Consider the following 115,343-nt stretch of genomic DNA (forward strand, 5'->3'; position numbering starts at 1 on the left):
TTGATACGCGCAGCATCAACTACAACAACAGCTTTGGCACCGGCAGATGGTCTAGCAGTATTGGTGTAAATTATAATAGTTCCGATAACGACTACCGCTATTTGGAAACCGATGAACGGAATGTCAATGGCGCCTTTGAGCATATTAATATAAATGCGAATGCAGGTTATATCCTCAACGATAAAAACGTAATTCGTTTATACCACCAGCGTTTTATTGGCGACCGAAACCTATCTGGTAATCTGGTAGCTCCGGGTCGCAGTAGGTATGAAGACCTCCAGAACCGAACCCAATTGGAGTGGTCCAATTTTGGAAGAAATACGATTAATAGGTTAAAAGTGGCCCATTTACACGAAGCGTTCAAGTACTACGAAAATAAGGATTCCGATACGTTTTCGGACGGACGAGTCACTACATTTCTTGCCCGTTACACTACGGATGTAAAATTGTCGGATGCTTTTCGGCTTAATTCTTTTTTGGAATATAACAACTTTAGTGCCAATGGCAGCAGTTTTGGCACACCACAACGAAACGATTTAGCGCTAACCGCCGTTTTGAAACATACCATAAATACGAAGGCACGATACAACCTTAGCGCACGACAAGATGTTTCTTCGGATTTTTCTGCACCCTTGGTTTTTGCTTGGGCCGGAAGTTATGATTTTAGTACATGGTATCAGTTGCAATTGAATGCTTCCCGTAATTTTCGCATGCCCACGTTCAATGATTTGTATTGGCAGCCCGGTGGTAATTTGGACTTAGAACCGGAAAACTCCTATCAGTTGGATTTGGGGCATCAAGTTCAAGTTGGTAAACTATCCTTCAATCTAAATACCTATTATATCGAAACAAAAGATATGATTCGTTGGTTGCCCAACACTAGCGGATTTTGGGCACCAACCAATGTAGATGCTGTTCAAATTTATGGTGCGGAGGCAGAGCTGGCCTTTAAAACACCCATCGGAAAAGAACAAGAAATCGAGTTTAGAACCAATTACGCGTACACAGTCTCCGAAGATAAGGCAAGTCAAGAGCAGCTTATCTATGTTCCATTTCATAGGGCCAATGCATCCCTTGCCTATAGCTTTGGCGATCTAGGTCTGTTTTATCAACAGCTGTACAACGGATCTGTTTCAATTATCGGAGGGGAATTGGAAGGGTATCAGGTGGCGAATACCGGACTTACCTACACCTTAAAAACCCAGAGCAGTTTGCAATACCGTTTTGGCTTAACGGTGAACAATCTTTTTAATACGTATTACGAAAATATCGCCTTACGACCGATGCCTAACAGAAATATTCAAACCCAAGTAGTTTTAAATTTTTAGATATGAGAATAAATAAATTAGTGATGATTGCGGCAGTGGCCGGAGTCCTTTTTACCGGATGTACCGATGATGACACGCCAGCTGCTTTGCCAGGTGTGGGTGTTTCCTTGGTTCAAGAATCTGTAGGGGAGGACGTAGGTACGGTTTCCTTGTTATTTAACACTATGAATACCTTTGATACCGATGTAGAATTGATTTATGAGCTAAGCGGGACAGCAACCGCTGATACAGATTATACTGCACTCCAAGGTACTTTGGTCTTAGAAGCCGGAGCTAATTCCGTTAACCAAAACCTATTTATTATTGACGATGCCGAGGTAGAAACAGATGAAGAGTTAATTGTTACCCTTACGTCTGTTAATGGTGAAACGGAATTTATTTCTAGCAATAGTTCAGCAACCTTAACAATTACTGATAATGATTCCTTTGCCTATGAAAATGGAATTTTAGTGCTGCACGAGGGTAATTTCTTTGGCGGAAATGCTTCGGTTTCTTATATAACTGAAGATTTGTCTACCACCACAAACAATATATTTAGTGGCGTAAATGATGCTGCTTTAGGTGATGTTGGTCAAAGTATGGGGTTCAACGGTGACCTTGCCTATATCGTCGTTAACAATTCACAGAAAATTGAAGTAGTCAATCGATTTACATTTGAGTTGGTAGGTACTATTGATACTGGACTTTTGAATCCGCGTAATATTGCTTTTACAAAAGGAAAGGGGTATGTGACCAACTGGGGAGATGGTACCGATGCTACCGATGATTTTGTGGCGCTTATCAATTTAGAAAGTTTTACAGTGGAGGATACCTATTCGGTTCCTGAAGGCCCAGAAGCTATTGTAGCCACGGAGGACTATATTTACGTTGCCCATCAAGGAGGGTTTGGTCAGAATAATATCGTTACTGTTATAAACGCCAATACCAATACCTTGGACAGCTCGATTACAGTGGCGGATAGACCAAACTCCATGCAGTTAATAGATGGTGCTTTATGGGTGCTCTCCGGGGGTAATCCTTCTTGGACAGGCAATGAAACTGCTGGGCAGTTGGATAAAATCGATACTGTAACAAATAGTATTGAAACCACCTTTGCCTTTACACAAACAGAACACCCAGGAAACCTTTCGGTAGATGGTGCTAATTTATATTATTTGATGAGCGGAAACGTGTTTAACATGAATGTATCCGACACCGAATTACCTGCAACTGGTGTTGTTAATGGCGTTAGTTTTTATGATATGACCGTAAACAACGGAAAATTATACGGGGTAGATGCAAAGGATTTTGCAAGTAACGGTTCTTTGGAAATTTATGACCTTGGCTCCAACACCTTGGACGTTTCCTTAGAAGTTTCTATTATTCCAGGTGCGATTTACTTTAATGGTGGGTTTGAGTTTTAATTAGGCTTTAATTTCGGTAATAAAAAAAGGAGCATGGTTTACATGCTCCTTTTTTTATATAATTCATTCAGGTATCAATAATGCGTATCATCTATCATTCGGTCGCTTAAAGGACCGAACATTTTTGAGCTACTTATAATATTTGCAGGTGTTTTAACCGTAAAGTCTCGTTTGCCCGTACCAGCGGTTATTTCTTGTATGGCCCTTGCTAATAGGGGTTCATTTAGGTCGCCTAAAGTTCCTAAATTTTCTAAATCTTCCTTCAATTGAACGTCAGGAACTAGACCATCCGTAAAGTCTGAAAAACCTTCTGCGTTTTCGTTACGTCCTAATAAGGGTTGTATGGCCCATTGTACCTCTGGGTTTATCTTATTTATTCTTGAAGGCGTATATAAATATGAGTTTTCACGGTCGTCTACTAGTGTAGTGGAAAATTCGTTTTTTCCTCGGGTTACATCCCCAATTTGTATCACATCCATATAAGGTTCTAGAGAATTAATTAATAACTCACTGGCGGAAGCAGAGCTGGCAGAGGTAAGTACATACAATTTGCTTAACCCTAGCGAGTTTATAGTTTGGTTTCCCACTTTATCAGTAAAGTAAACTTCCAACCTGTCCTTACTAAACTCAGTCTGTAACTTCTCATTGTATCGTTTTCTTAGAAATAGATCTTCCGTATTGGTGCCGTAAATTATACTAGCCAATAAGCGTGTGGTATTTACAGACCCTCCAGGGTTGTACCTGAGGTCCATAACAAGATTTGTAATACCTGCCGATTTTAGTGCTTCAATGGCAGCATAGAGCTCGTCATCGTACTCGTTTGTAAACTGGTTGTACATAAGGTACCCAATATTCTCCCCATTTATTTCAAATGATTTTGAAATAAAAACGGGGTTTTCGGATAAGGCCTCTTCTTTGGTAAGTGATACTTCTTTTCCGTTAGCAGCTACCTCACCATCAACAAATTCTGCCATATTTAGGGTATACATGTTGTTTTGGCCAAAAAGCAATGCTCTATAGTTGTCAATGTTTAGCACTTGTCCGTCAACTCCAGTAAATAGTTCTCCTCTTTGGATATCCACCGTAGTTGCATTTGAACCGGGAATAATATAGCGTACAAATCCAAAAATATTCTGGCTATCCTGAAACCTGACCAAGCCAAATTCCAAACCATTGCTTCTAGAAATTCCGGAAAGCGATTGTGTAAGTACGGTATAATCTTCGTTGTAAAAACTAAAGCGATCTTGAATAAATTGTAACTTATTTTCAAAGAAGGCAGCGGGATTGTCTTCGGAATCTAAAAACGCAGTGTATTCCAAGCGTCCTGCATTTGTATTGGTAAAACGGTCGTCTGCCAAATCCTCTACCTCTGCTTGCCAAAAGTACCAGAAATTCATTGCTTTCCACATAAAATCCTGAACCTCTACTCCTGCGTCAGGGCTTGGATTCACGGTCCCAGGGATATTCAAGTCACTATCCTTGGAGCAGGAAATAACCATTAAGAATACGAGTCCTACGATAACATTTAATCTTTTCATATATGGTAAATTTTATGTACCTAATTCCTAATGATAATAACAATTAAGATATGATATACCCTAACGTGTATTAAACTATTTTGCTTAACAGGTAGTACTTAATTCGAAAATAGAGTGCCAAACAACTCTAATCAGTCATGTTTTCTGAGCAGAACTTATGTGTTATTAAACTTCACATGTATCTATTCTCGTCAAATCGAATAATAGTTCAACATAGTATATGTTGAAACAAGGGATGAAAAAAGCTATTTAAAATTCTTTTCACCCATTTTTTTGATATCCATCTTTATCAAACCATCCATAACGGATAGGTTATTTGTCGGCTTGAATTCATAGGAAGTCATAAAGGAATGAGCGACTATGGCTGGCTGTAGATTAGTTTTAGCACTTTCTCCTGCTATTTTACTAAGGGCTAAGGCTAGTAGCGGTTCTGTGGGTTCGCCCAACACACCTAAATTACTTATGTCCTCTAACAATTCGTATGTTGGTAATAACCCTCCCGTGTAGTCCGAAAACCCGTCTGCATTTTCATTTCTACCCAGTAGTGGCTGAATTCCCCATTGATTGTTTGGGTTAATGTTCCCTTCTCTTTCTTCCTCATAGAAAAAACTGTTCTCTGCATCATCCACAAAAGTGATGGAAAACTCATTCTTACCAGTCGTATTTTCACCTATCTGAACTACTTCTACATATGGTGCTAATCCATTAATAACTAATTCACTTGCTGAAGCCGTCCTGTCCGTGGTGAGTACATAAACGCGAGTTAAATTCAAGGAATTTAATGGGGAACCATCAAGGGTTGAACTAGAAAAATTTGTTTCACCATCTCCAGGGTCAAAGGTTGACTGTATCTTATCGTTATATCTGGCTTTTAGAAAAATTTCTTCGGTATTTGTGCCGTAGACAGCACTAGCTATTTGAACTGCACTACTTACTCTTCCGCCCCCATTGTATCTAAAGTCAAGAACTAATTCGTTAATCCCTTCCGAGCTGAAAGAACCAAAAACACTATTCAATTCTTCATCGAAAGTGGCCAGGAAGCCGTTGTACATCAAGTAACCCACCTTTACACCACTTTGCTCTATAACTTTAGAAACTAAAATAGGGTTTTCAGGAAAGTCCTCAACTTTGGTTAGGGATACCTCAATACCATTGTCCGAAATACTCCCATTAGAAATTTCAGCCATACTTAAAGTGTACGTATTGCTGTCGCCAAATAATAATTCTCTAAAATTAGTTCTATTTAGAGTTTGTCCGTCTACGCCAATAAAAACATCTCCTCTTTTAATTTCCTTTTCGGACGCGTCGGAATTTAGAGCTATATAGGTTACCACACCGTAAACATCATTGCTGCCTTCGAAAAGGTACAATTGAAATTCAAGGCCATTACTTCTAGAAACTCCTTGAAGACTATTCACAAGGTCTTTATAGTTCTCTACTGCCACAGAAAACCTATCTACAGCAGTATTTTCACCCACGATACGTTCATGGTTGTTGCAAATACCGTAGAAGAAGGCTGCGGGATCTTCTTCTGACGCTAGAAACTCAACATAACTATCCTCGGTGTCGAAGCGCGTATCTGCTAAGTCTGTTACATCACTCTGCCAGAAGTAAAAAGCATTCATAGCTCCCCACATAAAATCTTGGGCTGGATAATCAATTCTAAGTTTTGCCTCCTCAACGGGTTCTTGCTCTTGCGTTTCTTCTTCTATAACTGAATCGTCATCATTTTTTTTACAGGAATTAAAAACTATGGCTAAGCCAAGGAACAATAAAAAATACGTTTTCATAACTACTTTTTTCATAGACAATTTAAGAAATTTAATATCAATAACTATTCCAAAAACAAGGTGATTAGTTTGTTCATGTAATTTCAATCTTTTTACTATGTACGTCAAATTCTCATTTAGGGATGTTAAATTTACCTTTATATGAAGTAGAAAAAAATTAATTGTAACAAAATTCGTTCAACTTCGTCTTCTTTTTGTAAACTATTAACACATGTTTACAAACAACCAACAACGCATGAAACAATCGGAATTTTTAAATGTGGTACTGCCTTTTAAGGATAAGTTGTACCGATTGGCTAAACGACTTTTAGTATCTAGTGAGGAAGCAGAAGATGCTACACAGGAGATTTTAATGAAGTTATGGTCTAAGAAAAATAAGATAGAAGGGTATAAAAGTGCGGAGGCTTTTGCTATGACTATGACTAAGAATTATTGTTTAGATCGTTTAAAGTCCAAACAGGCTAGCAACTTAAAGCTCGTGCACAGTAACTATAGTGACGATAGTAGTTCTTTACAACGACAAGTAGAAGCAAGGGACAGTATAGATTGGGTACAGCGAATTATGGAGGAGTTGCCAGAGCAACAAAAACTGGTGTTACAATTGCGGGATGTGGAACAGTATGACTATGAAGAGATTGAAGCCTTGTTAGATATGAAACCCACAGCAATACGAGTGGCATTGTCAAGAGCAAGAAAAACGATAAGAGAAAAATTAACAGAAAAACACAGGTATGGAATTGGATAACATAGAAAAACTTTTGAAAAAGTATTTTGAGGCTACCGCTACGGTGGCGGAGGAAGAAACCTTACGAATGTATTTTTTAAGTGATGATGTCGCACCTCACCTAAATCAGTATACGCCAATGTTTCAATATTTCTCCAAAGCTAAGGAAGAGCGCTATACCAAAAAGTTGCCATTACCGACCAAAAGAAATATATACAGATGGGCATCGGTAGCTGCAGTAGCCCTTTTTATGGTAGGCGTTTACTTCAATACTAGAACTAGCGCAGTAGCCGGAAGCTTAGAAGAAGAATACACGGCAGCCGAAATCGCTTCCGCACAGGAGGCGTTTACCTTATTGGCGATGAACTTTAATAAAGGCACAGAGCAATTATACCACTTGGAAGAATTTGAAAAAAGCACTAAAAAATTTTTAATTAAATAATATTAAACGAATATGAAAAAGATATTAATAATAGCAGTAATGATAGTTGCACCTTATTTCATGCAAGCGCAGGATATTTTTGAGAAATATGAGGATGATGATAAGGTTACTTTTGTAGCTATGCAACCAAAGATGTTTCAGATGTTAGCAAAAATGAGTGTAAACTCAGACGATTCAGAAGCACGAGAGTTCTTTGATCTTGTAAATAGCATTACCAGTTTTAAAGTAATTACTACAGAAGACGCATCAATTACAAAAGATGTAGGTAGTTGGGTTTCCAACCGCTTAAAAACATCCTCTTTTGAGGAACTTATGCGAATCAGAGATGGTGGTTCTAATGTAAATTTTTACGTGAAAGAAGGCAAAGATTCCGATCACGTAAAGGAACTCTTAATGTTCGTAACTGGAATGAAAAATATGGATATAGACCTTAACGGTAGGAAAATGGAAACGGTTCTGCTTTCCTTGACAGGAGATATCAATTTAAAATCAGTTTCCAAATTAACAGATAAAATGGACCTTCCTGGTGGCGATCAGTTGGGTAAGGCATCAAAAAAGAATAATTAAAATAAGTATTATATATTGTGAGGCAACGCATTAAAGCTTCGCGTTAAAACAAGAATATCAATTCATCAATCTCTAAATCATTCCTCCAGAAAAAATAAGGAGGACTTAAAACAACAATCATGAAAAAAGTAACAGTAGTAATTGTAATCGCATTAGTATCTTCATTTGGTTTTTCACAATCTATTTTCGACAAGTACGAGGACATGGATAATGTAGGGTCGGTAATCATAAACAAAGGTCTCATAGAATTAGCGTCAAATCTAGGCGCTATGAGCGATGATGCGGACGCAAAAGAGTTTATGGAGGTAGCTAGTGGTCTTAGCGGTATAAAGGTTTTTATGACCGAGGATACTTCGGTATCGGCAGATATGACGAAAACCGTTAAGAAATATCTAAAATCTTCTAAATTAGAGGAGTTGATGCGGGTAAAGGACAAAGACGTAAATGTAAAGTTCTACATAAGGGACGGTAAAAAGAAAGATCACGTTAGCGAGCTATTGATGTTCGTTTCTGGATTAGAAAATACCAAAATTGGTGACCACGGTAGAACGTTGGAAACGGTATTGGTAAGTCTTACAGGGGATATCGATTTGAATAAGATAGCTACGCTTACTAATAAAATGAACTTACCCAAGGAATTGAACCAGGCTGGTAAATAATCATAATTCTAAAAAAATTTCCATACGAATGAGGTACACCTTGTTCGTATGGATTTCTGCTTAGCACCACTTAAAATAGAAGCTTATGAAAAGAATAATAAGAAGTTTAGTAGTTCTGGTAGCCATAGTACTTTCATCCTGCTCGTCTACCCAGAGTCTGCAAGAATATTATATAGACAGCACCGAAAATCCAAATTTTTTAGCTTTTGATATTCCGACGAGTATCCTTAATCTGGATGCTGTAGAACTAAGCGAAGACCAAACAATTGCTTACGAATCTCTTAAAAAATTAAATGTACTCGCATTTAAAAAAACGGTTGATAATGTAACTGCTTATAAGGCCGAGAGAACCAAGGTAAAGGCGATACTTGCCAACGATGACTACGAGGAGCTTATGAAAATGAATACGGAATTTGGCCGTGCTAGTATCCGGTTTAAGGGAGCGGATGACGCTATTGACGAAGTAATTATTTTTGGTGATAATAAAGAGAAGGGCTTTGCCTTAGTGCGCGTATTGGGAAAGAATATGAATCCCGCACATTTTGCTCAACTAGTACAAGCCTTGGAAAAATCGGACTTTAATGGAGAAGGACTTGGAGATTTAGGAGACTTTTTTAGAGAATAGCATTTCTATTTTAACCCAATAAAAACCTATTGCAAATCAAACGCAATAGGTTTTTCTGTTTTAACCGGTATCTTACTTTGTATTAAATGTGACCTTTTGTTTATATTAGTATTATAGCTTGTAGAACAACTAACACTAAAAATTGAGAAGACAATTATGGTGAATTTATGAGTAAAACGCTGTCTTGAAAAGTTGCTTTGCAACGAATTTAAAGCAGCTAGTGGAACTAATCCCGCTTTTTTAGCCGGATATACAGGTTTAATACCTCGTAAGCTTGCTACGAAAGCTGAAAAAGCAATTTCCTTTTTAGTGCCTCGTGGGCTTGTCCCGAGGTTTTTTACCGAGGGAAATGATTTTGGACTTGGTAGAAAGTTATGGTGTACCCTTATTGAAAGCAATTCTAATTTACCTTATTTTTTCTTGGATAATTACAAAGAGTACCAAAGCTGCTAGAAAGATGATAGCTAAAGGGGGCATATAACGAGTCTCTCCAAAAGCTTTTGGCCAATCTAGTTTCTTGAGGTTTACAGATTTTCTTGCTTATTATAGTGATTTCCACACTTGGGGTAGAAAGAATCAGTTTAGCAGCAGTTATTGCAGCAATTGGTTTAGCGCTGTAGGGTTCCTTACTCACATGAGGTACAAATCAACAAATAGAAACCTTGTTTCTTTACATTAAAAAAGACCACAATCTTGTGGTCTTTTTTTTGTTATGGCGATAGGTTCGCTACCTAAGCTAAATCAGATACTTAAATTCCTGTATAGTTACTAGGGGTTATCTTTTTTAACTCTGTCTTTATACTATCTGAAACAGCTAAAGTATCTATGAAGTTTCCGATAGATTGTCGGTTAATTTTTTCGTTAGTTCGTGTAAGTCCCTTAAGTGCCTCGTAAGGATTAGGGTAGCCTTCACGTCTTAAAATCGTTTGGATAGCTTCCGCAACTACGGCCCAATTGTTCTCTAGGTCCTGCTCAAACTTTTCCCTGTTCAACAGTAATTTGTTCAATCCTTTTAAAGTGGATTGAAAAGCAATTATCGTGTGTCCAAAGGGCATACCGACATTTCTGAGTACTGTACTATCGGTTAAATCCCTTTGTAATCTAGATACCGGTAACTTCGCAGATAGATGTTCAAAAATGGCATTAGCCATTCCTATATTTCCTTCTGAATTTTCGAAATCTATAGGATTTACCTTGTGTGGCATCGCAGACGAGCCTACTTCTCCAGCTTTTATTTTTTGTTTAAAATAGTCCATGGAAACATAGGACCAGAAATCTCGATTTAGATCTAATATTATGGTATTTATACGTTTTAGGGTATCAAAAAGTGCTGCCATGTGGTCATAGTGCTCAATCTGCGTGGTTGGGAAGGAATGTTGTAATCCTAATTTTTCCTGAACGAAACTACTACCGAATGCTTTCCAATCAATGTTAGGGTAGGCTACTTTGTGGGCATTGAAATTTCCTGTAGCCCCACCAAATTTAGAAGCACTTGGAATGTCGTTCAAAAGATTAAACTGTTCTTTTAAACGGATTACAAAAACAGCGATTTCCTTTCCAAGTCGGGTAGGGGAAGCAGGCTGACCATGCGTCCGTGCTAACATGGGTATGTTGGCCCATTCTTTGGCGAGTTCCTCCAACTTTTCCAATACCTGAAAATACTGTGGAACATAAACAACGTTCATTGCCTCTTTTATAGAAAGCGGAATGGCTGTATTGTTAATGTCTTGGGAGGTTAATCCAAAATGTATAAATTCTTTAAAAGAAGCAAGACCAAGCGTATCAAAGGCCTTTTTGATAAAATATTCTACTGCTTTAACATCATGGTTGGTCGTTTTCTCTATGTCTTTTATGGCTTGGGCGTCCTTGGTGTCAAAATTAGAATAGATTTCCCTTAGCGCTGTAAATTTTGAGTGATCAAAGGTGGAAAGCTGGGGTAAGGGAATTTCGCATAATGCAATAAAGTACTCAATCTCTACCTGTACTCTATATTTTATAAGTGCTTCTTCTGAAAAGAAAGGCGCTAGGCTAGCCACTTTGTTTCTGTAGCGACCGTCAATAGGGGAGATGGCATTTAATTCGTTCAGGGACATACTAATAGGATTGGTTTGTGTTAAAGCATGCAAAGATACTTATTACGAACGCAGTTTAAACGCATGGGGCAGAAGAGTTTGTAAAATTGCATTCTGTTGTTCATGCTGTTTTAATGCGCTTATTTTTTTTAACGTCATTCTGGCACGCGCTGTATAGGCAGCACTCCCAGTAGCATAATTTTGTTCTAAGGTGAGTTGAAGTGCTGGATGTATCCAATCAAATGTTTGCCCTATAAAAGTAAGGCGGCCATCGAATATGCTTTGGCGGCTACGTTATAATCTCTGATAACCCAACCAAAACAAGTAGCTGTTATTCTTTCTAAATGCGCTTTTGTTATGTAGTGTTGGCTTTTATTTAGTGTTTTAGAATAGTAGGCGGTTATAAGAAGTTCGCAAATTTTTGCTATGGGTCCGACTGTCGAATTTTGGTATGCTTTTTTTAAAAGGGTAGTGAAATTATCTAAATAAGGAAACAGGTAGTTTATATCTTTTCGCATCACACCTTGTAGAACCCAGCTGGCGCGGCCGCTTATAAAATCATGAACTTTGGAGATGATGCCATGTAGCGGAGCGATTAAGTTAGGTTCGTTTAGGACGATTGTCGCCATTTTAATTCGTTTTTACCGCGTATGGACTATATATTCAAGTTTGGTGTATACTTCCTTTTCTGTGTTTTACGGTGTTGAAGGGTCTTGTCTAAAGAGGAGTTTACGACCTATGTTGATTGTTTTGATTTAAATAAATATTCACCAACAAACTGCTTTGTAATACTGTCCTATAACAGGTAAGTTTTGAGTTTTATAAACTTTTTAAATTTTCTGATTTAGTAATACCTCAACCAATTTAGGAACACCAATAGCTGCAGCTGAAGCCAGTATTGTTAAGTTTTTTCTGTTATGTTCTGAAATGGATGGTTTTGGGTCAATAAAATAAATGGGAACATTATCTGCAACAAAATCGATTAGGCTGGCTGCCGGATATACCTGCATAGACGTTCCAATAATGATAAGGATATCTGCTGTTCTAGTGATTTCAATCGCTTGGTCTAGTAATGGGACCGCTTCTCCAAACCATACGATATGTGGCCTCATTTGATATCCACTTTTACATACATCTCCTTGTACGATATCTTTTGTCCATGGAACTATCTCATTCTCGGAAGCCGTACTGCGGGCTTTTAAGAGTTCTCCGTGAAGATGTAAAACCGATTCACTCCCCGCCCTTTCGTGAAGATCGTCTACATTTTGGGTTACGATACTAACCTTGAATTTTTCTTCTAAGTTCACAAGCGCTTGATGAGCGGCATTGGGTGCTACACGCAACAATTGCTTTCGCCTTTGGTTATAAAATTCCAATACCAATGTGGGGTTATTGGCAAAACCTTCAGGCGTAGCTACTTCCATGACGTCGTGTCCTTCCCACAGTCCGTCTGCATCCCGAAAGGTTTTTAGGCCACTTTCTGCACTTATTCCTGCGCCTGTTAAAATTACGACGTGCTTCATTTTATCTAATTTCTTCTAGAAATATACTTTTTATTATCTTGGTTTCATCGAAGAAACACAGCTTTTGACCTATTTAGAGGGTTTTATTTCAGAAGAATGTCGGGAGCGCTTTATTTCAGTACTAAATAAGCGTACCAAATACATTACTGGAGTCTTGGAAGATGTTTTTCAAATGCACAATACCAGTGCCGTCATCCGGAGTTGTGATATTTTCGGTGTACAAAAGGCGCATTTGATACAAAACCGCAATACTAACCAACTAGCTAAGAACCTTGCGATGGGGGCATAGCAATGGGTAGAGGCATATCGACACAAGAACACAACTGATTGCATTAAGGTACTCAAAAACAAAGGATACCAGATTATAGCGACAGCGCCCCACAACGATTCCGTTTTGTTGCAAGATTTTAAAATCAAGGATAAAGTGGCCCTGTTTTTTGGAACGAAACGTGACGGTTTAACCACAGCTGTTTTAGAGCAGGCAGACCGTTTTTTAGCTACCTATGAAAGGCTTTACAGAAAGCTTGAATATTTCTGTTGCCGCCGCAATCATTCTACACGAGTTAAGCTATACATTAATTCGGAAAGATGCACCATGGCAACTTACAAAATCCGAAAAACTGGAAAAATGTTTGGAGTGGTCCAAGAAATCTATCAAAAGTATTGACAATATATTGCAACGTTATAGCAATATAACTTAGGTCCTAATGGTATACCACTACAGATTGCTAAACCGTACTATTAAAGTAGGTTTATGAGACTATTAATTGGTCTTTACTGTAAACTCTAGTCTACGTATTCTTTCAATTCCAATAGAGCGATATCAAAGTCATTATCTAACATTATTTTTCCGTTTGTTACAATCACTTCAGTATCGGAATAGGTATCGAATAAAGTGGTGCCGTCACCAAAGAATCCTTTAACCGAGAGCGACTTTTTACCTTTTGGTAAGTCTAGACCAACCACTACTTTGTCCTTGTAGTTGTCCTTGATGTAAGTTCTACTGAAGACATAAGGCTTTTTTGATAAGCGTTCGTGTTTTCCAGCACCTATTGCAAGGTGGTTGTTTCTAAATGTCCCTAGTTTTTGCCAGTGCGCAAGCGTTTTTTTGGTTTGCGGTAAACTATCTAATTCTTCCCAGTTCATAAAAGAACGTAATGTCGCGTCTCCCTGGGTACTATCTATGACAAGGTTTCTGGCGGTTTCGTCACCGTAGTAAACTTGTGATGCACCAGGAGTTAATAAAAGCACGTTTGCAGCTCTTATAGGGTCTTTTCGCTCTTGATCAAAAGGTTGGCCATCATCATGCGAGGTGAGGTAGTTGACTACACTTTTGTTCTTCAATTTCGTATGCAGTAGTTTGCTGTATTTTGTAAATATTTTATCATAGCCGTTTAGGGCATCGTTCTTTAATTCAAAATTGATAAGGCTATGAAATCCATGGTCAAAATAGTCCACTTTTTTATCACCAAAATCAAACTTCCGCCCTCCTGAAATCCCGTAATTATAAACTTCACCAACCATATAGAATGGCGTATCATCCAAGGTGTGCTTCGGATTTTTTTTCTTCCATATCTTAAAAGAATAGGATGCCTCCTTATATAGTTCAGCCCAAGCATTTTCGTTTACATGCTTTACGGTGTCTACTCTAAACCCGTCAACTCCAAATTCGTTTACGTAATCCGTCAACCACTTAATAATATAGAATCTTGGAGCCCTAGGATATCCCGTTCTGTCAAAAAATAGCTGTAATTCGTCTAGTTCTGCGCTTAGTCTTCCTTCTTTTTTCCATTTTGCCAATAAGGCGTCCGGAAGTTTTACGGCTTCATTGGAAGCTGTAAGAATATCTGGAAGGTTGTCAACAAGGGTACAGTTTGTGGTATTTTCATAGGTAGCATAGGCACATGTGGGGTCTGTAATTACCCACTCTTTAGGCCAAACAGGGTCTTTTGCAGTTACGGGTCCTGTATGGTTTAAAACCACGTCCAACAACACCCTTATTCCTTTTTTATGTGCACTTTGTACTAATACACCTAAGTCCTCTTTTGTACCAAAATTTGGGTCTATAGCGGTCCAATCGCTGGCCCAATAGCCATGATAGCCGTAGGTGTTTCCAGTAGCTTCGTCGGTATCGCCATGTATTTGCTCAACCACGGGTGTAAACCAAATGGCATTTATACCTAAATCACTGAAATAACCCTCTTCTATTTTTTTTGTAATGCCTTGAATATCGCCACCCATAAAACCTCTTAGTTTACCTGTAGGGTTGCCGCGTTCAAAGTTCATATCGTTGTTTGGGTTTCCGTTGTTGAATCTGTCCGTCAATAGAAAATAGATGTTTGCACCGTCCCACACAAATGGCACCTGTTTTTTAACTTCCACGATACTATCCCTTACAACCATAGTCAAAGTAGACTGCTCTTTTTTTTCGGACTTACAAGAAGCTATGAGTGAAATTAAGGTAAGTAAGGTAATTAGGTATTTCATAAACATTCTATTTGTTTTAAAATTATAAAATACAAATGGGAATGAAAAATTTTATTTTCTGCGGTTCAATACTTTGAACTCCTCGTAGCAACTACTTATGGCATCTAGAATTTGAAGGTCGTTTGCGGTGATAATAAAGGACTTGGAGTAGTTACAGTTGTTTAAAATATCCTGAATATCAACTTTCTCTAACTGTAGAAATTCAGTTAAAGTTTCGCGGTCAAATTTTGAGGCCAATAGATTTCGGATTTCTTCATCCTCTTTCATTTGACGTAACTTTCGCATTTGGGTAGGTTTTTTACCAAAAAGATTACGAAGCAGGTCTGCAGGATTCAGTATAGCGCCAAGTACTTTTGTAACGGCACTTGGATTTTTGTTCCCCCCTTCATAAGCGACGGATAAGCCAGATATGCTGTATTGATACGCATTGTTTATCGGAAGGTTCTTTACGTCTATTTCTAGATAGCCTGTAAGCTGGTAAGGTCTCACGATTACTTCTTCCAAGGCATAGGCAAGCTCTGTTAGGGCAATTTTAGTCTCCTCGAATTTGAACATATCGTTCGTTACTCGAATCTTTTGAGATTTAAAGCCAAGAAAAGAAAGGTAAAGTGTATCGTTTACAGCGGCCGCAATAGAAAATTCTCCCTTTTCATTGGTGATGGTGCCAATAACTTGGTTCAGGTTAACCACGTGAACACTTTCCATACGGACATCGGTCTGGGCGTTTACGACAACTGCACGAATATCTATGTTTTCTGGCGTTGCTTGTGAAACAGCCAAAAATGATATAAAACAGAAAAAAAAAACTAATTGTTTACCCATAAAAATCCTACGCTATGTGTTACAAGCTACAAACAAACCAAAAAAAATACGCCGAAGCGTATTTTTTAATATACAATTAACTAAAAGAAGTCACCTTTCCTTTTCTGGCTTCTTCTTTTTCCAGAGTTAGGGCTTTCAGATTTGCTTCTTTCCCTGCTTCTTCCTTTGCTTGCACCACGATCATCATCTCTGCGACTACCACCGCTTCTCTTTCCTTTGAATCCGCCGCTGCCACCAAAACTGCTACCACCGCTTCTGCGTTTGCCACCTCCGCCACCACCAGGGCTTTTAGAAACCTCTACATTTACAAAACGACCATCTACTTTGAATTCTGTAAATGTTCCTAATATTTTCTCGGTAACTTCAGTATCTGTATTGAAAAAGGAAAAACTTTCTTTTACATCTACTTTGAATACATCGTCTTGACCAAGACCAGCTGTGTCCCTAAGGAAATCTTTTAAAGACATCCAATCATAGCCATCTTTCTCACCAATATTAATGAAATAACGTACAGATCCACTTGTTGGTGTTTCGCCACCTCTTCTACCATCACTTCTTTCACTTCGTTCTCCTCTATCTCTACCGCTGTCAGAAGAGTTTAAGTCCTTTGACTTGTTATAATAGGTAGAGAATCTTGTGAATTCGGCAGATATTAATTTTTTTATAAGTTCTTCGCGATCTATTCCTTCTAATATATCATTGATAGCGGGTAAATAGCTGTCAATATTTGAATTAGTTTCTGTATCCTTTATTTTATTTGCTAAGTGATGTAATTGAATACCACAAATTTCGGATCCAGAAGGAACTTTTTTCAATTCAAATTTCTGATTGATTTTATTCTCAATAGCCTTAATCTTACGTTGTTCGCTACGTGTAATAAGAACCATAGAAATACCAGTTTTACCAGCTCTACCAGTTCTACCGCTTCGGTGCGTATAGGTTTCGATTTCATCAGGTAATTGGTAATTTATGACGTGAGTAATGTCATCAACATCAATACCTCGTGCAGCTACATCGGTAGCAACTAACATTTGAATTTGCCTCTTACGAAAAGAATTCATCACCAAATCACGTTGGTTCTGACTCAAATCTCCATGTAGAGCTCCGGCATTGTAGCCGTCCTCAATCAAGTTTTCAGCAACTTTTTGCGTATCACGTTTCGTTCTACAGAAAATAACTGAAAATATATCTGGATTGGTATCTGCTAATCTTTTCAAAGCAGGATAACGATCTCTACCACCAACAACATAATACTCATGTTGTACTGTTGATGCTCCAGAATTTTTAGCACCTACAGTAATCTCTTGTGGTGAATGCATGAATTTTTTTGCAATAACCGAAACTTCCTTAGGCATCGTTGCGGAGAATAACCATGTAGATTTTTCATTAGGCGTGTTTGAAAGAATATCTTTAATATCTTCCATAAAGCCCATATTCAGCATTTCATCTGCCTCATCAAGGATACAATAATCAATCTTGGAAATATCTACAAGACGTCTACTGATCATATCTTTCATTCTTCCTGGTGTTGCAACAATAATTTGCGCACCTCTCTTAATTTGTCTTGCTTGGTCAGTGATACTAGCACCACCATATATGGCTACTACATTGATATTGCGTTCGTATTTAGCATACGCTTGCATTTCTTTGGTAATCTGTAAACACAACTCACGCGTTGGAGAAAGAATTAATCCTTGGGTGGTTCTGCTATTGCCGTCTATTTTTTGAATTAATGGAAATCCAAAAGCTGCCGTTTTACCGGTACCTGTTTGTGCAAGAGCCACTAAATCGGTCTCACCTTCTAATAAAATTGGGATGGCTTTTTCCTGTACTTCGGATGGAGTTTCAAAACCTAAATCCGCAACAGCATCTAATAAGGACTTTTGGAGTCCTAGTGCTTCAAACTTTGTCATAATATGTTATACTTAATCGCAAATAAGAATGTTGCTTAGAGCGATTATCGTTTATAACCTATTAGACTCAATGCAACACATGCTATACCAGCGGCGTTAATTTGGCGGCAAAGGTACTGCTAATAAACGAGATGGTATAATTTATTGTAACTAGCCTTTTTAAAGGAGCAAAGCTATAGCCATATAGCAACATGATAACTCCTGTAATTCCAGATAAAATCATGAGTATAGTGAAGGTTTTTGAAGCTTGGGGTTATCCTGTATAATAACACAGGCTGCACAAAATACTATACTAATTTAAAAGAAAAGCATAGCTAAATCAAATTTTTTGGTTGCAACATCATATTCATTTTCTAAAACTTCCACTCCTTTTACGCCTGTAATTTCACCCATTTCGCTGCCTAGGTTCTGCAACTAGTTTGCTTCAGCTATTAGTATAGCGCTTAATAAAGTTTCTGTTTTCTCCAGAGCGTATTTTTCAATATTCTTTAATTTACAGAATTTATTTTGTGTTGGATAATTGGTTTTTGTCACCCCGCACCTTCCTGCTTTGCATTAATGCGGAGAGGTCATCGAGTCTACTTTCTTTGATGCTCTTAGATTGGCTGCAATAGGAGTAGTTGATAATTCGGTTATGAGTAATCGCCATCTCTTCCCCATAGTTCGACGTTTACCATTTGGGCTATGGTCATTAAGGCAGTAAAAAAGGCGATAAGAACCCCGCCAATAGCTTTTGCCCTTTCGGAGGCTACCGATACCGCAACTGAATCTTTTTTTTTAGATGTTCGTATTTGTTTTGTTTAGGAACGCTATGAGTTTAGTGAATGCCTTTGCTCTATGACTCATTTTATTTTTTGTTGCTAAGGGCAGCTCTGCGAAGGTACGATCATGACCGGCAGGTTTAAATATTGGGTCATACCCAAAGCCGTTTTCGCCTTTCTTTTTTTTAGTAATGACCCCTTCAGCGGAGCCTTCAAACAATAATGTCTCTCCCTCTATATTTAGTGCAATATATGTGCTAAAGTGTGCTGCTCTATTTTTCTTATCTAACAAGTTTTCTAGTAACTTTTTCACATTGGCATCTGCACCGGATTCCGCACCGGCATAACGGGCTGTATAAATACCTGGCTCGCCATTAAGTGCGTCTACGAAAAGGCCTGTGTCATCTGCAAAGCAGGGTAGATTGTAATTGTTGGTAACATAGTCCGCTTTTAGTTTTGCATTTCCTTGAAGCGTATCCGCAGTTTCCGGTATTGCTTCTGTACAACCAATATCTTGTAAGGATATCAATTGAATATGGTCTGGGACTAAGGCTTGTATTTCTTTTAACTTATTCTGATTATGGGTAGCGAATACGAGTTTCATTGAAAATAATTTAGGGTCTGTTTTAAGATGCTAACAGCATCAAAAATAGTAATTTTATAAAATGGAATTAAAAATACCCCCAGTTATTGTCTTTTTGGTTTTTATTTTGGGGATGTGCCTTCTAAGCACTTTTCTGCCTTTTGGTTTTTTTGATTTCTTTGGAAGATTACCTTTAGCTAAGATACTTGTAGGATTGGCTGCGGGTATCGGTGTGGTGAGTCTTATTCAGTTTTTTGTGGCAAAAACTACCGTGAATCCTAATACGCCAGAGAAAGCCTCTAGATTGATTTCAAATGGCTTGTATACCTTCTCCAGGAATCCAATGTATCTTGCGATGTTATTACTCCTTCTTGCTGTGGGACTTTATTTTGGCAATGCATTCAACACATTGATAGCTGCCGGATTTGTCAGCTATATGAACCGTTTTCAAATTGGTCCAGAAGAGCGCGTCTTATTGAGTAAATTTGGTAAAAAGTATACGGAATACCTAAAGAAGACCAGAAGGTGGTTTTAGAACTTGAGTATATTGATTCTTATGCGTGTCGTTTAAAATATTACTTATTTAGCTTATTTTTTAATATATTAGCATAATAGTTAATTATTATGATAGCAATTATTACAGGAGATATCATTAATTCGGAAAACCATTTAGCGACGGAATGGATGGGGGATTTAAAAACTTACTTTAATCGATTTGGGCCCGCACCAATGCACTGGGAAATATATAGAGGGGACGAGTTTCAGCTGAAGGTTACTAGTGAGCGTGTCTTACTATCGGCAATCCAAATAAAGGCCTTGCTAAAATCGGTGAAAGGATTGGATGTTAGAATGGGTATAGGTATCGGTCTGGAGACCTATGTTGGAACAGGTGTTAGTGAGTCTAATGGTTCTGCACACCAACGATCTGGTAGAAAATTTGAATCTCTAAAAGAAAGTAAAGTAAATCTGAGTATCGCAACAGGCAGCGAATCACATGACTTTACCCTAAATCTTATGCTGCGTTTGGCCCTGGATTTTATGAACAGTTGGAGTGTCGTCTCTGCAGAGATTGCCCTCATGGTACTGGACAACCCGGAAGCTTCCCAAAAGGAAATCGCCCAAAAACTAGGCATAAAACAATCTGCCGTTAGCCAACGAATAAAAAGAGCGCGATTGGATTTGGTCTTAGACCTCTTGGCTTATTATCAGCAAGTAATCGGAGAAGTATAGCGTATGTTGATTTTCGTAAAATTAGTATTGGCTCATTTAATTGGAGATTTTATGCTACAGCCTTTAACGTGGGTAGTTCATAAGGAGGCAAATAAGATAAGGTCAAAATACCTTTACCTTCACGTATTCCTACATTTCGCGCTGTATGCTCTTGTTTTATGGGACCTAAGTCTTTGGAAAATACCAGTCATCTTAGCGCTATCCCATTTAATGATAGACCTGTCAAAACTCTATGCCAACCCATGGTTTAAGAACAAGAGCATTCCTTTTTTTTTAGATCAATTTCTACATGTTATTATCTTATACGTTTGTTCCTATTATACAGCGTTACCAGAACACTTTATTTCTCTGCTCGAAAATTTAAATTGGCCCTTGGTCTTGGCCGTGGTGTTCGTGACTTTCCCATCTGCAATTATTATGGGAATGCTTCTAGAACCGATGTCAGGCCAAATAAATATAGACCATAAATCACTTCCTAATGCAGGTAAATATATCGGTATTATAGAGCGTTTATTTGTACTTGTATTTATAGTAATGGGTAGGTGGGATGCTATTGGTCTCTTGATTACGGCAAAATCCGTATTCCGTTTTAACGACTTAAAGGAAAGCAATAGTAGAAAGCTCACGGAGTACATATTAATTGGCACGCTAGTAAGCTTTGGGCTTGCTATACTTGCAGGATTATGGTATCTGAATTATATTGAACCAATCGGCTGACTTTTTTTGAATTATTTAAAGAGGACAGCTATTATTTTTGAATTTTAACCAATGGCGGTATTTTTTGTTTTATTTGATGTTTAAGATATGGTCAAAGGGATATAATTTTTATTTTTGACTAATATTTAAGTTTTAGTTTAGAAATCAAGAAAAAGCATTTTTTTGATATTAAGGGATAATAGAATAATGATAGCAACAGGAAGAAAATACGTTTTTGATTTCGATAGTACCCTAACAAGGGTAGAAGCCCTTGATGTGCTAGCAGAACTTACGCTTCAAGGAAAATCGAATAAGGACGAAATTATAGCCGAAATCCAAAAAATTACCAACCTTGGTATAGACGGAGATATTTCGTTTACCGAGTCCTTGGAAAGTAGGATCAAGTTATTAAATGCTCATAAAAATGATTTGGAACATTTGGTTAGCGCGCTACGACAGAAAATTTCAAAATCAATAGCCTCAAACAAAGATTTTTTCGAGAAATATGCAGATGATATTTATGTGATTTCCTGCGGATTTAAAGAGTTTATAGACCCTATAGTAAAAGAATACAATATTCCTTCGGATAGAGTGTACGCAAATACGTTCAAGTTTGATGACGCAGGTAATATTGTAGGTTTTGATGAGGCCAATGTACTTTCACAACATAACGGAAAAATACAATGCCTGAAGGACATGAAGCTAGAAGGAGAGGTACAGGTAATAGGAGACGGTTATAGCGATTATGTCATGCGAGAGGCAGGAATCGCAGACAAGTTTTTTGCCTATACGGAGAATATACACAGGGATAAGGCCGCCGACAATGCGGATCACATAACCCCTAATTTAGATGAATTTTTATACCTAAACGATTTGCCAAGAAATATATCTTACCCCAAGAACAGAATCAAAGTACTTTTATTAGAAAATGTGCATACCGCCGCATTCGAGAATCTATCCGAAGATGGGTTCTCGGTAGAGTTGGTCAAACATAGTTTAGCAGAGGAGGAACTTATAGAAAAAATAAAAGGTGTACATGTACTGGGTATACGATCAAAGACCCAAGTAAGCCAAATAGTGCTCGATGCTGCCGATAAACTATTGGTTGTGGGTGCATTTTGTATCGGTACTACTCAAATTGAATTAGAATATGCCAAGAAAAAAGGTGTTGTGGTCTTTAATGCGCCTTATAGCAACACGCGTTCCGTGGTAGAATTGGCCATTGGCGAAATCATTATGTTAATGAGAAGTGTATTCGCCAGAAGTTCTGAATTACATAAAGGCCAGTGGCAAAAAACGGCAGTTGGATCTCGGGAGGTTCGTGGTAAGAATTTAGGTATTGTAGGTTATGGGAATATTGGCAAGCAACTATCGGTTTTAGCAGAGGCAATTGGTATGCATGTTTATTACTACGATGTAGAGGATAGTTTGGCGCTTGGAAATGCTAAAAAGTGTGATACCTTGGAAGATTTGTTGATTATTTCTGATGTGGTTACGCTACATATTGATGATAATCAGGCCAATAAAAACTTTATTGGGGAACGGGAAATCAACCAGATGAAAAAGGGCGCTATGTTAGTGAATCTTTCTAGAGGATTTGTGGTAGATATCAATGCCTTAGCAGCAGCTTTAGAGAGCGGTCAGATAGCAGGTGCAGCAGTAGACGTATATCCAGAGGAACCGAGAAGCAATGGTGATTTTATAACCAAATTACAAGGGTTTCCCAACGTGATATTAACACCGCATGTTGGTGGTAGTACGGAGGAGGCGCAACGGGATATTGCAGATTTTGTGCCCAATAAAATAATGGGTTATATCAATTCTGGAAACACAGTAGATGCTGTTAACTTCCCTAATATTCGCCTTCCAAAACAAAATAAGTCGCACCGGTTTCTTCACATCCATAAAAACGTACCTGGAATTATGGCAAAAATCAATAAAGTGTTGGCCGAGTATGAGTTGAATATTTCTAGTCAGTACTTATCCACAGACAATGAGGTCGGCTACGTTATTACAGATTTGGATAAAGAGTATAATAAGGACGTGATTAAAGCGCTCAGAAAGGTCGATAAAACGATTAAGTTTAGGGTGCTTTATTAGTCTTTGTGCAAAAAAATAAAATCAGACTTTTATTGTGTCTGATTACCTTTAGCGCTAAAACTTGCTTTTCACAACCATTAATAGGCAGCTTACCACTGATAATTTATTAGTAGTGCTGCACTCATTAAAATTGTAGGAAATATTATTTCAATTTTTTAATATTCTGTTTTTTGTTTTGTAGTAAACAAATTAGCAAATATCACCTATTGGTAGTTGCGATTATTGTGTTAACCTTGGATATACAATCTATCACACAATATTCTTTACAAAAACAAACAGGTACTACTTTGCTCATAAAGATAGCAGTAAAACAGCAAATGTTAGCCCTGAGAGTGCTAACTAATTTCTATGAGTGTCGCTTGTTGAAATGTCATTATGCGACATGAAACTTGGCCTAGAACGCTTGTATGTCACAAACCTTGCGCTTCAAGAAGGAGACTCTAGATTAAAACCTTTAGAAGACCCATAAATTCAGAAAATTTTTGATAAACTAGATACAGATATAAATTATATGTACACTAGTTTAAAGAACTCGGACAGTCTAGAAATAGTCTCTTTTGATAGTTTTCCGAGTATTGTGGGTAGGTTTATATCCGCGATGGATACCTACTGTATTACAATTTCAAAATAGTCAGAAGATGATATTAGAACATTAATGATGGTAGAATTGGGACGTGCTACATTATCTATTTTGATGCTTATAGTAGAAATTATTTTTATCATAAATCCCGCAATAAATAAAAATAAGCTTTCAGAACAAGAAATTAAAGGAAATCTCTTGGCATTAGTCCCATGCATTCAACTCGCATATAAAAAATATTATGGGTTTACAACATGTTTTGAAAATCGGGAAAACCATGATTCATAAACAGGAGCTTATAGACTGTGGAATGGATGAACTTAATAATTTGGAACAAGTCTCTAAAAATATGATCAATTCCTTGGAGTCCCCTGAAGATTTACACGGCAAAACAAAACCCGTTTAATTTTTCATTTTCAATTTCCAGAAATAGATGTAACGACAACAAAAATAATTAATTATTGATGATGGTAAGGCTCATTCTTTAGAATCGTAAACGCCCGGTAAACCTGTTCTACTGTAAAAAGCCGTACCATTTGGTGCGAAAATGTCATTTTGGACAGACTTATTTTACCTGATGCCTTTTCGTAAACGGAGGCGCTAAAGCCATAAGGTCCTCCGATTACAAACACAAGTTGTTTAATACTGGAATTCATTTTCTTTTGTAAGTAAGATGAAAATTCGATTGAACTGAATTGTTTCCCGTTCTCATCCAATAACACAAGAACATCCGCAGGGGTAAGCTGTTTTAGGATAAGTTCTCCTTCTTTCTCTTTTTGCTGATTTTCAGAAAGGTTTTTGGTTTTTTTTAAATCAGGAATAACCGCTAAAACAAATTTGACATAATATCCCAAACGTTTTTCATACATGTTTATGAGGTGCTGCAGTTCTGTACTATCTGTTTTGCCAATCGCCAATAGTTTTATCGTCATGTTTTGTTTACATAATAATCAGCTAAGTATCTGATTATTTTTTATTTATATAGCTTGGTATTGTCTTTAGTCAATTAAATGTCTATCATAGGCTTTCAAAAGTAAATCAATTTCCCAAAATGGATTCGTATTTTAGCACAAGGCAATAAAAGTATATGATTTCAGAAGCGCAATTTAAGAAAGAGATTACAGGGATTATTAGCAATGCTGTACGAGAGGATGTAGGCGATGGAGACCATAGTTCTCTGGCTTGCATTCCTAAAGAAGCCATTGGAAAAGCAAAACTTTTGGTCAAAGATAAAGGTATTCTGGCAGGGGTTGAATTCGCTAAGGAAGTTTTTGCTTATGTAGACAAGAACTTAAACGTTGAAACTCTTATTGAAGATGGTAGTGAGGTCAAATACGGCGATATCGCCTTTTATGTGTCTGGTAGCTCCCAAAGTATCTTAAAGGCAGAACGGCTTGTTCTCAATGCTATGCAGAGGATGAGTGCAATTGCTACTAAGACTAATTTTTTTGTTGGGTTATTGGAAGGTACAGGTACCAAAATTTTAGATACTAGAAAAACGACGCCTGGTATTCGAGCCTTAGAAAAATGGGCCGTAAAAATTGGTGGTGGCGAAAACCACAGATTTGCGCTTTTCGATATGATTATGCTTAAGGATAATCACATAGATTTTGCTGGAGGTGTTACTGAGGCCATAGTCAAAACGAAAAATTATTTAAGAAAAACAGGAAAAGATTTAAAGATTATAGTGGAAGCTAGAAGCCTAACTGAAATCAAGGAAATCTTAGACACCGAAGGTGTTTACCGTATTCTCATAGATAATTTTAATTATGAAGATACACTAGAAGCGGTGCGCTTGATTGGGGATACCTGTTTAACAGAGTCTTCCGGAGGAATCAATGAAGATACTATTCGCCAGTATGCGGAGTGTGGTGTGGATTATATTTCATCGGGTGCGTTAACGCATTCGGTCTATAACCTGGATTTAAGCCTAAAAGCTGTATAAATGTCTTTTGAAATTGAAGAACGTTTAGAAAAAATACCCGTTGTAAACTGGTTTGTCCGGTTGCTTAAAGAAATTAAGCTTCCTGGTTTTAAGGGGCTCTCTATTTATGACCTATCAGAGATGTATGTGGTTGGTATTCTTCAAGGTACGCTTTCTACGAGGGCTAGTGCCATTGCATTCAGTTTGTTCATGGCCTTATTTCCCTTATTGATATTCATGGTTACCTTGGTGCCTTATTTGTTTGAATATGTAAGCATTCAAAATGCTGATTTTGAAGGTCAGTTTCAGTTGTTCTTGGAGTCCTTTTTACCTACGGCAACCGGGGAATATTTTGGGGAGGTATTTCAACAGATAAAAGACCAGAAGCGTGGAGGCTTGTTATCATCGGCCTTTATCTTATCCATATTTTTAGTGGCTAATGGGGTAAATGCTATTTTTGGAGGGTTTGAAACTTCCTATCACATTGAGCTTACTCGTAATTTTTTCAGGCAGTATCTTTTTGCGCTGATGGTGGGTCTTATTTTGGCTATCTTGATTATACTTGGTTTTGTTATGTTTATATATTTTGAAGTGTATGTACTCGTGTATTTGGACGAGTTTCAGGCAAGGCTCGGTGGCTATGTTATGGAAGATGGTGATAGAACGGGAGTGCAAGTGGCTAAGGTGTTATTTTTTGTGGTACTCTCTTATTTTACAACAGCTACATTATATTATTTTGGAACCAGAGAAGGAAAACAAGCCCATTTTTTTTCCGTTGGAGCGTTAATGACTACGATACTGTTCGTGGTCACTTCGTATCTTTTTGGCGTATATGTTGATAAATTTGCACGCTATAACGAGTTGTATGGTGCTTTAGGTGGACTATTGATTTTGATGGTCTACATTTGGCTCAACTCGAATATATTATTGCTAGGCTTTGAACTTAACGCATCATTGAATTCCTTAAGAAAATTCACTAAAAAAGAAGAATGAGATATCCCTCGAAAATAGTTGTGCTATTATGTTTAATTTGCTTTGGTCATGCGATGGTGGGCCAGTCGGTCTTTGATAAATGGAAAACCATTGATGACCGTACCGGTAATCCAAAAGGTATCATCAATATATATGAAAAAGATGGATTGATGTTCGGTTATGTAGAAAAAATATTGGAACCGGGAAAGGAAAATTCTAAATGTACAAAATGTGAAGATGAGTTAAAAGATGTACCTGTTGTTGGTATGGAAATAATAACGGCAGCACAAAAAGATGAGGAAGGAGAATGGAAGGGAAAACGTTTGTTCGATCCTGAACAGGCTATGACTTTTCGTTGCAAAATATGGTTAAATCCTGAAAACCCAAATGAGTTAAAAGTTAGGGGTTACCTCGCTTTTATATATCGAACACAGACATGGCTTCGCGTGCAAGACAACTAGTATGGCACATTTTATAAACCTTGTACTGCCTATTCCTCTGGAAAGGAATTTCACCTACAGTGTTACGACACAGGAGGCTGCCCTACTTAAGCCAGGTATGCGCGTATCTGTTCCTTTCGGAAAATCTAAGATTTATACGGGTATCGTTCTTAACGTTCATACAAACGCTCCAGAGGCTTATGAAGCTAAGGAAATACATCAGATATTGGACGATGTGCCAATCGTTACTGAGATTCAGCTAAAGCATTGGCAATGGATAGCTGACTATTATATGTGTACTTTGGGCGAAGTAGTACGTAGTGCTTTACCTAACGCATTTCTTTTGGAAAGTGAAACCTTGGTGCTGCGGAACACGGAAACAGAGGTGAATGAACAGGATTTAAAGGATGACGAGTTTTTGGTATACGAAGCCTTACAGCATCAGTCTGTATTGAAGGTACATGAAGTAGCGGCCATCGTAGACCGCAAGAATATTTTGCCGATTTTAAATCGACTTCTAGAAAAAAACGTCATCAAATTAAAGGAGCAGGTTTTTGAACAATACAAGCCCAAGTTGGTCAAATACATTCGTTTGGGAACTTCGTATATGTCTGACGATGCTTTGGAAACACTTTTGGATTCTTTGACTTTAGCGCCCAAACAGAGTCAGGTGGTGCTGGCCTTGTTTCAATTACAAGCAATAACTAAAAAACCAATAGCTTCGGTAGAGTTGGAGCAAGCGAGCAATAGCTCCAAAGCGGTTATAAAGTCCTTGGTGCAGAAGGAAATTTTGGAAGAATATACCATACGTGTAGATAGGGTTGATTTTGATGCTACCCAAGAGGTATCAAATGCCAAGGAATTGAACGAATATCAAGAACAGGCGCTTAATAATATCCGAAAGGCCTTTGATGAAAATAAGGTTACCTTATTGAAAGGAGTAACGTCTTCAGGAAAAACTGAAGTATATGTAAAGCTTATTGAGGCATGTTTAGAACAGAAAAAACAGGTACTGTATCTACTACCAGAAATTGCTTTAACCACCCAGCTCATATCAAGATTACAGGAGTATTTTGGAGAAAAAATTGCTATTTACCATTCCAAATACAACGTACAGGAGCGCGTAGAGGTTTGGAATAATGTTTTGTTAGCAAAGCATAAGGCACAAATTGTCATTGGTGCTAGGTCGGCCCTATTTTTGCCCTTTTCGGATTTGGGTTTATTGCTGGTAGACGAGGAGCACGAAAGTTCCTTTAAGCAATTTGACCCAGCACCGAGATATCACGCGAGGGACGCTGCGATTGTACTTGGCAGCCTTCATGCCTCTAAAATTTTATTAGGTTCTGCCACACCTAGTGTTGAAACCTACCATAATGTGAAGATGGGTAAGTATGGATATGCTGAGATTACAAGAAGATATGGTAATGTATCTATGCCCGATATAGAACTTGTCGATATTAAGGAGGCACAACGAAAACGACGTATGAAAGGTCATTTTTCCGAACGCTTATTGGAAGAAATGAACGATGCTTTGGAAGCTGGTGAGCAGATTATCCTGTTTCAGAACAGAAGAGGCTACGCTCCAGTTTTGGAGTGCCTTACCTGCGGTCATACGCCACAGTGTCCTAACTGCGATGTAAGTCTTACCTATCATCAATTTCGGAAACAGTTGCGTTGCCATTACTGCGGGCATCATTCCGCCCTACCGGAAAGTTGCTTTGCCTGCGGTAGTGCCGACTTGGATACCAAGGGCTTTGGAACACAACAGGTTGAGCAAGAGGTTATAAAGCTTTTCCCTGAGGCCAAAGTAGATCGGATGGATTTGGACACCACACGAGGAAAACATGCCTATGAAAAAATCATTACTCGTTTTGAACAACAAGAACTGGATATCCTGATTGGAACGCAAATGCTTACCAAGGGGCTCGACTTTAGGAACGTGAGCCTTGTAGGCGTAATGAATGCCGATTCACTCTTGAATTTTCCAGATTACAGGGCGCATGAACGAAGCTTTCAGTTATTGACCCAAGTAGCAGGAAGGTCAGGGCGCACCAAGAAAAGGGGAAAGGTGATTATACAGACGTATAATCCCTACCATCAAATTTTAAAACAAGTGACTACAGAAGAATACGAACGTATGTTTGCGGAACAGGTGTATGAGCGCGAGCAGTTTAAGTATCCGCCTGCGAACAGAATTATTAAGATAACCTTTAAGCACAAAAATTATAATGTACTTAACGAGGCAGCAGACTGGTTTTGTAGCGCCTTAAAAACTAACTTTGGTGGCAATGTATTGGGGCCAGAATATCCGCCAGTAGCTCGGATTCGCAATCAATATCTAAAGCATGTATTGGTAAAGATGGATAAAAAGGAGTCGGCAGTAAGAACCAAACAGAATATCAAAAGAATAGAGAAGTCCTTTAACGCTATAGCTATGTACAGAAGTGTTAGGGTAATTTATAATGTGGATCATATATAAAAAAGAAACCGCCAATAGGCGGTTTCTTTTTTATGAAATTATAGGTCATATAATACTTACACCTTACTAAGGGCTTCAGCCAACTCTGTCTTTTTATTTCTACTTAAAGGAATGGAACGTCCACTAACTTCTACGTTTTTACTGTTGAATTTTTCAACTTTTTCCAAATTTACAATATAGGACTTGTGAATACGCAAAAATTTATCTTCGGGAAGTTGTTTTTCAAAAGACTTCATTGTTGATAAGATTACGATATTTGCTTCATCAGTCACCAATTTAATATAATCTCCTAAGGCTTCTATCCACTTGATATCGTTCAAGATAACCTTTCTTTTCTTTAGATTACTCTTTACAAAGATGTGCTCTTCGTCTTCTAAAACTCTGTGCTCCTGCTCGAATTTTACTACCGCTCTTTTCACGGAGGCATCAAAGCGTGCCATAGTAATCGGTTTATGTAAATAATCCGTTACGTCATATTCAAAAGCTCTAAGAGCATAATCGGGTTTACCGGTAATTAAAATTACCTGAGGACTTTTGTCTAGGGACTCGAGTAGGTCAAATCCTGTAATAATAGGCATTTCAACATCAAGAAAGATAAGGTCTATCTCGTTGTTTTTAATACCGTTCTTAGCTTCAATAGCATTACTATACTCGGCTACCATGGCTAAGTTGGGATGGTTGTTCACCAACTTTGCGACGGCCATCCTTTGCATGGACGAGTCGTCAACGATAATACTTCGTAACTTCATAAGGGCTGATTTGTGGGGTTAAATCATCGACAAAGAACTGTAAAAACACGACACACTGCAACAAAAGATGTAAACAATGTGGTGTAATTTGTGTATTTGGCAACGATAATAGATTAAGATTTGGTTTGTTCAATTTATATATTCTTCCTATCTATAACGAAGATTTTTTAGTTTTCTTATACTTATTTTAAAATAATGGCTATTTTTGCACTCTTTAAAACAAAATTTATATATATGAACCATTACGAAACTGTTTTCATTTTGAATCCCGTTCTATCTGATGTACAGATAGAGGAAACAGTTAAGAAATTCGAGGATTTCTTAATTAAGAATGGAGCCAAAATGGTCTCCAAAGAAAATTGGGGCCTAAAGAAATTGGCTTATCCCATCCAAAACAAAAAAAGTGGTTTTTACCACTTGTTTGAATTCACCGACCTTGGTCAGGTAGTATTACCTTACGAGCAAGAGTTTAGGAGAGATGAACGTGTAATGCGATTTTTGACCGTTAAATTGGACAAACATGCAATATCATGGGCAGAAAGAAGAAGAACAAGAAATAAAACCGCTAAAGCTTAAGTACTATGTCAACATTACAACAACAGGCAAAAGGAAAGAAAGATGGGGAAATCAGGTATTTAACTCCATTAAATATTGAAACCAACACCAAAAAGAAATATTGTAGGTTTAAAAAATCCGGAATCAAATATGTTGATTACAAGGATGCAGACTTTCTTATGAAATTGGTAAACGAGCAAGGTAAATTATTACCTAGAAGGCTTACGGGAACTTCTTTGAAGTTTCAAAGAAAAGTAGCGCAAGCTGTAAAAAGAGCGCGTCACTTGGCTTTAATGCCATACGTTGGTGATTTATTAAAATAAAAGAAAAGAATCATGGAGCTTATATTAAAAGAAGACGTACAAAACTTAGGTTTTAAAGACGACGTAGTAAGTGTGAAGAACGGATATGGTAGAAATTACCTCATTCCTAACGGGTTGGCGGCTATGGCTACCTCCTCAGCTAAAAAAGTATTGGCAGAGAACCTGAAGCAAAGAGCACACAAAGAGAAGAAAGTAGTCGATGCAGCTAGCAAAGTAGCCGATTCCCTTAAAGGATTGGAATTAAAGATTGGCGCAAAAACGGGTGCTGGAGATAAACTTTTTGGATCTGTAACTGTTTCTGATTTGGCAGCTGCCATTGCGAAGCAAGGACACGATATTGATAAGAAGTTTATCAACATATTAGGGGGTTCTGTTAAAAGAACAGGCCCTTACAATGCACAAATTAGACTGCATAGAGAGGTGGTTGTAGACTTCCCTTTTGAGGTAGTAGCTGAAAAGAAGTAATTTTCAATATTTTGAACATATAAGCCTTTCAGTTAACTGGAGGGCTTATTTTTTTTGATATACTTATGAAGTACATCCGACTTACAAAAGAACAATTGGAGGAGTTACAGTCAGAATTTATTAATTTTTTGGCTACACAATCTATTACAGGGGAGGAGTGGACTAAAATCAAACAGGATACACCAGAAGTTGCCGAGGATGAATTAGATGTCTTCAGTGATCTTATCTGGGAAGGCGTGCTGAACAAGGTTGCCTATTTAGAGAATATCTCTGATCAGCAGATGCATCTGTTCCAGTTGACTGATAAGGAAATGAAGCTCATCGCTGTAAAGGTCATGAATCCAAAGATTGACTTAACAACTAAAATAGGCTTCGACTGGTTCAAGAAAAACTGGCAGTCAGACTTTGTTGAATACATGACAGCTTCTAAAGCTTATACAGAGGAAAAAAATCTAGATAAGTTTCAGTTGATAAAACAAGGTTCGGTAATTACTAAAGGGGAATTGTACCAGTGGTTTCAATCTATGATTGAAGCTCCTAAGACTCCTTAGCACCGAAAGAATCCCTTTTTTACTCTTTAAAAAACAATAACTATTCTACAATTTATTCGCATATCCTAACTGGTTAAACAGCGAGCTAGAAACAAAACCGCTCCTATTTTGGTAGGGACTAATGGGAGAACTATCTTTGTTAATATCATCTAGAGAAACCGCTTCATCGGTAGTTGAGTTGAGTCGAACTACTTTGGGGTGTTAAAACAAATACATGGCACAGAAACCATCGATACCCAAAGGAACACGTGATTTTACTCCACAAGAAATAAGCAAGCGGAACTATATTTTTGACGTTGTAAAAAAGCATTTCCAAACGTTTGGTTATCTGCCTATAGAAACGCCTTCATTTGAAAACGCTGATACCTTATTAGGTAAATATGGGGAAGAAGGTGACCGGCTTATTTTTAAAATATTGAATTCAGGTGACTTTTTAAGTAAGGTAGATGATGTCACGTATAGTTTAAAAAAATCAGGTTCATTAGCTCCTAAAATTTCTGAAAAAGCCTTGCGTTACGATTTAACAGTGCCCTTTGCTAGATATGTTGTTATGCACCAAAATGAAATCGATTTTCCTTTTAAACGTTATCAGATTCAGCCCGTATGGCGAGCCGATAGGCCACAAAAAGGAAGGTTTAGGGAATTTTTCCAGTGTGATGCGGATGTGGTAGGCTCTAACAGCCTTCTACAAGAAGTAGAATTGGTACAATTGTATGATGCTGTTTTTACAGATTTAAAATTAACCGGAGCTACCATAAAATTGAATAACCGCAAGATTTTAGCAGGAATCGCCGAAGTCATTGGTGCCAAACACTTGTTGGTAGATTTTACAGTGGCACTGGATAAGCTGGACAAGATAGGTGAAGAAGGCGTAAAAAAGGAAATGCGGGAAAAGGGTATTTCCGATACTGCTATTGAAAAGGCCGCTCCTCTTTTTACTCTAAATGGTAGCAATTCGCAACAATTGGAGCAGTTGAAAGCATTGCTCCAAAACTCTGAAGTAGGCACTAAAGGGGTGGCTGAACTGCGCTACATTATAGAAAGTATTTCCGAACTAGAAGTACAATCGGCACGTTTGACTATAGATGTTACCCTGGCAAGAGGTCTAAATTATTATACAGGAGCCATTTTTGAAGTCAGTGCCCCAGATGGTGTTTCTATGGGTTCTATTGGAGGTGGCGGACGCTATGATGACCTTACCGGTATTTTTGGATTAAAGGATGTAAGCGGCGTGGGCATATCATTTGGTCTAGATCGCATTTATTTGGTGATGGAAGAGCTCGACCTTTTCCCCAAATCCTTGGAAAAGTCCTTGGATGTGCTTTTTTTGAATTTCGGGGAACAGGAGGCACTAGCTTCCTTAAAATTAGTTACCGAATTAAGAAAAGCGGGAATAAAGAGTGATGTTTATCCTTCCAACGCTAAAATACAGAAGCAGTTTAAATACGCGAATAATAGAAATGTACCTTTTGTAGTGCTTTTAGGCGACCAAGAATTAAAAGACACTTCTTTTGTGGTCAAGCATATGGAAAGTGGTGAGCAGAAAACGTACGCTATGAGCGCTATGGGCGATTTTATTTCAAGTTTATAATCTTTCTTTTATTGATTTGATTACATTTTGGTAATAGGAAAGCTCGTGTGGTACATACTTTTGTGCCGTTTCATTTCCTTGTATTTGCTTTTCAAAATTCAATATTGGCATAAGTTTTAAGTCCTCCACTTCGCTTTCCTGCTTTTTGAGTAGATGTAATGGCAAAGAAAGCTCACAAAGGAAGGTATGCTGAAATTCGCAATCTACCAAGTGCTCATGGTGTTTCTGAACTGATTTAAAAACGCCTATTTTTTCAAGTAGTTCTTTTTTACATGTTAATCCAATTTCTTCTTCTATTTCGCGCATGGCCGAGACTTCCAATTGCTCTGCTGCACCAATATGTCCCGCTACGGATGCACCCCAAAGTAGGGGATGGGTTCCTTTGTGTCTGCTTCGTTGTTGTAATAATAATTCTCCTTCCGAAGTATAAAACCAGATGTGTACCGTAGCATGAAAAAGTCCTAAACGATGTGCTTTGGACTTCATTGCTGTAGTTCCGGTTGGGTTACCATCTGTATCTAAAATGTCTAGGAGTTCATCCATATTAAAAAAAATGCCCTTTCACAAAAAAAGAGCATAAATTAATTTTATTCAAAATAACTAAAGGTTTCCCCCTCTTTTATAGTCAATAGTGTTTCGTATATCAATCGGATAACATTTTCCACATCATCTTTGTGAACGGTTTCTACAGTGGTATGCATATAACGTAATGGAAGTGATATTAATGCCGAGGCTACACCACCATTACTGTAAGCAAATGCATCTGTATCTGTTCCTGTAGCTCTAGAGGCTGCCATTCGCTGAAAAGGAATCTTATTAGCTTCTGCAGTTTCTAAAATACGTTCTCTAAGGTTATTTTGAACCGCTGGCGCATATGAAATTACGGGCCCAGCACCCATTTCTGTATGTCCTTGCGTTTTCTTTTCTATCATAGGCGTTGTGGTATCATGACATACATCTGTTATAATAGCAACATTAGGCTTTATAGTTTGAGTAATCATCTCAGCCCCACGCAATCCTATTTCCTCTTGCACTGAGTTTGTAATGTAAAGGCCAAAAGGTAAGGTGATATTATTTTCATGAAGCAGTCTTGCAACTTCTGCAATCATAAAACCGCCAGCCCTATTATCTATAGCTCTGCATACAAATTTATTTTTGTTAAGTACTTGAAATTCGTCTGGGTACGTAATTACACAACCAACATGAACTCCCATTTTCTCTACTTCCTCTTTGTCTTTGGCTCCTATATCTATAAAAATATTATCCAATTTGGGTGCTTCTTCTTTAGGGCCTTTTCTGGTATGAATGGCTGGCCAGCCAAAAACACCTTTTACAATCCCATTTTTAGTATGAATGTTTACCCATTTAGAAGGTGCAATCTGATGATCACTACCACCATTACGAATCACATAAAGCAAACCATTGTCCGTGACATAGTTCACATACCATGATATTTCATCGGAGTGTCCCTCTATGACCACTTTATATTTGGCGTCTGGGTTTATTACCCCTACAGCCGTCCCATAAGTATCAGTGATAAAAGTATCTACATACGGTTTTAAGTACTCCATCCATATTTTCTGCCCTTCCCACTCATAACCGGTAGGCGCAGCATTATTCAAGTATTTTTCAAAAAAATCGAGTGATTTTTTAGTGATGATATCTTTTTTAGCCATGTCTAGTTTATTTACTTACAAACTTAACAATATTCGCTTGTTTTTGAATGCTATACTTCTCTATTTATCGTTAATTTTGACATGACATTTGTAGTAGGTATACCATGATGCAACAATTTATTTTATTGTTTTTATTCACTTTAGGAATTCTAAAAGTAGCGGCTCAGGTACCAGAGCAGGTATTGGATTCTGTATCTGAAAAACTAATTATTATTTCTGGAGATTCTGTCTTTAGGAGTTCTATTGATTTGCAGGAAGCATTTGTATTTGGAAAATTGAAGTTTACTTCCTATAATGACAAATTACGTTATTATATTCTGAGAAGAAAGACACACAAAGTATATCCCTATGCCAAATTGGCCGCAGAGCGTTTGGTTGAATTAAACGACAGTCTAAAAGGAATTAAAAAATCAAGAAAACGTAAAAAGTACACTAGAAAAGTACAGAAGTATATTGAAGGTGAGTTTTCCGAAGAGCTTAAAAAATTAACTCGTACAGAGGGGCAGATATTGGTGAAACTCATTTATAGGCAAACGGGAACTACTTCATTTGGCTTGGTTAAAGAGCTTAGAAATGGATGGCGTGCATTTTGGTACAATACTACGGCCAAGATGTTTAAAATTAGTATCAAGGAAGAGTTTTATCCAGATATTATTGAAGAGGACTATCTTATAGAAGACATTCTGCAACGTGCGTTTTCTGCTGGAAAACTGGAACGACAAGAAAGCGTGTTGGATTATAATTATGCTGACTTATCTAATAAATGGAAAAAGCCTAGTAAGGACGTTAAAAAGAACTAAGTCTGTTTGTTCTTTTTCCCGAATAGCGATTCCATAATTGTAGCAATCCCTTTAAAGCCCATTCCAATGGCGGTAATTGCCAGTAAAATTCCAAGAATAAGTACCGGCCAATAAAGCGGGTGTCCTTCGTTTTTAAACGCTTGCCATATCACTAGAGGAGCCAAAAACATAAGCATGACCGTGTAGGCCAATCTTTTAAGCCCTTTAACTAAAATATCTTTATCTGTTCTCATGTTATGATTAAGTTGTAGTAACGCTTAATTTTTATTCAATGGTAATACGTTCCTTATATTCTTGCACAACCGCGAAATACCCCAGCGCAAAATTATCGGCACGTTCAACATTAGCTACATCGGTAATATTTGTAATGTTTCCCCTAACCGTTCCTACGGGAGTTTGAAAAGGTCCTTGGCTGGCTCCAGATTGAACGATAAGCTGGTCCATATAGCTATAAAACGTTTCGTCCGCGCCAAGAATACTAATATTCAAAGTTGTTCCTGTTTCAATATCATCATAAAAATAAGAGAACTCAAATCGTTGACCCGGATAAAATTCATCCTCAGATACTAGGTATTCGTTAAAGTCAAAATCGAAAATATAAAAGTCAGCTTGGTTCGGGGTATCTGTAAAAGAAACGATTATTTCTGTTTCCTCTCCTGAAAATAAGACCCCGTCTCCTTGGATAATGCTGTCAAAGGGAACTGCCGGTACAAATCTAGTGCTAGCGGAATATAACTCTTCTTTATAATTTATGGTCAATGTAAGTGCTCCCGAGGTGAAAAAATCGGTGTTCTTGGAGCTCTGATAGACACCAAGTTCAATTTCGTTAAAAACAACAATATTTGGGTCTAACGGGTCGGTACCTTGATAATCCAAATTCTCTATGAATATTTCATCTACTTGTACCGCTTGGTTTTGTTCAAAAAAGGAACTGCTTAGCCCTACCTTAATGGTCGCCGTAGTTATACTTTTACTAGTATCCAAGCGAATAATGGCATCTACTGTTAAGCGTGGTGGTTCTGTATCTAGGTCGACCTCAATCACATCTTCGCATCCGATAAAACTAAAAATGATGGCAAATAGGTATATATATTTTTGCATCGTCTTAAAATTTAAAATTATAGGTAACCGCAGGTACAACACCAAAAATAGCAGTTCTAACGGCTTCATTTGAACCAGTATCTTGATTTCTTCTGAAATTGATAGAGGCCGCATTTTTTCTATTGTATAGGTTATAAATACTGAATATCCATTCCCCTTTCATTTTCCTAGTTTTATTCTTTTTTGGTGTTAAGGTAGCAGATACATCTATTCTATTGTAATCTGGAAGACGCTGTTCGTTTCTTAGACCGTAATAGGGGACTGTTAAGCCTTGAAATTCAAACTGTCCAATAGGAAAGTTAGTGGGTTGCCCTGTTTGGTAGACAAAATTACTATTAATACTCCATTTTTCACTCAGTTCGTAGCTCGCAAAAAGCGAAACGTCATGCGGTTTGTCAAACGGTGTATTATACCATTCACCAAAGTTGATACCCGTTTCTGTAGTTCCTATTCCGTTACTTGTCACAGCTTGCCTGCCAGGAGTACGTTGTTCAGATTTGGATAGGGTATAGGCCAACCAACCCTGTAATCTACCTTCATTTTTTCGAAACAATATCTCCAGACCATAAGCTCTGGCTTCTCCGTTTAAAATAACTTGTTCGATAGCATCATTAGCAATTAGGTTTGCTCCGTCTATATAATCTATTCTATTTTGGACGTCCTTATAAAAAATTTCGGTTTCAAAAGAATAAGCTCCATCAGCAATATCCTTAAAATAACCTAGGGCATACTGATCCAACAATTGCGGTTTTATAAAAGGTCCGCTGGGGGCCCATACATCTAAAGGAGTGGGAGAGTTGGTATTGGAAAGTAGGTGCAGGTACTGTGCCAAATGCGTATAGCTTGCTTTTACTGAACTATTGGAGTTTAGCGTGTACGACATAGAAAGCCGAGGCTCAAAGTTGTTAAACGTTGCGAGACTGCCACCTCTACCAAGATTTATAACCGCAATGGGGTTTGCTTCTTGGTAAATAGACAAAACAGGGTCAAAACGGACAGGGTTGTCATTTTCATAGACGTTCAGTTCCTCTTGTCCTAGTCTTATGAAATTGCTGAAGCGAAGCCCATATCCCAAACTCAGATTATCGGTAACCCTATGCTCAAAATCAATATACGCTGCGAATTCATTGGCATATTTTTGAGTTAGTTGATCTTCAATAATCCCTGAAGTATCATTGCTAGGCTCAATCTTTCCAGGGTTAAACTGATAGTAAATGTTATTGACACCGTAATTAATTTGTAGCTTATCGTTTAGGTAATGTTTTAAATCATATTTCACATTGAAATTCTGAATCCCCGAGTTCCAATTGAATCCTACAAAATCTAACTTAAGTCCGTAATAGTAATCGGAATATATTAAGGAAAGGTTGGAGAATAATTTATCGGAGAATAAATGGTTCCACCTGAAGTTACCTACCGCATTACCATAGGTATTCACAAAGCTTTCGGTGATTCCGAATACGTCCCTTCCAAAATAACCTGAGAGGAAAACACTATTTTTATCATTGATTTTATAGTTAAGTTTCGTATTCAAATCATAGAAGTAGGCGGTGTTGTCCAAATCGAATAGCGGAAGGAACAAATGTGCATAAGAACCTCGGCCACCGATAAGAAATGCTGCTTTATCCTTTACAATGGGCCCCTCTATTAAAAGCCTACTTGCTACGGCACCGATACCGCCGTTTACCTTTAATTCTTTACTGTTCCCTTCTTTTTGAAAAATATCCAGAACAGAGGATACCCTACCGCCATAGCGTGCGGGAATACCTCCTTTATATAACTTTATATCTTTTATAGCATCCGGATTGAATACGGAAAAGAATCCGAAGAGGTGAGAGGAATTAAAAATGATGGCTTCATCCAAAAGAATTAGGTTTTGGTCAACAGAACCTCCTCTAACGTTAAAACCAGATGCTCCTTCACCAGCATTCGTGACTCCAGGCAATAATAGAATTGACTTGATAATGTCAGCTTCACCAAGAATAACGGGAATTTTTTTAATAGTTTCTACAGACAAGGTATTCACGCTCATTTGAGGCTTTCTTATGTCCATTTTTTCTATATTCTGCGTAACAACAACTTCCTCTAGTTGTTCCGTAGCCTCCTTAAGCTTAAAATCTATTTTTGTATTTGTATTTAGATTTATGCTACTCACCACTTCTTCAAAGCCTAAATAACTTACCAGCAGCTCATACTCGCCTTCTGGAAGTGTGATGGAATAAAAACCATATTCATTGGTCACCACCCCTGTTCTCAAAGATGGAAAGGCAACGGTTACCCCAATTAAGGTTTCGTTGCTACTTTCTTCTATAATTATGCCGCTAAGGGTGTATTTATTTTGTGAAAATGAATGTATCGAGAAAAATAAAAATAGTAGGGACGACACGAAAGTGGCCTGCTTCATAAAAACTTTTTTTTAAAAATAAACAGAAATAAAATAGCGCTGGAAACCTTAACATTTTTTCGTCAAAAAAGGCCCTCAAATTTGAAGGCCTTTTTATATACTTCTAGAAGGTGGTGTTAAATCGTGTCCAAAATAGAATTGAACGTCACGCTTGGGCGCATAGCCTTAGCTGCTAACTCGGCGTTTGGTTTGTAATATCCACCAATATCTTGTGCAGACCCTTGAGCTTTTAACAATTCGTCTAAAATCTGTTCTTCTTTACCTTGTATTTCAGAAAATACCTTCATGAAAATAGTTTTGAGTTCTACATCTTCATTTTGTTCGGCTAAAGCTTCTGCCCAGTACATTGCCAAGTAAAAATGGCTGCCTCGGGTATCCAATTCATTAACCTTTCTAGAGGGTGACTTATCATTCAATAAAAATTTTTCCGTGGCGCTATCTAATGAATCACCTAAAATTTTAGCTTTTACATTATCGTTCTTTTCTCCAAAGAACTCTAAGGAAACGCCTAAGGCTAAAAATTCACCTAAAGAATCCCATCGTAAATGACCTTGCTCTAAAAATTGTTCTGCATGTTTAGGTGCCGAGCCTCCAGCTCCTGTTTCAAATAAGCCTCCGCCATTCATTAAGGGGACAATAGAAAGCATTTTGGCACTGGTGCCAACTTCTAAAATTGGGAATAAATCCGTTAAATAATCTCGTAATACGTTACCTGAGACAGAAATGGTATCCTTACCCGCCTTCATGCGTTCCAGCGTAAACTGGGTAGCTTCAATAGGGGATAGGATGCATATATCTAATCCTTCGGTATCATATTGTGGTAGGTACGTATTTACTTTTTTAATGATTTCTACATCATGTGCCCTAGTCTTATCTAACCAAAAAATGGTTGGGTCTTGAGTTGCCTTTGCCCTAGAAACAGCTAGCTTTACCCAATCTTGGATGGGAGCATCCTTTACTTGGCACATACGCCAGATATCACCGTTTTCTGCGGAATGTTCTACTAGTGTTTCTCCCGTTTTTATATTCTCAATTCTAACGACACCATCTTCCTTTATCTCAAAAGTTTTGTCGTGTGAACCATATTCTTCAGCTTTTTGTGCCATAAGACCAACATTAGGCACCGTACCCATTGTAGTAGGGTCAAATGCACCATGTTTTTTACAAAAATTTATAGTTTCGCTATAAATCCCTGCATAACTGCTGTCTGGTATGACTGCCTTTGTGTCTTGGGCTTTTCCTTCTGCGTTCCACATCTGTCCAGAATTACGAATCATAGCTGGCATAGAAGCATCAATGATAATGTCGCTAGGGACATGTAAGTTTGTAATTCCTTTATCGGAATTCACCATCGCCAATGCTGGTCTATCCGCTAAAACACTCGCAATGTCGTGTTCTATAACTGATTTTTCGCTTTGAGGGAGTTTCTCTAGTTTGCTATACAGGTTTTCAAGACCATAATTAGGGTTGATACCTAATTCAGTAAAAATAGCCGCGTACTTTTCAAATATGGGTGCTAAAAAAGTAACAACCACATGACCAAAAATAATGGGATCAGAAACCTTCATCATAGTGGCTTTCATGTGAACGGAGAAAAGCACTTCTTTCTCTTTGGCATCTGACACTTGTTCCGATAGAAAAGTCAATAGCGCTTTTTTACTTAGTACAGTAGCATCGATAATTTCTCCTGCTTGCAGGGAAATTTTATCTTTTAGTATGGTTACTGCGTTATTGGTCGTCGTAAGTGTGATTTTCACATCTGTTGCACTTTGTAGTGTTACGGACTTTTCATTGGACTTAAAATCACCGTGGTCCATAGTAGCTACATGTGTCTTAGAATCTGTACTCCAAGCACCCATTTTGTGAGGGTTCTTTTTGGCGTAATTTTTAACGGCACGCGGGGCGCGTCTGTCCGAATTTCCTTCCCGAAGGACAGGGTTTACCGCGCTTCCTTTTATTTTATCGTATTTCAACTTTATTTCCTTTTCAGCGTCAGAAATAGGTTCTTCTGGGTAGCTGGGCAACTTATAACCTTTGGCTTGTAATTCTTTTATGGCGTCTTTTAACTGTGGAACAGATGCACTTATATTAGGGAGTTTAATGATATTTGCCTCCGGCATCTTGGCCATCTGACCTAGTTCATCCAAATCATTATTGATTTGCTGACCTTTATTCAAGTATTCTGGAAATGTAGCGGCTATCCTGCCTGCTAAAGAAATATCTTTGATTTCTATCTCAATCCCCGAAGTTTTTGTGAAAGCCTTTACTATTGGTAAAAAAGATTCGGTAGCCAAAGCTGGCGCCTCATCTGTTTTGGTATAAAAAATCTTGGACATGCGTGTTGGTTTTAATTCAAGCGATTCAAAGATACAAAATTATCTAGGCTTGTTAAATAGGAATTGGCGGAATATTCTTGCATTTTGTACAGGTAGAATAACAAAAGCCATATCATCGTACAAGTACATTGATATGGCTTTTTAGAAGTCGTTTACGGATTTTGTTTGTTTCAATCTTAAATTAAAACGGCAACCATTGATTGCGTCCGCATAACTAATTCAACGTTTGATATGCGATTCATCTTTTGATTGGATAACCAAAAGAATACTTTGCATTACTTCTTGTTGTCTTAACATAGTACAATAATTGAATATATGTCCAAAATATCAAAAAAAGGCGACAGCCTTTTTAGCTAAAATGCATACGATAGTGTAATTGCTTTTGAGAACAATATATTACACTACTCATGTAACAACAATATAAGAACGTAACCTTTATAGTTTTAAAGATTAAATCAATAGTAAATACTGATTGCTTTCTCTACAACATTCCTAAGATACCAAATTATACGCAAATTCGCTGTATTTTTATTTAATTAAAAATCAATTGGTTATGAACATAGGTTATAAACAAATGTTTATAAAAAAAGCACCAACTGTTAAGTTGGTGCTTTTTACTTAATGGAATTTGGCTTTTAAGACCTTACTTCCTTTATTCTTGCTTTCTTTCCTGTCAACTCTCTAAAGTAGTAGATACGAGCTCTACGTACTTTACCTTTTTTGTTGATTTCTATTTTTTGTAAAGCTGGCAGGTTCACTGGGAATATACGTTCCACACCTACCGTCCCAGACATTTTACGAATAGTAAATGTTTCTGTTGCTCCAGAACCTCTTCTTTGTATCACAACACCCTTAAAAAACTGAGTACGTGTTTTTTCACCTTCCTTAATTTCATAATACACAGTAATAGTGTCTCCTGCGGAAAATTTTGGGAATTCTTTTTTGGTTACAAATTCGTCCTGAACAAATTTAATTAATGATTCCATTTTATCTTTTAATATCGGAATTTAGATTAAAACAACGTTCACGATTATCGTCAGAGGTTAATTTAATAGGGTGCAAAAATAATTCTAAAATTAGAATCTACAAGTATTTTTTATATATTTTTCTTTTTTACTTTAAACGATGGACTATTCCAAGAGGTCTGGCCGTAATTTTTCTGTTCGTTCCTGGGCCTGATCCTCTCTCCAGGTCTCTATTTTCCCAAAATGACCGCTCAAAAGTATCTCGGGAACTTTCATACCCTTGTATTCTGCGGGTCTTGTGTAAACGGGTGGCGCTAATAATCCATCTTGAAAACTATCGGTGAGGGCAGAGGTTTCATTATTAAGTACGCCGGGTATCAATCTAATAATAGTATCACATAAAACTGCTGCTCCTAATTCTCCACCGGAAAGCACATAATCACCAATAGATATTTCTCTTGTAATAAAGGCATCCCGTACACGTTGGTCTACGCCCTTATAATGCCCGCAAAGTATGATTATATTTTTCAGTAAAGACAAGCTGTTTGAGGCTTGCTGGTTTAAGGTCTCGCCATCTGGGGTCATGTAGATGATTTCGTCATACTCCCGTTCCGATTTCAGCTTGGAGATACACTTGTCTATAGGTTCTATCATCATCACCATTCCGGCTCCACCACCAAATTGATAATCATCTACTTGGTTGTAGCTTTTGTCAGTATAGTCTCTAATATTATGAAAATGGACTTCTACCAAGCCTTTTTCAATGGCTCTTTTTAATATAGAGGCGTCAAACGGACTTTTTAATAGTTCTGGGAGTACAGTGATAATATCTATTCTCATAGTTGTTTTTAGCCTTGTTTATTTGGCCAGTCAAAAGTAATGAAAACAATGAACATCTTTTTCTCAACCTAATTTTTCATGTAAATAATGGGCTGGATTGTCAGTTGCCGTTTCCAAGCTCAGGCCTTTGTGCTTATTATTGCGACCGTATGCTTTGGCTGTCTCCAATAAACGCTTAGCGAGGCCTGCATTGCGGTATGTTTCAATTACGTATAAGTCGTTAAGTATAAGTGCGGCTTTAAGTGAGACGGATGAAAAGAAGGGTTACCGTTGGATAAATCTTACTGGGACCTGTTTTACATAAGCTGAAAAATAATAGCATCTTTTTTTACAAACCTATTTTTTATAAAATCAGATGCTGCCGTCTCGTTTGAAGTTTGTCTGTAAAAAACCCGATATGCATTAAAGAGCGGTGCAATATCATTGAGTTCGACTTCAGTAGCTTGTTTTATCGTCACCACAGGATATAAAAAAACTCCCAAAAAGGGAGTTTTAGTATTATTTAATTTTTTTCTGTTTGTTTCTTTCGTCTTGTAATTGTCTGCTAATTTTTTGCTCTCGCTCCAAAGCTCTTCGGCGGTGGTCTTCATATTCTAGCTCTAGCTCAAAGAGGTTTTGTTTCGCTTCTTGTGTAAGAATATTACTATTCCTAAACCTGTATATGAAAAGGCCTAAAAACAAAAAAAGTGCCCCGATAATTACCCATAAAATTACATTGTAGGTGCCTTTTGATACTGAGGTGCCAAGCAGTGACATGTTGTCTTTTTCCTCACTAACGGCGGTTAAAGTTATTGTTGTTTCCTCTAATTTTTTGTTTAACGATGTTATCGTAGTTTCATGTTCGGATATCGTAGACTTTAATTCTGATGTCTTTCTGAATATTGCGACTAAGGAGTCTAGTACATTTTTTCTAAGCTTATATAAGTTGGTTTCTTTTACTACCTCGTAGCGTACTCCATCCGCACGGTAATTACCTGATTTTTTAAAAACATAATCAAATTGATTGCTTATGGGGCCTTCGTCAAGTGATAGTTTATCTGCGGCTTCCGTTTCTTGGGCATAATTAAAAGTAACAGCAAGTAAGGCTGTCAAGAGACAAAGTGGTATAGGTATTTTCATTAGTATTGGCGTTAAAATTTGATTTAGATATAACTAAAGTAATTTATTAATATCAATTAGGGAAAAATAAGCAAAGCTTCCATTAGGTTTATACCTGTGTAAAAGCTTTAGTATTGAGATGTTTCTCGCTGTTGTTTTTTAATAATAAGTGTATCTCCTTACTTTAGAGATGTATTTTGCCAAGCGTATTACTTGATGGGAGTAGCCATATTCATTATCGTACCAAATATAAAGTATCAAATTTTCTCCATTGTCTGAGACAATGGTCGCTTTGCTATCGTAAATGGCAGGCGCAGAAGTACCCACAATATCTGATGATACCAACTCCTTACTTAACGAATACTGTATTTGTTCTACTAAATCCCCCTCAAGGGCATATTTTTTTAATATCGTATTTACGCCTTCTAAAGAAGTTTTATTTGTTAAGTCAAGATTAAGTATTGCCAATGATCCATTAGGTACAGGAACTCTAATAGCGTTAGAGCTTAATTTTCCTTTTAAGGAAGGTAATGCTTTGGCCACCGCCTCTCCCGCACCAGTTTCCGTAAGTACCATGTTTAAACCTGCAGCTCTACCTCTTCTGAATTTATCATGCATATTATCTACCAGATTTTGGTCATTCGTATAGGCATGTATCGTCTCTAAATGTCCTTTTTTGATTCCTAAAGAATCTTCTATCACTTTAAGTATTGGAGTAATTGCATTTGTGGTACATGACGCAGCAGAACATATTTTAGTGGTATTCGGATCATAATCCATATGGTTTACACCATGCACAATATTAGGTATTCCCTTGCCTGGGGCTGTCAACAATACCTTTGACACACCTTTGGCAATTAAATGCCTGGAGAGCGCGGTTTTATCTCTAAACGCGCCTGTATTGTCAATTATCAATGCCTCGGCTATACCGTAGGCGGTGTAATCTATTTCCTCAGGATTACTTGCATGAATAAGATGTACCGTGGTACCATTTATAATAAGTGCATTATTTTGAAAGTCGGCCCGCACAGTTCCTGAAAAAGTACCATGAACCGAATCTGTTCGCAATAGGCTGGCTCTTTTTTCTAAAACATCATCATCTGCTGCACCCCTAACAACAATGGCTCTGAGTCTTAGCTGATTACCCTTGCCTGTTTTGGACATGAGCTCTCTTGCTAACAAACGGCCAATCCTACCAAAACCGTAAAGGACTACGTCTTTTGATTTTATACCTGCCGTGTCTGATGCATCTTTCAATTTTTCAATAACAAACGCCTTAACATTGTTAAAGTGATTGTCGTCTGCATGATACTCATAAGTTAGTTTACCGATGTCTAATTTGGATGGAGGAAGCTTAATGTCGCTTATGGCTCTTAATAATTCAACAGAATCAAAGATAGAAATAGGTTTTTGAACAAATTCCCCCGCATACTCATGTAAGTGGATAATATCACTCACGTTCTTGTCTATAGCCTGATTTTTAAATAGGACGATTTCTATAGATTTGTCATACCAAAGATCACTGACAATTTTAATGAATTCGGTAGTGGCCTTTCTTCGGTCTGCTTGAAAAGCTAATTCTTTTTCGTAGGAAATATTAAGTGACATAGTTGGTTTTAGGTTGTTTTGCCTTATGCAAAACTACATATTTCAAGCGTTTTCGAAGCTTTATTTCATAAAAAAAGCACCTTGTTAAAGGGTGCTTTATGCGTCTGTTTTGTTTATTGAAAGATGAGTCGCTCTCGTTCTCCTTCCTCACTTATCATAGTAATAACTGTTTTTCCGTATCTTGAAATAGCACCAAAGGCTGTTTTTGCGTCATCTATATCCCTAATCTCTTTGTCATCGATTTGCAAAATAACCTTGCCCTTTAGGCCGTAACCTCTATATCTTTCTGGTACTCCAGTTATTTTAACACCCTTCTTAGTCTTAAAATTTTTCTTGTCGGAATCGGTAAGATTTGTAACTTCCAATCCCATTTCAGGAACGATTATGGTTTGTCTTTTTTTAAGAACTACGGCTATTTCTAGCATTTCATCTGCTCTTTCTATCACCATTTGTACGGTATCCTTAGGGCGTTTTGTAGAAAGATATCCGGTTAAATCAGGAAATTTATGTACATCAATATTATCTACTTTTTTTATGATATCCCCAATTTGTAGTTCTGCATCGTATGCCCCGGACTCTGCCTCTATAGTTTCAATGTAAACACCGTCTATATTATTAATACCACGTTCTACCGCATCTGGGGTATCAACTGGCGCTGGGCTTATCCCAATAAATCCCTTTTGAACATTTCCGTACTCCATAATATCGTCAACTACTTTTTTGGCAATGTTACTTGGTACAGCGAAGGAATAGCCTACATAAGAACCGGTCTGTGAGGAAATTGCAGTATTGATACCGATAAGGTCCCCATTTGTATTAACTAAAGCACCACCCGAGTTGCCCGGGTTTACCGCAGCATCTGTCTGTATAAAGGATTGGTTTGTTCTTGTGTCTAAACTTCTAGCTTTTGCACTAACAATACCTGCTGTTACGGTAGAGGTTAGATTAAAAGGATTACCCACAGCCAAAACCCATTCTCCAATTTTTGCATTATCAGAATCGCCAAAGGATAAATAAGGCAGTTTATCATCGGTTTCGATTTTTATCAATGCAATGTCCGAGTTTGGGTCCGCACCTATAAGTTTTGCTTCGTATGTTTTGTTGTTGTTAAGCGTTACCTGTAGTTGGGTGGCACGTGAAATAACGTGATTATTGGTTACAATATAACCGTCCTGAGAAATGATAACCCCCGATCCGGTACCTACCCGTGGTGTAACGGTTCCCTCAGAACCATAAAAGAAATCGAACATGGAAGTGGGTACTTTGCCTAAGGTGACATTTTTTACATGCACCACTGCGTTTACTGTAGTTTCAGCTGCATTTGTAAAATCTACTTCGTTTATACCAGCGCCTTTGGCAGATGTTGGGGTGTAACTAGTATTGGTTACTGAACCACTTTCCTTCTCATGTACAATGGCATAATTCGTTTTTTCAAAAAGGAGTTTATAAGCTCCCAAAGTAATTGCCCCAGCAAAAACCGAAACTAACAAAAGGCTTCCTATTTTTTTCATGTCCTATAAATTTGTTCTATTCAATGTAAAATTAGTTGATTTTATGTCTCATAATTAGCCTTTAACGACATTTTAACTGCCAAAAAACCCTTAATAAAATCTTATATTTGTGCTTAATTCCGCAGCTAATGAAAATTAACTTTTATAAGTATCAAGGTACAGGAAACGACTTTGTGATCATCGATAATCGTCAAGGAGTGTTCCCAGCAAAAGATACGCAATTGATAGCGTATTTATGTGATAGAAGATTTGGAGTTGGTGCTGATGGACTGATATTGCTAGAAACGGATGCGCAGTCAGATTTTAAGATGGTGTATTATAATTCGGACGGTAATGAAAGTACCATGTGTGGGAATGGAGGACGCTGCATTGTGTCCTTTGCTCATTTTTTAGGCATGATTGGAAACGAAACTAAATTTCGTGCTATTGACGGTTTGCATTATGCAACTATTAAAGGAGCTATCGTGTATCTTAAAATGCAGGATGTAGAAGAAATAAAATCCAAGCCCGATGCCGTGTTTATAAACACAGGTTCTCCCCATCATGTGCAAATGGTTTCTGAACTTTCCCGGTTTAATGTGGTAAAGGAAGGCGCTAAACTACGATATGGACTTTATGGAAAAAAGGGCAGTAACATTAACTTTGTAGAACAGGATGAAGGTGGTGCGTTTTTTGTGCGCACTTATGAAAGGGGTGTAGAGGATGAGACGCTATCCTGTGGCACAGGAGTTACTGCAGTTGCTCTCGCAATGCATTCGCAAGGAACAACCAAGAGGTTAAAAATAACGGTAAAGGTCTTGGGTGGCGCATTAGAAGTCACTTTTGTTCCCAAAGACAACGGTTATGAACAAATCTATTTAATCGGTGAGGCTAAACAGGTCTTTAAAGGGGAGGTGCAATGGAACTTTTAAAAGGTAAAAATCTATTTTTAAGAGCCTTGGAAAAGGAAGATTTGCAGTTTCTATACGACATAGAGAATAATACCCATGTTTGGGAGATAAGCGGTACGGTAACTCCTTACTCGAGAAGTGTGCTTGAATTTTATTTGGAGAATGCCCATAGGGATATATATGAAGTAAAACAGCTGCGTTTGGTTATTTGTAGTCCTGAGGGGATTACCTTAGGCTTGATTGATTTATTTGATTTTGACCCAAAACATAAGCGTGCCGGTGTTGGTATCGTTATAGTAAAGGAAGCTGACAGAAACAAGGGAATTGGGGCAGAGGCTTTGGAGCTACTTTCTAACTATGCCTTTACAATACTAGAACTAAAGCAGCTCTATGCTAATATTCTAGAGGAAAATAAAAGAGGAATCCATCTTTTCCAAAAATTAGGCTTTTTAAAAGTCGGAGTAAAAAAAGATTGGATTAGCAGTAATGGCCGGTATAAGAATGAAGTTTTATTTCAAAAAATCAATAACTAATGAATATCAAAAGAATTTTACTAACCTTGGTTTTGTTAGGCCTTTTAGTGGGTGGGATTTTTGCCTATATGGTTTACGGTGCTTTTTTTACACCGAATACGGCATTTAAGAATGCCGAAGTTTTTGTTTTTATCCGTACAGATACCACTTTTTCCGAGGTAAAGAGAAGCCTTGAACCCTTAATAAAGGACATAGATGCGTTTGAATCTGCCGCCAATAAAAAGGGCTACTCCCAAAATATTAAGGCGGGTAGGTATCGTATAGGGAAGGGGATGAACAATAATGAGATTATCAATAGCCTTAGAGTGGGGAATGTGCCGGTAAAAGTCGCTTTCAATAATCAGGAAACTTTGGCTGATCTTGCCGGTAGAATTTCAGTCCAAATCGAAGCGGACAGCACAAGCTTGCTTAATGCGTTTAATAATAAAGAGTTTCTATCCGAGCATCAGATAGATTTGGAAAATAGTTTGGCCTTATACGTTCCCAATAGTTATGAGTTCTTTTGGAATACCGATGCAGAGGCGTTTAGGTCTAGAATGTTAAAAGAATACAATCGTTTCTGGAGCGCTACGCGAAAAGAAAAGGCCAAAGCGCTAGGATTAAGCCCTAATGAGGTGGTAACCTTGGCGTCTATCGTGCATAAAGAAACCGCTAAGATAGATGAGCGCCCTAAAGTTGCAGGACTATATTTGAACCGTTTGAGGACGGGAATGCTACTTCAGGCAGATCCTACTGTGATTTACGCAATAAAGAGAGAGACGGGTAATTTTGATACTATTATTAAACGAGTGCTTTATAAAGATTTGGAATTAGCGTCCCCATACAATACATACAAAAATTCAGGATTACCTCCGGGGCCGATTACTATGCCTGATATTAGCGCAGTTGATGCGGTTTTAAGCCCAGAAAAGCATGACTACTTTTATATGGTTGCCAATGTAGAAAATTTTGGATACCACATGTTCGCTAAAAATTTGGCGCAGCACGGCAGAAATAAAGTACAGTATATTCGATGGATAAATGCCCAAAAAATAGTAAGATAGGCTAATGGTCCGAATTTCCATACATGTCAGTTATTCCTAAGCAGTTTTAACATAACATTGCCTAAACAAGTTACTTTACCGTCTAACTTTGCCATCGAAAATTTAAGCTAGCCCATTGCTGTAAGTCTTAAGAAATTTACCGTATGAAAAGATGGATAATGATTGTTTGTCCTCTTATTTTGATGTTTATTTTGTCTGGTTTTGGATTTAGTTCTTTTAAGGTAGCTGTTCCTGACTTACTTAAAGTAAAAAAACCGACTTCGGTTTTGTTTCCCAAAGGCAAAGCCACTATAATTGAAATTAAATTTATGCCTCCCTTTGCGGGAACAGATTTTACTGGTTTTAAAGAGGCCTTGGCCTTTAAAGAATCGAAAGGAGATTACTTTGCAGTAAATACCTTTGGATATTTAGGTAAATACCAGTTTGGCACGAGCACCTTAGAGCTAATGGGCGTTTATAGCGACCAGCAGTTTTTAGGGAACCCTGTTTTACAGGAGAAAGTATTCCAAATTAACATTGCTAGAAACAAATGGATTCTAAGACGAGATATCAAAAGGTTCGTTGGTAAACGAATTAGAGGTATTGAAATTACAGAATCAGGTATGTTAGCAGCTGCACATTTAGCCGGTGCAGGTAATGTTAAACGTTATTTGCGTTCTTTTGGTAAAAAGGATGTAATGGATGATTATGGCACCCATATAACCTGTTACATAAACGAATTTTCTGGATATGATATTTCCAGTGTTGAAGCGGTAAAAAACCCTAAAATATAAAGCTTACTATATCTATGAAAATGACAAGCCCTAGCACTTTGTGTTAAAGTTTTTTATGCTTGAATTATAAAAATAGCAGGGCGCTTATGCAGGTCTACATTTTCATTCTTCCATGCTGCTGCTTTCCGTGTACTTATGAATTCAGTACTTAAGGTCAGGTCACAAGCTACACATACATTTGTATTTCCGGACAGTGCTTTGTGTAGTTCCTCAAGAAGCTTGTTATTTCGATAAGGAGTTTCTATGAATATTTGTGATTGCTGCTCTTCCCTAGATTTTTTCTCTAGGCGCTTTATTTCTTTTCTTCGATCCATTGAGTCAATGGGTAAATAACCGTTAAATGCAAAATTCTGACCGTTTAGTCCGCTTGCCATTAAAGCTAGCACGATGGAGGAAGGGCCTACCAACGGGACTACCTGTATGTGTTTTTGATGCGCCAATTGAACTACTGCGGCACCTGGGTCTGCGATGCCTGGACAGCCTGCTTCAGACAAAATACCTATATCATGACCCGCAAGGCAGGGTTCCAGAAAACTAGGAATTTCGGTTGCTTCTGTAAATTTGTTTAGTGTAAATAAGTGTAGGGATGGCTGAGATTTTCTTGGACTCATTTTTTTGATAAAATGTCTCGCTGTTTTTTCGTTCTCCACCACATAATGGTCTATACTTTCTATAGCCTTTTTGATAGAAATAGGAAGTACTTCCAGTGGCGGGCTATCACCTAGGGTGGTTGGAATTAAATATAATTTTCCTTTCTTATTCATTTCTTTGCTCATAAGCTAGGTGTTAAAGTAGTTTTGCTTTGTGTTTACAGGCCGCCTCAATTATTTGGAACACCTTTTCAAATCCATCTTCTCCACCGTAATAGGGGTCTGGAACTTCGTGGTCACTTCTATCGGTTTCACTTAGCAATAAGCGTACTTTATTTTGTTGCGTTAGATTGCTAGCTAGGTTTATAATGGAGTTGTAATTTTCCTTATCCATAGCGTAAATGACATCAAATCTATCAAAATCCCTTGTATTGAATTTTCTACAGATTTGGTTGCTGATATCTATACCCTTACTTTTTGCAACGTCAATAGATCTAGGGTCAGGAGATTGGCCTATGTGGTAACCACCAGTTCCAGCGGAATCAACAAAGACATCTTCAGGATTAACTATGCATTTAAGAATACCTTCGGCTAATGGAGACCTACAGATATTTCCTAGGCATACCATTAACACTTTTGTCTTCATAGAGGTGTTATGATAATTTCTTTGTGAGGTCTTCGATGTACTTCCGGAACTGTTTATCGGTCTCAGCTAAGTTATCAACGGTTTTGCAGGCATGAAGTACGGTAGCATGATCTCGTTTGCCAATTTGTGAACCAATACTTGCCAACGAAGCCTTAGTGAATTTTTTTGCAAAGAACATAGCCAATTGTCTCGCCTGTACAATATGTCTTTTTCTTGTCTTGGACTGTAAGGTGGCCACATCCATCTCAAAGTAATCGGAAACTACTTTCTGTATGTAGTCGATAGATACTTCTCGTTTGGTATTCTTTACGAACTTCTCTACCACTTGCTGCGCAAGCTCTAGGGTCACTTCGCGTTTATTAAGCGTAGACTGTGCTATTAATGATATAATGGCACCTTCCAATTCCCTTATGTTTGTCTTGATGTGTTTAGCAACATACTCGATAATTTCTTTTGGCATTTCTACGCCGTCCCTGTAAAGTTTGTTGTTGAGTATGGATATACGAGTTTCATAATCCGGTGTTTGTAACTCTGCGGAAAGCCCCCATTTGAAACGGGATAACAAACGTTGTTCAATGTCCTGCATGTCTACAGGTGCTTTGTCAGAAGTTAGAATTACCTGTTTTCCATTTTGATGTAAGTGGTTAAAAATATGAAAAAAGACATCTTGAGTACCAGATTTACCTGATAGGAATTGTACGTCATCTATGATAAGCACATCTATTAACTGGTAGAAGTGAATAAAATCGTTACGTGTGTTTTTCTTAACAGATTCTATATACTGTTGCGTAAATTTTTCTGCAGAAATATAAAGAACGGTTCGCTCTGGATATTTATCCTTTATTTCGACACCAATAGCATGGGCCAAGTGTGTTTTTCCAAGACCAACCCCTCCAAAAATCAATAGGGGGTTAAATGATGTGCCTCCTGGTTTATTGGCAACAGCCATACCGGCAGAACGGGCTAATCTATTAGAATCGCCTTCAAGAAAATTATCAAAATTATAGTTGGGATTCAGCTGTGATTCTATCTTGATATTTCTAATCCCAGGGATGACAAAAGGATTTCGTAATTCCGGATTTTTTGATTTGATAGGAACGTCCATTTCTTGTGGTGCCATGTTTCCCCTGTTGGAACTAGGAATTTTTTCAGTAAACGGTTCTTTATTTCCATAGGTATTCTCCATACGGATAATATAAACCAGTTTTGCTGATTCTCCCAACTCTTTGGTAAGGGCAACTTTTAAAAGTCTAACGTAATGCTCTTCTAACCATTCGTAGAAAAATTTACTTGGAACTTGTATGCTTAAAGAATTTTCGGTGAGCTTAACGGGTTTGATAGGCTCAAACCAAGTCTTAAATGCCTGCGGTTGGATATTATCTTGGATAAATACCAAACAGTTTTTCCATACTGAATTTGCAGTAACATTCATAGTAAAAAAGCCCTCGTTTAATGGTTAGTAATAAAGATTAAACAACAAATAGTAACCTATTGTTTTATCATCATGCGGTCGACAAATATGTGAACAAATAAGCTAAAAAAAAAATCAATCTCTATTGAATTTAATCTTTTTTTTTCGCATGTTCGTTTGCGGGTTCGGGGATATTTTAAATATATACTTTTTTACTTTATAAAATGTGTGCAAACGAAATTACTTTTAGAGTTAGATACGGAGAAACAGATCAAATGGGTGTTGTCTATCATGGGAACTATGCCCAATATTTAGAAATGGGTAGAATATCGTGGTTGCGCTCTTTCGACCTCTCCTATAAGGAAATGGAAGAGAGCGGGGTTATATTGCCGGTCATAAGCTTACAGGTAAACTATAAAAAATCTGCACTGTTCGATGACGTGCTCACGCTGAAAACATATTTAAAAAAAACACCTTCCGTTAGGATAGAATTTGAATATACACTGATGAACCAAAATAATGAAATCTTGGCAGAAGCCAACACCGTTTTGGTGTTCATGGATGTTAATAAGAAAAGGCCTATAAAATGTCCCGATTATATTCTTAAAAAATTAAAATAAATAGATCGGTAATGTGATAGAAGAAGTTGATTCGTGCCAAAGCTATTTCGAAACAGTTATTTTATGGTATGCCGTTAGTTCTTTCTGAATCCTTTTTAGTTCTTTTCTACGGACCGCTATTATTATTTTACAATTCATATGGAGCTCCTGAGAAATTAGATTTAGTTGATTTTTCTTTATAAAACGCATTACGGTATCCATTTCTGCATACTCAAAGCTAACGGTTAGCTCTTCCTTGATTATTTTCTCTGTTATTCTTGAATTTTCTAAGGTTAATTGAGCTGTTCCCTTATACGCACTTATCAATCCCCCTACACCTAATTTGGTGCCACCAAAAATACGAACTACGGCAATGAGTATGTTGGTAACGTTAAAGGATTGTATTTGTCCATAAATAGGCATTCCAGCTGAATTGTTTGGTTCTCCATCGTCATTTGCCCGGTAAGAATAGTTTTCGACACCTAGTTGCCATGCATAGCAAACATGGTTAGCCGTTGGGTATGCTTTTCTTAATTCATCAATCAAAGGTTTTACCTCTGCATCATCGGTAATAGGAAATGCATATCCATAGAACTTACTTTTGCGTTCCTTTAAAAGAATATCGCTAACGGGTTTTGATATGGTTTTGTACGTGTCTGTTGGTTCCATGGTTAAAAATTATAGGACTAAAACAATACTTATAACTGCAAGACCAATACCGAACCAATTTTTTGTACTTAACTTCTCTTGAAATAGCACGATACCGAGAACGGTAGATAGTATTACAATACCCACATTGTTGGCCGTGAATAAAGAAGCAGTGCTCAGGCCATTGTAACCTAAGGCGAGCAAAAGAAAATAGATAGAGAAAAAATTAGGTATCCCTAGGGCTATTCCACCTAAAACATTTCTAGGATTAAGCTTTAGTGGTTGTTTAAAAGATGTAAACCCTACGAAAAGTAAACCCGCGCAACCAGCAAAAAAGAATAGTACTGCCGAGAACAATGCAAATTCAGTCTCGGGTACATGAGCTTCCTGAAAATATTTAATAGCTGAATCTATGATACCAGACCCCAAGAAAACTAAAAAGGGGAGGAGCAGCATTGATATCTTAAAATCACCTGAAGATTGTTTCATTGAAGAAAGATATACCGCTAAAATGGCAATGGCAATACCTAATAGTTTAATAGCATCTATTTGTTCATTGTAAAGCACAACACCTAAAATGGCCGGGAGCACAAAAGACATTTTAGTAGCTACGGAAGCCACGGAAACCCCTAGTTTTTGTGATGTGGCGGCCATTAGATTAAACACCAAAATAAAAAGTACCCCCAAGGCCATAGCGCCCCAAAACCAGCTTTTTTCAGGTAGACTGGTAATAGTAAGTTCGCCTTTGTAAAAGAAGAGGCCAACCAAACAGGCTACTACATAATTGGTAATAATGGCGTAGAGGGTTTGCACATGGTAGCGAACAAAAAGTTTAAAGACTACGAAAATGAAACTAGAGCAAAGAATGCTCAGTGCTAGGTATTGCATTTACAGCTTCGTTTTTAAGTCCGTAACATCCTCCGACCCAACGATAAGATGCCAGGTGTGCATACCAATAGATGCCGCTACATCCGTATTTTCCTTTGTATCGTCAACAAAATAGGTTTCGTTTGCTACTAAATCATTTTGGTTTAGCACAAAATCGAAAATTTCAGTACTGGGTTTTCGCATATGTATTTCGTGAGAAAGGTAAAATTGTTCAAAACACGCTTTAAATCGGTCCCATCGTTCCTTACCCATTGCTTCTTGCACATGATGTATATGAAGCTCATTTGTATTGCTTAATAGAAAAAGTCGGTAGTTATCCTCTAATTTTAAGTTTTCTAGAAAGCTGAGGCGCGATTCTGGAAAATCCTTTAGAATACAATTCCAGGCGATAGTTATTTCGGGCAGGCTTGCATTAGGAACCATACTATTCAATTGAGAAAGAAAATCTTCAGAGGTCATTTTTCCAACCTCATATATTTTTGCGAGGGTGTCCATCTCTGGAGTTAATTCTGGATAACCAAATAATGCAAGTTGTTTGTATATAGCAGGTTTATCTAAGTCGATAAAAATATCCCCAAAGTCAAATACGATGTTTTTAATCATGTTGTAAAATTATTAAGTCGTCTTGTTCTATTTTTTTTGATGTTACCTTAGTTCCATTTATACTAGGTGCCTTAATTCCTACTTTAAATAAGGATGGCCCTTTAAAAATTCGCGCTTCGTTCCACAGGTTTTTATCTATGAAGGATTGTAATGTCCTTGTTCCTCCTTCTATAAGAATACTCTGTATGTTTAGAAGGTATAATTGACTGCAGATGGCTTCGGCACTAGGTTGCAACTGATCTAATACTATATAATCTATACCGTTAACGAATTGAGAGGTGTCCTTTACGCTTGTAAATACGATTGTTTTCTGTTTTTTATCTAGTACTTGGTAGGTTGGGGGTACTTTAAGATTTTTGTCAATAACAACTCTGATGGGTGATTTACCGGACCACAAACGAACGTCTAGTTTGGGGTTGTCTTCCAAGACCGTTGTGGTACCTACCAAAATAGCTTGCTCCTCACTACGCCACTTATGAACTATTTGTCTCGATAATTTGCCAGTTATCCAATACGGTTCGGGCTCTGTATTTCGTAGCTTTTTTTCAGGAGCGATGAAACCATCTGCAGTTTCTGCCCATTTCAAGATAATATAAGGACGTTTATTATTGTGAAACGTTAAAAACCGCTTGTGGTGTTCCCTACACTCTTTTTCCAAGATGCCTATAAGCACATTACAACCCGCGTCTTTCAATTTCTGAATCCCTTTTCCGGCTACTTTTTCATGTGGGTCAAGAAGACCTACCACAACCCTTTGTATGTTATGTTCTGTAATCATATCGGCACAAGGAGGCGTCTTTCCAAAGTGTGAACAAGGTTCTAGGCTTACGTATAAAGTTGATTGTGGTAATACTTCTTTTCTCTTTACCGATGCAATAGCGTTAACCTCGGCATGGGCACCACCAAACGGACTCGTATAACCCTCTCCGATAATCAGATTATTGTGAACAATTACCGCGCCTACCATTGGGTTTGGTGCCGTTGTTCCTAGTCCATTTTTGGCCAGTTGTATACAGCGACGCATAAATTTTTCATCCAAAATACCTTGACTCATTTTTACATCGGTCACTGTTTGTATCTTTTTATTTTTCCTATGCCTTAGGGTTTACGATTTTACACATTTCACCTATCTTCACACCCCAAAAATAATACTTTAAAATCTATAAAAACGGATACTGTGGAAACTGCTGTAATAAGAGAAATCACGAAATCTGATAATGCCGATATCGCTCGTGTCATCAGAAAGGTGTTGGTAGAACTTGGTGTGCCAAAAGTAGGAACGGCCTATGCAGATACTGCCTTGGATTATATGTTCGAGAATTACGATGTGCCTAAAGCCACCTATTTTATAGTAGAACAGAATGGAGAGATTCTTGGATGTGCAGGAGTAGCTCTGTTGGAAAACTATGATGGCAACTGCTGCGAGCTGCAAAAAATGTATTTTCTAGAGGCTGCTAGAGGCAAGGGTATAGGAAGTCAAATGATAGCGACTTGCCTAGCTCAAGCAAAGGCGTTTGGTTTTGAACAGTGTTATCTAGAAACCATGCCCTATATGGCAGCTGCCCAAAAACTATATAAAAAATCTGGCTTCAACTATATTGACGCCCCTATGGGAAATACAGGACACTTTTCATGTCCCGTTTGGATGCTAAAAACACTCTAATGATGCTTTTAAAGGAGATTAAGATTGTTTTTCATACTGAACTAGATAGGCACTACGGCGCTCAAGAAGTTGCTAGTTTCTTTTACTTATTGATAGATTATTTCCTTGGATTAGAGAAATTCGTCTTGGCTCTTCAACCAGAGCTTGTGATAGGTAAGGAAAGCGAAGCACTTTTGTTTAATGCAATTACTCAATTAAAACAAGATATTCCCATTCAATATATTATCGGTGAGACGGGATTTATGGACCTGATATTTAAGGTATCTCCAAGTGTTCTTATTCCGAGACCGGAGACCGAAGATTTAGTACGATGGATAGTAGCCGACAATCAGGGGAAACCTAGTCAATATTTAAGTATTTTAGATATTGGAACAGGAAGCGGTTGCATTTCCATCAGTTTGGCTAAAGGCTTAGAGGGGTGTAAGATGAAGGCTATGGATATTTCTTCGGATGCCTTGGAGCTAGCAAAAGCCAACGCTGTATCTAATGGAGTGAAAATAGACTTTTTACAACATGATATTTTAAAAGGCGAACCAGAGCTAGAGGCTTCAGTATCCTTTGATATTATAGTGTCTAACCCGCCTTATGTGAGGGAGTTAGAAAAAAAAGAGATGCAGGCAAATGTGCTGAACCACGAACCTAAAATAGCACTTTTTATACCGGATGAAGACCCATTGCTTTTCTATAAAGCTATTGCCTCATTTGCAGCGCAGCACTTGGTAAAGAATGGCAGTCTCTATCTAGAAATAAATCAATATTTGGGAGCTGAAACGGTAGCGTTGCTTCAGTCTTATCCTTTTAAAGCAGTAGAATTGAGAAAAGATATTTTTGGAAACGATCGCATGATTAAGGCAGTTAGAAGTATTTAGTTGTAGTATGTAGCAGGAGTTGTATTGATTTTATTTTTGAGCTAGAAGTTGAGCATGATGCTTGAACTTTACCAAAGTAAATAGATTAAATTATAAAAAAAGCTAATGAAAGCAATTGTAGTTTTTTGCGGAAGTAGTGAAGGGAATGATACTGAATTTGCTCAAGATGCGTATGATTTAGGTGGCACGCTAGCTAAACAGCACATCGACCTCATATATGGAGGGGCCAAAATCGGCATTATGGGAAAAGTAGCGCAAGGGTCTTTGGATAACCAAGGTACCGTTATTGGCGTTATTCCAGAGTTTCTTAAGCGGAAGGAAGTGTATCACGACGGACTTTCTGAACTTATTATCACTCAAAACATGCACGACCGTAAATTAAGGATGCACAAGCTTAGTGATGGTATTCTCATGTTGCCAGGTGGATTTGGAACCCTAGAGGAGTTTTTTGAGATGCTTACTTGGGCACAGCTAGGACTTCATCCATACCCCATTGCGGTTTTAAACACCAATGGTTTTTATGATGAGCTGCTGCAGATGCTTAAAAAGATGGTGAAAAAGGGTTTTGTGAGAAAGGAAAATTTAGATGCTATTTTGGTTGATGAACATATTGATATCTTATTGGATAAAATGAAGGCTTTTAAACCCCTTTCTATACCACAATGGATGACAAAAGAACAGATATAATGAGTATTGAGAACAACATAACGACTCTTCGAGACGAACTTCGAGAACATAATTATAATTATTATGTACTAGACAATCCCAGCATTTCCGATTTTGAGTTCGATATGAAATTGAAGGAACTACAGGCTTTGGAAGCCCAAAATCCGGAATTTTATGACCCTAGTTCGCCCACAATTCGTGTGGGTGGTGTGGTGACGAAGAGCTTTGATACTATTGTTCATGAACATCGTATGTATTCTCTAGATAATTCTTATTCTAAGGAGGATTTGGAAGATTGGGAGAAACGCATACAACGGAATCTCGGAGATGCTCCAGTGTCGTATACTTGTGAGTTAAAATATGATGGCGCTTCTATCAGTATTACCTACGAAAATGGGAAATTGGTCCGTGCTGTAACGCGAGGCGATGGTTTTCAAGGAGATGCTGTAACGACCAATATAAAAACTATAAAATCGGTTCCCTTGCAGTTAAAGGGTGATTATCCGGCTAAGTTTGATATCCGAGGAGAAATTGTTCTGCCTTTTGACGGTTTTCAAAAAATGAACGAGGAGCGGGCAGCAAATGGGGAAGAACCGTATATGAACCCAAGAAATACAGCATCCGGCAGTTTAAAGTTGCAGGACAGCAGTGCAGTGGCGCAACGACCGTTGGAGTGTCTCTTATATAGTATTGTTGGAAATAACATTGGAATTGCCTCCCAATACGAAATGTTGGAAAAGGCACGCGAATGGGGCTTTAAAGTGCCTACCGTAGCAAAATTATGCCATAGTACTGCAGCCGTGATGGAATTTGTGGAAGAATGGGACGTTGCGCGACATCAATTGCCTTACGAAACCGATGGGGTAGTAGTGAAAGTCAATAGTTTGCAGCATCAAGATGAACTAGGGTTTACGGCAAAAGCCCCCCGTTGGGCCATGGCTTATAAATTTAAGGCAGAGCAGGTTTTTACGGTGCTGAATGAAATCACCTACCAAGTAGGGCGCACAGGTGCCATTACACCCGTAGCAAATCTAGAACCGGTATTATTGGCAGGAACTACAGTAAAAAGAGCCTCCTTGCATAACGCCGATCAAATTGCCAAATTAGACATCCGCGAAGGGGATACTGTTTTCGTGGAAAAGGGAGGGGAAATTATTCCCAAGATTATCGGTATTGATGATACCAAACGCCCTGCGGATTCTAAGGAAACGAAATATAGTACTGAATGCCCAGAATGTCATACCCCTTTAGAACGTGCCGAAGGGGATGCCAAACATTACTGCCCTAACGAATATGGTTGTCCGCCGCAGATTACGGGGCGTATTCAACATTTTATTTCTCGTAAGGCGATGGACATAGAGGGTCTTGGCGGAGAAACGGTAGAATTGTTATTTAAAGAAGGCTTGATAAAAGACTATGCCGACTTATATGATTTGACTAAGGCGCAAATTCTACCTTTGGAACGTATGGCGGAGAAGTCTGCTGATAATTTAATCAAAGGTGTTGGGGAATCTGTTGCCATTCCTTTTGAGCGGGTTATGTTTGCCTTGGGCATTCGTTTTGTTGGTGAGACCGTGGCCAAAAAACTTGCAAAGGCTTATAAAAATATAAATGCGATGGCCGTTGCGACTAAAGAGGAGCTCGTGGCGGTTGATGAAATAGGGGAGCGGATTGCAGAAAGCGTGGTGGCTTTTTTTAGTAATGAAAAGAATCAAAATACTATTGAACGCCTCAAGGAAAAAGGAGTTCAGTTTTCCTTATCGGTAGAAAAATTGGAGAGCCAGACAGATATCCTCAAAGGAAAAACCCTTGTGGTGTCTGGTGTTTTTGAATTGGTAAGTAGGGACCAACTTAAAAAGTTGATTGAAGATAATGGGGGCAAGGTAGGTTCTTCCATCTCCTCCAAGACCAGTTACCTAGTCGCTGGTGATAAAATGGGACCTAGCAAACGTACCAAGGCCGAAAATCTGAATGTTCCTATTATTACAGAACAGGAGTTTTTGGGAATGGTGTAATACTCACTGGTTTTAAAACCTTCGAAAAAAAGAAGTTCTGAAGACCCGTCTTGTATAAAAATTAAATCTATTCTATTTAGGTTTGTTGTAGTTAGTTAAAAATTACAAATAAACGATTAAGACACTAAGCTGAAAAAAATAACACTATGGATTACTTTATCATCGCATCAATACTTGTTTTCATATCGGCCATATTTGGTTATATCAATGTTCGATTCCTAAAGTTACCTAACACCATTGGGTTAATGCTTATTACAATTGTCTTTACCTTGGCGGTATTTGGTATTAGTTATTTTGATGATACCTTACTGACTGCTGAGAAATATATTATAAGTCAAATTGATTTTAGGACTGTTCTGCTGGACGTAATGCTGAGTTTTCTACTTTTCGCAGGAGCCTTACATACCAATTTTGAACAGTTAAAAGTCCAGCGGTGGCCAATTTTTGTCTTTTCTACCTTAGGGGTTCTGGTATCTACCTTTTTAGTGGGAACTTTTATGTTTTATATTTTACAATTGTTTGGGCTAGAGGTGAATTTTATTTACTGCTTGCTTTTTGGTTCTTTGATTTCTCCAACAGATCCTATCGCAGTACTTGGAATTTTAAAACAAGCCGGAGCTCCTAAAAATTTGGAAACTAAAATTGTAGGAGAGTCATTGTTTAATGACGGAGTAGGAGTAGTCGTATTTTTAACTATTTTTCAATTGGCTTCTTCAAGCACTGGGGAGATTGACCCATTTGCCATTTTAGAACTTTTTGGTGTAGAGGTTATCGGCGGTATTTTATTAGGGTTATTGATAGGTTGGATTACGTACAGATTAATGCGCTCCATAGATGATTATGACATTGAAGTAATTATTACCCTTGCTGCCGTAATGATGGGTACCGTAGTGGCTCAAAAATTTCACCTTTCTGCCCCATTGGCTATGGTAACGGCCGGCCTGGTCGTAGGTAATGATACCGTGCGGCACTCGGCTATGTCCAATACTACGGAGATTTATGTAGACAAATTTTGGGAGTTGTTAGATATTTTACTGAACACCTTATTGTTTGTATTGATAGGGATGGAGATGCTGGTCATATCCTTTGAGTTTAATTATGTGATTGCAGGGCTTGTTGCTATACCCGTCGTATTGGTCTGTCGGTATTTATCGCTCTTATTGCCAATTAAATTCTTTGAGAAAAAATTGGATTTTGTTCCTAAAACTAACCTTGTTATGACTTGGGGTGGTCTACGCGGTGGTATCTCTATTGCCTTGGCATTAGGATTAACCCAAGACATGCATCGAGACCTCTTTTTGGTCATCACGTATGTTGTAGTTGTCTTTTCTATTATAGTACAAGGTCTTACCGTTGGTAAACTAGTAAAAAAAGTTGCCGGACATGCTGCCTAAAGACTATCCCGAATTTGAACAGACTTTGTCTCAGTCAATTCCTCCTGCAAATTGGCCTTTAGCTCTGCAGTCTATTTGGTTTGATGCCAAAGGTGATTGGGAAGCTTCTCATAATATTGCCCAAGACATGCATGACACCATGGGCAGTTGGTTACATGCTTATTTACATAGAAAGGAAGGCGACCGTTTTAATGCTGGCTATTGGTACCGCCAAGCGGGCAAGACCTATCCAGAAATTTCTTTGAAGGAAGAGCTAAAGCTTATTGTGAAGTTTATTTTGGGGAATGCGTAAGGGTTTATTATCGCTTTTACTCTAGTCTGTCAACGAAATGTTTATCAGTTATCCTTTCTATTTTGCAAAAGCATTCTTATTTGGTGTTCAGAATCAAGGATAAAATAAAAACCTGCTAGTGAGTTTAGTAGGGTTAATTTTTTCTAGTTCAAAAGGATTAATTCCCTTTACTTAGTAAAAAACTACCATCACCTGTAAAGTTAGTTACCTGAATAGTCACGGTTTATATTCCAGAAACTCCTGAGGAGGTAACACCACCTGTGGTATCGGGTTCAGTACCGCCATCGATAGTGCGATTTAATACGATACTTCCTTCAGAATCTTCAACGGTAATTTGAAATGTCCCTACCGTAGCAGTTATAATGTCTGTATTGTAGTCTGCCGTACTAAGGTTGTTGTTCCAAATAAAGGAACGCGAATCAGAACCTTCAACACCTGTAAAACTGGCATCAATAGCGCCGTTAAAATCTGAACGGTCTCCCACTAGGACTGTACCGTTAACGGTTACAGCTACAGAGCGGTCGTCATCTTTGTCACATGCCACACAAAAGAGGACTGTAACTAAAAGTGCTGCTATTTTTCACAATATTTATTATGATGTAACGGCATAAAAGAAAAATATTTTATAACTATTTTTTATGTGTTCTTTTAATTTTTGTTGTGGAGTCGTTTTTATTTAAGAAAAACGAGTTTGTTTTATTGCTACGTATCGGTACCTAGGCGAGACCTATCCAGAAATTTCCTTGAGGGAAGAGCTAAGAGAGATTGTGGAGTTTATTTTGGCAAATGCGTGATGTATTGTTGTTATCATTTTTGACGTGTTGGTTTTTACCCCAAAGTGTATTTGTTATTAGCACTGAAAAATGTAGGTTTAATCAAGCTCTTTTATTCTGATATTTCTAAAAGAAACCTTTCCAGGGTGATCTTGAAAACAGATATAGCCTTTTGTAAATCTTCCAAAGTCATGCCACCTCGCATCGCCTAAATATTCATAATCTTCTGATTTGCTAAATTTACTATTCTCATACATTCCTTCCCATTTGGGTCCTTGAAGCGGAAATGAATTAATTAAAACACTATTTAACACTACTTCTCCTAAATTAGATTTGTAATCAATTTTTATATGATATGAATTCCATTCGTCCGCTGGCTTTGCTGCATCCAAAACAGTTGGGGCAGACAAATCGTATAAAGCCCCAATATAATGTTTGCGGGCCTCTAAATCTTCCATAATATTATTTAGCTCAATTTCACCGCCTAGTACCTTTTCAGGAGCATCATAAATTGCATGATCTAAAATTTGAATTTCTTGTCCTGTTTGATAGGGATATTTATATTTTTCGTCTTCCCTAACACCCCATAAAAAACCACTATTGCCACCAGGCATAATTTTCCAATCAAATTGAATTTCAAAATTACCATACACGTTGTTAGACAATAAACTTGCATCGCCTTCTCCTGATTCCATATCGGATACACCATTGAAAATTAGCATTCCATTTTCAACAATCCAACCTTTTTTAGACCCATTATTCTGAAAAATATGCCAACCTTCTAATGAATTATCTACGATTAAAGGTTTCCATTCAGAATTAGGTGGTGCACAATTTAATAGCGCAATCAAAATTATCAAGGAGCACAATATATTTTTCATACGTAGTAAAATTAAGATGGCATAGTTCTAGGTAATTCTTACTGTAGCTCGGTTATGGTTGTTTTTTAAATTTTACCTAAGCTATTTTGACCTTCGTTTATGCAAATTACAATTATTTCAAGTTTTTTATTTTGTAAAACCAATTTTTTCTGTGTCTTTTTTATCAATAAATTTTTTAATACGCAGTACCAAGATTGAATTCAATGCAATATTCAATTACATTAAACGCGCGGTACTGTAGTTTGAGTCCATACGTTAAAAATAAAGGATAACAAGTTCTTAACAGGTATCATTATGCATCCTTAGCGTATTCACCAAGTTTGGTTACTAAGGGAGAATTCTCCCCTACTTATTTTCTATTATTAAGCGGACTGCTACATATCAACCTACATGATAAAGATGGTGTGTCTATTTAATGCCTGACATTGTTTTGGGTAAGAAGAAAAGAATCACTCAGCAATTTTTTTGGCGTGGAAATTACAGTTGTTCGTGAGGTTTTGTTTGGGGGAGTGAGTAGAGTGTTCTGGGTAATGGTTATAATATATCCTGTTACACTAAAATTTGTGTGGGGCAGAATAAAATTTATGATTAAGGAAGCTCTATACGGGTATAACAATCCTTTGCTTAACACTTACTCACTAAAATATCTTTTTATTGTCGAAAGTAATATATCCTTCATAATCGGTTTTGAAATATAGTCGTTACATCCTACTGAGATTGCTTTTTCCCTATCCCCTGAAAGCCCGTAAGCAGTCTGAGCTATTATAATCACATCTGAATTAAATTTGCGTATGTGCTGCGTTGCTTCGTATCCGCTGTAAATAGGCATCTTTACATCCATCAATATTAAATCTATATCAGGATTAGCGCGGCAAAGCTCAACTGCTTCAAGTCCAGTTCTTGCATGAATCATTTCTTGACTTATTTCCTTGAGTATTAAACTTAGAAGAAAATGGGATGACTCATCGTCTTCGGCAATTAGTATTTTTATATTTTTACCTTGTAAGTGTAGCGTTATATTTTCAGTAATATTCATTATTTCAGTTGCTTATTTAATAACAAGGTCATACGGAATAGTAAAATAAAAAGTGGAGCCCTGCCCTTTTCTACTTTTCACCCATAATTCCCCTCCTAGCATTTCAATAAAAGCCTTAGAAATAGCCAACCCTAAACCGGCGCCTTCTAAAGCATACTTGTCTGTAATATCTTCTTGTATAAAACGTTCAAAGATTGCTCCCTGCCTGTCCTTGTCAATGCCTATACCTGTGTCTTTTACATAAAACTCAAGGTTTTTAGCTGTTTGTTTATACCCAAAAGATATGGAACCGCCTTCGGTAAACTTAATTGAATTTTTTACAAGATTTGTTAAAACAGCTATTAATTTTTCTTTATCAGTATGTATTACGCTTGTTTTAGCTGGTAGTGCGTTTTTGAAGGAAAACTGAACCCCTTTGGCCTCCACCTCTGGTTTAAAGAACGTGTAAACATATTTGATTTGTTCATTAATATTCACTTCGGTTTTGTGCAATTCCATTGATCCCGATTCTATTTTTGAAATACTCATAATACTATTAATAATATTGAGCATACGGGTTCCGCTCTGTTCTATGATTTTAATATAATTTGCTTGCTGTTCTCCTGTAAGATTAGGTTCTTTAAGCAAACTTGAAAAACCAAGAATTCCATTCATGGGCGTCCTAATTTCGTGGCTCATATTGGCCAAAAATGCAGATTTTAAGCGGTCGCTTTCCTCGGCGTGTTCTTTAGCTTCGATCAATTCTGATTCTGCTTGTTTACGTTTAGTTATGTCTTGAAAAATTCCTACCAATTTCACAGGTTTACCGTTAATTAATGTTACGTCGCAGGTCGTTCGAACATGGATAAGATTCCCTTTAGTCGTGTACGTTTCCAATTCTAAATCGTAACCCTTACCTGTTTCCGTAGCTAGATTTATGGATTCTGAAATAATTTGACGAAATTGCGGAAGAAAACAGGAGATACCTGCTTCTAACGTTGGGTTAAAGTGTTGAGGAGAAGTTTCATAGATACGATATGTTTCGGCAGTCCAATATAGTTCGCCAGTTATTACATCCAGTTCCCATCCTCCTAGTTTCCCAATTTTTTGTGAGACTTCTAATAATTGAGTGCTTTGCCGTAAATTTAAATACATCTTTTCACGCTCTGTAATATCATGTATTATGCCAATAAGATGCTTTTTACCAGTACCATCAATATACCGTGACTTGCTCGTAGAAAGTATTTTCGTTTGCCCACTTGAAACTGTGCGCGATTCTACAACATTCCTTTCCTTCCCAGTCCTTAATACATCACTATCAATTTTTAAATAACTTTCTAACTCTTTAGGCATAACTTCTTCAGCAAACCTTTTTCCAAGTATACTGTTTTTATCTAGTTCCAAGAGCTTACAAAAGGCGTCATTAACGAGGACATGTCTGCCCTGATTGTCCTTTACAAAAACAGGATTTCCAATATTATTGATGATATTATCAAGGTAATTCTCACTTATTTCAGCCTTTTCTTTAGCTTCGATTAATTCTGATTCTGCTTTCTTACGATCAGATAGGTCAATGTCTATACAATACATCTCGGGGTCACCACTATAAGTTTCCATGTATACATGACTTGAGAATACAGCTATAGAAGAACCATCTTTGCGCTTAAGTTTTAGCTCGCTTGAAGGAATAGGTATTTTCGTAACAAACATTTCCTTAATTTCAGCACTCACATAATTTTTAGCTTCTTCGGGGATTATTAAGTCCGTAAGTTTATTACCAAGGGCTTCTTTTACTGAAAAGCCATAAAACGTTTCGGAAGCGTTATTCCAATATATCGTTTTTTCATTTTTATCATATCCTTGGACAGCTACATTTGGTAAATCTTGTAATAATGTCCTCAACATAGTATCACTAGCTTTTAGCGCTTGTTCGGTTTCTTTTAGTTTGCTTATATCTGTGTTAATTCCTACATACCCGATTATTTTACCATCAACATTGTACATAGGTGAAGCAGTCCCAAATACCCAGCTTACTTTTCCTGCGGTACTTTTTATTCTGTATTCATGACCCCATTTCCCTTTGGATACTATTGTCTTATTCCAATTTTGAAAAACGTTTTCGGCGTCTTCTTCATGTAGGGATTTAGCCCAACCATTACCCATTGCTTCTTCTTGGGTTAAACCTGCTGTTTCACACCAACTTTGATTTGCAAAAATATACTTACCATTTTCATCTGTTTGATAAACACCAACGGGAGATTCTTGTATCAGAATACGATATTTTTCTTCACTTTTTAACAAGTCTAATTCTGCCTTTTTACGCTCGGTAATATTCATGATTCCGGCAATTGCCCCTTCATAATTTCCCGAACTATCCGTTATTGGTGAAGCCGCTAAGGATGTTATAATTCGACTACCATTTTTGCATATGAATTCAAAGTCGTGCTGTTCTTTTAATCCTGCTTGGCGTCGCTCTAGGTATTGATTGGCAAGCTTGATACCTGGCTCATCCATGAAATCAAAAACCGTTTTCCCTAGCATCTCCTCAGAAGAATATCCTAACATGCTGGCCATACTGGGGTTGACAAAACTAGTCGTATTGTCCTTGTCAATTACCCAAATCCCTTCTTGCGCAAGATTAATTAGTTTTTGGTATTTTTCTTCAGCTTGTTTGCGTTCAGATAGGTCCATGTCTATGCAATACAGCTCAGGCTCACCATTCGGAGTTTGTACGTATACATAACTTGAAAATACATTTATTAAAGAACCATCTTTGCACCTAAGTTCCGCCTCGCTTGAAGCCATAGGTGTTTTTGTTCTCAACATTTCCTTTATTTCAGCATTGACAAAAGACTGTGCTTCTTCAGGGACTATTAAGTCTGTAAGATTACTGCCAATTGCTTCTTCGGCTTTATAACCATAAAACGTTTCGGCCGCTTTATTCCAATATATCGTATTTCTATTTTTATCATACCCCTTTACAGCCAATTTAGGGTTGTCTTGGAATAGCATCTTCCATTTCGCATCAATATCCTTCCGCCTTTGCGCTGCCTCTTTTCGCTCAGTAACATCAACAACTGTAAGCATGTATTCTTTCTTCTTTTCTAGAAAAACACCTTCTATATGCACAAAAATAACTGGTTTTTTATTTGCCACAAGCCGCACTTCGCAGCCTTGTTTGGTTTTAGTTTCTAAAATAGTTTCTAAAAAATCTAAAAAAGTGTTACGGTTTTCCGGTACAATAAATAATTTAAAGTTACTGTTGATTAATTTTGAACGTTCCTTATGAAGAATGGTAGCTCCACTAAAATTTAGTTCCAAGATTTTACCGGCGCTGTTAATTGTAAAATATCCGGAAGGGGCAAAATCGTAAAGTGTAGTATACTTTTCTGCATCGGCTTCTGCTTTTTCTTTGGCTATTTGCAGTTCTTCGTTCTGTAATTCTAATTCTATTTGGTGTATTTCAAGTTCATGTACGAGATTACTAGTCTCTGCTTCACTTCTAAGCGCAGTAGATGGTGCTGCAGTTGCATCTCTTTCTAATAAATGCCTTTTTTTTAATAGTTGTTCCGCTTTTTGGCGCAATAAATCAACCTCCCCCGTATTTGTTTTGGGATTTTTCATAGGACAGTAATATTTTCACCAATAGTAATAATTCCTGTTAACTCACCTTTTTAATTTAAGGTTCTTTTATCTAAAGCTTCTAATTTTTTTGAATGTAAGCGTAGTGGTGTAAGGTAGGTATAAAAAAGAGCTCGTTTGATACTGCCACAAAACAATATTAAATAGTAATTCAAGCAAAATCTCCCAAGAATGTTTTAGCTGTTCATACAGCGCTATTATTTAATACCAAGGGCGATTGAGAATTTAAAAGAGTGTTGCCTAGCATATACACAACACAGTGTTCTAGGGTGGCAATACCTTTAAAATGTGTATAAAATGCACTTTGTTCCCTGTTACGCGCTACTAAATCTGAATCTAAAAGCGATACCAAGGCTATAAAGTAGGTATTTGAGGAGTCTGTTTTTAGTAATTGGGCCATAATACTACGAATTACACAGTGATGGAAATGCCATCGGCAACAATATGTTCAGAATCAAAATAAAAGTCGATACGCCCTAAACGAACCCCAAAACAACCTACTTGGTTGACAAGGATATCCCTGCCATCTGCATTAGTGATAACACTTGGTTTGTCTAAGAACGTATGGGTATGACCTCCGATAATCAAATCGGTATATTTGGTTTTGGCAGCAAGAGTCATATCATCTGGCTGCTGACTATTCTTGTATTGGTATCCTAGATGTGACAAGCAAATGACTAAATCGCAGTGCTCTTCGTCTTTTAGCTTACGCTCCAAATCCGCTGCGATTTCATAAGGTTCTAAATATTCTGTCTCTTTATACAGGTCTTTGGAAACAAGTCCGGACAGCTTAATACCTAGTCCATAGATTCCAATTTTTATTCCGTCTTGGAGATAGGTTTGGTATGGTTTTGTAAACCCGTCAAGAATGGTATTGCTAAAGTCGTAATTGGAAGACACAAAATCGAACTTTCCATAAGGAAGTTGCGCTAGTAGCCCGTCTACACCGTTGTCAAAATCATGATTTCCAAGGGTGGCGGCATCATAGTTAAGCATGGTCATCAGCTTCATTTCGAGCTCACCTCCGTAAAAATTAAAATATGGGGTGCCTTGAAAAATATCACCGGCATCGACTAATAAAGTGTTAGGATTTTCTTCTCGTATACGATTCACGAGTCCCGCTCTTCTGGCTAAGCCGCCAAGTCCGGGAAAACTGGAATGTCCCTTAGGAAAAGCATCGATATGACTGTGAACATCATTAGTGTGCAAAATGGTGATGTGTTTTTTTTGGTTCCCAGTACAGGAATTCAGACTCAAACCACCTGCACCAATAAATGATGCAGAAGCAAGGGTATTCTGTATAAAATTTCTTCGTTTCATTTATATAAAAATTAAATGCCCCACATGGGTTTTGCTAGCTTAATCCATTTTGTAATAACGGTCATCGATTTTAGGAGAAAGGGTATCCACCTTTGTAAAGTAATCGATTATTGCGTTTCGTATTTTGTAATCTAGCGTGGTAAACGAAACTCCATTTTTAAAAAATACCATATCATCTCCACCATCTACCAGATAGTCGGAAGTAGCTACATGATATATGGTGTTTTCGTCCAATGGTTTACCCTGAATACTAATACTATGTACGGTATCGTTTGTGTTCAATATGATCTGAATACCGGCCACTGGATGTGCTCGATTCGATTTTACAAGGTAATCAACCAATTCCAACACCGATGTGCCTTTTAGCGCAACTACCGCTATATTATTTTCAAAAGGCATTACTTCATAAGCTGTTCTAGCAGACACATTACCTTTCGAAATACTTGCACGTATGCCACCATGGTTCATCAATACAAAATCAATATCCTTGCCCGTGCGTATTTTATAGATTGGATTTGTTTCCGATAGCATAAGGTCTGCCATAAGGTTTCCTTCAGTGGTGTTGTATGTTCCGTCCGATTTAGATATTGTGTACGGCGCATAGGCCAAAGCACTGTCCAAGATAAGGTTTATTCGTTCCCGATAAGGGCGTACAAATGTTGCTATATGTGCTTCCGAAGTAGCGGTAGAATCTATAGCGAGCTCCTTTGCTTCTATGTTCTTTAAGCTAGTTGGGCGCTGTTGACAGGAAGTAAAATTTATGATTGTTATAAATATAACAAAATGTTGAATATTTAAAATTCTAAAGTGTTTTAACTTCGCCATAGAGTTAAAGGGATATTATTTACATTTGTATAAATGTAAAAATACATGTTTTTAAAAGGAATTAAGGACAAGTTTAAACAGAAATCTGGACGTAAGTTCATCAAGAAGACCATGCAAAAATCGCCTCCTACGAGTACTCGAAAACAGGGTGTAAATAAAGTGGGTTGTATCGTAGATTTGGACAAATTTGATAGAGCGGATGTGTTTTATGAGTTTTTGGATGCGTTTAAATTACAGCCTAATGCTGTGAAAATAATTGGTTATAAAAATTATTACGATAAGAACTCGCCCTATTCCAATCCTGTTTTCTCTGATAAGGATTTAGGTTGGAACGGAGACATAAAAAACAGTTACGCATTGGAATTTTTAAACAGGGAATATGACGTGTTGGTAAATTACTATGACGAGAGTAATCTGTTACTGAATTTAATGTCGATTAAAACAAGAGCTCGATTAAAGGTAGGTTTTAAGCAAGTGGGTCCAGAGTTTAATGATTTAATGTTAGATACGCCCATATCAAACTTTAAAATTTTTAAATCTGAATTGAAAAAATATTTAGGCGTGATTAAAGAATTATGATTATGGAACAATTAAGGGGTACTGGTGTTGCTTTGGTTACGCCGTTTAAGGAAGATGGTACAATTGATGTGCAAGCCCTATCCGCTATCGTTGCGCATTGTAAAAAAGGCAAGGTAGATTATCTGGTAGGGTTGGGGACCACTGCGGAGTCCGTTACCCTATCCAAGGAAGAAAAACAAACGGTTTTAGATACTATTGTAGTAGCCAATAACGGAGAATTACCTCTGGTGGTAGGTGTGGGTGGTAACCATACCATGGCCGTAGTAAACGAAGTTAAGACCCTTGATCTTTCAGATTTTTGTGCCGTACTTTCCGTATCACCGTATTATAACAGGCCTACCCAGGAGGGTATTTATCAACATTTTAAGGCCCTATCTCAAGCATCGCCTTTACCTATAATAGTATATAATGTTCCTGGAAGAACAGGAAGCAATATGCTGCCTGCCACTACGCTGAGGTTGGCAAAGGAATTCAATAATATTGTCGCAATAAAGGAAGCTTGCGGCAATATGGTCCAGGTGTTTCAACTACTTCAAAACAAACCCTCGGATTTTATGGTGCTTTCGGGTGATGACCTTACAGCGCTACCTACCATTTTAGCAGGTGGTGATGGCGTAATTTCTGTTATTGGACAGGGATTGCCACAAGAATTTTCAGAAATGGTACGGTTGGGGCTAGGGGGTAATGCTAAAGAAGCCTATCGGTATCATTATTTAATGCAAGAGGGAATGCGCCTTATTTTTGAGGAAGGTAATCCAGCTGGAATCAAGGCTATTTTGGAGCTTTTGAGCTTAGGGAGTGCTGAAGTCAGATTACCACTTATAGCGGCATCAACCGGGCTTAAAAAGAAAATTGGATTGTTCATGTATTCGGTTTCTAAAATTTTAGCCTAGTTTATCACGTTAAAACTCAACTAAAAACAGCATTTTGGCAACAGAATAAAGTTATTTTTGATAGCTTAAAAATGTTTTTTAAATCCGTTAAGAATCACTAATTTTGTCAAATATTTTTTAGCATGAAGCGATTTTTTATTTTTATGGTTTTACTAGCTGCCTTTCAATCTTGTAGCGAATATCAAAAGGTGCTCAAAAACGAGGACGTGAAGCCAAAGTACGATATGGCTGAAAAATTATACGAGGAGGGTGAATTTAAGCATTCCAACAGATTGTTAGAGCAAATTGCTCCAAAATATATCGGTAAGCCGCAAGGGGAGCGCGTGATGTTCTTTTTGGCGAATAGTTATTATGAGATGGAGGATTATAATACAGCAGGATATCAGTTCGAACGTTTTATAAAATCCTACCCTAAAAGTGATAAAAGTACCGAAGCTGCTTATTTAGGCGCTAAAAGCTACTATCAGTTATCTCCAAATTATTCGTTAGATCAGTCAGATACTGATAAAGCTTTACTTAAATTGCAAAATTTTATCAACGCCTTTTCGGAGTCTGAGTATTTTGCAGAATCAAATGCCATGGCGCAGGAATTGACCACAAAAAAAGAGCGTAAAGCTTATGAAATTCTAAAGCAGTACAACAAGTTGGGGCAGTTTAACTACGATATGATAAAATCGGCTGTAGCCGCAAGTAACAACTTTGTTTCCGATTTTCCGGGTTCGATTTATCGAGAGGAAGCTTTATTTGTGAAAGCAGATGCGCTTACTCATATGGCAATGAACAGTTTTCGAAGTTTACAAAAAGAACGACTAGAGAGCGCTAAAGAAGCTATTATGTCGTTTAATAAGCAGTATCCGAATACTAACTTTGAGAAAGAGATAACTAATTTGGCGGATAAAGTAGAAAACGGATTAGGACAATACACAGCAGAATCAAAATAAATAGTTTCCATTATGAACATGAACGATTTAAAAAACTCGAAAGCTGCCGTATCTACGGTAACTATTAATAAAAACGAGTTCGATAGTAAAACCGACAATATTTATGAAGCGATTTCCATTGCCGCAAAGCGTGCAGTGCAAATCAATTCAGAAATCAAAAAAGAGTTGTTGGAGAAGTTAGAAGAGTTCGCAACCTACAGCGATAGTCTAGAAGAAGTTTTTGAGAATAAGGAACAGATAGAGGTTTCCAAATTCTACGAAAAATTACCAAAACCACATGCCATGGCAGTAGAGGAGTGGTTGATGGATAGAATATACCACAGAAACACAGAGAAAGACGCATAAGGATTATGTTAGGCGGTAAAAACATCCTTTTAGGCATTACCGGAGGGATTGCCGCATATAAAATTACATTCCTTGTTCGTTTATTGATAAAAGCTGGCGCTAACGTTAAGATTGTTCTTACAGATAGCGCCAGTTCTTTTGTTTCTCCCCTAACCTTAGCAACACTTTCTAAGAATCCAGTAATCTCCGATTTTATAAGGTCCGACGCAAACATTACGGACTGGAACAATCACGTAGCTTTGGGGTTATGGGCAGACCTTATGGTTATTGCTCCCGCAACAGCTAACACCATGTCCAAAATGGTAAGTGGAAATTGTGATAATTTATTATTGGCTACCTATCTTTCTGCCAAGTGCCCTGTTTTTTTTGCCCCAGCAATGGATTTGGATATGTACAAACATCCAAGTACCGTATCTACGTTAAAAACCTTAGCCTCTTATGGTAATCATATGGTTCCAGCAACCGCAGGGGAATTGGCAAGTGGCTTGCATGGTGAAGGCCGTATGGCAGAGCCAGAGGATATAATCAGTTTTATAAACCAGCAATTAAGAATCGGGCTTCCACTTCAGGATAAAAAAGTATTGATTACCGCTGGACCAACCTACGAAGCTATAGATCCTGTGCGATTTATTGGAAATCATTCTTCCGGACTTATGGGTTTTGAGCTTGCCAAATGTGCAGCAAGACTGGGAGCCAATGTGGTTCTTGTTTCCGGACCTACTAAATACAACGTTGAACACGACAACATCACCTTGATAAGCATAGTTTCTGCCCAAGAAATGTACGAAAGCACGCATGAGCATTATGCTGATGCCGAAATAGTGATCTGTGCTGCTGCGGTTGCCGATTATACGCCAAAAGTTATCGCATCCCAAAAGATAAAAAAGTCTGATGGCACCCTACAAATCGATCTGGTGAAGACAAAGGATATCCTTTTCTCCTTAGGGCAGGCCAAGAAAGACCAGTATCTTGTTGGTTTTGCTTTGGAGACCGAAAATGAAGTGGAAAATGCGAAAGGAAAGCTAAAAAGAAAGAACTTGGACGCCATTGTACTTAATTCGCTAAACGATAATGGAGCAGGTTTTGGCGGGACCACCAATAAAATAAGTTTTTTAGATACCAATTCTACAATACAAACGTTTGAATTAAAAACCAAGGCAGCCGTTGCTGAGGATATTTTTTATGAAATCATCAAAAGACGCTATGCGTAAGCTTTTATTTTTCTTTGGCCTTTGTGTTGTTTGTACTGCCTTGAATGGTCAGGAATTGAATGCAACCATCACTGTTAATGCAGATCAGGTTTCCCAAACAAACCAACAGATTTTTAAAACCTTAGAACGTTCCTTGACCGATTTTGTGAACAAAACAAAATGGACGAATAGGGTGTATAAGGAGAATGAGCGGGTAAACACCCAAATGTTCATTACTATATCGGAGTACGAGTCCGATCGCTTTAGCGGTACCATTCAAATTCAGTCTTCCAGACCAGTTTTTAATGCCTCGTATGAAAGTACGGTATTTAATTATAAGGATAACCAATTCAATTTTCAATATATAGAATTTCAACCTTTGGTATTCAACGAGAATGTTTTTGAATCTAACCTCGTGGCAGTCGTTGCGTATTATGCTTATATTATTTTAGGATTGGATGCAGATACTTTTGCCTTGGAAGGTGGTACCAATCAGTTCAGAAAAGCACAACAGATAACAACGCAAGCACAGGGAAGTAATTTTGCAGGTTGGAATCAGTCTACTTCAAACAATAGAACACGATTTGATTTTATAAGCGATATATTATCCAACACCTACAAGGAATATCGTGTAGCCATGTACAATTACCATCGCAAAGGCTTGGATATCTTAGGGGATAATAATAGTACCGGAAAACAGGTGATTGCAGGAACAATCAATCTCTTTCAGATTATGGTCAACAGAAGGCCAAATGCCTTTTTGGTTCAGACGTTTTTTGATGCAAAATCAGAGGAAATTCAGAATATATTCTCAGATGGACCTAAAGTAGATATCGTGAAGTTAAAGGAAACCTTGAACAAGGTAGCGCCTTTTTACTCTGGTACATGGAACGATATTAGTTACTAGGCCCTTTTTTCACTTCAGAATATAGAGTACCTTTACGCCACTAAAGTATTAAAGTGTGCTATCTAACCTTTTGATTGAAAATTACGCGTTAATAGACAGCTTAGAAGTTGATTTAGCTTCTGGTTTTACGGTAATTACCGGGGAAACCGGAGCAGGAAAATCTATTTTGCTAGGTGGACTTTCTTTGGTGCTTGGTAAGCGTGCAGACCTTAATTCTTTGCGTAATAAGGATCAAAAATGTATCGTAGAAGCCTACTTTTTAATAAAGGATTACGGTCTTCAACCTTTCTTTGATGCTAATGATTTGGATTATGAAGAAACAACCATAATACGAAGAGAAATCTTGCCTAGTGGTAAATCAAGAGCGTTCATTAACGATACACCTGTAAAGCTAGATATCCTTTCTCGGTTGGGAGATCAACTGATAGATGTGCACTCGCAGCACCAGACAATGCAATTGACAGAGAACGATTTTCAGTTCAAATTGATTGATGCTCTCGCTACTAATAAAGTTAGACTTTCTAACTATACAAATACCCTAAAATCTTATTCTGCTGTTAAAAAAGAGTTGAACGACTTAACGGAATTTCAGCACAACGCTACCAAAGAACAAGACTATAATACTTTTTTATTGACAGAATTGGAAGCTGCTCCGCTAAAGGAAGGAATTCTGGAAGAACTGGAAACCCAGTACGAACAATTGAATAACGTTGAGTTGATTAAGGAGGAGCTATCCAAAGGGGATCAGCTTTTGAACGATGATGAAATCGGGGTACTCTCCTTAATGACTGAAGCGCGATCGTCACTTTTAAAATTAGCAGGTTTTGGAACCCAGTATGCAAGCCTACATGAAAGAATACAATCGGTTTTTATAGAATTAGATGATGTAAATACAGAATTACAGGCTTTCCAGGAGGCTGTTGAGTCAGATCCTGGATTATTAGAAGAGGTAAATACAAAATTACAACTCCTTTATAATTTACAAAAAAAGCACGGGGTTTCGGAGATTTCCGAGTTGATTGCAATCAGGAATCAACTTTCAGATAGCCTTTTTGAAACTGCGAATGTGGACCAGAAAATAGTTTTAAAGACTAAGGAACTGCAAGAGCTGGAATCTTCGTTGGAAGAGCGAGGCGCACTGCTGCGCGAAAAACGAAACGGGGTAATACCACGATTAAAAAAGCAATTGGAAGCTGATTTGTCCCTTTTGGGAATGCCCAGTGCTTCTTTTCAAATATCTTTAAACCCTACGGATAGCTTTAAGGCGAACGGGATGGATGAACTCTCTTTCTTGTTTACAGCGAACAAAGGTAGCTCGTATGGAGTACTTAAAAAAGTCGCTTCTGGGGGGGAATTGTCACGTATTATGCTGGTTATCAAAGCGATTTTGGCTAAGTACGAAAAGTTACCTACCATCATGTTCGACGAAATTGATACCGGAGTGTCTGGAGAAATTTCTAATCGTATGGCAGATATTATGAGAGATATGAGTGCAGAAATGCAGGTTTTCTCCATTACACACCTTCCACAAGTGGCATCAAAAGGGCATCATCACTTTAAGGTGTATAAGACAGAAGAGAACGAAGGAACACGTACCAATATGAAAAAACTGGTGTATGATCAGCGCGTGATAGAAATTGCCCAAATGCTTGGAGGCAAAGAACTTTCAGACTCTGCAATGGCCCATGCTAAGGAGCTATTGAACTAATTACACATATTTTAAATATCTTTGATTCATAAATCTAAAATTTTAGTAGTATCAGCATGGCATATAATTTATTAAAGGGTAAAAAAGGAATCATATTTGGGGCATTGGATGAAAACTCTATCGCTTGGAAAACAGCAATGAGTGTTCACGCAGAAGGGGGTACTTTTGTATTAACAAATGCACCTATTGCCATGAGAATGGGACAGATAAAGGAACTGGCAGAGAAAACAGGATCTCAAATAATTCCTGCGGATGCTACTAGTGTTGAGGATTTGGAGAATTTGGTGTCCCAAGCTCAAGAGATTCTTGGTGGTAAGCTAGATTTTGTTTTACATTCTATTGGAATGTCAGTAAACGTAAGAAAAGGAAGGGCGTATACCGATGAAAAATATGATTTCACGGCAAAAGGTTGGGATGTTTCCGCATTGTCCTTTCATAAAGTAATGCAATCGCTTTACAAGTCAGATGCCATGAATGAGTGGGGTAGTATTGTAGCGCTTACCTACATGGCCGCGCAACGTGTATTTCCGGATTACAATGATATGGCCGATAATAAGGCGTATTTGGAATCGGTAGCGCGTAGTTTCGGGTATTTCTTTGGAAAAGAAAAAAGGGTTCGGGTGAACACTATTTCTCAATCACCGACGCCTACAACGGCAGGACAAGGCGTAAAAGGATTTGACAGCTTTATTAGCTATGCTGAAAAGATGTCTCCTCTTGGGAATGCCTCTGCGCAAGATTGTGCCGACTACACGATTACCTTATTTTCTGACTTAACACGTAAAGTAACTATGCAAAACCTTTTCCATGACGGTGGTTTTTCCAATACGGGTGTAAGTCAAGAAGTGATAGAGAAGTTTTAGTACTTTCTAGTACGAAAAATATAATAATTAGGGACTTCAATAATTGATATAAAAGTAAAAATGAAACGATCTTTTTCTTTTATTATACCTGTTTATAATAGGCCTAACGAAATAAGGGAGCTGTTAGAGAGTCTTACTGGTCAGACCTATACCGGAGAATTTGAGGTAGTTATTGTAGAGGATGGCTCTACGGTTTCTTCGGTAGATGTGATTTCAGCGTACAAATATGCCTTGGATATTTCTTATTATGAAAAATCCAATTCCGGTCCAGGAGATTCCAGAAACTATGGCATGCGCTTGGCAAAAGGCAACTATTTTATTGTATTGGATTCTGACTGTATTTTACCCCCAGAATATTTGGAACAGGCGGAGAAGAGTTTAGAAAACGATTTTGTGCATTGTTATGGAGGCCCGGATGCTGCACACGATTCTTTCTCAGATATTCAAAAGGCCATTAATTATACCATGACCTCTTTTTTGACAACTGGGGGCATACGTGGCGGGAAAAAAGCGGTTGATAAATTTCAGCCAAGAAGCTTTAATATGGGCATATCTAAAGAAGCTTTTGAGACTGTTGGTGGGTACGGAAACATCCATCCTGGGGAAGACCCAGATTTAACCATTCGTATTTGGAATAAAGGGTATAACACCAAATTAATTTCCGAAGCCTTTGTATACCATAAGAGACGTATTGATTGGCGTACCTTTTATGTGCAAGTAAATAAGTTTGGAATGGTACGACCTATTTTGAACAAATGGCATCCTGAAACAGTAAAGCTCACCTATTGGTTTCCAAGTATTTTTTGCTTGGGGCTAATTACAGCTGCAGTACTTGCAGCTTTTAGTATTTTATGGCCTATTGCTTGCTACGGTGTTTATTATCTATTACTTTTTCTGCATGCGTTTTTGAAAACTAAAAGCCTAAAGGTTGCCCTATTGGCAGTATTTGCTGCGATAGTTCAGTTTGTTGGTTATGGCTATGGTTTTTTAAAATCTACTATATTCACTACATTTAAAAAGAGTGCACCTCAAGACATATTTCCTAACTTATTTTTTAAAACTAATTCTTGATTTTGATTATAGAGCGTATAAAAACCGGATTAAAGAAGCGAAAAGTAAAGGTATTCTTGCTTTTCCTGGTATTTTCTGGCCTCGCTTGGCTCATTAACAACTTATCACAATCATTTGTAAGTAATACTACGTTTATGTTGGAGTATGTAAATACACCACAGGAGCTTTTGTTAAATAAAAAACCAAGGGCGACTATAAATGTTAGATTAAAAGCGGTGGGCTTTCAATTCGTAGGTTTCGAAATACGGAAACGCAAGGTGCAAATAGACCTTTCTAAGGTTAACGTAAAGGACAATCGGTATTATGTCTTACCAAAGGTTTACCGGAGGCAAATTGAAAACCAACTGCCTAATAGTATGGAAGTATTAGAACTGGAGAATGATACCTTGTTTATAGATTTCATAGTTCTGGTAGCGAAAAAAGTTCATGTTATTCCAAGAACTACTATTGATTTGGCTAATAATTATATGTTAGACGGACCCATAATTGTTGCCCCATCAATGGTTACTATCAGAGGCCCAAAAAGTGAAGTGGATAGTATAACGTCTATTAGGACTTCTTTTTTGGACATAGAAAATATCACGGACGACTTTTCTCAGGAACATGCTTTGGTACTGCATAGGGAATTGACAAAGTCAACGGTAACGCCTTCTTCGGTAACTATTTCAGGAAAGGTGTTTCGTTTTTCCGAAAAGGTAGTTTCGGCACCTATAACGATGATTAATGTTCCGGACAGTATTAAGGTGCGTATGTTTCCCGATCATGTTAAAGTGCTCTGTCAAGGCACTATTAAGGCTTTGAAATCCTTGGATATATCAGATTTTAAGATTAATGCTGACTATGAACAAATAGAAAAGGCAGCTGATAACAGATTGCCATTGCGTATGGAAGATTTCCCAGAAAACCTTAGCAACGCTACCTTATTGATTAAAGAAGTGGAATTTATATTGAGACGGGAATGATGATTGTAGGACTTACTGGTGGTATAGGTAGTGGTAAATCAATAGTCGGAAAGCTATTAGAAGATATGGGTGTGCCTGTTTACAATTCCGACATACAGGCGAAACGGTTAATGCATACTTCTAAAGTATTGCGAAGAAAAATAGTCCAGTTGTTAGGTGCAGAATCTTTTTTGAATGGCACACTTAATAGAGCTTTTATTGCTAAAAAAGTTTTTAATGACAAAAATCTTTTGCAAAAGCTTAATGCTATTGTGCACCCTGCGGTACGGAAGCATTTTTTAAGATGGTCGAAAAAACAGGACCATCCTTTTGTAGTCCAAGAGACGGCTTTGTTGTTCGAGAATACTATGCAGGAATTTTATAATAAAATTATTTTGGTTACCGCACCGAAGGATATTCGTGTAGAACGGATAACTGCAAGAGACGGGAGTACCAAGCAACAAGTTTTGGAACGAATGGGTAATCAGTTGGGGGATAATATTAAAATACCTTTGGCCGACTACGTGGTAGCGAATGTAGATTTGGATGAAACTACAATAAAAGTTGCCGAAATCAACATGGCTCTCCTTGCATATTGCTAGCTTCTCAATGATTTTAACATTTATGTTAAGCTTAGGTTAAATCCGCTATTTCCCTTATACTAAATCTGTAATTTTAACAATTAATGAATAAGAAGTTATTTGTGCTCTTGGTTATTCTTATGAGCTCATCCCTCATTGGATTGATAGTTGTCCAAAGTTTTTGGATCAACAAATCGGTTGAAGACAGGGAGGAACAGTTTTCGAATATGGTGTCTGAGGCATTAAATAGTGTTACTGATAAAATTAGCGAAAGAGAGACCAAGAATTATTTTGACAGGTATCTTCATGCTAGGGATAGTGTTGGAGAATTGGTAGATACACAGTTCACCAACTTCTTTTTCATAGATAGGGATGTAAATTCGAATGAAATATTACTTTACGAACACGGCATACTAGAAGAGGACTATAGTATTTCCTCAACGTTCTTTGATAATCCGGATGGTAGCGATACCATAATAAGAAATTACACAAGTAAGCGTAGAACTTCAATTTTTAAGGAGGACTTTTCTTTAGACGGTAAAGGATTTAGGTTGACGCCGCAACAACGGGTCGAAAAAATTGGTGGACTATCCGAATTTGATAAGTTGGCATTAAAAGAATTATTCAGCTCCAAAGCGAAAAGTGTTCCTATCCATGTAAGGGTCTCTGCTCAAGAGATAGAACTGCTCATGCAACGAGAGCTTGAAAATAGAGGTATAGAAATTACTTTTGAATACGGGGTGTATAGCAACGGTTTGCCTACTAAAGTAAAGTCTAAAAAATTTAAGTATTCGGAAAAAAATATTTACAGGGCACATATGTTTACGGATATGGAAGGGAGTTCCAATTTTGACCTATTGGTTTCTTTTCCGGAAAAGAAGCGGTTTTTGGTTAGTTCAATTCTAGGCATGGCATTGTTGAGCTTGTTGTTTACGCTAATTATAGTGATTGCTTATTCTGGTGCAATTTATCAGTTGATAAAACAAAAGCAGATATCTGAAATAAAAACAGATTTCATAAACAATATGACACATGAGTTCAAAACCCCTATAGCAACGATAAATTTGGCTGTAGAGGCTATAAGAAACCCTAAGATAATAGGAGATCATGAAAAGGTACATCGATACCTTACTATGATTAGGGAGGAGAACAAAAGAATGCACGCCCAAGTAGAAAATGTCTTACGAATTTCTAAATTAGAAAAGAATCAGTTGGATATAAGTAAGGATAGGGTAGATGTTCACGACTTAATAGAAGATGCTATTACGCATGTAGATTTGATTGCCAAAGATAGGGGAGGATATATTCAGACGCATTTAAAATCTGAGCGTTCCGAAGTGCTAGCTAATGAAATGCACTTTACAAATGTTATCGTGAATATGCTGGATAATGCCATAAAATATTCTCAAGACGCACCAAAAATAGATATATATACTGAAAAAGCAAAGAATTATATTATTATCAGGGTAGAAGACCAAGGGTCTGGAATGAGCAAACCGGTGCTGAAAAAAGTTTTTGAAAAGTTTTACAGGGAACACACTGGAGATGTACACAACGTAAAGGGTCATGGCCTAGGCTTGGCTTATGTAAAGAAAATAGTAGACGATCACCAAGGGGAGGTCTATGTGGAAAGTGAAAAGGGAAAAGGAAGCACTTTCTTTGTTAAACTACCTTTAATTTAAAAATAGTATGGAAACAATAAATAAGAAAATACTTTTAGTAGAGGACGATCCAAATTTTGGAATAGTGCTTAAGGATTATTTGTCCATGAATGACTTTGATGTTACGTTGGCAAAGAACGGAATGGAGGGTTTTGAAAAATTTAAAAAGGATAATTATGACATCTGTATTTTAGATGTGATGATGCCATATAAAGATGGGTTTACCTTGGCTAGGGAGATTCGAGAAAAGAACGAGAACGTTCCTATCGTATTTCTTACGGCCAAAACCATGAAGGAAGATGTGCTTAAAGGCTATAAGGCAGGTGCTGACGATTATTTGAATAAACCTTTTGATTCTGAAGTGCTTTTAATGAAACTTAAAGCCATTCTACAGCGAAAGGCATCCAATAGTTTAGCGGATAGTAAGAAGTTTGAATTTACTATAGGAGGCTTTCACTTAAATTCTAAACTAAGGTTTTTAAAATACAAAGACACCGATTCTATTAAGCTATCTCCAAAAGAGAATGAACTATTGCGTATGTTGGCGTTGCACGAGAATGATTTGATGCCAAGAGAATTGGCTTTGACTAAAATTTGGAGAGACGACAATTATTTTACGTCCAGAAGTATGGATGTTTATATCGCAAAACTACGGAAGTATTTAAAGGTAGATGATACAGTAGAGATATTAAATATTCACGGGGAAGGTTTTCGTTTGGTCATAAAGACAGAAACGGAATAGTTCTCTTTTAAATGTGTTTGTTCTATGGGTTTCAGCATAGTTAAATATGCTTTTGAAATCTAAATGGATAATTCTTTTTTGGACACGGTATTCAAAAAGGTATCTTTTTGGCGAATTAATAATTATTTTCTGGGAGCTACCTTTTTAATGAACTCAGTTATTATTTCTACAGGGGTTTTGATGATGCTTATGCAAATTGCGTTTTTTGGCTCTTCTAAGGTATCAAATTGAGATTGAAGAAGCCCTGTAGGCATAAAATGTTCTTTCCGCTTTGCAAGGCGTTTGCTAATAGCTTTCATACTGCCTTGCAAATATAAAAACTCAGAATTATTATCTAAGTTCTTTTGAAGCTGAATCCTGTAATTCTCTTTTAATGCAGAACATACGATTATAGCTCCCTTTTCTTGATTTTCTATAGCAATTTTGTTAAGAAGCTTAAGCCAGCCCATGCGGTCGGTATCGGTTAGTGCTTCGCCTCTAGACATTTTGCTTAGATTCGACTGGGGATGGTAATCGTCACCGTCAAAGAACTGATAGCCTAAACGTTTTGCCAGTAGGCTACCAACAGTAGATTTACCACTGCCTGAAACACCCATGACATATATAATTCGAGGTTTATTCACTTATAAGTTTCTGTGCTGCCGCCGCAACGGTTTCTAATTTTTGGATAGAACTACTTTTGGCATCTAACCAAATAGTGTCCTCATTTCTTTTGAACCAAGTTAGTTGTCTTTTAGCAAATCGTCGTGTATTTTTTTTCATTTCGGCTATTGCTGTTTCCAAGTCCCAATTGCCCTCTAAATAATTAAAGAGTTCTTTGTAGCCTACGGTCCTTAGCGCATTCAAGTCTTTATAGGCTATCAGGGAACGTATCTCTTCCAAAAAACCTTCTGACATCATGATATCCACTCTTCGGTTGATATTGTCATATATCTTTTCCCGCTCTGCCTGTAAGCCGATGGTTAAGGTCGTAAAGTTTCTTTCTTTTTTTGGTTTTCCTAAAAAGCTGCTATAGGGTTTTCCAGTACCAATACAAATCTCCAAGGCCCGTATCAACCTATGTGGATTGTTTAAATCAACCGTTTTGTAATAGGCTTGGTCAAGATTTTGCAGTTTTTTTTGAAGCTGTTCTAACCCTTGTACTTGAAGCTCTAGGTTAAGCTGTTCCCGTATCTGTGGGTCTACACCTGGAAATTCATTTAAGCCTTTGGTTACGGCATCAACATATAAGCCGCTACCGCCCACCATGACGACAACTTCACGATCGTTGAAAATAGTATCGAGTAGTTGAATTGCCTCCTTTTCAAAATCCCCAACAGAATAGGGTTCTGAGATGCTCTTATGTTGTATAAAGTGATGTTTTGTAGCGGCCAGTTCCTTTTTGCTAGGGACTGCGGTACCAATAGACATTTCCTTGAAAAATTGTCGGGAATCTGCAGATATGATTACTGTTCGGTAGTGCTCTGCTAACGAAATTGCTAGTTTTGTCTTCCCTATGGCTGTTGGCCCTACTATGGAAATAAGCACCCTACTCATTTAAAATATTACCGCAGTTATAACAATGGCTTGCATCATCCCTATGTGCGTCTGTAGAGCAATATGGACAGTGTTGAGTATTTAGATGTATTACTTGATTGTTTGGTGAAGTAGTGCTTTTCTTGATTTTTTCTTCATCCTTGCCTTGCCCCGCAGCAAATTCTGCAGTAACGATACCTGTAGGAACCGCAATAATGCCATAACCCATAATCATAATAATTGTGGCAATAAACTGGCCTAGATTGGTTTGTGGTGCAATATCCCCATAACCTACAGTAGTCAGGGTCACAATAGTCCAGTAGATACTTCTTGGTATACTGGTAAAGCCGGCTTCTTTACTTTCTACCAAATACATAATAGTACCCATCATTACGGATAGAATGAGCACCACATAAATAAACACGACAATCTTTGTTTTGCTAGCTTTCATTGCCTGTTGTAACTGGGAGGCTTCACCAATAAACTTCACTAATTTTAAAATTCTAAAAACACGAAGCATCCTAAATATTCTAAACGCGAGTAATACTTGTGAACCGGCAAATAGATAAGATAAGTACAGCGGAATGGTAGAGATGAAATCGATAATACCATAAAAACTAAATATGTATTTAAATGGTCTTTTAATAGAAATGATACGTGCAATATATTCTATCGTAAAAAATATAGTCACTATCCATTCTAAAAATAGGAGTTCCTTGTGATATTTTAAATCGATATACTCAACACTCTCCAACATAATTAGGATAACACTGAGAATGATAAGAATGATGAGTATTAAATCAAACCACTTACCAGTAACGGTGTCCGCTTCATAAATAATTTCATGAAGTTTATTTTTCCAATTGGATTTTGATTTTCCCCCTTTTGAATTCACGTGTTGATAGGAATTGTTTTTAATATGCGTTTCTTTCTGAGATAGGCTTCTATGATGAAATTAGCATTTACCGTACCGTTCATAGGTGTTATCAAAGTTTCTAAGATAGGCATATTATTTATTTGATGGTTAAGGTCGTAATAGCCTAAACCTACAAGGGAACCTTTTTTAATCAAAATAACGCTGTTTTCGCCTATTTCCCGTCCTTTATCTATCAAGAGGATATCTTTTCCCTTCAAGGTGTATTTTGATAATGCTTCTAACAAGCGTTTATTGTAAGTCTCTGGTGCTTCTTTTTGGATGCAAGCTCCGTTGCATTCACCATCTGAATAAGCTGCACAGTTGGTTCTGGCTTCGCTTATACCATTAAGTTTATTGCAGAGTTTATATTCCTTGGTTATTTTATGCAAATGGTTTTTGGCACTAAAAACCCCATTAAAAACTCCATTGGGGTGTTTGCAATCGGATACCGGTACCGCTCTTAACACTATATAACCAGACTCGTTGATTGTGGAGCAAAGGGTATGGGAAAACATACGCTTTTTAGGTGAGGAATTATATTTAGGTTTATTCTTAAGCAATTCTTGGTGTTCCTTTAAAAGCGCAACTAATTCACTTCCGGTACGTTCAAAAGTTACTTTTTTGGTTTCCTTTATCAGTTTTCTAGAACGGTCCCCACTTTTGGTAAATAGCTGATTTACACGCTTTTTGATATCCGTAGTTTTACTTAAATAAATAATGTCCCCATCCTTATTATGCGTGTAAAATAAACCAGTTTTGCTGGGCATGTTCTTAACGATATCCAATTGTTTTTCGGAAAGCTCGCCATGTGCCTCTTTGCGAATAACGTCTTGTATGATTGTCTTTTCACTATCCTTAGCTAGCAGTAATTTAAAAAGTTTTACGGTAGCAAGCGCATCGCCATTGGCTCTGTGCCGATCAGTAACCGGAATCCCCAAGGAGCGCACTAATTTGCCCAAACTATAGGATTCAGCGTCGGGAAGCAGGTTTTTCGATAGGTCTACGGTGCATAAGGTTTTTCTTTCAAAATTGTATCCTAATCGTCTAAATTCTGTTCTTAGAATACGATAATCAAACTGCGCATTATGCGCTACGATAACAGTGTCTTGCGTAATTTCTACAATACGTTTTGCTACCTCATGGAATTTTGGTGCAGTACGCAGCATTTTATTATTGATGCCCGTAAGATTAACTACAAAGGGCTGGATGTCTTTTTCTGGATTGACTAAACTGATAAAACTGTCCACGACATCATGTCCATCAAATTTGTGAATGGCAATCTCCGTGATACCTTCTTCATTATACTTTCCTCCCGTGGTCTCTATATCTAAAACTGCGTACATCTTCCTTTTAAGTATTATTAGCTGTCTGAGTTTGGCTTGTAAGTTTTAGGGTTCTAGTTTCGTGCTCCAAAGATACTACTTCCTATACGCACCATAGTGCTTCCTTCTTCTATACCGATTTCGTAATCCCCGCTCATTCCCATGGAAAGGATTTCTATAGTGGGTAATTCTACCTTTAGGTTCTCAAAAAGTGCTTTTAGCGTCTTGAATTCTCGTCGTATTTGGTCCTTGTCGTCTGTAAAGGTGGCCATTCCCATAAGTCCAGCAACTTTTATATGCTCTAAATGGATGAACTCTGGATTTTGAGTTAAGGCGTTTAGTTCTTCTTCATTAAAACCAAATTTGGTGTCTTCTTCTGCAATATGTATTTGCAGCAAACAAGAAATTATACGGTCGTGTTTTTTGGCCTGTTTGTCAATTTCTTTTAGCAACTTTAAGCTATCAACTCCATGGATGATCGCCACATATTCGGCCATGTACTTGACTTTGTTTCGTTGCACGTGGCCAATCATGTGCCATTGGATATCATTAGGAAGTTCTTCCCATTTTTGGGTCATTTCCTGTATTTTGTTCTCTCCAAAAATACGTTGTCCGACATCGTATGCTTCCTGAAGGTCGGAAACAGGTTTGGTCTTAGATACCGCAACGAGGCTCACTTCTTGCGGAATAAATTTACGTATACTCGTTAATTTTTTTTGTATCGACATGTAATAAATGTATCTATTAAATTTAAGGTATTCAAAGTTCGTAAATGGCGATGCCACTTCTTAGTTTCGGTTCTATGTACGTACTTTTTGGAGGCATAACCAAACCATCATCGGCAATTTGTTTTAATTCCGAAATACCAATGGGAAGCATATTGAAGCCTACGGTGTAACGTCCGGCATCAATTTCATTTTTCATCCGGATGCCATTGTGCTTTCCATAGCCATAGGCGATTCGTTTGTCATTTCGTAAATCGGAGATGCCCAAGATAGGCTCTAGAACGGTTTTATAAAGTATTTGGGTATCCAGCGCGCTTAAGGTATCAGTAAAAGTGTAGGCTGTTTTTCTTAGGTATAAGGAATAGAATTCGCCGTCCAGATACATGCAAAAATGATGTTTTTTGGTAGGCTTGTAAAGCATATTTCCTTGGTTTTCTATTCTGAAATACGCATCCAATCCAATTAAAAATTCTTCCTTACTTAAACCGTTCAGGTCTTTGACCATACGGTTGAATTCATAGATGCGTATTTGAGATTCTGGAATAAGGTAGCTCATGAAATAATCCGTCGGCACTTCTTCTGGCGCATTAGCGGATGGAAACATATTAGACAACAAATGGGAAGAAGCACTTCTATGATGCCCATCGGCAATGTAGAGCTTATTTACTGTTGCAAATTGATGCTGTATACTTTCGGTTATCTTTTTATCCGAAATAACCCAAAGGGTATGTGTTACCCTGTCCGGTGTTGTAAAGTGGTGGGTGGGTGTTTTTTCTTTTTCCGTATTGAGTAGTGCATTTATTTCCGCCGTGTCGGTATAGGTCATTAAAACAGGCTCTGCATTGAATTTTACTGTTTTCAAATAGCTTGCAAACATGGTTTCCCTGCGTTTAATAGTATCCTCGTGTTTTTTGATAAGGTTGTTCTTGTAATCTGTTACTGATGTAGCGCAAAAAAGCCCACAACATACCAAATCGTCCTGTTCAATTTGATACAGATAAAAGCTGGAATCAGTATCTTTCTTTAAGATATCATCTTCCAAAAACTCAAGATACCGATTGCGTACCATTGAAAATCTTTTACTACCCGACACGTGCTTGTCAAATTTATACCCTGGGTTGATGATGTGCAGAAATGAAAACGGGTTAAATTCTAAATTGGCGTTCAATTCCTTTTTAGAGTAGGATTGATAAGAGCGAGAGATAACAAAGGGCGCTTTATCCTGTGTTGGTCTAATAGCCTTGAAGGGTTTAACTGTTGCCATTTATCCTGTTAAAAACTGTTTAGAAACTGTTTCCGCCTTTCTATTTTCGCTGTAGTCATAAAACCCTTCGCCGGACTTAATACCTAGCTTGCCTGCGGTAACCATATTCACCACTAGGGGAGAAGGAGCGTATTTTGGATTTTTAAATCCGTTGTATAATACATTCATTATAGAAAGACAAACGTCCAAACCAATAAAATCTGCCAACTGTAAAGGTCCCATAGGATGTGCCATTCCTAGTTTCATTATAGTGTCTATTTCTTCAACTCCGGCTACGCCATGATGAAGCGTTTCTATAGCTTCGTTAATCATTGGCATTAAAATACGGTTGGCTACAAATCCAGGATAATCATTGACTTCTGTTGGTGTCTTTCCCAATGTCTTTGAAAGAGCCATAATGGTTCTTGTGGTTTCAGCAGAAGTACTATAACCTCGTATAATTTCAACCAATTGCATTATAGGCACGGGGTTCATAAAGTGCATTCCAATTACCTTTTCGGGTCGGGAAGTTTCTGCGGCTATCTGGGTGATTGATATGGAAGACGTATTGGTGGCTAAAATTGTTTTTGGGGGACAAATGATGTCCAAGTCCTTAAATATTTTAAGTTTAAGGTTGATATTTTCAGTAGCAGCTTCCACTACAAGGTCGACCTCTGCCACACCTTCTTTTAAATCAGAACACAAAGTTATTTGAGCTAATGTATTTGTTTTGTCCGTTTCTGTTATTTTTTCTTTTGCGACCATTCGGTCCAAATTTTTGGAAATGGTAGCAATACCCTTATCCAAGCTTTCTTCGGAAATATCTATCAACCGGACATTAAAGCCTGTTTGTGCAAAAACGTGTGCGATACCATTGCCCATAGTACCTGCACCTATTACCGCTATATTTTTCATTAGTTTAATATTTTATTATCGTCAAAAGAAGCAATGATTTGTAACGCTACTTTTAAGGCTTCGGTACCTTGCTTTAGAGAGACTACAGGAGTAGTACCATTATTTATGGAATCTGCAAAGCTTTCCAATTCGTCCAAAATGGCATTGTTGGTTGCAATGGAAGGATTTTCAAAATATATTTGTTTTTTTACCCCTTCGGCATTTTGTAATATCATATCAAAATCACCTGGGTTTTTGGGTGCATCCTTCATTTTGACTACTTCTACCTTCTTTTCTAAAAAATCGACAGATATGTATGCATCTTTCTGGAAAAAACGGGATTTACGCATGTTCTTTAAGGAAATTCTACTGGCCGTTAGATTGGCCACACAGCCATTTTCAAATTCTAGTCGCGCATTGGCAATATCGGGAGATTGACTAATTACAGACACACCGCTGGCATTTATCTTTTTTACTTTAGAGTTTACTACGCTAAGAATAGCATCTATATCATGAATCATAAGGTCTAGCACCACAGGAACATCCGTTCCTCTAGGATTAAATTCAGCCAAACGATGTGTTTCTATAAACATGGGTTCATGTATCGCATTTTTTACCGCAGTAAAAGCAGGATTAAACCGCTCTACATGTCCCACTTGTCCTATTACACCAAATTTTACTTCCAGCTCTAAAAGTTCCTCAGCCTCTTCTAAGGTGTTGGTAATCGGTTTTTCTATAAAAATATGCTTCCCGCTTTCCATAGCCTTTTTGGCACACTCGTAATGGGAAAGGGTGGGCGTAACGATGTCTACTACATCTACGGCAGCAATTAATTCATTAATGTTGTTAAAATAGGTATAACCGAATTCTGCACTAACTTTCTTACCGTTGATAAGGTCCGCGTCGTAGAATCCTACCAACTCATATTTATCAGATTCTTGGAGTAAGCGTAAATGGATTTTCCCAAGATGACCTGCTCCTAAAACACCCGCTTTTAGCATGATTTTTGTTTTTATCAAAAATACGCATTGTTTAGAAGTTTAGTAGAATACCCCTGCCAAAATCCCACTTTTTTTACACGTTTATTTTATTGTGTTTCTTTCGTAAAGGGAACTTTACTACATTTGAATTCCAAATAAACCACCATTGAAAGACACCTTAAAACACAGGGGAATGCGCAACCAATTAGCGCAAGTATTGATAGACAAGGGAATAACAGATGCAATGGTCCTAGATGCCATCCGAGACATCCCTAGGCACTTGTTTATGGATAGCAGTTTTGAAGGACATGCCTACCAAGATAAGGCATTTCCTATCGCTGCTAATCAAACCATTTCCCAACCCTATACCGTTGCCTTTCAAACCCAATTATTGGAATTGAAACCCAATATGACCGTATTGGAAATAGGCACTGGTAGTGGGTATCAAACAGCCGTTTTGTTAAAATGTAGGTCAAAAGTATTTACCATAGAAAGACAATTGGAACTTTTTAAAAAAACAAATCTGTTTTTTAAGAAAATGGGCTACAGACCTAAGAAAATTATTTTTGGAGATGGATATAAAGGCCTGCCAGAGGACGCTCCCTTTGACCGTATAATCGTAACTGCAGGTGCTCCGGAAGTACCTAAGGCTTTACTTTCCCAACTAAAAGTAGGAGGTAGGTTGGTTATTCCTGTAGGTTTTGAAGAACAAATTATGACCCTTTACATAAGGACTAGCGAAAAGGAATTTAAAAAAAGAGAATTTGGTTCCTTTAAATTTGTTCCCTTGTTGGAAGATAAAAATTAGTTGCTAATTCCATTAGTTCTTGCAAAAGTTCAAAATTAGATAGGTGCATAATTTAAAGCTGCTACCCTTTAGCGGACTTGTGAAAAGGAAGCTTAAAATGTTTAAAAATTGTTTAGTAGTGTAGTTGGAAAATTTAGATTTCTAATTATTAAAACTCTTTTTAATTCTGGCCAGGTCACGCTTATTGTCATTGTCTTTCATCGTCTCTCTTTTATCGTAGAGTTTTTTACCCTTTGCCAATGCGATTTGGATTTTGGCAAAACCACGGTCATTTATAAAGAGTGTTAGCGGCACAATGGTAAGGCCAGAGGTTGTTACCTCTTTAAATAATTTTTTTAATTCTCTTTTTTGTAACAACAATTTTCTTTGAGCCTTAGGTTTGTGGTTGTAGTGAGATGCATGAGAGTATTCATCAATCTGCATATTGATAACAAAAAGCTCTCCACGGTCATTAAATTCACAAAAGCTCTCAGAAATAGAAGCCCTACCGGATCTAAGAGATTTGATTTCTGTGCCACCCAAAACGATACCAGCCGTATATTTATCCAACAGTTCATATTCGAACCGTGCTTTTTTGTTTTTTATGTTAATGTTCTTTTGCATACACTGCAAAAATAAGCACAATTAAATAATCAGCTTAACTTTTAAAAAGAATTAAAGTGCTTCATTTGTAATGAACCTTATCAGTTTACGAATAAGTATTAAAATAAAAGTGATGAATAGATGGTATTGGATAGTGGCACTATTACTTGTAACAGCATGTAATGCAGAAATAAAAGAACCTACCGCACAAGAAATTATAGATAAAAGCATTGCGGCAAGTGGTGGGGAGAATTATATCACAAATGATATCTCTTTTCGTTTTCGGGATATTGCTTACAGCGCGGAAGGCCCAGTGAATAAAAGAATTCTAAAAAGAAGCTTTGTTAAGGATAGTATCAGGATAACTGATGTGAAATCTCCTTCGGGGTTACAACGTGCAGTAAACGATAGTCTTGTAGTACTATCTGATTCAGTGGCGAATGTTTATGCCAATTCTATAAACTCCGTACATTATTTTGCATATCTGCCTTACGGACTTAATGATGCAGCAGTAAATAAAAAGTATTTAGGCAAAGTGAAAATCCATTCAACAGCGTATCACAAAGTTGAAGTGAGCTTTGATAAAAGCGGAGGGGGTGAAGACTACGATGACATTTATGTGTACTGGTTCGATTCAAAAACATACAAGCCCACCTATTTAGCCTATGAATTCCACATAAATGGAGGCGGTCAACGCTTTAGAAAAGCATTTAATGAAAGAGTCGTGGGTGGTATCCGCTTCGTGGATTATCAGAATTATAAAAACGCGCAGTTAAATCATCAAATTCAGAGTATAGACGAACTTTATAATCTGGGAGCCTTAGAACTACTTTCCGAAATAAAATTAGAAGACATAAGCGTTATTCCGGGCAATTACAATTAAATACTAATTTAGAATCAGTAGCCACACCATTAACAAGTTTCACAATAAAAAGTGTGCCATTCTCATTATCATCTAAGGCCTCGTACTTCTCATCATCCAATAACATATTAACCATTTGTGGTGTCGTATTGCTATGCCCCACTATCAACACATTTTTATTTAGGTTTTCTATTTTCAACTGTTCCATATCTAATGTTCTAGGGTCATAATATTGAACATCTATATTGTTTTTTACGGATAAAGGGGCCGCGGTCATTGCCGTTCTGGCATAGTCGGTAGAATAGATGGCATCTATATTAGCATCTATTAATATTTCCGCCCAATGCATGGCACGTCCCAGTCCTTTTTGGTTTAATTCTGGGTCGGCATCGTCCGGATTACTTCGCAGCTTTTCTGCATGCCTTATGAGATAAAAAGTTGTAGTTACGTTATCGGCCTTAACTATGGTTGCAGGTCGTTCTTCCTTACAGGATTGTAAAAAAATAAATCCAGTAAGGAGAATTAGTTTTAGAAACTTCATTTTTGTACTATTGTTTGCTATTTATAGAACTAAAAATACTCGAAAATAGTGCGTTCAGTACGCTATTTTTTGTTTTTTTGCATATGAAAAATTTTTGCGGGGCATTTCTTATCGGTTTTGTAGTTTTTGGTGTGCGTGCACAAACCGCACCTTTACCAAACGATTTTAGGCAACAGAATATTACAGAATACAATTCCAGCCTTGTAAATCCAGCGTATGCGTTGGACCGTAATAATGCCCCCTCCGCAGCCCTATGGGCAAGATGGCAGTGGCAGACTTACGATGCCGATCCAACCTCGATTTTCTTTAATTATACCCATAAGCTAAACGAAGAATCCGCGGTAGGTGGTGCATTTTTTCAAAATAATACGGGAATTTTCTTGAATACAGGAGCTGCTATCAACTATGCGTATGCTATTGATTTTAGTTCTAATGTGCGACTTGGAATAGGCTTAAACTTTTTTGCCTTTCAACAGAAATTGGCAGATGAGCGGCTTTTCCAGCCTAATCCCATACAAAGATTACCCGAGAACGATATGGTATTGCAGTTGGCACCAGGTTTAAATTTGCGGGTAGACAAATTTAACATTGGTTTTGTATCAGAAAACATGTTTGATTATAATCTGAGCACCAATGAGCGTAATACGAGCCCTACGGATAGAATGTTTTTCGGACTCGCTAGTTATGATATCCCAATGGAAATTTTAAACTCAGATGGTAATTCCTATTTGCGCCCTGCGGTTTATTTTAAATCGATTCCTGGGTTTGATACGCAATACGGATTTAACGCTATTTTAAGCTCCCAAAAATTTTGGGCACAAGCAGGTTATAATTCGTTTTACGGTATTTCTGCAGGTGCAGGCGGACGCTTCCTAAAACGTTTTTCCATAGGCGCCTTGGTCGAGTTTGGTACCAGTCCAGAATTGAAAGGTGTGGACCCTACTTTTGAACTGGTTACCTCTTACAGGTTTGGAAGTTTGGAAAAGGCACAGCCGCCCGAAGAGCAACTAATAGCAGAACAAAAAGAGAAAGAAAAAGCGCTTGAGGAAGAGTTAAAAATGTCCGAAGAACTTACGTCAAAAAAAGATGAAAAGGCTAAAGAACGCTCGAATAAGATAAGAGCTAAACAGTATAGGGATTCGGTTCGCCAGTCGGGTAAATATACCGATGGCGCCGTGAAGGAATCTAAAAGAGACCTTAGACGTAAAGCTGACTCTATTAACAGGGCCAATCAGGCCTTGGTCTTTCGGAAAATGGTTGCCCAGAAAAGGCAAAAGAGACAAGATTCCATAAACGTTATTGAAAAAGCTCGTGAAGAGGCTATTGCCTTGAATGTGCAGCGACAACAGGATTCCTTAAACCAGATTGCCAATACTAAGGCCGAAGCAGAACGCTTGGTACTGAAGAACGAAGTTGTAATACCAAAACCGGGCGAACGCTATGAGGAAGTAACTAAACAAGGAAATCTAGAACCAGGCTACTATTTAATCGCCAATGTTTTCGGAACAAAGCGCTATTTTGATGCCTTTATGGGAGATATGAAAAAGAGGGGGATTTCCGCAGGTTCTTTCTACAGGGAGACCAATAAGTACAACTATGTCTATCTTGGTCGATACACTTCTATAGCCGACGCAAGAAAGGCTAGAGAGTCCAAACTTGACGGTAAGTACCAAGAAAAAACATGGATTTTTAGAGTTACTGGTGAATAGTATTTCCTAACAAGTTTAACTATGTCGATTTCATTTGTAGCAGCGGATTTTTAAGGAACCCTAGTTACTGGGAAGTATTACAACTTCGCTGTAATTGCAATGTGTATAACCGGAATAGTATTAAAAACTCTGTTTTAATTCCTTCGAGTGCCTTATTTTTGTGAGACACTTATTACACTGACCATGAATAAAGTTGAACACTACGCTCAGCTCATACTAGATAATGTTGTTTTCTTCGCCCCAAGGATATTGGCAGCAATCTTCGTTTTATGGATAGGTTTCAAGCTGCTTAAAAAATTGGACCTTTTATTGTCCAAGAACTTAGAGCGACTGCGTATTTCCGATACCATGCGGCCGTTTACCATTTTGTTGTTGGTTCCTGTACTAAAGATTATTTTAGTTTGGATAGCAGTCTCCATTCTTGGCGTACAGCTATCCGAATTGGTTATGGTGGTAGCCGCTATGAGTTTTGCGATAGGACTCCTTCTGCAAGGACGTTTGGGTAATTTTGCTTCCGGTATTTTAATGCTTTGTCTAAAATGCTATAAGGCCCACAATTGGATTCAGATTGATAATAAATTTGGAAAGCTAGAGGGAATTGGAATTTTCAATACCCTATTGGCAACCCCGAAAAATAAGACACTTAGTGTTCCAAATACAAAAATAAAGGACAGCCTAGTAACCCGTTTTTCTAAAAATGGTTTGGTTCGTTTAGAGCTGAATACTCATATTCCATATGCTGAATATTTTTCCAAAGTACGGGGTATGATAACTACAGTACGCGCCAATACTCCCGTAACGATTAATGGTTTAGCAACAGAAATAGGAATCAAAAACTTTTATAGTCATAATATCACACTAGCTATTCGCCCTTATGTTTTATCTGATAATTAATGGGAAGGTACTTTTGAAGTCCATAAGGCTATTAAACAGGTCTTTCATGAAAATAACATGAGCGTGACGTATTTTGAAGGAATTGAGCTGGGAAGCATCGAGAAACAAGTCCCCAATTAAAAAAACAATTATATGAAAAGTCCAAATTGGCAAACCGCCATAGAATTCGAAGATATTACGTACAAAAAGTGCGATGGGGTTGCCCGTATTGCATTCAACAGGCCCAATGTGCGCAATGCCTTTAGACCGAGCACTACTAGCGAACTTATAAAAGCTTTTTTTGATGCCCAAGAGGATACTTCTATTGGTGTGGTATTGTTATCTGGCGAAGGGCCATCGACTAAAGACGGAATTTGGTCTTTTTGCAGTGGAGGCGATCAAAAGGCTAGGGGAGAGAAAGGATATGTTGGTACAGACGGTCAACATCGTTTAAATATATTGGAAGTACAGCGGATGATTCGTTTTATGCCGAAAGTAGTTATTGCCGTTGTTCCGGGGTGGGCGGTTGGTGGTGGACATAGTTTGCACGTCGTCTGTGATATGACCTTGGCCAGCAAAGAACATGCTATTTTTAAGCAGACCGATGCCGATGTAGCCAGTTTTGACGGTGGCTACGGATCTGCATATTTGGCAAAAATGGTAGGACAGAAAAAAGCGCGGGAGATTTTCTTTTTGGGTCGAAACTATTCCGCACAGGATGCTTTTGAAATGGGGATGGTGAATGCCGTTGTCCCGCACGACGATTTGGAAGACACCGCTTTTGAATGGGCACAGGAGATACTGGAGAAATCTCCAACGGCAATCAAAATGCTAAAGTTTTCTATGAATTTAACGGATGACGGTATGGTAGGGCAGCAAGTATTTGCAGGAGAGGCCACTCGTTTAGCCTATATGACCGAGGAAGCTAAAGAAGGTAGAAATGCCTTTTTAGAGAAGCGGAAGCCTGATTTTGGTAAGGATACATGGCTGCCTTAGGTTTACGCCGAAAAGAAGGAAAGTCGATACGATTAATGAGATTTTAGGGTTGTAGTGCCCGTTTTAGAACAGCAGAATGTAAAACAGAACATAAACGATGAAGGATAGTATTTTAATTAAGAATACAACTATTGTAAACGAAGGAAAAGCATTTGTTGCAGATGTACTTTTGGCTAACGGATGTATTCAACAAATCGGGAATATTGATGGTGAACCAAACCACAACATAATAGATGGAACGGGTAAACACCTATTCCCAGGAATCATTGACGGTCAAGTCCACTTTAGAGACCCAGGACTAACGCACAAGGGAGATTTATATACTGAAAGTAAAGCAGCTATTGCAGGTGGAGTTACTTCTTTTATTGATATGCCAAATACAGTTCCCAATATTTTAACCGTTGAAAGCCTAAAGGAAAAGTATGAAATTGCCTCAAAAAAATCCTTGGCCAATTATTCGTTCTTCCTTGGTGTAAATGGAGATAATATTGACGAGGTTTCAAAAATGGACACCAGCCAGTTTATAGGCGTTTCTGATGACGGGTTGTATTTTACCAAAAAGGGAAATCTACTTGCGGACAATCCAGAGACAATGGAAAAGCTATTTGCTAATTGTAAATCCATTATTGCCATTCATTCTGAAAAAGAGGAGATAGTAGAAGCCAACGAAGAGGCTTTTAGAGAAAAATATGGCGATGCTATTCCTGCAAAGTTTCATCCAATAATTAGAAGTACGGAAGGCTGTTATGAAGCAACCAAACGAGCTATTGAATTGGCAAAAAAACACAGTGCTAGATTACATATTCTACATTTAACCACGGAAGCTGAAACACACTTATTTCAGAACGATATTCCGCTGCAAGAGAAAAAAATAACCACTGAAGTTTCCGTACATCACCTCTGGTTTTCAGACAAAGACTATGAACGATTAGGGATGCTGATTAAATGGAATCCGGCCATAAAAACAGAACAGGATAAACAAGGCTTGTTAAAAGCACTACTTGATGATAGAATAGATATTATAACCACCGACCACGCACCGCATACGATAGAAGAAAAACAAAAGCCCTATTTTCAATCGATGTCAGGGGCTCCAATGGTGCAGCACACGCTAAATTGTATGCTGGAGTTTTATAAAAAAGGTCACATTTCATTGGAGAAAATAGTCGAAAAAATGTGCCACAATCCAGCTATTCTCTATAGGATGACGAAAAGAGGATTTATACGGGAAGGGTATTATGCAGACTTGACCTTGGTGGATTTGAATAGCGAGTGGGTCGTTGCTAAAGACAACCTACTTTATAAATGCGGTTGGTCACCATTGGAGGGCACAAGATTTCAAACAAAAATCGAACAAACATTTGTGAACGGAAATTTAGTGCTTGATAATGGAGTTTGGAATGAAACCATAAGAGGTATGGCATTGGATTTTACAAAAGAAAATGAACATTAAAAGTACCAATCTGTCATGTTCAAGGGTAGAAATTTAGTAATAGCCACAAAACATGAAAAGGAGAAAGTAATCGCACCACTCTTGGAAAGAGCGTTAGGGGTCATTTGCTTTGTGCAGGAAGGTTTCGATACGGATACTCTTGGTACTTTTACAGGAGAGATTGAAAGAGAAGAAGACCCTATATCCACTGCAAGACAAAAATGTTTAACAGCAATGGAACTCAGTAATTGTGATTTAGGAATAGCAAGTGAAGGTTCCTTTGGGGCTCACCCATCAATATTTTTTGCAAGTGCGGATGATGAGTTTTTAATATTTATTGATAAAAAAAACAACCTAGAGATTATTGCTAGAGAACTGAGTATGGAAACCAATTTTAATGGTAAAGAAATTGAAACAGAAAAGGAGCTGTTTGACTTTGCCGAATCAGTAAAATTTCCTTCTCACGGACTCATACTGCGTAAATCAAAAAATGACAATAGTGTTATAATCAAAGGGATAACCGATACCATAAAATTAAAAGAAGCTTTCCAAAAACTGATTGACAAGTCCAATACGGTTTACGCGGAAACCGATATGAGAGCATTGCATAATCCAAGCCGGATGACAGTAATCGAAAATGCGACGAAAAAATTGGTTGATCAGATAAACTCTTGTTGTCCCCAATGCAATGTTCCAGGTTTTGGAGTTACAGCAATAAACAAAGGGTTGGCATGTAGTTTGTGTGGCTCACCCACCAACGCTACTTTGAGTTTTATTTGTAAATGCCAAAAATGTGATTTCAAAAGAGAAGATATATATCCTCATAAAAAAACAACTGAAGATCCAATGTATTGCGACTATTGTAATCCGTAATTATTCTAAAAAAACTGAAATGATAAACCGACAATAGAACGGAAAAAATGATAGGAATTACTAAGAATTCGTAAGGCCGGTAAGGCTTAATAGTTAACAGTAGTTTACTGTAACTAAAGGAAAAGGCTTCTTAAACTAAAAAGAGTCCAATCTGTGAAGACTAGACTCTTTTACGAGAACACTATATGAAAATGAAAAATTTTAATTCGTTTTTGTTACACTGTAAATATAGGGTAGGAGTTCAGGTTTGAGAAAGAATTGTTGTGAACCTAGGGTATTTTGTGGTGTAGGGGATAAAGCGTAGTATTTACCGTTAAAAAGAGGGGCAATATAAGCTTAAACTAAGAATCGGGTAGGAATCAGACAAGAGGTTATCTAGGTACTGCTGCTTTCAAGCTGGGGTAATTAAATAACTCAAATTTTGTTGTTTTTCAGGCTATTAGCTAAATAAATAGTGTCTCCTGATTCTCCTAGTTAACTGATGCACAAATTTCACTTAAAAATTTATTGATATCAAATTCAGGGTCTTCAGCCAGGCCGGTACGAACCACGACTAGGTCTTTTGACGGGATTACAAAAACATACTGACCTTGAAATCCGTTAGCAGAATACATATCTCTAGGCACATCCGGAAACTTACCGCCAGAATTTAACCAGAAATGCGCTCCGTACACGCCATCAGAATGTGCGGTAGGAGTTGTTATATAATCGACCCAATCTTCGGAAAACAACCGTTCTCCGTTCCACATACCTTTGTTTAGATACAAAAGCCCAAATTTTGCCCAGTCTCGTGTATTAGCCCATCCATAGGAAGACCCCACAAAATTTCCGTCCATATCCGTCTCTAATAGCATGGAGTGCATCCCTATTTTATCAATTAAATTGGTATAGGGAAAATCTAGATAGTCTTGGTGTGTTTGAAACTGGTCGCGCAGTATGCCGGACAATAGATTGCTTGTTCCAGAGGAATAATTCCATATTTCAGTAGGTATAGCAATCGATTTTTTCTTGGCTTGTACTAATGTCATATCCGAATCTAGAAATAGCATTTGTGTAACATCTGAAATCTTGGTGTAGTCCTCTTCCCAAGCCAACCCGCTCTGCATTCGCAATAAATGGTCTAGGGTGATGCCGATTTTAGTGTTTTTCATTCGTATGTCATTGGCAAAGGGTCGATAATCCATAGAGATTTTCTCTTGGTGTTCCAAAATACCATACAGCGTAGCCAAAACACTTTTGGTCATAGACCATCCTAAAATCGGGGTTTCCTTTGTAAAACCTGCACTATAGTTTTCTAATATAATTTCATTCTTGTACGCAATGAGAACCGTTCGGGTTTTCTGAGTTTCGTAATTGGCAAAAGCGTTGCTTACTGCTTGGTTAACTTGGTCATAATTAATATTCCCAAAAACGGTGTCTTTTATCCCTGCGTTTCCAAAGGGGAAAGGTCTTTTATTAAGTAATGTACTTCGTTTTGGTAGCAGTAGTTTTTGTGATTTATCGTAGTCTTTAGTAATCAATACACAACCCAAACCCTCCCGGTAAATACTTTCCCGAGGCATAAGTCCATAAACGGAACTAATTATAGAAGTGCTATTGACCGCTTCCAAACTAGCCAGTTTTACCAAAGGCATATCATTATCCTTTTCCTGAATATCGGTCAATGCTCTGTTGGCAATAAAATGGTTGGAAGCCGTGTTTTTAGCGGAATAACCAGAGATGAGATTTAGTTTAGGGTAGTTCTTCCAAGCTATAAAACCTATAAGTGCTACTATAATCGGGAGAAGGAACTTTATCTTTTTCAATGTATTTTAAATTATCATTTTTGTAAATTTAACAAAAAATGTAATCATGTCTAACATCGGATTAATCATTGAAGAACGCGGTAGGGCTATTGGCGATTTTTTAGTAGGTAGATTAATTCCGTTTCATAAGAAACGCATGATAGCTCCGTTTATATTTATCAATTACATGAGCCTACCATATTGGGTCCAAAAACCTTCATGAATGCGGACCAGCATCTACACACAGGTCTTTCTACCCTTACCTATATGTTGGAAGGAGAATTGATGCACGAGGATAGTATTGGAATGAAACAGGTGATACAACCATTGTCTATAGACTGAATGGTTGCGGGTAAAGGTGTTTACCATACGTAACGGACTCCGAAACATCTTAGGGATGGAGCTAGGTTCACGGTGTCTGGCTATCAAATTTGGGTAGTCCTACCTAAACATCTAGAAGATATTTATCCCGAATTTTGTCATATTGAAGTAAAGGATTTACCCACTTGGCAAGATGGGACTGCGAGTTGTACCTTGGTCGCAGGAAGAGGCTTTGGTAGAAAATCTCCAGTTCCTGTACGTTCACCCTTGTTTATAGTTGAATTAAAAACCAAAGAACGCTATGCCCTTAATAGCTTAGATAACCTAAAAGGAGAAATTGGTATTTGTATTGTTGAAGGGAGCATAAAAGCATGTGGTGAAATCGTAAAAAAGGAAAACATTATGGTTAGTAAAGTTACCGATACGTGCAAGACCGTTGTGGAAGCCAATACACATACATTACTTTTTGGGGGCGAACCGTTTCTAGAAGAACGGTATATCCACTGAAATTTTGTCTTCCATAACAAAGAAAAAATAGAAAAGGCCAAGGTTGAGTAGAAAGAGAAAACTTTTCCGATGATGCCAGACGATTCTAGTTACGTAGCCTTGTCAAGATTATACCTTTTCCCAAGTTCTATTTGGCCCTAATTTAAAACTGCCCAAATGGTTAAAATTACATTCATTCGGTAAAATCAAGGATAAGAAAGAACTTTCGTCCTTGGATCGATACAAATGATAGGTCTTGCCTACTATGGGTTCAAAACCAAACTTGGCACTGTAGACTAAATTGTTCAGCTCAAAATCGTTCATTAAGCGTTTATACTCCTCCTGTATCGCCTCATATTGGGCTTTAAATTGGTTATTTGCACTTACAATATTGGTATTTTTCCAAGAAGTAACATCTGGTGGTGTGATTTTTGGTGCGGCAACACTGCTAGAATAAGGCAGTAGTTTTCCGTTATAGGACTGGGTCTCCTCGTCAAAAACAATGTAATCTGGTTTTTTTTCTTTTTCCATAGCCTTGCAAAATTAATCAAAACACATGAATTTTCGAACAGAAAACGATAATAGGGGAGTGCGAAACGTTAAAACGACATGTTTTAAATAGTTTTGAAAAAAATGTATCTTTTCAACATCGGAAATATATAAATCAAAAAATTTAAAGGTCGATATATAACCTAAACGTATAGTATGCGCAACCTGTTTTTAATCACATTAGCGATTTGCTTGTGTTTTTCTTGCAAGCAATTCGTTGAACAAGAAGACCCGTATCATTGGATACCCTTAATGGTAACCGCTACTGCTTATAATTTTACCCTAGAACAAACATCCTATGAGCATTCTAAAATTATGGCGTGGGGAGATTCCATTAAGCCAGGTGTTAAGTGAATTGCAGTTTCCAGAGATCTTTTAAAAAATGGATTGAATTACAATACCTTGGTCAAAATTGATACTTTTAATGGTGTTTACATCGTAAAGGATAAAATGCATCCAAGATGGCAGAATCGGATAGACATTTATAGGGATGAAAATGTAAAAAAGGCTAAAGATTGGGGCAGAAGAAAAATAGAAATAACCTAAGGAGTAAGAAAGTGCTCTTTATATACAGTTGAAAAATGAGAATACTAGCACTGTTTGCGATTAGTGTTTTGATCCTATCGTCTTGTAAATCGGCCATACGCATTATAGATAAACCTATAGTATATGATCAGGAGCGCAAACTTTTAACGCTTGAGTATCTTGAACAGCGCTATGGTATTAAAGCCAATAGTCCTAAAATAACACCAAAAATGATTGTCTTGCATTGGACTGTTATTCCAACGCTTCAAAAATCGTTCGAGGCTTTTGAGAATGCTACGCTGCCTAATTGGAGACCTGATATAAAAACTGTCAGTGGTTTAAATGTGTCCTCTCAATTTATGGTAGATCGTGATGGTACTGTTTATAGACTTTTACCAGAAACGATTATGGCAAGGCATGTCATTGGTTTAAATCATTGTGCTATTGGCGTGGAGAATGTGGGAGGAGATATTGGGCAACCCTTAACTAAAGCCCAGTTAAAATCGAATATTTGGTTGGTGCGTTATTTGTCAAACAAATATGATATTGATTATTTGATAGGTCATTATGAATATACGTTGTTCGAAAATCATCCGCTTTGGTTAGAGAAAGATAGTGGCTACCGTACAGTAAAAACAGACCCTGGAGCCGATTTTATGGAAAAGGTAAGAAAAGCAGTCGATGATTTAAATTTCAAACTATTACCAAAATCATAGCATCATCCTAAACACGGCTTTTGATAGGATTATATTATTTTTACATCACACTACAAATTAACGACCATAATGAAATATTTAAGACTCTTTATTACTTTTTTTATTCCTTTTTTTGGAATAACTCAGTCACAGGATATAACCACTGAGTTATACGATACCTATGAGACCTATAAGGAGGAGTCCTTGAATAAAAGAAGAATAAAGCATGCTGAAATTGCTCCTTTGATTACCAAAGCTAATATAAATTCAAAATTTAAGGTCACTAAAGTGGGTACTTCTATCGCTGGAAAAAGCTTGTCTTTGATTAGTCTGGGCACAGGAGAAACGAGTGTTTTTCTTTGGTCACAAATGCACGGTGATGAGCCTACGGCAACACAGGCTATTTTTGACATATTAAATTTCTTTGATAGTGCTGATTTTAAACAAGAGAAGGAAGCTATATTGGAAAACCTTACGATTCATTTTCTTCCTATGCTAAATCCGGATGGAGCGGAATTATTTCAAAGAAGAAATTTGTTGGGTGTTGATATAAATAGGGACGCCTTGCGTTTGCAATCACCAGAAAGTCGAACATTGAAAAGGGTACGTGATAGCCTAGAGGCCGATTTCGGCTTTAATCTTCACGACCAAAGCACTTACTACAATGCAGAACGAACAGATAAACCTGCTACGATATCCTATTTAGCACCAGCCTATAATTATGAGAAGGACATTAACGAGGTTCGCGCTAACGCCATGAAGATTATTGTGTTTATGAACACTATACTGCAGCAGTATGCACCAGGACAAGTAGGTAGGTATAATGATGATTTTGAACCCAGAGCATTTGGGGATAATATTCAGAAATGGGGGACAAGTACTATTTTAATAGAATCTGGCGGATATTTAAATGATACAGAGAAACAAGAAATCAGAAAACTTAATTATGTATCCATTCTCTCCGCTATCTACACCATAGCCAAACAAAATTATACTGATATCCCCATTTCAGAATATGAAAAAATACCGGAAAACGATAGAAAGTTGTTTGATTTAAAAATCTTAGGTGCAACATACGAGCTCCTTGGAAACACCTATACAATCGACTTAGGTATTAATCAAATGGAAGTGGATTATGAAGACCATAATACCTTTTGGTATAGTAGTCGCGTTTTCGATCAGGGTGACTTATCTACTTATTACGGTTACGAAACCTTAGATGCCAGTGCTCATACTATTAAGCAGGCTAAAGTATATCCGCAGGTATTGAATGCGATGTCAGCAGCGAAAGAACTTAATCCTTTAGAAGTATTAAGGAACAGCTATGGCTACCTTAGAGTGGCCAATATTCCTGCTACAGCTTTGAATTCACCAGTTCCATTTCATATGATAGGAAAAGCCTATAAAGTTCCAGAATTGAGAATTCAACCTGGAGTAAATCCAACCTTTTTCCTAGAGAAAAATGGAGTTTTGGAATATGCAGTAATTAACGGCTTCCTAATCGATTTAAAACAAAAAACACCTATGATACCGAATGCGATGATTTATAGATAAAAATTTTGGCAACCAAATTGTAATGTCATTTGATAACCGTAGCGTACTCAGATAACCAACTTAGTAAACAAGGTAGCTTTGAGGGTAGAAAAGAGTAGTAATACTAAGTTCTTTTAAGGTGTTGAAAGCAAACTTAGGGCACTATTTCTAATAATTTCATAGAATATATCCATTATTTTCAGTTTTTAGAGCTTGTATTATTGTTTTTAGGATGTGTGTTAATTTTATGAGGAGTTATTAATAAAAAAACTAAAAAGCCGAAAAACCTACTCTATAGACCGTATAATTTTAAAACATGACATCCGGTAATTAGTATTAATTTCTCAAAATTTGTCATAAAAAAAGGGAAGCAATTGCTTCCCTTTTTTTTTAGTCTACTTACGATAAAGTCTCTAAATCCAAAAGGGCAAATAATTTGTCCAAATTAGGAAGGATAACAATTTTTGTTCTTGGCCATATTCTCTTTGGAATCGTTTTCAGCCAAAGGCAAGTAGCTACTTCTTCCAGCAGCAATTAATTGTGTTGAGTTTACATCGTACTGCTTTTGTAGCTACAGAACGATGGAGGTAGCACGCTTTAGCCTCAGGTCTCAGTCATCGATTAGTAGGCGTGTTTATGGTTCTAGCGCCAGTATGGTCTGCTACCATAACTTCCATGTTTGGTTCGGATTTAATGACCTCAGCCAATTTTCTAAGGATTTTCTCCGCTTTGTTATTTATTTTATAGTGTACGGTGTTAAACAGTAGTTCATCGGAAATGTTAAGCATCACTGCTGTTGTCAATATTCAGATCCCCAACATCGCTAAACAGCGAGTCGATTATCTTTTTTAAGGCGTTTATCTTGGAGTGGAACCCTGCAGCGCGTGCCTCTATTTTGGCGAACTTAACTTTCAGTTCTTCCTTTGCTACCTGCGTCTTGGTTAGTGTACTCTTGGTCTGAGATAAATTATCTTCCAAGGTTGCCTATTTCTTTTTGGATATACATGAAGCGAAAAGGGCTATAGAAACTTTTCCTACTATTGCTTTATTTTTCATTTTATCGTTATTTAAGATTTATATGAATGTTTTCAAACCCTTTTACTGAAACAATTGACGAACCGATGTTTTAATCTCTTGTGTTTCCTAAAAATCGCTCCGTTTTCAGCTATGAATAATTAGTTTCTAGCTAGTTGAAACGTAAATATTTGGAATAAAAAAAGAGGCCGACCGGCCTCTTTTTTAAATCGTAAGTTTTCTCCTATTCACATCCTCCAGTAAAGCCTTTGGCGTTAAATTTCGTTTGTACCGCACCTTCTCTTGTGCTTGTTTTTACTTGTATAGCTAGGTTATTTTCCCCACTACCATCCCGTTTTGGGCTGCAATATTCAAATAGGTAAAAACTGTTGGCCCTTTCAGATACCTTATCCGAAATAGCGTTAAAGGTATCTTCTAATTCCTCCTTATTAGCGGCAAATACGGTGGCTGTTTTTCCAATATCGGACAACACTTGTGTGTCTATCTCGCTACCTAAACCTATACTAAAGAAGGAAATATTTGCATTGGCTTCGTTTACTTTTTTTAGCGCTGCTGTCTCTGTAAAACGAGATGCTTGATCCGTACCATCTGTAAAAATAACAACCGCGGCTGCTCCAATATTGTCTCTGGCCGTAGTCGATTTTATAAGATCGGAGGCAATATCAGTAACTTTGATTACTGCCCCGTATAAATCGGTGGAAGGGTCGGAACTTATATCAACCGTAATACCTTCTATAGAAGCAATAAGTTCTGCCCTGGAAGAAGTGAGCTCGTTTAACAAGTGTAATTTGTCTTCACCATCAAACCAATAAATAGCCATTTGATTCGATTCCTGAGCTATTTCTGGCATCACATTAGTTACAAAACTGGCGCTTGCTATTTTTAATTCTTCAAGACTGCTGTCCAAAACACTATTACTCAAATCTAAAACCAATAAGGTGCTATTGTTGAAAACTTGAGAATTAGGCGATATACGTGCAAAGGACTCAGAGGTAGATATGGTATTGAAACAATCATCGTTCCTTCCTTGTTCGTAAATCGTAAACTGATCTGCAGTTAATCCTGGAACGGGATTGCCATTGGTATCAGAAACTTTAAAGAAAATGGACACCTTTCCAGGAGCCGTTGTAAATTGGTCTTGTATGGATAGCAATAATTCGCCGTCATCTAGACCTAAACATTCGTCTACAGGCTTACCCTCTCCAAGACCTTCGCCTAGATTCAAGTTAAAATCAATATCATCATCCGCGTTTCCACAAGAAACAAGAAGGGAAACAAGCAAAAGGGAAGTAAAAGTTCTAAAGAACGATTTCATAATCATATATTTTCTATTCAATAAAATTAACGTAGTTTCCGCTGATAAATTATCGGTAGTTTTCTTTATTGTGTTAAACAATGTTAAAGACAAGAAGCTGATTATGTTGTTTTCTATTTTGAAGTACAGTTAATACATCCATTTAATTAAAAACAGTTGAAAAAAACAGTATTATTACTTCCAATACTTTTTTTGGTTACTGGGGTATCGTCCCAAAAGAAAAATGACCAATTTAAGTTAAATATAAAACAAGCAACCGGGCCAATAGCTATAGATGGTGTAGGCGATGATGCTGCTTGGAGCGCTACCGATGTGGCTAAGGACTTTTTTATGGTGCTGCCAATGGATGATGGGCCAGCTGAAAATACTTCTGAAATACGAATGGCCTATGACGATAAGAACATCTATCTACTAGCTATTTTTTACAATGAACAAAAAGGTAAAAATTTTGTAGAATCACTTCGAAGAGATTTTGCTTTTGGAAAGAATGACAACTTTTTATTGTTCATAGATTCATTTAATAACCAGACTACGGGTTTTTCATTTGGCAGCAATGCTGCAGGTGCCCAATGGGATGGTACCATGTTCGCTGGTGGAAGAATAGACCTTAATTGGGATACCAAATGGATTTCGGAAGTTACCCGAAATGATGAAAAATGGGTTTTTGAGATGGCACTGCCGTTTAAATCGATTCGATATGAAGCTGGGGTAACAGAATGGGGTATTAATTTTAGCCGGCTTGATTTAAAATCGAGTGAAAAATCTAGCTGGACCCCAATACCTAGGCAGTTTCCTACCTCATCATTGGCCTACACCGGTACTTTGGTCTGGGATAAACCGCCACCTCCACCCGGAATCAACTATTCCATTATTCCCTATGTATTGAGTAACGTATCCGAAGACTTAGAAAATAACGAGAGTTCTGAATATGAGGTAAAAGCGGGTGGTGATGTAAAATTCAGCCTTACTTCATCTTTAAATCTTGATTTGACAATAAATCCTGATTTTTCACAAGTGGAGGTTGATAGGCAAGTCACTAATTTAGATCGTTTTGAACTATTTTTTCCTGAGCGGAGACAGTTCTTTTTGGAGAACAGTGATCTATTTGCCAATTTTGGATATGATAATATTCGTCCCTTTTTCTCTCGTAGGATAGGACTTGGGGTGCCCATACAGGCAGGGGCACGTATAAGTGGTAATTTAAACGAAAATTGGCGTGTAGGCCTATTGAACATGCAAACGGCTAGTATAAATGCATCAGGACTCCCAAGCCAGAACTTTGGCGTTCTTTCACTACAAAGAAAGGTGTTTAAACGCTCTAATATTGGTCTGATGTTCGTGAATAAACAGTCCCTTAACTATCCAACCGAAAATGATTCGGTACAAGCACTGTATCCTAAATTCAATAGAAATCTAGGCATAGAATATAATTTAGCATCATCCAACAACCTTTGGAACGGGAAGGCCTTTTTTTTAAAGTCTTTTGGCTCAGGGCAGAAAGGCAATGGCGTTACACAGGCTGCCAATATAGAGTATAACAGTAGAAAATGGAATTGGGGCTTTCAACAGGAATGGGTCGCTGAGGATTATACCGCAGAAGTGGGTTTTGTTCCTCGGACTGGGTATGTTAGTTTTGGCTCCTCCGCAGGTCATATTTTTTTTCCAAAAAAAAGTAAACTGGTAAGCCACGGACCAGTATTGAACGTTAAGTACTTTTTTAATGAATCCTTTAAACAAACCGACCGCACTAACTTTTTAGCATATAATTTCAACTTTATAAACAGGAGTAATTTATTCTTCTTTATTTCGGATGATTACGTGGAACTACTTTCACCTTTTGACCCCACAAGATTAGGTAAAGAAGAGCTGGAGACAGGTACGAAGCATAGCTGGAATGCTTTTGGTTGGGAATTTAATTCTAGACCACAGAGCCTTTTTACCTATAATTTTTCGGGTAGGCTTGGTGGGTATTACTTGGATGGTAACCGCACAAGCTTATCCACGGAGTTAGGATATCGATTTCAGCCCTATGTAAGCTTAAGCGCAAATGTGAATTATAATCATATTAATCTACCAGAACCTTGGAACAAATCGCAGTTTTGGCTGGTTGGATCTGAATTGGATATCACATTTACCAACAAAGTATTTTTTTCCAATCTCTTCCAATACAATGAGCAAACGGGGAACCTCAATGTGAATTCTAGATTCCAATGGCGCTACAGTCCTGCATCAGACCTATTCTTGGTGTATACGAACAACTATTTTATAGAGCCTTATGAAAGTCGCAACTGGGGGATTACCTTGAAATTCACGTACTGGTTGAATAAGTAAGGATTTTAAGTATAAAGTTGAGTTGAAAAAAGAAGACATCAATCAAAAATTAATAACTTGTGAACTATGACGCACGAGTTCAAAAAAGTAATAGAAGGATTTAGAACGAATAAACAAAAAGGAGTTAGTTCTGTACTAGCTACGGTTGTGGCACTGGACGGATCCTCTTACAGGCGACCAGGTGTACGTATGCTTATTTGCGAAAACGGAACCTTGATAGGAGCCGTAAGTGGCGGTTGTGTAGAGAAGGAAGTGTTATTTCAAGCAGCTAGCGTATTTCAAACCAGAGCGCCCAAAATGATGACTTACGATGGGCGGTTTCGCTTGGGCTGTGAAGGCATTCTATTTATTTTATTAGAGCCTTTTAATGTAAAAGAAAGTACGCTGCAAACCTTGCAATATGCGTTTGAAGATAGAATTGATTTTACGATACATTCTCAATACAAAAAGGAGTATGGCGTATTTGAAGGCTTAGGTTCTTATATCAGTATTAACGATTTAAATCTTCCAATACAGGCTAATTTTAAATTTAGTTCCAAAATGGAACGTTTTAAGCAAAACATGAAGCCGGTATATAAATTGGTGATTATTGGGGGTGAGCATGATGCCGTAAAACTATCCTATTTAGCAATTGGCCTTGGGTGGGAGGTAATTGTTGCAACCATACCAGAAGAAGATAAAGTTAAGGCTGACTTTCAAGGAATTCACGAACTATGGAATGCAGCGCCTAATGCGTTGCCCATAAATCAAATAGATGCCCAGACAGCGGTAGTGCTTATGACCCATAGTTATGTAAAGGATTTAAAATACTTGAAGGTTCTAAAAGATACAAACCCTATGTATTTTGGATTGTTAGGCCCTACCAAACGACGGGAGAAGTTATTTGGGGAGTATATGGAGTTATATCCCGAAGATGATTTCGAGTTTTTTGATATGATTCATGGTCCGGCCGGACTCAATATAGGTGCTGAAGCTCCTGAGGAAATTGCAGTTGCTATTCTTTCTGAAATACTGGCTGTTATTCGAAATCAGCAACCCATGATGTTACGGGACAAAAAGCAAGGAATCCACAATTGAATAGTACAGGAAACATAGCTGTTTTAATCATGGCTGCTGGGGAGTCTTCTCGTATGAAAGGCATCAAGCAGATACTACCTTGGAAAGGAAGTACCTTGTTGGTTCATACCCTGAAAACCCTATTAAGAGTTCAGAAAGAACATTTGTTTATGGTCTTGGGTGCAAATTCAGAACTCATTAAGACTGAATCAGAGCTAGCTTCTAAGCCAGTAACGCTCCTTAAAAATGAACGTTGGCAAAACGGACTTGGGAGCAGTATATCCTTTGGAATTGATTATGTGTTAAAACAGCAACATCGATTCGATGGTATATTAATATGTTTGGCAGACCAGCCTTTGCTAACTAGCGCATATTATACAGAAATGTTAGCACTATTTAAAATGAGTAGTGTGCCCATTGTAGCGACTAAATATCCAAATAAATCGGGTGTTCCTGCGATTTTCAGCAGAGAACTAGCTAGAGAATTAATACATTTAGATCAAGATTACGGAGCACGATACCTTATGTCAAAATATAAAGATAAAATGATAGTTTTGGATGCCGGCGGACAGATTGTAGATATCGACACTCCGGAAACATATACCGCACTATACCAAAAGCATAACAAGAACTAAAAATGAATAAGAATAGCTTTTTAAAAAATAGTCTTCTTGGCGCAATAATTCTCATTTTAGTTGTACCATCAGTAGTGGCACAAGAGATGAGTTTTGAGAAGTATAACCCTAGGTCAACACTGGTGGTACCTGGCAAGGAGATTACTAGTGCGAAGTTTAGGTTTATAGATATACATAGCCATCAACGAGATATGTCTGTTGAAAAACTAACAACGTTACTCAAAGACATGGAGGCTCTGAACGAAGGCATCATGGTAAACCTTAGTGGTGGTTCAGGGGCCAGTTTGAAAGAAAAGGTCGATAATATAGAAAAAAGCTTCTCTAATCGTTTTGCAGTTTTTGCAAACGTAGATTTTGAAAGGGTAGGCACGGATGATTGGGGCGTTAAAGCGGCCTTGCAATTGGAACAAGATTTCAAAAATGGAGCAAGGGGACTCAAAATATTCAAAAGTCTTGGACTACGCTATAAAGATATAAATGGAAATAGGGTCGCCATTGATGACAAACGCTTAGATCCAGTCTGGGCAAAATGCGGAGAACTTGGCATTCCTGTTCTTATTCATGCAGCTGACCCGAAGTCTTTTTGGGATGATATGGATAGTAGTAATGAAAGATGGCTCGAGTTAAAGACACGACCTAGGAGAAAAAGGTCTGCTACGAATCCTGCACCCTGGGAGCAAATCATACAAGAACAACACAATGTGTTCAAAAAGCATCCAAAAACCAATTTCATTAATGCGCATATGGGTTGGTATGCTAATAATCTGGGGAAACTTGGCGAGCTTATGAATGAAATGCCTAATATGTATGTAGGAATCGCCGCTGTTATTGCCGAACTGGGACGTCAGCCACAAAACGCCAGAGCATTTTTTATAAGATACCAAGACCGAATCCTATTTGGTAAGGATAGCTGGAAACCAGAAGAATTTTCGACCTATTTCAGGGTGTTAGAGAGTAATGACGAGTACTTTCCCTACTATAAAAAGTACCATGCATTTTGGTCTATGTATGGCTTAAACCTACCCGATGAGGTACTCAAGAAAGTATACTATAAAAACGCACTTAGATTAGTACCAGGTCTTGATGCTTCGCTTTTCGAATAACTGGGTTAGTCACTTTTTTTATGGAGTGGCCTAGTATCTATAAATTTTTCCACATCCTGAAAAATACCACACGAGATTTCTGGTTTTATAAGAGACTGGGTCTTTTTTTTTTTGGTCAATGCTTCTATTTCTTGATTTAGGAATTGCATAAGATAAATTTAGCAGTATAACGTACTATATTTAAGCATGTTGTACGCAAATATTGAAATCAGTTTAGATTTTATGTGATTTTTGTATCCACAGTGACACATATTAAGAAAATCAAAGTATCTAGTGACCAGTGAGACAGAATTCATAAAATGAATACAAGAGCATCAAAGCTTGCTTATAAAGGTTGCCTCCGTATACACGAATACGACATTAGATAGAGAAGATCTTTTTCAGGAAATTGTGCATCAGTTGTGAAACTGTTTTGATTCCTTTAGCCGAGAATCAAAAATTATGACTTGGATGTACCGTGTAGGTATGAACACTGCCATTAGCTATCTAAAACAAATCAAAAAAAACCTTCACTAGCTCCTTTATCGGAAGTTTTTGTAATACGAGCGGATAAAGAGGATAACATGTATGAAGAACCTTTGGCACTGTTACATACCTACATTCAGAATTTAAATACGTTAGAAAAGGGACTTATGCTTCTGGTACTGGAAGGGAAAAGTTATGTCGAAATAGCAGAGATAACGGAATTATCAGCTTCTAAGGTGGGGACTAGAATCTCCCGAATTAAAAAAAAATTAAAAGATAATATTATAAAAAACTAGGATTATGGAACTGGAAGAACTGCAACTCGCTTGGACCCAGATGGGCAAGGAACTAGAGACACAAAAGAAACTTACAAACAACATAATAATGGAGATGACACGTACCAAATATAAAAATAAGTTTAAAAAAATTAGTATGTACGAAAAGGCTGGGACGGTTGTATGTTTTGGGGTAGCCCTACTTATTTTAATTAATTTCAAAAAATTGGATACGTGGTATCTTCAGGCATGTGGTACACTTTGTTTAGGTTTCCTAATTATAATGCCCATATTAGTACTTTCTGCTTATAAAAAATTCAAGATTTCGATAT

The 115,343-nt window shown here is 37.6% G+C and carries 120 protein-coding genes (1 of these 120 running past the window's edge); 67 read left to right on the top strand and 53 right to left on the bottom strand.

The window, feature by feature from the left end; genetic code table 11:
• On the top strand, window positions 1–1,328 hold the 3' portion of the coding sequence (locus tag Q360_RS0102715; RefSeq protein ID WP_027075720.1) for a TonB-dependent receptor plug domain-containing protein. It extends 502 nt beyond the left edge of the window; the window shows 1,328 of its 1,830 coding nt (coding positions 503–1,830); the start codon falls outside the window, past its left edge; its stop codon occupies window positions 1,326–1,328.
• A 2-nt stretch (window positions 1,329–1,330) separates the two neighbouring features.
• On the top strand, window positions 1,331–2,731 hold the full coding sequence (locus Q360_RS22085; protein ID WP_051554536.1) for a Calx-beta domain-containing protein: 1,401 nt from the start codon (window positions 1,331–1,333) through the stop codon (window positions 2,729–2,731).
• 74 nt (window positions 2,732–2,805) lie between these two features.
• On the opposite strand, the gene Q360_RS0102725 is transcribed toward Q360_RS22085, so the two are convergent.
• Window positions 2,806–4,269, bottom strand: a complete 1,464-nt coding sequence (locus tag Q360_RS0102725) for a S41 family peptidase (RefSeq protein WP_027075721.1) — start codon at window positions 4,267–4,269, stop codon at window positions 2,806–2,808.
• A gap of 245 nt (window positions 4,270–4,514) precedes the next feature.
• On the bottom strand, window positions 4,515–6,059 hold the full coding sequence (locus Q360_RS0102730; protein WP_027075722.1) for a S41 family peptidase: 1,545 nt from the start codon (window positions 6,057–6,059) through the stop codon (window positions 4,515–4,517).
• A gap of 235 nt (window positions 6,060–6,294) precedes the next feature.
• Here Q360_RS0102730 and Q360_RS0102735 point away from each other — a divergent pair, with 235 nt between their 5' ends.
• The 5 genes from Q360_RS0102735 (at window position 6,295) to Q360_RS0102755 (ending at window position 9,076) form a co-directional block, all read left to right on the top strand.
• On the top strand, window positions 6,295–6,804 hold the full coding sequence (locus Q360_RS0102735) for an RNA polymerase sigma factor (protein ID WP_027075723.1): 510 nt from the start codon (window positions 6,295–6,297) through the stop codon (window positions 6,802–6,804).
• A complete protein-coding gene (locus Q360_RS0102740; RefSeq protein ID WP_027075724.1) occupies window positions 6,791–7,225 on the top strand; it encodes a hypothetical protein in 435 nt (144 codons plus the stop codon). Before Q360_RS0102735 ends, Q360_RS0102740 begins: the two co-directional genes overlap by 14 nt.
• A 12-nt stretch (window positions 7,226–7,237) precedes the next feature.
• The gene (locus Q360_RS0102745; RefSeq protein ID WP_027075725.1) at window positions 7,238–7,792 is read left to right on the top strand and encodes a DUF4252 domain-containing protein; all 555 of its coding nucleotides are present in this window, start codon (window positions 7,238–7,240) and stop codon (window positions 7,790–7,792) included.
• A gap of 119 nt (window positions 7,793–7,911) precedes the next feature.
• Window positions 7,912–8,451: a DUF4252 domain-containing protein gene (locus Q360_RS0102750; protein ID WP_027075726.1), complete on the top strand. Its 540-nt coding sequence runs from the start codon at window positions 7,912–7,914 to the stop codon at window positions 8,449–8,451.
• 85 nt (window positions 8,452–8,536) lie between these two features.
• Window positions 8,537–9,076: a DUF4252 domain-containing protein gene (locus Q360_RS0102755; protein ID WP_027075727.1), complete on the top strand. Its 540-nt coding sequence runs from the start codon at window positions 8,537–8,539 to the stop codon at window positions 9,074–9,076.
• Window positions 9,077–9,825: 749 nt separating this feature from the next.
• Here the strand turns inward: Q360_RS0102755 and purB are convergent.
• The 3 genes from purB to Q360_RS0102775 all read right to left on the bottom strand — a co-directional run bounded on the left by purB (window position 9,826) and on the right by Q360_RS0102775 (window position 12,671).
• Window positions 9,826–11,169, bottom strand: a complete 1,344-nt coding sequence (gene purB / locus Q360_RS0102765) for an adenylosuccinate lyase (protein WP_027075729.1) — start codon at window positions 11,167–11,169, stop codon at window positions 9,826–9,828.
• A gap of 230 nt (window positions 11,170–11,399) precedes the next feature.
• Window positions 11,400–11,777, bottom strand: a complete 378-nt coding sequence (locus tag Q360_RS22090; RefSeq protein ID WP_051554537.1) for a hypothetical protein — start codon at window positions 11,775–11,777, stop codon at window positions 11,400–11,402.
• 201 nt (window positions 11,778–11,978) lie between these two features.
• The gene (locus tag Q360_RS0102775; RefSeq protein WP_027075730.1) at window positions 11,979–12,671 is read right to left on the bottom strand and encodes an SIR2 family NAD-dependent protein deacylase; all 693 of its coding nucleotides are present in this window, start codon (window positions 12,669–12,671) and stop codon (window positions 11,979–11,981) included.
• Between the two features lie 64 nt (window positions 12,672–12,735).
• Between Q360_RS0102775 and Q360_RS27065 the strand changes: the two genes are divergently transcribed.
• Window positions 12,736–12,960 (top strand): RNA methyltransferase, encoded by a 225-nt coding sequence (locus Q360_RS27065; protein ID WP_027075731.1) that lies wholly within the window; start codon window positions 12,736–12,738, stop codon window positions 12,958–12,960.
• Window positions 12,961–13,002: 42 nt separating this feature from the next.
• Window positions 13,003–13,338 carry an RNA methyltransferase gene (locus tag Q360_RS27070; protein WP_316931494.1) on the top strand — a complete coding sequence of 112 codons (336 nt, stop codon included), beginning with the start codon at window positions 13,003–13,005 and terminating at the stop codon, window positions 13,336–13,338.
• Between the two features lie 119 nt (window positions 13,339–13,457).
• Here the strand turns inward: Q360_RS27070 and Q360_RS0102790 are convergent, their stop codons facing one another.
• The 4 genes from Q360_RS0102790 to Q360_RS0102815 all read right to left on the bottom strand — a co-directional run bounded on the left by Q360_RS0102790 (window position 13,458) and on the right by Q360_RS0102815 (window position 19,258).
• Complete coding sequence (locus Q360_RS0102790; protein WP_027075733.1) at window positions 13,458–15,158, bottom strand: alpha-amylase family glycosyl hydrolase; 1,701 nt, start codon at window positions 15,156–15,158, stop codon at window positions 13,458–13,460.
• Between the two features lie 51 nt (window positions 15,159–15,209).
• A complete protein-coding gene (locus tag Q360_RS0102795) occupies window positions 15,210–15,980 on the bottom strand; it encodes a carboxypeptidase-like regulatory domain-containing protein (RefSeq protein WP_027075734.1) in 771 nt (256 codons plus the stop codon).
• An 80-nt stretch (window positions 15,981–16,060) separates the two neighbouring features.
• Window positions 16,061–17,893, bottom strand: coding sequence for a DEAD/DEAH box helicase (locus tag Q360_RS0102800; RefSeq protein WP_027075735.1), 1,833 nt, complete (start codon window positions 17,891–17,893; stop codon window positions 16,061–16,063).
• Window positions 17,894–18,670: 777 nt separating this feature from the next.
• Window positions 18,671–19,258: a non-canonical purine NTP diphosphatase gene (locus tag Q360_RS0102815; RefSeq protein ID WP_027075736.1), complete on the bottom strand. Its 588-nt coding sequence runs from the start codon at window positions 19,256–19,258 to the stop codon at window positions 18,671–18,673.
• A 61-nt stretch (window positions 19,259–19,319) separates the two neighbouring features.
• Between Q360_RS0102815 and Q360_RS0102820 the strand changes: the two genes are divergently transcribed.
• From Q360_RS0102820 to Q360_RS25610, 5 genes are all read left to right on the top strand, one after another.
• On the top strand, window positions 19,320–19,772 hold the full coding sequence (locus Q360_RS0102820) for a methyltransferase family protein (protein WP_027075737.1): 453 nt from the start codon (window positions 19,320–19,322) through the stop codon (window positions 19,770–19,772).
• A gap of 89 nt (window positions 19,773–19,861) precedes the next feature.
• Window positions 19,862–20,467, top strand: a complete 606-nt coding sequence (locus Q360_RS0102825; RefSeq protein WP_027075738.1) for a SatD family protein — start codon at window positions 19,862–19,864, stop codon at window positions 20,465–20,467.
• Between the two features lie 3 nt (window positions 20,468–20,470).
• Window positions 20,471–21,184 carry a DUF3307 domain-containing protein gene (locus tag Q360_RS0102830; RefSeq protein WP_027075739.1) on the top strand — a complete coding sequence of 238 codons (714 nt, stop codon included), beginning with the start codon at window positions 20,471–20,473 and terminating at the stop codon, window positions 21,182–21,184.
• A 186-nt stretch (window positions 21,185–21,370) separates the two neighbouring features.
• The gene (serA, locus tag Q360_RS0102835) at window positions 21,371–23,263 is read left to right on the top strand and encodes a phosphoglycerate dehydrogenase (RefSeq protein WP_027075740.1); all 1,893 of its coding nucleotides are present in this window, start codon (window positions 21,371–21,373) and stop codon (window positions 23,261–23,263) included.
• An 821-nt stretch (window positions 23,264–24,084) separates the two neighbouring features.
• The gene (locus tag Q360_RS25610) at window positions 24,085–24,249 is read left to right on the top strand and encodes a hypothetical protein (RefSeq protein WP_156949986.1); all 165 of its coding nucleotides are present in this window, start codon (window positions 24,085–24,087) and stop codon (window positions 24,247–24,249) included.
• A gap of 52 nt (window positions 24,250–24,301) precedes the next feature.
• On the opposite strand, the gene rlmH is transcribed toward Q360_RS25610, so the two are convergent.
• Window positions 24,302–24,775 carry a 23S rRNA (pseudouridine(1915)-N(3))-methyltransferase RlmH gene (rlmH, locus tag Q360_RS0102850; protein WP_027075742.1) on the bottom strand — a complete coding sequence of 158 codons (474 nt, stop codon included), beginning with the start codon at window positions 24,773–24,775 and terminating at the stop codon, window positions 24,302–24,304.
• Between the two features lie 155 nt (window positions 24,776–24,930).
• Between rlmH and nadC the strand changes: the two genes are divergently transcribed.
• The 4 genes from nadC to priA are packed head-to-tail and all read left to right on the top strand — an operon-like array spanning window position 24,931 to window position 29,658.
• Window positions 24,931–25,788: a carboxylating nicotinate-nucleotide diphosphorylase gene (gene nadC / locus Q360_RS0102855; protein ID WP_027075743.1), complete on the top strand. Its 858-nt coding sequence runs from the start codon at window positions 24,931–24,933 to the stop codon at window positions 25,786–25,788.
• The gene (locus Q360_RS0102860) at window positions 25,789–26,760 is read left to right on the top strand and encodes a YihY/virulence factor BrkB family protein (protein ID WP_027075744.1); all 972 of its coding nucleotides are present in this window, start codon (window positions 25,789–25,791) and stop codon (window positions 26,758–26,760) included.
• Window positions 26,757–27,200 (top strand): DUF2147 domain-containing protein, encoded by a 444-nt coding sequence (locus Q360_RS0102865; RefSeq protein WP_027075745.1) that lies wholly within the window; start codon window positions 26,757–26,759, stop codon window positions 27,198–27,200. Before Q360_RS0102860 ends, Q360_RS0102865 begins: the two co-directional genes overlap by 4 nt.
• Before the next feature lies 1 nt (window position 27,201).
• The gene (gene priA / locus Q360_RS0102870) at window positions 27,202–29,658 is read left to right on the top strand and encodes a replication restart helicase PriA (protein ID WP_027075746.1); all 2,457 of its coding nucleotides are present in this window, start codon (window positions 27,202–27,204) and stop codon (window positions 29,656–29,658) included.
• A gap of 56 nt (window positions 29,659–29,714) precedes the next feature.
• On the opposite strand, the gene Q360_RS0102875 is transcribed toward priA, so the two are convergent.
• Entirely contained in the window at window positions 29,715–30,407 is a 693-nt protein-coding gene (locus tag Q360_RS0102875) for a LytR/AlgR family response regulator transcription factor (RefSeq protein WP_027075747.1), read from the bottom strand.
• Window positions 30,408–30,641: 234 nt separating this feature from the next.
• Here Q360_RS0102875 and rpsF point away from each other — a divergent pair, with 234 nt between their 5' ends.
• The 5 genes from rpsF to hisS all read left to right on the top strand — a co-directional run bounded on the left by rpsF (window position 30,642) and on the right by hisS (window position 33,892).
• The gene (gene rpsF, locus Q360_RS0102880) at window positions 30,642–30,983 is read left to right on the top strand and encodes a 30S ribosomal protein S6 (protein WP_027075748.1); all 342 of its coding nucleotides are present in this window, start codon (window positions 30,642–30,644) and stop codon (window positions 30,981–30,983) included.
• Window positions 30,984–30,988: 5 nt separating this feature from the next.
• Window positions 30,989–31,285 (top strand): 30S ribosomal protein S18, encoded by a 297-nt coding sequence (gene rpsR / locus Q360_RS0102885; RefSeq protein WP_027075749.1) that lies wholly within the window; start codon window positions 30,989–30,991, stop codon window positions 31,283–31,285.
• 12 nt (window positions 31,286–31,297) lie between these two features.
• A complete protein-coding gene (rplI, locus tag Q360_RS0102890) occupies window positions 31,298–31,750 on the top strand; it encodes a 50S ribosomal protein L9 (protein ID WP_027075750.1) in 453 nt (150 codons plus the stop codon).
• Window positions 31,751–31,815: 65 nt separating this feature from the next.
• Entirely contained in the window at window positions 31,816–32,301 is a 486-nt protein-coding gene (locus Q360_RS0102895; protein WP_027075751.1) for a DUF6495 family protein, read from the top strand.
• A 214-nt stretch (window positions 32,302–32,515) separates the two neighbouring features.
• Window positions 32,516–33,892, top strand: coding sequence for a histidine--tRNA ligase (gene hisS / locus Q360_RS0102900; protein WP_027075752.1), 1,377 nt, complete (start codon window positions 32,516–32,518; stop codon window positions 33,890–33,892).
• On the opposite strand, the gene Q360_RS0102905 is transcribed toward hisS, so the two are convergent.
• A complete protein-coding gene (locus tag Q360_RS0102905) occupies window positions 33,887–34,435 on the bottom strand; it encodes an NUDIX hydrolase (protein WP_027075753.1) in 549 nt (182 codons plus the stop codon). The genes hisS and Q360_RS0102905 overlap by 6 nt on opposite strands.
• A 44-nt stretch (window positions 34,436–34,479) precedes the next feature.
• Window positions 34,480–35,568: a M42 family metallopeptidase gene (locus Q360_RS0102910; protein WP_027075754.1), complete on the bottom strand. Its 1,089-nt coding sequence runs from the start codon at window positions 35,566–35,568 to the stop codon at window positions 34,480–34,482.
• A gap of 104 nt (window positions 35,569–35,672) precedes the next feature.
• Here Q360_RS0102910 and Q360_RS0102915 point away from each other — a divergent pair, with 104 nt between their 5' ends.
• Window positions 35,673–36,368, top strand: a complete 696-nt coding sequence (locus Q360_RS0102915; RefSeq protein WP_027075755.1) for a DUF4294 domain-containing protein — start codon at window positions 35,673–35,675, stop codon at window positions 36,366–36,368.
• Here the strand turns inward: Q360_RS0102915 and Q360_RS0102920 are convergent.
• The 11 genes from Q360_RS0102920 to Q360_RS0102965 all read right to left on the bottom strand — a co-directional run bounded on the left by Q360_RS0102920 (window position 36,365) and on the right by Q360_RS0102965 (window position 48,231).
• Complete coding sequence (locus Q360_RS0102920) at window positions 36,365–36,601, bottom strand: DUF6095 family protein (RefSeq protein WP_027075756.1); 237 nt, start codon at window positions 36,599–36,601, stop codon at window positions 36,365–36,367. The two genes, Q360_RS0102915 and Q360_RS0102920, sit on opposite strands and share 4 nt — an antisense overlap.
• Window positions 36,602–36,632: 31 nt before the next feature.
• A complete protein-coding gene (locus Q360_RS0102925) occupies window positions 36,633–37,469 on the bottom strand; it encodes a DUF4249 domain-containing protein (protein WP_027075757.1) in 837 nt (278 codons plus the stop codon).
• 4 nt (window positions 37,470–37,473) lie between these two features.
• Window positions 37,474–39,873: a TonB-dependent receptor gene (locus Q360_RS0102930; protein ID WP_027075758.1), complete on the bottom strand. Its 2,400-nt coding sequence runs from the start codon at window positions 39,871–39,873 to the stop codon at window positions 37,474–37,476.
• Window positions 39,874–39,989: 116 nt separating this feature from the next.
• The gene (locus tag Q360_RS0102935; protein WP_027075759.1) at window positions 39,990–42,209 is read right to left on the bottom strand and encodes an NADP-dependent isocitrate dehydrogenase; all 2,220 of its coding nucleotides are present in this window, start codon (window positions 42,207–42,209) and stop codon (window positions 39,990–39,992) included.
• 635 nt (window positions 42,210–42,844) lie between these two features.
• The gene (rplS, locus tag Q360_RS0102940) at window positions 42,845–43,195 is read right to left on the bottom strand and encodes a 50S ribosomal protein L19 (protein ID WP_027075760.1); all 351 of its coding nucleotides are present in this window, start codon (window positions 43,193–43,195) and stop codon (window positions 42,845–42,847) included.
• A 144-nt stretch (window positions 43,196–43,339) separates the two neighbouring features.
• On the bottom strand, window positions 43,340–44,014 hold the full coding sequence (gene trmD, locus Q360_RS0102945) for a tRNA (guanosine(37)-N1)-methyltransferase TrmD (RefSeq protein WP_027075761.1): 675 nt from the start codon (window positions 44,012–44,014) through the stop codon (window positions 43,340–43,342).
• A gap of 63 nt (window positions 44,015–44,077) precedes the next feature.
• A complete protein-coding gene (locus tag Q360_RS27335; protein ID WP_394331933.1) occupies window positions 44,078–44,182 on the bottom strand; it encodes a hypothetical protein in 105 nt (34 codons plus the stop codon).
• A gap of 128 nt (window positions 44,183–44,310) precedes the next feature.
• The gene (locus tag Q360_RS25615) at window positions 44,311–44,496 is read right to left on the bottom strand and encodes a hypothetical protein (protein ID WP_156949987.1); all 186 of its coding nucleotides are present in this window, start codon (window positions 44,494–44,496) and stop codon (window positions 44,311–44,313) included.
• 16 nt (window positions 44,497–44,512) lie between these two features.
• Window positions 44,513–45,133 carry a hypothetical protein gene (locus tag Q360_RS0102955; RefSeq protein ID WP_027075762.1) on the bottom strand — a complete coding sequence of 207 codons (621 nt, stop codon included), beginning with the start codon at window positions 45,131–45,133 and terminating at the stop codon, window positions 44,513–44,515.
• Between the two features lie 138 nt (window positions 45,134–45,271).
• Window positions 45,272–46,720: a glyceraldehyde-3-phosphate dehydrogenase gene (locus tag Q360_RS0102960; protein WP_027075763.1), complete on the bottom strand. Its 1,449-nt coding sequence runs from the start codon at window positions 46,718–46,720 to the stop codon at window positions 45,272–45,274.
• Window positions 46,721–46,833: 113 nt separating this feature from the next.
• Entirely contained in the window at window positions 46,834–48,231 is a 1,398-nt protein-coding gene (locus tag Q360_RS0102965) for a S1C family serine protease (RefSeq protein ID WP_027075764.1), read from the bottom strand.
• A gap of 128 nt (window positions 48,232–48,359) precedes the next feature.
• On the opposite strand from Q360_RS0102965, the gene dapF reads away from it, so the two are divergent.
• From dapF to Q360_RS0102985, 4 genes are all read left to right on the top strand, one after another.
• Window positions 48,360–49,142 carry a diaminopimelate epimerase gene (gene dapF, locus Q360_RS0102970; RefSeq protein WP_027075765.1) on the top strand — a complete coding sequence of 261 codons (783 nt, stop codon included), beginning with the start codon at window positions 48,360–48,362 and terminating at the stop codon, window positions 49,140–49,142.
• Window positions 49,130–49,654: a GNAT family N-acetyltransferase gene (locus tag Q360_RS0102975; protein WP_027075766.1), complete on the top strand. Its 525-nt coding sequence runs from the start codon at window positions 49,130–49,132 to the stop codon at window positions 49,652–49,654. Before dapF ends, Q360_RS0102975 begins: the two co-directional genes overlap by 13 nt.
• Window positions 49,654–50,697, top strand: coding sequence for an endolytic transglycosylase MltG (gene mltG / locus Q360_RS0102980; RefSeq protein WP_027075767.1), 1,044 nt, complete (start codon window positions 49,654–49,656; stop codon window positions 50,695–50,697). The genes Q360_RS0102975 and mltG overlap by 1 nt, the downstream gene beginning before the upstream one ends.
• A gap of 143 nt (window positions 50,698–50,840) precedes the next feature.
• Complete coding sequence (locus Q360_RS0102985) at window positions 50,841–51,470, top strand: hypothetical protein (RefSeq protein ID WP_027075768.1); 630 nt, start codon at window positions 50,841–50,843, stop codon at window positions 51,468–51,470.
• Between the two features lie 53 nt (window positions 51,471–51,523).
• On the opposite strand, the gene Q360_RS0102990 is transcribed toward Q360_RS0102985, so the two are convergent.
• Genes Q360_RS0102990 through dnaA form a run of 3 tightly spaced genes read right to left on the bottom strand, consistent with a single transcriptional unit; the run spans window position 51,524 to window position 54,138 of the window.
• Window positions 51,524–52,246: an SAM-dependent methyltransferase gene (locus Q360_RS0102990; RefSeq protein ID WP_027075769.1), complete on the bottom strand. Its 723-nt coding sequence runs from the start codon at window positions 52,244–52,246 to the stop codon at window positions 51,524–51,526.
• A gap of 10 nt (window positions 52,247–52,256) precedes the next feature.
• Window positions 52,257–52,706 (bottom strand): low molecular weight protein-tyrosine-phosphatase, encoded by a 450-nt coding sequence (locus Q360_RS0102995; protein ID WP_027075770.1) that lies wholly within the window; start codon window positions 52,704–52,706, stop codon window positions 52,257–52,259.
• Between the two features lie 7 nt (window positions 52,707–52,713).
• Complete coding sequence (gene dnaA / locus Q360_RS0103000; RefSeq protein WP_027075771.1) at window positions 52,714–54,138, bottom strand: chromosomal replication initiator protein DnaA; 1,425 nt, start codon at window positions 54,136–54,138, stop codon at window positions 52,714–52,716.
• A 203-nt stretch (window positions 54,139–54,341) separates the two neighbouring features.
• Here dnaA and Q360_RS0103005 point away from each other — a divergent pair, with 203 nt between their 5' ends.
• Entirely contained in the window at window positions 54,342–54,737 is a 396-nt protein-coding gene (locus tag Q360_RS0103005) for an acyl-CoA thioesterase (RefSeq protein WP_027075772.1), read from the top strand.
• A gap of 42 nt (window positions 54,738–54,779) precedes the next feature.
• Here the strand turns inward: Q360_RS0103005 and Q360_RS0103010 are convergent, their stop codons facing one another.
• From Q360_RS0103010 to ribD, 4 genes are read right to left on the bottom strand one after another with little or no spacing between them, the layout of a single operon-like run.
• On the bottom strand, window positions 54,780–55,385 hold the full coding sequence (locus tag Q360_RS0103010) for an IMPACT family protein (protein WP_027075773.1): 606 nt from the start codon (window positions 55,383–55,385) through the stop codon (window positions 54,780–54,782).
• Window positions 55,386–55,394: 9 nt separating this feature from the next.
• Window positions 55,395–56,252 carry an EamA family transporter gene (locus Q360_RS0103015; RefSeq protein ID WP_027075774.1) on the bottom strand — a complete coding sequence of 286 codons (858 nt, stop codon included), beginning with the start codon at window positions 56,250–56,252 and terminating at the stop codon, window positions 55,395–55,397.
• Window positions 56,253–56,855: an HAD family hydrolase gene (locus tag Q360_RS0103020; RefSeq protein ID WP_027075775.1), complete on the bottom strand. Its 603-nt coding sequence runs from the start codon at window positions 56,853–56,855 to the stop codon at window positions 56,253–56,255.
• A complete protein-coding gene (gene ribD, locus Q360_RS0103025; RefSeq protein WP_316931491.1) occupies window positions 56,848–57,924 on the bottom strand; it encodes a bifunctional diaminohydroxyphosphoribosylaminopyrimidine deaminase/5-amino-6-(5-phosphoribosylamino)uracil reductase RibD in 1,077 nt (358 codons plus the stop codon). Before ribD ends, Q360_RS0103020 begins: the two co-directional genes overlap by 8 nt.
• A 108-nt stretch (window positions 57,925–58,032) precedes the next feature.
• On the opposite strand from ribD, the gene Q360_RS0103030 reads away from it, so the two are divergent.
• From Q360_RS0103030 to Q360_RS0103055, 6 genes are all read left to right on the top strand, one after another.
• Window positions 58,033–58,518 carry a GNAT family N-acetyltransferase gene (locus Q360_RS0103030; RefSeq protein WP_027075777.1) on the top strand — a complete coding sequence of 162 codons (486 nt, stop codon included), beginning with the start codon at window positions 58,033–58,035 and terminating at the stop codon, window positions 58,516–58,518.
• The gene (prmC, locus tag Q360_RS0103035) at window positions 58,518–59,387 is read left to right on the top strand and encodes a peptide chain release factor N(5)-glutamine methyltransferase (protein ID WP_316931492.1); all 870 of its coding nucleotides are present in this window, start codon (window positions 58,518–58,520) and stop codon (window positions 59,385–59,387) included. Before Q360_RS0103030 ends, prmC begins: the two co-directional genes overlap by 1 nt.
• 105 nt (window positions 59,388–59,492) lie before the next feature.
• Window positions 59,493–60,074: an LOG family protein gene (locus Q360_RS0103040; protein WP_027075779.1), complete on the top strand. Its 582-nt coding sequence runs from the start codon at window positions 59,493–59,495 to the stop codon at window positions 60,072–60,074.
• A complete protein-coding gene (gene ligA, locus Q360_RS0103045; RefSeq protein WP_027075780.1) occupies window positions 60,074–62,068 on the top strand; it encodes an NAD-dependent DNA ligase LigA in 1,995 nt (664 codons plus the stop codon). The genes Q360_RS0103040 and ligA overlap by 1 nt, the downstream gene beginning before the upstream one ends.
• A 146-nt stretch (window positions 62,069–62,214) precedes the next feature.
• On the top strand, window positions 62,215–63,462 hold the full coding sequence (locus Q360_RS0103050; protein WP_027075781.1) for a cation:proton antiporter: 1,248 nt from the start codon (window positions 62,215–62,217) through the stop codon (window positions 63,460–63,462).
• Entirely contained in the window at window positions 63,452–63,754 is a 303-nt protein-coding gene (locus Q360_RS0103055) for a hypothetical protein (protein WP_036194791.1), read from the top strand. Before Q360_RS0103050 ends, Q360_RS0103055 begins: the two co-directional genes overlap by 11 nt.
• A 223-nt stretch (window positions 63,755–63,977) precedes the next feature.
• Here the strand turns inward: Q360_RS0103055 and Q360_RS22110 are convergent, their stop codons facing one another.
• The 7 genes from Q360_RS22110 to Q360_RS0103085 form a co-directional block, all read right to left on the bottom strand.
• Window positions 63,978–64,298 (bottom strand): hypothetical protein, encoded by a 321-nt coding sequence (locus Q360_RS22110; RefSeq protein WP_245603147.1) that lies wholly within the window; start codon window positions 64,296–64,298, stop codon window positions 63,978–63,980.
• A gap of 327 nt (window positions 64,299–64,625) precedes the next feature.
• A complete protein-coding gene (locus Q360_RS22115; RefSeq protein WP_051554538.1) occupies window positions 64,626–65,408 on the bottom strand; it encodes a 3-keto-disaccharide hydrolase in 783 nt (260 codons plus the stop codon).
• A gap of 631 nt (window positions 65,409–66,039) precedes the next feature.
• Window positions 66,040–66,444 carry a response regulator gene (locus tag Q360_RS22120; protein WP_051554539.1) on the bottom strand — a complete coding sequence of 135 codons (405 nt, stop codon included), beginning with the start codon at window positions 66,442–66,444 and terminating at the stop codon, window positions 66,040–66,042.
• A gap of 12 nt (window positions 66,445–66,456) precedes the next feature.
• Window positions 66,457–70,047 (bottom strand): PAS domain-containing sensor histidine kinase, encoded by a 3,591-nt coding sequence (locus Q360_RS24370; protein ID WP_051554540.1) that lies wholly within the window; start codon window positions 70,045–70,047, stop codon window positions 66,457–66,459.
• Window positions 70,048–70,249: 202 nt separating this feature from the next.
• Complete coding sequence (locus tag Q360_RS0103075) at window positions 70,250–70,465, bottom strand: hypothetical protein (RefSeq protein WP_027075783.1); 216 nt, start codon at window positions 70,463–70,465, stop codon at window positions 70,250–70,252.
• Between the two features lie 11 nt (window positions 70,466–70,476).
• Window positions 70,477–71,385, bottom strand: a complete 909-nt coding sequence (locus Q360_RS0103080) for a metallophosphatase (RefSeq protein ID WP_027075784.1) — start codon at window positions 71,383–71,385, stop codon at window positions 70,477–70,479.
• A 39-nt stretch (window positions 71,386–71,424) separates the two neighbouring features.
• Entirely contained in the window at window positions 71,425–72,210 is a 786-nt protein-coding gene (locus Q360_RS0103085) for a 5'-nucleotidase C-terminal domain-containing protein (RefSeq protein WP_036194793.1), read from the bottom strand.
• Between the two features lie 45 nt (window positions 72,211–72,255).
• On the opposite strand from Q360_RS0103085, the gene Q360_RS0103090 reads away from it, so the two are divergent.
• From Q360_RS0103090 to Q360_RS0103150, 13 genes are all read left to right on the top strand, one after another.
• The gene (locus Q360_RS0103090) at window positions 72,256–72,789 is read left to right on the top strand and encodes a DUF6913 domain-containing protein (protein ID WP_027075786.1); all 534 of its coding nucleotides are present in this window, start codon (window positions 72,256–72,258) and stop codon (window positions 72,787–72,789) included.
• Window positions 72,790–72,791: 2 nt separating this feature from the next.
• Window positions 72,792–73,682 carry a 4-hydroxy-tetrahydrodipicolinate synthase gene (gene dapA / locus Q360_RS0103095; RefSeq protein ID WP_027075787.1) on the top strand — a complete coding sequence of 297 codons (891 nt, stop codon included), beginning with the start codon at window positions 72,792–72,794 and terminating at the stop codon, window positions 73,680–73,682.
• Between the two features lie 122 nt (window positions 73,683–73,804).
• Window positions 73,805–74,623 (top strand): outer membrane protein assembly factor BamD, encoded by an 819-nt coding sequence (locus Q360_RS0103100; protein WP_036194796.1) that lies wholly within the window; start codon window positions 73,805–73,807, stop codon window positions 74,621–74,623.
• A 12-nt stretch (window positions 74,624–74,635) separates the two neighbouring features.
• The gene (locus tag Q360_RS0103105) at window positions 74,636–74,968 is read left to right on the top strand and encodes a DNA-directed RNA polymerase subunit omega (RefSeq protein ID WP_211251563.1); all 333 of its coding nucleotides are present in this window, start codon (window positions 74,636–74,638) and stop codon (window positions 74,966–74,968) included.
• Window positions 74,969–74,973: 5 nt separating this feature from the next.
• The gene (gene coaBC / locus Q360_RS0103110) at window positions 74,974–76,179 is read left to right on the top strand and encodes a bifunctional phosphopantothenoylcysteine decarboxylase/phosphopantothenate--cysteine ligase CoaBC (RefSeq protein ID WP_027075790.1); all 1,206 of its coding nucleotides are present in this window, start codon (window positions 74,974–74,976) and stop codon (window positions 76,177–76,179) included.
• On the top strand, window positions 76,172–77,065 hold the full coding sequence (porD, locus tag Q360_RS0103115) for a type IX secretion system protein PorD (protein WP_027075791.1): 894 nt from the start codon (window positions 76,172–76,174) through the stop codon (window positions 77,063–77,065). The genes coaBC and porD overlap by 8 nt, the downstream gene beginning before the upstream one ends.
• 55 nt (window positions 77,066–77,120) lie before the next feature.
• A complete protein-coding gene (gene recN, locus Q360_RS0103120; RefSeq protein ID WP_027075792.1) occupies window positions 77,121–78,773 on the top strand; it encodes a DNA repair protein RecN in 1,653 nt (550 codons plus the stop codon).
• Window positions 78,774–78,829: 56 nt separating this feature from the next.
• Complete coding sequence (locus Q360_RS0103125) at window positions 78,830–79,636, top strand: enoyl-ACP reductase FabI (RefSeq protein ID WP_027075793.1); 807 nt, start codon at window positions 78,830–78,832, stop codon at window positions 79,634–79,636.
• 60 nt (window positions 79,637–79,696) lie between these two features.
• Window positions 79,697–80,707: a glycosyltransferase gene (locus Q360_RS0103130; RefSeq protein ID WP_027075794.1), complete on the top strand. Its 1,011-nt coding sequence runs from the start codon at window positions 79,697–79,699 to the stop codon at window positions 80,705–80,707.
• The gene (locus Q360_RS0103135; RefSeq protein WP_027075795.1) at window positions 80,704–81,669 is read left to right on the top strand and encodes a CdaR family protein; all 966 of its coding nucleotides are present in this window, start codon (window positions 80,704–80,706) and stop codon (window positions 81,667–81,669) included. The genes Q360_RS0103130 and Q360_RS0103135 overlap by 4 nt, the downstream gene beginning before the upstream one ends.
• Window positions 81,666–82,250 (top strand): dephospho-CoA kinase, encoded by a 585-nt coding sequence (gene coaE / locus Q360_RS0103140; protein WP_027075796.1) that lies wholly within the window; start codon window positions 81,666–81,668, stop codon window positions 82,248–82,250. Before Q360_RS0103135 ends, coaE begins: the two co-directional genes overlap by 4 nt.
• Window positions 82,251–82,333: 83 nt before the next feature.
• Complete coding sequence (locus tag Q360_RS0103145; RefSeq protein ID WP_027075797.1) at window positions 82,334–83,911, top strand: sensor histidine kinase; 1,578 nt, start codon at window positions 82,334–82,336, stop codon at window positions 83,909–83,911.
• A gap of 7 nt (window positions 83,912–83,918) precedes the next feature.
• On the top strand, window positions 83,919–84,632 hold the full coding sequence (locus Q360_RS0103150) for a response regulator transcription factor (RefSeq protein ID WP_027075798.1): 714 nt from the start codon (window positions 83,919–83,921) through the stop codon (window positions 84,630–84,632).
• Between the two features lie 122 nt (window positions 84,633–84,754).
• Here the strand turns inward: Q360_RS0103150 and Q360_RS0103155 are convergent, their stop codons facing one another.
• The 8 genes from Q360_RS0103155 to Q360_RS0103190 are packed head-to-tail and all read right to left on the bottom strand — an operon-like array spanning window position 84,755 to window position 92,248.
• Window positions 84,755–85,255 (bottom strand): gluconokinase, encoded by a 501-nt coding sequence (locus tag Q360_RS0103155; RefSeq protein ID WP_027075799.1) that lies wholly within the window; start codon window positions 85,253–85,255, stop codon window positions 84,755–84,757.
• Window positions 85,248–86,168, bottom strand: a complete 921-nt coding sequence (gene miaA / locus Q360_RS0103160; protein ID WP_027075800.1) for a tRNA (adenosine(37)-N6)-dimethylallyltransferase MiaA — start codon at window positions 86,166–86,168, stop codon at window positions 85,248–85,250. Before miaA ends, Q360_RS0103155 begins: the two co-directional genes overlap by 8 nt.
• On the bottom strand, window positions 86,161–87,042 hold the full coding sequence (locus tag Q360_RS0103165) for an ion transporter (RefSeq protein WP_027075801.1): 882 nt from the start codon (window positions 87,040–87,042) through the stop codon (window positions 86,161–86,163). The genes miaA and Q360_RS0103165 overlap by 8 nt, the downstream gene beginning before the upstream one ends.
• Window positions 87,039–88,406, bottom strand: a complete 1,368-nt coding sequence (locus tag Q360_RS0103170; protein ID WP_027075802.1) for an exonuclease domain-containing protein — start codon at window positions 88,404–88,406, stop codon at window positions 87,039–87,041. Before Q360_RS0103170 ends, Q360_RS0103165 begins: the two co-directional genes overlap by 4 nt.
• Before the next feature lie 53 nt (window positions 88,407–88,459).
• On the bottom strand, window positions 88,460–89,113 hold the full coding sequence (locus tag Q360_RS0103175) for a YggS family pyridoxal phosphate-dependent enzyme (RefSeq protein ID WP_027075803.1): 654 nt from the start codon (window positions 89,111–89,113) through the stop codon (window positions 88,460–88,462).
• Window positions 89,114–89,144: 31 nt separating this feature from the next.
• The gene (locus Q360_RS0103180) at window positions 89,145–90,374 is read right to left on the bottom strand and encodes a DUF1015 domain-containing protein (protein WP_027075804.1); all 1,230 of its coding nucleotides are present in this window, start codon (window positions 90,372–90,374) and stop codon (window positions 89,145–89,147) included.
• Window positions 90,375–91,268, bottom strand: a complete 894-nt coding sequence (locus tag Q360_RS0103185) for a 3-hydroxyacyl-CoA dehydrogenase family protein (protein ID WP_027075805.1) — start codon at window positions 91,266–91,268, stop codon at window positions 90,375–90,377. It abuts the gene before it with no gap.
• On the bottom strand, window positions 91,268–92,248 hold the full coding sequence (locus Q360_RS0103190) for a Gfo/Idh/MocA family protein (protein ID WP_027075806.1): 981 nt from the start codon (window positions 92,246–92,248) through the stop codon (window positions 91,268–91,270). Before Q360_RS0103190 ends, Q360_RS0103185 begins: the two co-directional genes overlap by 1 nt.
• A 145-nt stretch (window positions 92,249–92,393) precedes the next feature.
• Here Q360_RS0103190 and Q360_RS0103195 point away from each other — a divergent pair, with 145 nt between their 5' ends.
• Window positions 92,394–93,035: a protein-L-isoaspartate(D-aspartate) O-methyltransferase gene (locus Q360_RS0103195; protein ID WP_027075807.1), complete on the top strand. Its 642-nt coding sequence runs from the start codon at window positions 92,394–92,396 to the stop codon at window positions 93,033–93,035.
• Between the two features lie 141 nt (window positions 93,036–93,176).
• On the opposite strand, the gene smpB is transcribed toward Q360_RS0103195, so the two are convergent.
• Window positions 93,177–93,638, bottom strand: coding sequence for an SsrA-binding protein SmpB (gene smpB / locus Q360_RS0103200; RefSeq protein ID WP_027075808.1), 462 nt, complete (start codon window positions 93,636–93,638; stop codon window positions 93,177–93,179).
• Between the two features lie 112 nt (window positions 93,639–93,750).
• Here smpB and Q360_RS0103205 point away from each other — a divergent pair, with 112 nt between their 5' ends.
• Window positions 93,751–94,500, top strand: a complete 750-nt coding sequence (locus tag Q360_RS0103205; protein ID WP_036194938.1) for a DUF6503 family protein — start codon at window positions 93,751–93,753, stop codon at window positions 94,498–94,500.
• On the opposite strand, the gene Q360_RS0103210 is transcribed toward Q360_RS0103205, so the two are convergent.
• On the bottom strand, window positions 94,478–95,020 hold the full coding sequence (locus tag Q360_RS0103210) for a SixA phosphatase family protein (protein ID WP_027075810.1): 543 nt from the start codon (window positions 95,018–95,020) through the stop codon (window positions 94,478–94,480). The two genes, Q360_RS0103205 and Q360_RS0103210, sit on opposite strands and share 23 nt — an antisense overlap.
• A gap of 83 nt (window positions 95,021–95,103) precedes the next feature.
• On the opposite strand from Q360_RS0103210, the gene Q360_RS0103215 reads away from it, so the two are divergent.
• From Q360_RS0103215 to Q360_RS0103235, 5 genes are all read left to right on the top strand, one after another.
• Window positions 95,104–96,729: a PorP/SprF family type IX secretion system membrane protein gene (locus tag Q360_RS0103215; RefSeq protein ID WP_156949988.1), complete on the top strand. Its 1,626-nt coding sequence runs from the start codon at window positions 95,104–95,106 to the stop codon at window positions 96,727–96,729.
• 183 nt (window positions 96,730–96,912) lie between these two features.
• On the top strand, window positions 96,913–97,623 hold the full coding sequence (locus tag Q360_RS22130) for a mechanosensitive ion channel family protein (protein ID WP_245603149.1): 711 nt from the start codon (window positions 96,913–96,915) through the stop codon (window positions 97,621–97,623).
• Window positions 97,624–97,755: 132 nt separating this feature from the next.
• Window positions 97,756–98,598 carry a 1,4-dihydroxy-2-naphthoyl-CoA synthase gene (locus tag Q360_RS0103225; RefSeq protein ID WP_027075812.1) on the top strand — a complete coding sequence of 281 codons (843 nt, stop codon included), beginning with the start codon at window positions 97,756–97,758 and terminating at the stop codon, window positions 98,596–98,598.
• Window positions 98,599–98,695: 97 nt separating this feature from the next.
• Window positions 98,696–100,051 (top strand): dihydroorotase, encoded by a 1,356-nt coding sequence (locus Q360_RS0103230; RefSeq protein ID WP_027075813.1) that lies wholly within the window; start codon window positions 98,696–98,698, stop codon window positions 100,049–100,051.
• A 15-nt stretch (window positions 100,052–100,066) separates the two neighbouring features.
• Entirely contained in the window at window positions 100,067–100,903 is an 837-nt protein-coding gene (locus tag Q360_RS0103235) for a DUF6671 family protein (RefSeq protein WP_027075814.1), read from the top strand.
• 470 nt (window positions 100,904–101,373) lie between these two features.
• On the opposite strand, the gene Q360_RS0103240 is transcribed toward Q360_RS0103235, so the two are convergent.
• Entirely contained in the window at window positions 101,374–102,708 is a 1,335-nt protein-coding gene (locus tag Q360_RS0103240; RefSeq protein WP_027075815.1) for a serine hydrolase domain-containing protein, read from the bottom strand.
• 46 nt (window positions 102,709–102,754) lie between these two features.
• On the opposite strand from Q360_RS0103240, the gene Q360_RS26435 reads away from it, so the two are divergent.
• From Q360_RS26435 to Q360_RS26445, 3 genes are all read left to right on the top strand, one after another.
• A complete protein-coding gene (locus Q360_RS26435; protein WP_245603153.1) occupies window positions 102,755–102,910 on the top strand; it encodes a hypothetical protein in 156 nt (51 codons plus the stop codon).
• On the top strand, window positions 102,907–103,029 hold the full coding sequence (locus Q360_RS26440) for a pirin family protein (protein ID WP_245603161.1): 123 nt from the start codon (window positions 102,907–102,909) through the stop codon (window positions 103,027–103,029). The genes Q360_RS26435 and Q360_RS26440 overlap by 4 nt, the downstream gene beginning before the upstream one ends.
• A 72-nt stretch (window positions 103,030–103,101) precedes the next feature.
• Window positions 103,102–103,515 (top strand): pirin family protein, encoded by a 414-nt coding sequence (locus Q360_RS26445; RefSeq protein WP_245603162.1) that lies wholly within the window; start codon window positions 103,102–103,104, stop codon window positions 103,513–103,515.
• Window positions 103,516–103,623: 108 nt separating this feature from the next.
• On the opposite strand, the gene Q360_RS0103250 is transcribed toward Q360_RS26445, so the two are convergent.
• Window positions 103,624–104,025 carry a DUF2452 domain-containing protein gene (locus tag Q360_RS0103250; RefSeq protein ID WP_027075816.1) on the bottom strand — a complete coding sequence of 134 codons (402 nt, stop codon included), beginning with the start codon at window positions 104,023–104,025 and terminating at the stop codon, window positions 103,624–103,626.
• Window positions 104,026–104,199: 174 nt separating this feature from the next.
• Between Q360_RS0103250 and Q360_RS26450 the strand changes: the two genes are divergently transcribed.
• The 4 genes from Q360_RS26450 (at window position 104,200) to Q360_RS0103265 (ending at window position 106,817) form a co-directional block, all read left to right on the top strand.
• Window positions 104,200–104,397, top strand: a complete 198-nt coding sequence (locus tag Q360_RS26450) for a hypothetical protein (RefSeq protein ID WP_245603163.1) — start codon at window positions 104,200–104,202, stop codon at window positions 104,395–104,397.
• A gap of 33 nt (window positions 104,398–104,430) precedes the next feature.
• Window positions 104,431–104,589, top strand: a complete 159-nt coding sequence (locus tag Q360_RS26455; RefSeq protein ID WP_245603165.1) for an RlpA-like double-psi beta-barrel domain-containing protein — start codon at window positions 104,431–104,433, stop codon at window positions 104,587–104,589.
• A gap of 35 nt (window positions 104,590–104,624) precedes the next feature.
• A complete protein-coding gene (locus tag Q360_RS0103260; protein ID WP_027075817.1) occupies window positions 104,625–105,284 on the top strand; it encodes a peptidoglycan recognition protein family protein in 660 nt (219 codons plus the stop codon).
• Between the two features lie 69 nt (window positions 105,285–105,353).
• Window positions 105,354–106,817, top strand: coding sequence for a M14 family metallopeptidase (locus Q360_RS0103265; protein ID WP_036194804.1), 1,464 nt, complete (start codon window positions 105,354–105,356; stop codon window positions 106,815–106,817).
• A gap of 593 nt (window positions 106,818–107,410) precedes the next feature.
• Here Q360_RS0103265 and Q360_RS27075 read toward each other — a convergent pair.
• The 3 genes from Q360_RS27075 to Q360_RS0103280 form a co-directional block, all read right to left on the bottom strand.
• The gene (locus Q360_RS27075) at window positions 107,411–107,584 is read right to left on the bottom strand and encodes a hypothetical protein (protein ID WP_316931493.1); all 174 of its coding nucleotides are present in this window, start codon (window positions 107,582–107,584) and stop codon (window positions 107,411–107,413) included.
• Window positions 107,577–107,774: a hypothetical protein gene (locus tag Q360_RS27080; RefSeq protein WP_027075819.1), complete on the bottom strand. Its 198-nt coding sequence runs from the start codon at window positions 107,772–107,774 to the stop codon at window positions 107,577–107,579. The genes Q360_RS27075 and Q360_RS27080 overlap by 8 nt, the downstream gene beginning before the upstream one ends.
• Before the next feature lie 280 nt (window positions 107,775–108,054).
• Entirely contained in the window at window positions 108,055–109,146 is a 1,092-nt protein-coding gene (locus Q360_RS0103280; protein WP_027075820.1) for a vWA domain-containing protein, read from the bottom strand.
• Between the two features lie 156 nt (window positions 109,147–109,302).
• Here Q360_RS0103280 and Q360_RS0103285 point away from each other — a divergent pair, with 156 nt between their 5' ends.
• The 5 genes from Q360_RS0103285 (at window position 109,303) to Q360_RS26460 (ending at window position 115,032) form a co-directional block, all read left to right on the top strand.
• Window positions 109,303–111,477 (top strand): DUF5916 domain-containing protein, encoded by a 2,175-nt coding sequence (locus Q360_RS0103285; protein ID WP_027075821.1) that lies wholly within the window; start codon window positions 109,303–109,305, stop codon window positions 111,475–111,477.
• Between the two features lie 66 nt (window positions 111,478–111,543).
• Window positions 111,544–112,554 (top strand): XdhC family protein, encoded by a 1,011-nt coding sequence (locus tag Q360_RS0103290; protein WP_027075822.1) that lies wholly within the window; start codon window positions 111,544–111,546, stop codon window positions 112,552–112,554.
• The gene (locus tag Q360_RS0103295) at window positions 112,551–113,168 is read left to right on the top strand and encodes a nucleotidyltransferase family protein (RefSeq protein ID WP_027075823.1); all 618 of its coding nucleotides are present in this window, start codon (window positions 112,551–112,553) and stop codon (window positions 113,166–113,168) included. Before Q360_RS0103290 ends, Q360_RS0103295 begins: the two co-directional genes overlap by 4 nt.
• A 2-nt stretch (window positions 113,169–113,170) precedes the next feature.
• Window positions 113,171–114,271, top strand: coding sequence for an amidohydrolase family protein (locus Q360_RS0103300; RefSeq protein WP_027075824.1), 1,101 nt, complete (start codon window positions 113,171–113,173; stop codon window positions 114,269–114,271).
• 563 nt (window positions 114,272–114,834) lie between these two features.
• Entirely contained in the window at window positions 114,835–115,032 is a 198-nt protein-coding gene (locus Q360_RS26460) for an RNA polymerase sigma factor (RefSeq protein WP_245603167.1), read from the top strand.
• The last annotated feature ends 311 nt before the right edge of the window (window positions 115,033–115,343 follow it).

This window comes from Maribacter antarcticus DSM 21422 (assembly GCF_000621125.1).
GTDB lineage: Bacteria > Bacteroidota > Bacteroidia > Flavobacteriales > Flavobacteriaceae > Maribacter > Maribacter antarcticus.

Coding starts and splice junctions, on each gene's coding strand:
- Q360_RS22085 (WP_051554536.1), top strand. CDS start 1,331: ATGAGAATAAATAAATTAGTGATGATTGCGGCAGTGGCCGGAGTCCTT.
- Q360_RS0103180 (WP_027075804.1), bottom strand. CDS start 90,374: ATGGCAACAGTTAAACCCTTCAAGGCTATTAGACCAACACAGGATAAA.
- Q360_RS0103020 (WP_027075775.1), bottom strand. CDS start 56,855: ATGATTAAAAACATCGTATTTGACTTTGGGGATATTTTTATCGACTTA.
- Q360_RS0103040 (WP_027075779.1), top strand. CDS start 59,493: ATGAAAGCAATTGTAGTTTTTTGCGGAAGTAGTGAAGGGAATGATACT.
- Q360_RS0103265 (WP_036194804.1), top strand. CDS start 105,354: ATGAAATATTTAAGACTCTTTATTACTTTTTTTATTCCTTTTTTTGGA.
- Q360_RS0103205 (WP_036194938.1), top strand. CDS start 93,751: ATGAATAGATGGTATTGGATAGTGGCACTATTACTTGTAACAGCATGT.
- nadC (WP_027075743.1), top strand. CDS start 24,931: ATGATTTCAGAAGCGCAATTTAAGAAAGAGATTACAGGGATTATTAGC.
- Q360_RS26440 (WP_245603161.1), top strand. CDS start 102,907: ATGAATGCGGACCAGCATCTACACACAGGTCTTTCTACCCTTACCTAT.
- Q360_RS0102790 (WP_027075733.1), bottom strand. CDS start 15,158: ATGAAATACCTAATTACCTTACTTACCTTAATTTCACTCATAGCTTCT.
- coaE (WP_027075796.1), top strand. CDS start 81,666: ATGATGATTGTAGGACTTACTGGTGGTATAGGTAGTGGTAAATCAATA.
- Q360_RS0102965 (WP_027075764.1), bottom strand. CDS start 48,231: ATGAAAAAAATAGGAAGCCTTTTGTTAGTTTCGGTTTTTGCTGGGGCA.
- Q360_RS0102910 (WP_027075754.1), bottom strand. CDS start 35,568: ATGGCTAAAAAAGATATCATCACTAAAAAATCACTCGATTTTTTTGAA.
- Q360_RS0103280 (WP_027075820.1), bottom strand. CDS start 109,146: ATGAAATCGTTCTTTAGAACTTTTACTTCCCTTTTGCTTGTTTCCCTT.
- Q360_RS0102820 (WP_027075737.1), top strand. CDS start 19,320: ATGGAATTAAAAATACCCCCAGTTATTGTCTTTTTGGTTTTTATTTTG.
- Q360_RS0102915 (WP_027075755.1), top strand. CDS start 35,673: ATGATGCAACAATTTATTTTATTGTTTTTATTCACTTTAGGAATTCTA.
- Q360_RS22090 (WP_051554537.1), bottom strand. CDS start 11,777: ATGGCGACAATCGTCCTAAACGAACCTAACTTAATCGCTCCGCTACAT.
- Q360_RS0102795 (WP_027075734.1), bottom strand. CDS start 15,980: ATGGGTAAACAATTAGTTTTTTTTTTCTGTTTTATATCATTTTTGGCT.
- Q360_RS0102985 (WP_027075768.1), top strand. CDS start 50,841: ATGAAAAGATGGATAATGATTGTTTGTCCTCTTATTTTGATGTTTATT.
- Q360_RS22120 (WP_051554539.1), bottom strand. CDS start 66,444: ATGAATATTACTGAAAATATAACGCTACACTTACAAGGTAAAAATATA.
- Q360_RS0103050 (WP_027075781.1), top strand. CDS start 62,215: ATGGATTACTTTATCATCGCATCAATACTTGTTTTCATATCGGCCATA.
- Q360_RS0102745 (WP_027075725.1), top strand. CDS start 7,238: ATGAAAAAGATATTAATAATAGCAGTAATGATAGTTGCACCTTATTTC.
- Q360_RS0102800 (WP_027075735.1), bottom strand. CDS start 17,893: ATGACAAAGTTTGAAGCACTAGGACTCCAAAAGTCCTTATTAGATGCT.
- Q360_RS0102830 (WP_027075739.1), top strand. CDS start 20,471: ATGTTGATTTTCGTAAAATTAGTATTGGCTCATTTAATTGGAGATTTT.
- Q360_RS0103230 (WP_027075813.1), top strand. CDS start 98,696: ATGAAGGATAGTATTTTAATTAAGAATACAACTATTGTAAACGAAGGA.
- Q360_RS0102990 (WP_027075769.1), bottom strand. CDS start 52,246: ATGAGCAAAGAAATGAATAAGAAAGGAAAATTATATTTAATTCCAACC.
- Q360_RS0103190 (WP_027075806.1), bottom strand. CDS start 92,248: ATGCTAAAAGCGGGTGTTTTAGGAGCAGGTCATCTTGGGAAAATCCAT.
- Q360_RS22115 (WP_051554538.1), bottom strand. CDS start 65,408: ATGAAAAATATATTGTGCTCCTTGATAATTTTGATTGCGCTATTAAAT.
- Q360_RS0102725 (WP_027075721.1), bottom strand. CDS start 4,269: ATGAAAAGATTAAATGTTATCGTAGGACTCGTATTCTTAATGGTTATT.
- Q360_RS26460 (WP_245603167.1), top strand. CDS start 114,835: ATGTATGAAGAACCTTTGGCACTGTTACATACCTACATTCAGAATTTA.
- Q360_RS27075 (WP_316931493.1), bottom strand. CDS start 107,584: ATGCTTAACATTTCCGATGAACTACTGTTTAACACCGTACACTATAAA.
- Q360_RS0103055 (WP_036194791.1), top strand. CDS start 63,452: ATGCTGCCTAAAGACTATCCCGAATTTGAACAGACTTTGTCTCAGTCA.
- Q360_RS0102935 (WP_027075759.1), bottom strand. CDS start 42,209: ATGTCCAAGATTTTTTATACCAAAACAGATGAGGCGCCAGCTTTGGCT.
- Q360_RS0103170 (WP_027075802.1), bottom strand. CDS start 88,406: ATGTACGCAGTTTTAGATATAGAGACCACGGGAGGAAAGTATAATGAA.
- Q360_RS0102875 (WP_027075747.1), bottom strand. CDS start 30,407: ATGAAGTTACGAAGTATTATCGTTGACGACTCGTCCATGCAAAGGATG.
- Q360_RS22130 (WP_245603149.1), top strand. CDS start 96,913: ATGAATAAAGTTGAACACTACGCTCAGCTCATACTAGATAATGTTGTT.
- prmC (WP_316931492.1), top strand. CDS start 58,518: ATGATGCTTTTAAAGGAGATTAAGATTGTTTTTCATACTGAACTAGAT.
- Q360_RS0103075 (WP_027075783.1), bottom strand. CDS start 70,465: ATGGCCCAATTACTAAAAACAGACTCCTCAAATACCTACTTTATAGCC.
- dapF (WP_027075765.1), top strand. CDS start 48,360: ATGAAAATTAACTTTTATAAGTATCAAGGTACAGGAAACGACTTTGTG.
- Q360_RS0103130 (WP_027075794.1), top strand. CDS start 79,697: ATGAAACGATCTTTTTCTTTTATTATACCTGTTTATAATAGGCCTAAC.
- Q360_RS0103235 (WP_027075814.1), top strand. CDS start 100,067: ATGTTCAAGGGTAGAAATTTAGTAATAGCCACAAAACATGAAAAGGAG.
- Q360_RS0103080 (WP_027075784.1), bottom strand. CDS start 71,385: ATGAAACGAAGAAATTTTATACAGAATACCCTTGCTTCTGCATCATTT.
- Q360_RS0103090 (WP_027075786.1), top strand. CDS start 72,256: ATGTTTTTAAAAGGAATTAAGGACAAGTTTAAACAGAAATCTGGACGT.
- Q360_RS0103185 (WP_027075805.1), bottom strand. CDS start 91,268: ATGAAAAATATAGCGGTAATAGGTGCAGGTACTATGGGCAATGGTATC.
- Q360_RS0103215 (WP_156949988.1), top strand. CDS start 95,104: ATGAAAAATTTTTGCGGGGCATTTCTTATCGGTTTTGTAGTTTTTGGT.
- mltG (WP_027075767.1), top strand. CDS start 49,654: ATGAATATCAAAAGAATTTTACTAACCTTGGTTTTGTTAGGCCTTTTA.
- Q360_RS0103145 (WP_027075797.1), top strand. CDS start 82,334: ATGAATAAGAAGTTATTTGTGCTCTTGGTTATTCTTATGAGCTCATCC.
- rplI (WP_027075750.1), top strand. CDS start 31,298: ATGGAGCTTATATTAAAAGAAGACGTACAAAACTTAGGTTTTAAAGAC.
- Q360_RS0103175 (WP_027075803.1), bottom strand. CDS start 89,113: ATGTCGATACAAAAAAAATTAACGAGTATACGTAAATTTATTCCGCAA.
- hisS (WP_027075752.1), top strand. CDS start 32,516: ATGGCACAGAAACCATCGATACCCAAAGGAACACGTGATTTTACTCCA.
- Q360_RS0103015 (WP_027075774.1), bottom strand. CDS start 56,252: ATGCAATACCTAGCACTGAGCATTCTTTGCTCTAGTTTCATTTTCGTA.
- Q360_RS0102925 (WP_027075757.1), bottom strand. CDS start 37,469: ATGCAAAAATATATATACCTATTTGCCATCATTTTTAGTTTTATCGGA.
- Q360_RS0103005 (WP_027075772.1), top strand. CDS start 54,342: ATGTGTGCAAACGAAATTACTTTTAGAGTTAGATACGGAGAAACAGAT.
- Q360_RS0103125 (WP_027075793.1), top strand. CDS start 78,830: ATGGCATATAATTTATTAAAGGGTAAAAAAGGAATCATATTTGGGGCA.
- Q360_RS0103150 (WP_027075798.1), top strand. CDS start 83,919: ATGGAAACAATAAATAAGAAAATACTTTTAGTAGAGGACGATCCAAAT.
- serA (WP_027075740.1), top strand. CDS start 21,371: ATGATAGCAACAGGAAGAAAATACGTTTTTGATTTCGATAGTACCCTA.
- ligA (WP_027075780.1), top strand. CDS start 60,074: ATGAGTATTGAGAACAACATAACGACTCTTCGAGACGAACTTCGAGAA.
- Q360_RS0102815 (WP_027075736.1), bottom strand. CDS start 19,258: ATGAAACTCGTATTCGCTACCCATAATCAGAATAAGTTAAAAGAAATA.
- Q360_RS0102730 (WP_027075722.1), bottom strand. CDS start 6,059: ATGAAAACGTATTTTTTATTGTTCCTTGGCTTAGCCATAGTTTTTAAT.
- Q360_RS0103225 (WP_027075812.1), top strand. CDS start 97,756: ATGAAAAGTCCAAATTGGCAAACCGCCATAGAATTCGAAGATATTACG.
- Q360_RS0102905 (WP_027075753.1), bottom strand. CDS start 34,435: ATGGATGAACTCCTAGACATTTTAGATACAGATGGTAACCCAACCGGA.
- Q360_RS0102865 (WP_027075745.1), top strand. CDS start 26,757: ATGAGATATCCCTCGAAAATAGTTGTGCTATTATGTTTAATTTGCTTT.
- Q360_RS0103100 (WP_036194796.1), top strand. CDS start 73,805: ATGAAGCGATTTTTTATTTTTATGGTTTTACTAGCTGCCTTTCAATCT.
- Q360_RS0103210 (WP_027075810.1), bottom strand. CDS start 95,020: ATGAAGTTTCTAAAACTAATTCTCCTTACTGGATTTATTTTTTTACAA.
- Q360_RS0102895 (WP_027075751.1), top strand. CDS start 31,816: ATGAAGTACATCCGACTTACAAAAGAACAATTGGAGGAGTTACAGTCA.
- Q360_RS0103290 (WP_027075822.1), top strand. CDS start 111,544: ATGACGCACGAGTTCAAAAAAGTAATAGAAGGATTTAGAACGAATAAA.
- Q360_RS0102920 (WP_027075756.1), bottom strand. CDS start 36,601: ATGAGAACAGATAAAGATATTTTAGTTAAAGGGCTTAAAAGATTGGCC.
- Q360_RS0102930 (WP_027075758.1), bottom strand. CDS start 39,873: ATGAAGCAGGCCACTTTCGTGTCGTCCCTACTATTTTTATTTTTCTCG.
- Q360_RS0102995 (WP_027075770.1), bottom strand. CDS start 52,706: ATGAAGACAAAAGTGTTAATGGTATGCCTAGGAAATATCTGTAGGTCT.
- Q360_RS0103300 (WP_027075824.1), top strand. CDS start 113,171: ATGAATAAGAATAGCTTTTTAAAAAATAGTCTTCTTGGCGCAATAATT.
- coaBC (WP_027075790.1), top strand. CDS start 74,974: ATGTTAGGCGGTAAAAACATCCTTTTAGGCATTACCGGAGGGATTGCC.
- miaA (WP_027075800.1), bottom strand. CDS start 86,168: ATGAGTAGGGTGCTTATTTCCATAGTAGGGCCAACAGCCATAGGGAAG.
- Q360_RS0103105 (WP_211251563.1), top strand. CDS start 74,636: ATGAACATGAACGATTTAAAAAACTCGAAAGCTGCCGTATCTACGGTA.
- purB (WP_027075729.1), bottom strand. CDS start 11,169: ATGTCCCTGAACGAATTAAATGCCATCTCCCCTATTGACGGTCGCTAC.
- Q360_RS0102750 (WP_027075726.1), top strand. CDS start 7,912: ATGAAAAAAGTAACAGTAGTAATTGTAATCGCATTAGTATCTTCATTT.
- rplS (WP_027075760.1), bottom strand. CDS start 43,195: ATGGAATCATTAATTAAATTTGTTCAGGACGAATTTGTAACCAAAAAA.
- Q360_RS0102825 (WP_027075738.1), top strand. CDS start 19,862: ATGATAGCAATTATTACAGGAGATATCATTAATTCGGAAAACCATTTA.
- Q360_RS0103260 (WP_027075817.1), top strand. CDS start 104,625: ATGAGAATACTAGCACTGTTTGCGATTAGTGTTTTGATCCTATCGTCT.
- Q360_RS0102755 (WP_027075727.1), top strand. CDS start 8,537: ATGAAAAGAATAATAAGAAGTTTAGTAGTTCTGGTAGCCATAGTACTT.
- rpsR (WP_027075749.1), top strand. CDS start 30,989: ATGTCAACATTACAACAACAGGCAAAAGGAAAGAAAGATGGGGAAATC.
- smpB (WP_027075808.1), bottom strand. CDS start 93,638: ATGCAAAAGAACATTAACATAAAAAACAAAAAAGCACGGTTCGAATAT.
- dapA (WP_027075787.1), top strand. CDS start 72,792: ATGGAACAATTAAGGGGTACTGGTGTTGCTTTGGTTACGCCGTTTAAG.
- porD (WP_027075791.1), top strand. CDS start 76,172: ATGCGTAAGCTTTTATTTTTCTTTGGCCTTTGTGTTGTTTGTACTGCC.
- Q360_RS0102975 (WP_027075766.1), top strand. CDS start 49,130: ATGGAACTTTTAAAAGGTAAAAATCTATTTTTAAGAGCCTTGGAAAAG.
- Q360_RS0103010 (WP_027075773.1), bottom strand. CDS start 55,385: ATGGAACCAACAGACACGTACAAAACCATATCAAAACCCGTTAGCGAT.
- rpsF (WP_027075748.1), top strand. CDS start 30,642: ATGAACCATTACGAAACTGTTTTCATTTTGAATCCCGTTCTATCTGAT.
- Q360_RS0102955 (WP_027075762.1), bottom strand. CDS start 45,133: ATGAAAATACCTATACCACTTTGTCTCTTGACAGCCTTACTTGCTGTT.
- Q360_RS0102960 (WP_027075763.1), bottom strand. CDS start 46,720: ATGTCACTTAATATTTCCTACGAAAAAGAATTAGCTTTTCAAGCAGAC.
- Q360_RS0103250 (WP_027075816.1), bottom strand. CDS start 104,025: ATGGAAAAAGAAAAAAAACCAGATTACATTGTTTTTGACGAGGAGACC.
- trmD (WP_027075761.1), bottom strand. CDS start 44,014: ATGAGAATAGATATTATCACTGTACTCCCAGAACTATTAAAAAGTCCG.
- rlmH (WP_027075742.1), bottom strand. CDS start 24,775: ATGACGATAAAACTATTGGCGATTGGCAAAACAGATAGTACAGAACTG.
- Q360_RS0102860 (WP_027075744.1), top strand. CDS start 25,789: ATGTCTTTTGAAATTGAAGAACGTTTAGAAAAAATACCCGTTGTAAAC.
- Q360_RS25610 (WP_156949986.1), top strand. CDS start 24,085: ATGGGTTTACAACATGTTTTGAAAATCGGGAAAACCATGATTCATAAA.
- priA (WP_027075746.1), top strand. CDS start 27,202: ATGGCACATTTTATAAACCTTGTACTGCCTATTCCTCTGGAAAGGAAT.
- Q360_RS24370 (WP_051554540.1), bottom strand. CDS start 70,047: ATGAAAAATCCCAAAACAAATACGGGGGAGGTTGATTTATTGCGCCAA.
- Q360_RS26435 (WP_245603153.1), top strand. CDS start 102,755: ATGTCTAACATCGGATTAATCATTGAAGAACGCGGTAGGGCTATTGGC.
- dnaA (WP_027075771.1), bottom strand. CDS start 54,138: ATGAATGTTACTGCAAATTCAGTATGGAAAAACTGTTTGGTATTTATC.
- Q360_RS0102775 (WP_027075730.1), bottom strand. CDS start 12,671: ATGAAGCACGTCGTAATTTTAACAGGCGCAGGAATAAGTGCAGAAAGT.
- Q360_RS26450 (WP_245603163.1), top strand. CDS start 104,200: ATGCGCAACCTGTTTTTAATCACATTAGCGATTTGCTTGTGTTTTTCT.
- Q360_RS0102740 (WP_027075724.1), top strand. CDS start 6,791: ATGGAATTGGATAACATAGAAAAACTTTTGAAAAAGTATTTTGAGGCT.
- Q360_RS0103085 (WP_036194793.1), bottom strand. CDS start 72,210: ATGGCGAAGTTAAAACACTTTAGAATTTTAAATATTCAACATTTTGTT.
- Q360_RS0102735 (WP_027075723.1), top strand. CDS start 6,295: ATGAAACAATCGGAATTTTTAAATGTGGTACTGCCTTTTAAGGATAAG.